Source organism: Enterococcus termitis (assembly GCF_001730305.1).
Taxonomy (GTDB): Bacteria; Bacillota; Bacilli; order Lactobacillales; family Enterococcaceae; genus Enterococcus_L; species Enterococcus_L termitis.
Genome location: NZ_MIJY01000001.1, coordinates 346,029 through 461,371, shown reverse-complemented (window position 1 = coordinate 461,371; position 115,343 = coordinate 346,029). Strand labels below are relative to the sequence as shown.

At 37.5% G+C, this 115,343-nt stretch carries 95 protein-coding genes, 1 pseudogene, 1 riboswitch and 1 other annotated feature (2 of these 98 cut by a window edge); of the genes and pseudogenes, 20 read left to right on the top strand and 76 right to left on the bottom strand.

Annotation, left to right across the window (positions count from 1 at the left end; translation table 11 throughout):
* The 26 genes and pseudogenes from BCR25_RS02150 to BCR25_RS02025 form a co-directional block, all read right to left on the bottom strand.
* On the bottom strand, positions 1 to 1,915 hold the 5' portion of the coding sequence (locus BCR25_RS02150) for an ATP-dependent DNA helicase (RefSeq protein ID WP_069661951.1). 449 nt of this gene lie to the left of the window's left edge; only the first 1,915 of its 2,364 coding nucleotides appear in the window; its start codon is at positions 1,913 to 1,915; its stop codon lies off the left edge, out of view.
* 120 nt (positions 1,916 to 2,035) lie between these two features.
* The gene (gene argJ / locus BCR25_RS02145) at positions 2,036 to 3,193 is read right to left on the bottom strand and encodes a bifunctional glutamate N-acetyltransferase/amino-acid acetyltransferase ArgJ (RefSeq protein WP_069661950.1); all 1,158 of its coding nucleotides are present in this window, start codon (positions 3,191 to 3,193) and stop codon (positions 2,036 to 2,038) included.
* A 283-nt stretch (positions 3,194 to 3,476) separates the two neighbouring features.
* Entirely contained in the window at positions 3,477 to 4,160 is a 684-nt protein-coding gene (locus BCR25_RS02140) for a Bax inhibitor-1/YccA family protein (RefSeq protein WP_069661949.1), read from the bottom strand.
* Positions 4,153 to 4,635 (bottom strand): MaoC family dehydratase, encoded by a 483-nt coding sequence (locus BCR25_RS02135; protein WP_069661948.1) that lies wholly within the window; start codon positions 4,633 to 4,635, stop codon positions 4,153 to 4,155. The genes BCR25_RS02140 and BCR25_RS02135 overlap by 8 nt, the downstream gene beginning before the upstream one ends.
* Positions 4,636 to 4,777: 142 nt before the next feature.
* Positions 4,778 to 6,112 carry a UDP-N-acetylmuramate--L-alanine ligase gene (gene murC, locus BCR25_RS02130; RefSeq protein WP_069661947.1) on the bottom strand — a complete coding sequence of 445 codons (1,335 nt, stop codon included), beginning with the start codon at positions 6,110 to 6,112 and terminating at the stop codon, positions 4,778 to 4,780.
* A gap of 191 nt (positions 6,113 to 6,303) precedes the next feature.
* Positions 6,304 to 7,194: a hypothetical protein gene (locus tag BCR25_RS02125; protein ID WP_069661946.1), complete on the bottom strand. Its 891-nt coding sequence runs from the start codon at positions 7,192 to 7,194 to the stop codon at positions 6,304 to 6,306.
* A gap of 208 nt (positions 7,195 to 7,402) precedes the next feature.
* A complete protein-coding gene (asnS, locus tag BCR25_RS02120) occupies positions 7,403 to 8,701 on the bottom strand; it encodes an asparagine--tRNA ligase (RefSeq protein ID WP_069662125.1) in 1,299 nt (432 codons plus the stop codon).
* A 49-nt stretch (positions 8,702 to 8,750) separates the two neighbouring features.
* Positions 8,751 to 9,941 carry a pyridoxal phosphate-dependent aminotransferase gene (locus BCR25_RS02115; RefSeq protein ID WP_069661945.1) on the bottom strand — a complete coding sequence of 397 codons (1,191 nt, stop codon included), beginning with the start codon at positions 9,939 to 9,941 and terminating at the stop codon, positions 8,751 to 8,753.
* A gap of 78 nt (positions 9,942 to 10,019) precedes the next feature.
* Positions 10,020 to 10,526: a cell wall elongation regulator TseB-like domain-containing protein gene (locus BCR25_RS02110; protein ID WP_069661944.1), complete on the bottom strand. Its 507-nt coding sequence runs from the start codon at positions 10,524 to 10,526 to the stop codon at positions 10,020 to 10,022.
* An 85-nt stretch (positions 10,527 to 10,611) separates the two neighbouring features.
* Complete coding sequence (locus BCR25_RS02105; RefSeq protein ID WP_069661943.1) at positions 10,612 to 13,377, bottom strand: helicase C-terminal domain-containing protein; 2,766 nt, start codon at positions 13,375 to 13,377, stop codon at positions 10,612 to 10,614.
* 186 nt (positions 13,378 to 13,563) lie between these two features.
* Positions 13,564 to 15,078 carry a hypothetical protein gene (locus tag BCR25_RS02100; protein WP_069661942.1) on the bottom strand — a complete coding sequence of 505 codons (1,515 nt, stop codon included), beginning with the start codon at positions 15,076 to 15,078 and terminating at the stop codon, positions 13,564 to 13,566.
* 398 nt (positions 15,079 to 15,476) lie between these two features.
* Positions 15,477 to 16,916 carry an amino acid permease gene (locus tag BCR25_RS02095; protein ID WP_069661941.1) on the bottom strand — a complete coding sequence of 480 codons (1,440 nt, stop codon included), beginning with the start codon at positions 16,914 to 16,916 and terminating at the stop codon, positions 15,477 to 15,479.
* Positions 16,917 to 17,222: 306 nt separating this feature from the next.
* A complete protein-coding gene (locus tag BCR25_RS02090) occupies positions 17,223 to 18,269 on the bottom strand; it encodes a lysylphosphatidylglycerol synthase transmembrane domain-containing protein (RefSeq protein ID WP_069661940.1) in 1,047 nt (348 codons plus the stop codon).
* A gap of 32 nt (positions 18,270 to 18,301) precedes the next feature.
* Positions 18,302 to 18,580 carry a DUF1294 domain-containing protein gene (locus BCR25_RS02085; protein ID WP_069661939.1) on the bottom strand — a complete coding sequence of 93 codons (279 nt, stop codon included), beginning with the start codon at positions 18,578 to 18,580 and terminating at the stop codon, positions 18,302 to 18,304.
* A gap of 80 nt (positions 18,581 to 18,660) precedes the next feature.
* Positions 18,661 to 19,572: a diacylglycerol/lipid kinase family protein gene (locus BCR25_RS02080; protein ID WP_069662124.1), complete on the bottom strand. Its 912-nt coding sequence runs from the start codon at positions 19,570 to 19,572 to the stop codon at positions 18,661 to 18,663.
* 98 nt (positions 19,573 to 19,670) lie between these two features.
* Positions 19,671 to 20,900 carry a peptidase T gene (gene pepT / locus BCR25_RS02075; protein WP_069661938.1) on the bottom strand — a complete coding sequence of 410 codons (1,230 nt, stop codon included), beginning with the start codon at positions 20,898 to 20,900 and terminating at the stop codon, positions 19,671 to 19,673.
* 21 nt (positions 20,901 to 20,921) lie between these two features.
* Positions 20,922 to 22,040, bottom strand: coding sequence for a Nif3-like dinuclear metal center hexameric protein (locus BCR25_RS02070; RefSeq protein ID WP_069661937.1), 1,119 nt, complete (start codon positions 22,038 to 22,040; stop codon positions 20,922 to 20,924).
* Positions 22,030 to 22,740: a tRNA (adenine(22)-N(1))-methyltransferase gene (locus BCR25_RS02065; protein ID WP_069661936.1), complete on the bottom strand. Its 711-nt coding sequence runs from the start codon at positions 22,738 to 22,740 to the stop codon at positions 22,030 to 22,032. The genes BCR25_RS02070 and BCR25_RS02065 overlap by 11 nt, the downstream gene beginning before the upstream one ends.
* Positions 22,741 to 22,829: 89 nt before the next feature.
* Positions 22,830 to 24,742 (bottom strand): annotated as a pseudogene (locus tag BCR25_RS20925) (endonuclease MutS2).
* 369 nt (positions 24,743 to 25,111) lie between these two features.
* A complete protein-coding gene (gene glgA, locus BCR25_RS02055; RefSeq protein WP_069661935.1) occupies positions 25,112 to 26,545 on the bottom strand; it encodes a glycogen synthase GlgA in 1,434 nt (477 codons plus the stop codon).
* A complete protein-coding gene (gene glgD / locus BCR25_RS02050) occupies positions 26,542 to 27,696 on the bottom strand; it encodes a glucose-1-phosphate adenylyltransferase subunit GlgD (protein ID WP_069661934.1) in 1,155 nt (384 codons plus the stop codon). The genes glgA and glgD overlap by 4 nt, the downstream gene beginning before the upstream one ends.
* Entirely contained in the window at positions 27,683 to 28,828 is a 1,146-nt protein-coding gene (locus BCR25_RS02045; protein ID WP_069661933.1) for a glucose-1-phosphate adenylyltransferase, read from the bottom strand. The genes glgD and BCR25_RS02045 overlap by 14 nt, the downstream gene beginning before the upstream one ends.
* Positions 28,829 to 28,900: 72 nt before the next feature.
* Complete coding sequence (gene glgB / locus BCR25_RS02040; protein ID WP_069661932.1) at positions 28,901 to 30,793, bottom strand: 1,4-alpha-glucan branching protein GlgB; 1,893 nt, start codon at positions 30,791 to 30,793, stop codon at positions 28,901 to 28,903.
* Positions 30,794 to 31,108: 315 nt separating this feature from the next.
* On the bottom strand, positions 31,109 to 33,748 hold the full coding sequence (gene alaS, locus BCR25_RS02035) for an alanine--tRNA ligase (RefSeq protein ID WP_069661931.1): 2,640 nt from the start codon (positions 33,746 to 33,748) through the stop codon (positions 31,109 to 31,111).
* Between the two features lie 432 nt (positions 33,749 to 34,180).
* Positions 34,181 to 35,296 (bottom strand): DUF7278 family profilin-like fold-containing protein, encoded by a 1,116-nt coding sequence (locus BCR25_RS02030; RefSeq protein WP_249023533.1) that lies wholly within the window; start codon positions 35,294 to 35,296, stop codon positions 34,181 to 34,183.
* Between the two features lie 128 nt (positions 35,297 to 35,424).
* Positions 35,425 to 36,777 carry a DEAD/DEAH box helicase gene (locus BCR25_RS02025; RefSeq protein WP_069661929.1) on the bottom strand — a complete coding sequence of 451 codons (1,353 nt, stop codon included), beginning with the start codon at positions 36,775 to 36,777 and terminating at the stop codon, positions 35,425 to 35,427.
* Between the two features lie 313 nt (positions 36,778 to 37,090).
* Here BCR25_RS02025 and BCR25_RS02020 point away from each other — a divergent pair, with 313 nt between their 5' ends.
* The 4 genes from BCR25_RS02020 to BCR25_RS02005 all read left to right on the top strand — a co-directional run bounded on the left by BCR25_RS02020 (position 37,091) and on the right by BCR25_RS02005 (position 39,332).
* On the top strand, positions 37,091 to 37,414 hold the full coding sequence (locus tag BCR25_RS02020) for a hypothetical protein (RefSeq protein ID WP_069661928.1): 324 nt from the start codon (positions 37,091 to 37,093) through the stop codon (positions 37,412 to 37,414).
* Positions 37,415 to 37,539: 125 nt separating this feature from the next.
* Positions 37,540 to 37,962 carry a cytidine deaminase family protein gene (locus tag BCR25_RS02015; RefSeq protein ID WP_069661927.1) on the top strand — a complete coding sequence of 141 codons (423 nt, stop codon included), beginning with the start codon at positions 37,540 to 37,542 and terminating at the stop codon, positions 37,960 to 37,962.
* Positions 37,963 to 38,726: 764 nt separating this feature from the next.
* Positions 38,727 to 39,005, top strand: coding sequence for a hypothetical protein (locus BCR25_RS02010; protein WP_069661926.1), 279 nt, complete (start codon positions 38,727 to 38,729; stop codon positions 39,003 to 39,005).
* Positions 39,006 to 39,203: 198 nt separating this feature from the next.
* The gene (locus BCR25_RS02005; RefSeq protein ID WP_069661925.1) at positions 39,204 to 39,332 is read left to right on the top strand and encodes a putative holin-like toxin; all 129 of its coding nucleotides are present in this window, start codon (positions 39,204 to 39,206) and stop codon (positions 39,330 to 39,332) included.
* A 233-nt stretch (positions 39,333 to 39,565) separates the two neighbouring features.
* On the opposite strand, the gene BCR25_RS02000 is transcribed toward BCR25_RS02005, so the two are convergent.
* From BCR25_RS02000 to BCR25_RS01970, 7 genes are all read right to left on the bottom strand, one after another.
* Positions 39,566 to 39,910 (bottom strand): zinc ribbon domain-containing protein YjdM, encoded by a 345-nt coding sequence (locus tag BCR25_RS02000; protein ID WP_069661924.1) that lies wholly within the window; start codon positions 39,908 to 39,910, stop codon positions 39,566 to 39,568.
* Between the two features lie 112 nt (positions 39,911 to 40,022).
* Complete coding sequence (locus BCR25_RS01995) at positions 40,023 to 40,865, bottom strand: histidine phosphatase family protein (RefSeq protein ID WP_069661923.1); 843 nt, start codon at positions 40,863 to 40,865, stop codon at positions 40,023 to 40,025.
* Between the two features lie 199 nt (positions 40,866 to 41,064).
* Entirely contained in the window at positions 41,065 to 42,015 is a 951-nt protein-coding gene (locus BCR25_RS01990) for a DHH family phosphoesterase (protein ID WP_069661922.1), read from the bottom strand.
* 12 nt (positions 42,016 to 42,027) lie between these two features.
* On the bottom strand, positions 42,028 to 43,350 hold the full coding sequence (locus BCR25_RS01985) for a DRTGG domain-containing protein (protein WP_069661921.1): 1,323 nt from the start codon (positions 43,348 to 43,350) through the stop codon (positions 42,028 to 42,030).
* An 857-nt stretch (positions 43,351 to 44,207) separates the two neighbouring features.
* Positions 44,208 to 44,591, bottom strand: coding sequence for a phage holin family protein (locus BCR25_RS01980; RefSeq protein WP_069662123.1), 384 nt, complete (start codon positions 44,589 to 44,591; stop codon positions 44,208 to 44,210).
* Between the two features lie 144 nt (positions 44,592 to 44,735).
* Entirely contained in the window at positions 44,736 to 45,158 is a 423-nt protein-coding gene (locus BCR25_RS01975) for an ArpU family phage packaging/lysis transcriptional regulator (RefSeq protein WP_069661920.1), read from the bottom strand.
* Positions 45,155 to 45,340, bottom strand: coding sequence for a hypothetical protein (locus tag BCR25_RS01970; RefSeq protein ID WP_069661919.1), 186 nt, complete (start codon positions 45,338 to 45,340; stop codon positions 45,155 to 45,157). The genes BCR25_RS01975 and BCR25_RS01970 overlap by 4 nt, the downstream gene beginning before the upstream one ends.
* Before the next feature lie 309 nt (positions 45,341 to 45,649).
* Here BCR25_RS01970 and BCR25_RS01965 point away from each other — a divergent pair, with 309 nt between their 5' ends.
* Together BCR25_RS01965 and BCR25_RS01960 are read left to right on the top strand one after the other, a co-directional pair.
* Complete coding sequence (locus BCR25_RS01965; protein ID WP_069661918.1) at positions 45,650 to 46,027, top strand: helix-turn-helix domain-containing protein; 378 nt, start codon at positions 45,650 to 45,652, stop codon at positions 46,025 to 46,027.
* A 4-nt stretch (positions 46,028 to 46,031) separates the two neighbouring features.
* Positions 46,032 to 46,709 (top strand): ImmA/IrrE family metallo-endopeptidase, encoded by a 678-nt coding sequence (locus BCR25_RS01960; RefSeq protein WP_069661917.1) that lies wholly within the window; start codon positions 46,032 to 46,034, stop codon positions 46,707 to 46,709.
* 117 nt (positions 46,710 to 46,826) lie between these two features.
* Here the strand turns inward: BCR25_RS01960 and BCR25_RS01955 are convergent, their stop codons facing one another.
* The gene (locus tag BCR25_RS01955) at positions 46,827 to 48,074 is read right to left on the bottom strand and encodes an acyltransferase family protein (RefSeq protein ID WP_069661916.1); all 1,248 of its coding nucleotides are present in this window, start codon (positions 48,072 to 48,074) and stop codon (positions 46,827 to 46,829) included.
* A gap of 477 nt (positions 48,075 to 48,551) precedes the next feature.
* Here BCR25_RS01955 and BCR25_RS01950 point away from each other — a divergent pair, with 477 nt between their 5' ends.
* Positions 48,552 to 49,682, top strand: a complete 1,131-nt coding sequence (locus tag BCR25_RS01950) for a baeRF6 domain-containing protein (protein ID WP_069661915.1) — start codon at positions 48,552 to 48,554, stop codon at positions 49,680 to 49,682.
* Positions 49,683 to 50,149: 467 nt separating this feature from the next.
* Positions 50,150 to 50,350 (top strand): cold-shock protein, encoded by a 201-nt coding sequence (locus BCR25_RS01945; protein ID WP_010760878.1) that lies wholly within the window; start codon positions 50,150 to 50,152, stop codon positions 50,348 to 50,350.
* 47 nt (positions 50,351 to 50,397) lie between these two features.
* Here BCR25_RS01945 and icd read toward each other — a convergent pair whose 3' ends face one another.
* The 13 genes from icd to BCR25_RS01880 all read right to left on the bottom strand — a co-directional run bounded on the left by icd (position 50,398) and on the right by BCR25_RS01880 (position 64,325).
* Positions 50,398 to 51,675 carry an NADP-dependent isocitrate dehydrogenase gene (icd, locus tag BCR25_RS01940; RefSeq protein WP_069661914.1) on the bottom strand — a complete coding sequence of 426 codons (1,278 nt, stop codon included), beginning with the start codon at positions 51,673 to 51,675 and terminating at the stop codon, positions 50,398 to 50,400.
* Positions 51,672 to 52,817 carry a citrate synthase gene (locus BCR25_RS01935; protein WP_069661913.1) on the bottom strand — a complete coding sequence of 382 codons (1,146 nt, stop codon included), beginning with the start codon at positions 52,815 to 52,817 and terminating at the stop codon, positions 51,672 to 51,674. Before BCR25_RS01935 ends, icd begins: the two co-directional genes overlap by 4 nt.
* A 55-nt stretch (positions 52,818 to 52,872) precedes the next feature.
* Positions 52,873 to 55,575 (bottom strand): aconitate hydratase AcnA, encoded by a 2,703-nt coding sequence (acnA, locus tag BCR25_RS01930; protein WP_249023532.1) that lies wholly within the window; start codon positions 55,573 to 55,575, stop codon positions 52,873 to 52,875.
* 561 nt (positions 55,576 to 56,136) lie between these two features.
* Positions 56,137 to 57,528 (bottom strand): oxaloacetate decarboxylase subunit alpha, encoded by a 1,392-nt coding sequence (locus BCR25_RS01925; RefSeq protein WP_069661911.1) that lies wholly within the window; start codon positions 57,526 to 57,528, stop codon positions 56,137 to 56,139.
* Positions 57,525 to 58,067 (bottom strand): citrate lyase holo-[acyl-carrier protein] synthase, encoded by a 543-nt coding sequence (gene citX / locus BCR25_RS01920; protein WP_245792076.1) that lies wholly within the window; start codon positions 58,065 to 58,067, stop codon positions 57,525 to 57,527. Before citX ends, BCR25_RS01925 begins: the two co-directional genes overlap by 4 nt.
* Complete coding sequence (gene citF, locus BCR25_RS01915) at positions 58,060 to 59,589, bottom strand: citrate lyase subunit alpha (protein WP_069661909.1); 1,530 nt, start codon at positions 59,587 to 59,589, stop codon at positions 58,060 to 58,062. The genes citX and citF overlap by 8 nt, the downstream gene beginning before the upstream one ends.
* 1 nt (position 59,590) lies before the next feature.
* Positions 59,591 to 60,478 carry a citrate (pro-3S)-lyase subunit beta gene (gene citE, locus BCR25_RS01910; protein WP_069661908.1) on the bottom strand — a complete coding sequence of 296 codons (888 nt, stop codon included), beginning with the start codon at positions 60,476 to 60,478 and terminating at the stop codon, positions 59,591 to 59,593.
* Entirely contained in the window at positions 60,466 to 60,774 is a 309-nt protein-coding gene (gene citD / locus BCR25_RS01905) for a citrate lyase acyl carrier protein (RefSeq protein WP_069661907.1), read from the bottom strand. The genes citE and citD overlap by 13 nt, the downstream gene beginning before the upstream one ends.
* Positions 60,775 to 60,786: 12 nt before the next feature.
* Entirely contained in the window at positions 60,787 to 61,782 is a 996-nt protein-coding gene (gene citC / locus BCR25_RS01900) for a [citrate (pro-3S)-lyase] ligase (protein ID WP_069661906.1), read from the bottom strand.
* Positions 61,783 to 61,800: 18 nt separating this feature from the next.
* The gene (locus BCR25_RS20780) at positions 61,801 to 61,926 is read right to left on the bottom strand and encodes an OadG-related small transporter subunit (protein ID WP_083242557.1); all 126 of its coding nucleotides are present in this window, start codon (positions 61,924 to 61,926) and stop codon (positions 61,801 to 61,803) included.
* Between the two features lie 36 nt (positions 61,927 to 61,962).
* Positions 61,963 to 63,084 carry a sodium ion-translocating decarboxylase subunit beta gene (locus tag BCR25_RS01890; protein WP_069661905.1) on the bottom strand — a complete coding sequence of 374 codons (1,122 nt, stop codon included), beginning with the start codon at positions 63,082 to 63,084 and terminating at the stop codon, positions 61,963 to 61,965.
* A 31-nt stretch (positions 63,085 to 63,115) separates the two neighbouring features.
* Positions 63,116 to 63,517 carry an acetyl-CoA carboxylase biotin carboxyl carrier protein subunit gene (locus BCR25_RS01885; RefSeq protein ID WP_069661904.1) on the bottom strand — a complete coding sequence of 134 codons (402 nt, stop codon included), beginning with the start codon at positions 63,515 to 63,517 and terminating at the stop codon, positions 63,116 to 63,118.
* Positions 63,518 to 64,004: 487 nt separating this feature from the next.
* Positions 64,005 to 64,325 carry a hypothetical protein gene (locus tag BCR25_RS01880; protein ID WP_069661903.1) on the bottom strand — a complete coding sequence of 107 codons (321 nt, stop codon included), beginning with the start codon at positions 64,323 to 64,325 and terminating at the stop codon, positions 64,005 to 64,007.
* Positions 64,326 to 64,719: 394 nt separating this feature from the next.
* Between BCR25_RS01880 and BCR25_RS01875 the strand changes: the two genes are divergently transcribed.
* The 3 genes from BCR25_RS01875 (at position 64,720) to citG (ending at position 67,766) form a co-directional block, all read left to right on the top strand.
* A complete protein-coding gene (locus BCR25_RS01875; protein ID WP_069661902.1) occupies positions 64,720 to 66,063 on the top strand; it encodes a CitMHS family transporter in 1,344 nt (447 codons plus the stop codon).
* A gap of 127 nt (positions 66,064 to 66,190) precedes the next feature.
* Positions 66,191 to 66,895: a GntR family transcriptional regulator gene (locus BCR25_RS01870; protein ID WP_069661901.1), complete on the top strand. Its 705-nt coding sequence runs from the start codon at positions 66,191 to 66,193 to the stop codon at positions 66,893 to 66,895.
* Complete coding sequence (gene citG / locus BCR25_RS01865) at positions 66,879 to 67,766, top strand: triphosphoribosyl-dephospho-CoA synthase CitG (protein WP_069661900.1); 888 nt, start codon at positions 66,879 to 66,881, stop codon at positions 67,764 to 67,766. The genes BCR25_RS01870 and citG overlap by 17 nt, the downstream gene beginning before the upstream one ends.
* Positions 67,767 to 67,853: 87 nt before the next feature.
* Here the strand turns inward: citG and BCR25_RS01860 are convergent, their stop codons facing one another.
* The gene (locus BCR25_RS01860; protein ID WP_069661899.1) at positions 67,854 to 68,597 is read right to left on the bottom strand and encodes a response regulator transcription factor; all 744 of its coding nucleotides are present in this window, start codon (positions 68,595 to 68,597) and stop codon (positions 67,854 to 67,856) included.
* Between the two features lie 110 nt (positions 68,598 to 68,707).
* On the opposite strand from BCR25_RS01860, the gene BCR25_RS01855 reads away from it, so the two are divergent.
* Both BCR25_RS01855 and BCR25_RS01850 read left to right on the top strand, forming a co-directional pair.
* Positions 68,708 to 70,555, top strand: coding sequence for a sensor histidine kinase (locus BCR25_RS01855; RefSeq protein ID WP_069661898.1), 1,848 nt, complete (start codon positions 68,708 to 68,710; stop codon positions 70,553 to 70,555).
* Positions 70,556 to 70,683: 128 nt separating this feature from the next.
* Positions 70,684 to 71,898 carry a YdcF family protein gene (locus tag BCR25_RS01850; RefSeq protein ID WP_069661897.1) on the top strand — a complete coding sequence of 405 codons (1,215 nt, stop codon included), beginning with the start codon at positions 70,684 to 70,686 and terminating at the stop codon, positions 71,896 to 71,898.
* A 108-nt stretch (positions 71,899 to 72,006) separates the two neighbouring features.
* On the opposite strand, the gene BCR25_RS01845 is transcribed toward BCR25_RS01850, so the two are convergent.
* Entirely contained in the window at positions 72,007 to 72,348 is a 342-nt protein-coding gene (locus BCR25_RS01845) for a hypothetical protein (RefSeq protein ID WP_069661896.1), read from the bottom strand.
* The gene (locus BCR25_RS01840; RefSeq protein ID WP_069661895.1) at positions 72,345 to 73,643 is read right to left on the bottom strand and encodes a Y-family DNA polymerase; all 1,299 of its coding nucleotides are present in this window, start codon (positions 73,641 to 73,643) and stop codon (positions 72,345 to 72,347) included. Before BCR25_RS01840 ends, BCR25_RS01845 begins: the two co-directional genes overlap by 4 nt.
* A gap of 208 nt (positions 73,644 to 73,851) precedes the next feature.
* Between BCR25_RS01840 and BCR25_RS01835 the strand changes: the two genes are divergently transcribed.
* Complete coding sequence (locus BCR25_RS01835) at positions 73,852 to 74,874, top strand: AI-2E family transporter (RefSeq protein ID WP_069661894.1); 1,023 nt, start codon at positions 73,852 to 73,854, stop codon at positions 74,872 to 74,874.
* 406 nt (positions 74,875 to 75,280) lie between these two features.
* Here the strand turns inward: BCR25_RS01835 and BCR25_RS01830 are convergent, their stop codons facing one another.
* Positions 75,281 to 75,790 carry a DUF5067 domain-containing protein gene (locus tag BCR25_RS01830; protein ID WP_069661893.1) on the bottom strand — a complete coding sequence of 170 codons (510 nt, stop codon included), beginning with the start codon at positions 75,788 to 75,790 and terminating at the stop codon, positions 75,281 to 75,283.
* A 92-nt stretch (positions 75,791 to 75,882) separates the two neighbouring features.
* Positions 75,883 to 77,061: a serine/threonine-protein kinase gene (locus BCR25_RS01825; RefSeq protein ID WP_069661892.1), complete on the bottom strand. Its 1,179-nt coding sequence runs from the start codon at positions 77,059 to 77,061 to the stop codon at positions 75,883 to 75,885.
* A gap of 123 nt (positions 77,062 to 77,184) precedes the next feature.
* On the opposite strand from BCR25_RS01825, the gene BCR25_RS01820 reads away from it, so the two are divergent.
* Entirely contained in the window at positions 77,185 to 77,613 is a 429-nt protein-coding gene (locus BCR25_RS01820) for a helix-turn-helix domain-containing protein (protein WP_069661891.1), read from the top strand.
* A gap of 178 nt (positions 77,614 to 77,791) precedes the next feature.
* Here BCR25_RS01820 and nhaC read toward each other — a convergent pair whose 3' ends face one another.
* The 3 genes from nhaC to tyrP form a co-directional block, all read right to left on the bottom strand.
* Positions 77,792 to 79,159, bottom strand: a complete 1,368-nt coding sequence (gene nhaC, locus BCR25_RS01815; RefSeq protein ID WP_069661890.1) for a Na+/H+ antiporter NhaC — start codon at positions 79,157 to 79,159, stop codon at positions 77,792 to 77,794.
* Positions 79,160 to 79,268: 109 nt separating this feature from the next.
* Positions 79,269 to 81,122: a tyrosine decarboxylase gene (gene tdc / locus BCR25_RS01810; RefSeq protein ID WP_069661889.1), complete on the bottom strand. Its 1,854-nt coding sequence runs from the start codon at positions 81,120 to 81,122 to the stop codon at positions 79,269 to 79,271.
* A gap of 64 nt (positions 81,123 to 81,186) precedes the next feature.
* Complete coding sequence (gene tyrP, locus BCR25_RS01805; protein ID WP_069661888.1) at positions 81,187 to 82,593, bottom strand: tyrosine-tyramine antiporter; 1,407 nt, start codon at positions 82,591 to 82,593, stop codon at positions 81,187 to 81,189.
* A gap of 377 nt (positions 82,594 to 82,970) precedes the next feature.
* Positions 82,971 to 83,173: a binding site (T-box leader), on the top strand.
* 53 nt (positions 83,174 to 83,226) lie between these two features.
* On the opposite strand from tyrP, the gene tyrS reads away from it, so the two are divergent.
* Positions 83,227 to 84,495: a tyrosine--tRNA ligase gene (gene tyrS, locus BCR25_RS01800; RefSeq protein ID WP_069661887.1), complete on the top strand. Its 1,269-nt coding sequence runs from the start codon at positions 83,227 to 83,229 to the stop codon at positions 84,493 to 84,495.
* A 567-nt stretch (positions 84,496 to 85,062) separates the two neighbouring features.
* Positions 85,063 to 85,377 (top strand): YerC/YecD family TrpR-related protein, encoded by a 315-nt coding sequence (locus BCR25_RS01795; RefSeq protein ID WP_069661886.1) that lies wholly within the window; start codon positions 85,063 to 85,065, stop codon positions 85,375 to 85,377.
* Between the two features lie 125 nt (positions 85,378 to 85,502).
* Here the strand turns inward: BCR25_RS01795 and lpdA are convergent, their stop codons facing one another.
* The 20 genes from lpdA to BCR25_RS01690 all read right to left on the bottom strand — a co-directional run bounded on the left by lpdA (position 85,503) and on the right by BCR25_RS01690 (position 109,867).
* Positions 85,503 to 86,909, bottom strand: coding sequence for a dihydrolipoyl dehydrogenase (lpdA, locus tag BCR25_RS01790; protein WP_069661885.1), 1,407 nt, complete (start codon positions 86,907 to 86,909; stop codon positions 85,503 to 85,505).
* Between the two features lie 7 nt (positions 86,910 to 86,916).
* Positions 86,917 to 88,551: a dihydrolipoyllysine-residue acetyltransferase gene (locus BCR25_RS01785; protein ID WP_069661884.1), complete on the bottom strand. Its 1,635-nt coding sequence runs from the start codon at positions 88,549 to 88,551 to the stop codon at positions 86,917 to 86,919.
* A gap of 135 nt (positions 88,552 to 88,686) precedes the next feature.
* A complete protein-coding gene (locus tag BCR25_RS01780; protein WP_069661883.1) occupies positions 88,687 to 89,664 on the bottom strand; it encodes an alpha-ketoacid dehydrogenase subunit beta in 978 nt (325 codons plus the stop codon).
* A 2-nt stretch (positions 89,665 to 89,666) separates the two neighbouring features.
* The gene (gene pdhA / locus BCR25_RS01775; RefSeq protein WP_069661882.1) at positions 89,667 to 90,782 is read right to left on the bottom strand and encodes a pyruvate dehydrogenase (acetyl-transferring) E1 component subunit alpha; all 1,116 of its coding nucleotides are present in this window, start codon (positions 90,780 to 90,782) and stop codon (positions 89,667 to 89,669) included.
* A gap of 570 nt (positions 90,783 to 91,352) precedes the next feature.
* Entirely contained in the window at positions 91,353 to 93,965 is a 2,613-nt protein-coding gene (mgtA, locus tag BCR25_RS01770; RefSeq protein ID WP_069661881.1) for a magnesium-translocating P-type ATPase, read from the bottom strand.
* A gap of 615 nt (positions 93,966 to 94,580) precedes the next feature.
* A riboswitch (M-box (ykoK) riboswitch) is annotated at positions 94,581 to 94,749 on the bottom strand.
* A 59-nt stretch (positions 94,750 to 94,808) separates the two neighbouring features.
* Positions 94,809 to 95,012 (bottom strand): SemiSWEET family sugar transporter, encoded by a 204-nt coding sequence (locus tag BCR25_RS20920; protein WP_379975144.1) that lies wholly within the window; start codon positions 95,010 to 95,012, stop codon positions 94,809 to 94,811.
* A 68-nt stretch (positions 95,013 to 95,080) separates the two neighbouring features.
* Positions 95,081 to 95,425, bottom strand: a complete 345-nt coding sequence (locus BCR25_RS01755; protein ID WP_069661879.1) for a PTS sugar transporter subunit IIA — start codon at positions 95,423 to 95,425, stop codon at positions 95,081 to 95,083.
* A 15-nt stretch (positions 95,426 to 95,440) separates the two neighbouring features.
* Complete coding sequence (locus BCR25_RS01750; RefSeq protein ID WP_069661878.1) at positions 95,441 to 97,453, bottom strand: alpha-amylase family protein; 2,013 nt, start codon at positions 97,451 to 97,453, stop codon at positions 95,441 to 95,443.
* Positions 97,446 to 98,546 (bottom strand): DUF871 domain-containing protein, encoded by a 1,101-nt coding sequence (locus tag BCR25_RS01745; RefSeq protein ID WP_069661877.1) that lies wholly within the window; start codon positions 98,544 to 98,546, stop codon positions 97,446 to 97,448. Before BCR25_RS01745 ends, BCR25_RS01750 begins: the two co-directional genes overlap by 8 nt.
* Positions 98,547 to 98,566: 20 nt before the next feature.
* Positions 98,567 to 99,907, bottom strand: coding sequence for a PTS sugar transporter subunit IIC (locus tag BCR25_RS01740; RefSeq protein ID WP_069661876.1), 1,341 nt, complete (start codon positions 99,905 to 99,907; stop codon positions 98,567 to 98,569).
* A 67-nt stretch (positions 99,908 to 99,974) separates the two neighbouring features.
* Positions 99,975 to 100,289: a PTS sugar transporter subunit IIB gene (locus tag BCR25_RS01735; RefSeq protein ID WP_069661875.1), complete on the bottom strand. Its 315-nt coding sequence runs from the start codon at positions 100,287 to 100,289 to the stop codon at positions 99,975 to 99,977.
* Between the two features lie 64 nt (positions 100,290 to 100,353).
* Positions 100,354 to 101,364 (bottom strand): LacI family DNA-binding transcriptional regulator, encoded by a 1,011-nt coding sequence (locus BCR25_RS01730; protein WP_069661874.1) that lies wholly within the window; start codon positions 101,362 to 101,364, stop codon positions 100,354 to 100,356.
* A gap of 102 nt (positions 101,365 to 101,466) precedes the next feature.
* On the bottom strand, positions 101,467 to 101,859 hold the full coding sequence (locus tag BCR25_RS01725) for a DUF1398 family protein (RefSeq protein WP_069661873.1): 393 nt from the start codon (positions 101,857 to 101,859) through the stop codon (positions 101,467 to 101,469).
* A 77-nt stretch (positions 101,860 to 101,936) separates the two neighbouring features.
* On the bottom strand, positions 101,937 to 102,869 hold the full coding sequence (gene trxB / locus BCR25_RS01720) for a thioredoxin-disulfide reductase (protein ID WP_069661872.1): 933 nt from the start codon (positions 102,867 to 102,869) through the stop codon (positions 101,937 to 101,939).
* Between the two features lie 239 nt (positions 102,870 to 103,108).
* A complete protein-coding gene (locus tag BCR25_RS01715) occupies positions 103,109 to 104,893 on the bottom strand; it encodes an ABC transporter ATP-binding protein (protein ID WP_069661871.1) in 1,785 nt (594 codons plus the stop codon).
* Complete coding sequence (locus tag BCR25_RS01710) at positions 104,893 to 106,644, bottom strand: ABC transporter ATP-binding protein (protein WP_069661870.1); 1,752 nt, start codon at positions 106,642 to 106,644, stop codon at positions 104,893 to 104,895. Before BCR25_RS01710 ends, BCR25_RS01715 begins: the two co-directional genes overlap by 1 nt.
* Before the next feature lie 163 nt (positions 106,645 to 106,807).
* Positions 106,808 to 107,029 (bottom strand): YneF family protein, encoded by a 222-nt coding sequence (locus tag BCR25_RS01705; protein WP_010764461.1) that lies wholly within the window; start codon positions 107,027 to 107,029, stop codon positions 106,808 to 106,810.
* A 361-nt stretch (positions 107,030 to 107,390) separates the two neighbouring features.
* Complete coding sequence (locus tag BCR25_RS01700) at positions 107,391 to 108,284, bottom strand: deoxyribonuclease IV (protein ID WP_069661869.1); 894 nt, start codon at positions 108,282 to 108,284, stop codon at positions 107,391 to 107,393.
* Positions 108,285 to 108,728: 444 nt separating this feature from the next.
* Positions 108,729 to 109,181 (bottom strand): DUF1801 domain-containing protein, encoded by a 453-nt coding sequence (locus tag BCR25_RS01695; protein WP_069661868.1) that lies wholly within the window; start codon positions 109,179 to 109,181, stop codon positions 108,729 to 108,731.
* A 14-nt stretch (positions 109,182 to 109,195) separates the two neighbouring features.
* The gene (locus tag BCR25_RS01690; protein ID WP_069661867.1) at positions 109,196 to 109,867 is read right to left on the bottom strand and encodes a YdeI/OmpD-associated family protein; all 672 of its coding nucleotides are present in this window, start codon (positions 109,865 to 109,867) and stop codon (positions 109,196 to 109,198) included.
* Positions 109,868 to 110,112: 245 nt separating this feature from the next.
* On the opposite strand from BCR25_RS01690, the gene BCR25_RS01685 reads away from it, so the two are divergent.
* Positions 110,113 to 111,408: a serine hydrolase domain-containing protein gene (locus BCR25_RS01685; protein ID WP_069661866.1), complete on the top strand. Its 1,296-nt coding sequence runs from the start codon at positions 110,113 to 110,115 to the stop codon at positions 111,406 to 111,408.
* Between the two features lie 39 nt (positions 111,409 to 111,447).
* On the opposite strand, the gene BCR25_RS01680 is transcribed toward BCR25_RS01685, so the two are convergent.
* Positions 111,448 to 112,443 carry an IS30 family transposase gene (locus tag BCR25_RS01680; RefSeq protein ID WP_069661865.1) on the bottom strand — a complete coding sequence of 332 codons (996 nt, stop codon included), beginning with the start codon at positions 112,441 to 112,443 and terminating at the stop codon, positions 111,448 to 111,450.
* Between the two features lie 140 nt (positions 112,444 to 112,583).
* Between BCR25_RS01680 and BCR25_RS01675 the strand changes: the two genes are divergently transcribed.
* Positions 112,584 to 112,925, top strand: a complete 342-nt coding sequence (locus tag BCR25_RS01675; protein ID WP_069661864.1) for an iron chaperone — start codon at positions 112,584 to 112,586, stop codon at positions 112,923 to 112,925.
* Between the two features lie 167 nt (positions 112,926 to 113,092).
* Positions 113,093 to 115,343, top strand: the 5' portion of a protein-coding gene (locus tag BCR25_RS01670) for a transglycosylase domain-containing protein (protein WP_083242555.1). It continues 227 nt past the right edge of the window; the window shows 2,251 of its 2,478 coding nt (coding positions 1-2,251); it begins with the start codon at positions 113,093 to 113,095; its stop codon lies off the right edge, out of view.

The following is a 115,343-nucleotide window of genomic DNA, read 5'->3' as shown; positions in this document are numbered from 1 at the left end:
TTGATGCCTGCAGTTTGGTTTTCACTGCAGGATAGTTTTCTCTAAATAGATCATAAACGATATCCATGTAAGAATAGGATGGAAAAAAGACAAAATAATTTCCCTTTTTTTGTTGAATCATATTTCCCAAGCTTTCGACAATTTTCTGATAGCTTGTTTCACGTTCCTTGTAGGTTGTTTGAATATGATTTTCGATTACCAGCAGTTGATTTTCTTTCGCAAAGGGATTGGGTATGCGGTAACGTAAACTTTCTTTTCCACCACCTAAAACATCTTGATAGTAGTCTAAAGGGGTTAAACTAGCTGAAAACAAAATACTTGCTTTCCCCTTATCTAGCTTTTGCTGCAATAAATAAGAAGGATCGATACAAAATTGCTTCACCGTTATATCATGGTTGCGCCGCTCAACATAGGTGCAATAGTGATCGTCATAGCCTTCATTGATTTTCGCATAATTCAATAGATCAAAATAATTCAAAAGTACTTGATTCAATTCTGGATGTGTTTGATGCTCTGGCAGCCACTCGCCAATTTTCTCCGCAAGCACATAAGCAGCTTTGACAAGTGAATCGATCGGTTCATTTTGATGCAAAAAGTCTTTTTCTTCTTCTTTACAAACCTGTTCGATTTTATCGAATTCTTTCTCAATTTTGCGAATCGCTCGCGTTAATTTTTGCTGTTCTTTGCCGAGGTCTTTTCTTAGCAGCGTAAATTTCTGTTTAGATAATGAGGCTGAATACATTTCTCTAGAACGACTGACAAGATTATGGACTTCATCAACAAGAAATATATTTTCCTTTTCTTCTGTTTGCTCTTCAAAAAAGCGTCTTAAATAAACAGTTGGATCAAATAAATAATTATAATCACAGATCACAAGGTCGCACCACAGACTGACATCTAAGGATAACTCAAAGGGACAAAGACTATGTTTTTTAGCGTAATGTTCAATAACTTCACGAGTAAATTGATTTTCATTATTCAATAAATCCCATAGTCCTTCATTCAGTCGATCATAGTAACCATTGGCAAAAGGACAAGCTTCTGGTGTGCAATTACGTTCAGTCAAAAAACAAATTTTATCTTTAGCTGTCAACGTCACACTTTTTAACTGCATATCCTTTTGTTTCATGGCTTCTACAGCATCCTCTGCTACTTGACGAGTGATCGTCTTTGCCGTTAGATAGAAAACTCGTTCTGCCTGTTCCTCGCCAATCGCTTTTAACGTTGGGTATAACGTAGAAATTGTTTTCCCTGTACCTGTGGGTGCCTCTACAAAGAGTTTTTGATCACTTAAAATCGTTTTATAAACGGCTACAGCTAATTCTCGTTGCCCTTTCCGATAATCGCCATAAGGAAAAGGAAGTGTTTTTAAAGACTGATTTCTGATCGTACGCCAGTTTGCTTTAAAAATCACCCACTGCTCATACTTTCGGATCAGCTCTTCAAAAAACAAGTACAGTTCTTGCTTTGAAAAAGTCTTTGTCTTTTGTGTGATTTCTTCAGTCGTTGTTTGAAAATAGGTCAACTGTAAGGTAATCTCTTCAAGTTCATTTTGTTGACAATAAATATGACCGTAGCACATCACTTGGTACCAATACATATCGATCTGCTCTTCAGGCAACTCGGAAAATTCTGGTTCTGAGGTCTTGATCTCATCAATCACTGTCCGATCATTCTCATCAATGAAAATCCCGTCAGCTCGTCCCTCTACTATGTAATTTTGCTTATTTAATTCTATGTCGATCGCTAGTTTGACTTCTTTTTGATAACTTTCTCCAGCCATTTTTTGCAGTTTGCGATGGATCTTGGCACCTTCAGATGCTGTATGTTCACTCGTATGCCTAGCATCGATACTCCCTTTGCGTAAAATAAACTCCACTAATCTGCGGACTGCGATTCGTTGCATGTTTTTCATCTATTTCCCCACCTGTCGTTTCTCCATTATAGAACATACATTCGCAAATGAAAAGAGAGAGTATTGAAAAATGGCAAGCCATCCAATACTCTCTCCTTTATTTCAGCTGATCTACTCAAATCAGGTTGAATAATCGCTATTTATTTTTACATATTCATAGCTTAAATCACAGCCGATCACTTGAAAATTTTCTTTTCCTTGATGAAGATCGACTGTTAAATAAATATCCTCATTTTCCTGAATAAACGTCGTGATTGGTTCGATATTTTGTTGCTCTTCATGATTTTCTGAAAAAATCGGATACTCTCCGTAAAAAATCTCTACCTTATTTTGATCAAAGACAAGTCCTTCCGTTTTGCCAAGTGCCATTGCAATTCTTCCCCAGTTTGGGTCATGACCAAATAATGCAGTTTTGACTAACGGTGAATTGATAATGGATTTTCCAGCTTTCTTTGCTTGTTCCTGACTGACCGCGTTTTTAACAGTCACAAACATCGTCTTAGTTGCCCCTTCAGCATCTTTGACCACGTCTAACGCCAACTCATAACAAATCTGATTGAGCGCTGCTTGTATTTCTTTTGTTGAAGCAGATGTATGACCGCTTGCTAAAAAAGCCACTGTATCACTCGTGCTGGTATCAGAATCGATACTGATCGTATTGAAAGACTGATCGACAGCAGTTTTCAACATAGGATAGATTTCTTCTTTACTGATTTTGATATCGGTCAAAATATAAGCCAACATCGTCGCCATGTTCGGCTCGATCATTCCAGAACCTTTTACGATCCCTAAAATTTTTCCATCACCAACATTCAAACTTCTGACTTTGATACGGTTATCCGTCGTTAAAATAGCTTGCGCAAAGGTCTCATAGTCTTGATCAAGGTCAAGAGAGTGCGTTTCCAAAAATGTTTCAATCGTTTTGATTGGTAACTGTGGACCAATCACTCCTGTTGATGAGGGCAAAATATTTTTGGGTTCAATCGCCAGTTTGGCAGCAATTTTATCTAAAATTCTATATTCATTTTCTCGACCTTCCAGTCCTGTAGCTACATTGGCGATCCCGCTCGTTACAACGACCGCCTGCAACTCTGCATTTTCAACATGCTTTTTTCCGATCGGTATGCATTCTCCACAAAACGTATTTTTGGTAAAAACGGCTGCCGCAGAGCAGATGTCATCTGCTACGATCAAGCCAAAATCTTTTTTTCTTTTTTTGATCCCAACATGTGTTCCATAAAATTTAAACCCTTGAGGTACTTTTTCATTTATTCCCATCACTTAACACCTTCCTATACAATCAGGATCATCCTACATAAAACTATAACCATTCAAATTTCCCGTTTTATTTGAATTTAGAAGTTCTAGCTGATATCCTGTTCGTTCATTTCTCTGATTTTCTAAAAGTATAAATCAAAGAAATCAAATAGTCAATGATTTTTATACACAAATTAACAAAATAAAGAATTTTTATACAAAATAATCGCAAAAAATAGTATATTAATGTAAAAAAAGAGCATCCAGATTGTTCTGAATGCTCTCGTTTTTATTCTGTTTTTAATTAATTATTTTTACCGAAAATACGCAAGAAAGCTAAGAATAAGTTGATAAAATCAAGATATAATTGTAACGCCATAAAGACTGCAATCCCTGTTCCCGGTTGTCCGCCAGTTTGTGTATACAAGGTACGAATTTTTTGATTGTCATAAGCTGTGATTCCAGCGAAAATGATGACCATCAAAATGGAGATCAAGTAATCAACTGGTCCGCTTTTCAAAATAAAAGCATTAAGGAAAATGGCTATAATCAAACCGATCAATGCGCTATATGCCGCATGCCCCATCGCTGAAAGATCACGTTTAGTGAAAATCCCAATCAACGACATACCACCAAAAGTCGCTGCAGCACTGACAAAGGCTGTTACCACAGTTGCCTCTGTGTACATCGCCAACGTCACAGCTAACGTGATACCATTGATAACAGAATAGGCAATAAAACCGCTAATCGCCAATGTCGGATTCTTAGCTGCTTTGAATCCGAGAAAAACAACTAAAGCCAATTCAGCAATCCAAAAGCCATAAAAAGCCATTGGGTACTTATATAAAAACATCACTACTTCAAAGAAAAATACATTTAAGACTAAATACGATACCAATGCACTGATACCGATTCCAAGTGCTAAAAATGCATATATTTTTGAATAAAACTTGTTTATTCCAACATTTGCTACTGCTCCATTATTCATTTGTTTCTCCTTCTTTCTCTTCTAAATCTTCTAATGTTACTTGAGGCGGCTGAACCATTACCACTGCATCAAGTACACGATCTTCTTCTTCATTGACTGCTTCGATCGAAATCGTCACAACGTCTTTCATCTTGTCCACTTTGATGACTTCAAATTGAAATGTCAGTGTTTCGTAATGAAAAACTGGGCCTACAAAGTTCACCGAAAAATTGACCACGTGAGAACCAGGTCCAGGTAAATGCTTTGAAATTGCGCTAGTGATGATTCCCATCAACATAATCGATGGAACGATCGGTTTGCCATATTCTGTTTTTTGGGCATAATCATGTTGGATATATAAAGGATTGGCATCATTGGTTAAGCCCAAATAAAGAAGTAAATCTTTATCTTCGATCGACTCGGTTAAAGACAGCGAATCGCCTTCCTCAATATCTTCGATGGTTTTGCCTAATTTTCTCGGTTTTCCGATATTCAAATTAGTACACCTCCACTAATGATAAGATTATTGTACCAAAATGACGACAAAAGGCAAGCTAAAAAGAAGCCTGGCAAATTGCCTAAGCTTCTTCTGGATGCAAACACAACGGGTCTATGGGATTTCGATAGGATCAAAAAAATTATAGAACGTTTCTTGTTGTATTGCTTAATAGGGTTTCATAAGCTTGTTCAAATTTTTGAACATCTCCGGCTCCCATAAAAATAATCACAGCATTCTCATGATCTAAAAGCGGTGAAACGTTATCTTCCTTGATTACTTGTCCACCTTTTTTGATCTTATTGCCTAAATCTTCGATTTTTACATCGCCTTTTTGCTCTCTGGCTGATCCAAAAATGTCGCACAAATAAACGTGATCTGCTAAATCTAATGCTTCAGCAAAATCATCCATCAACGCAATCGTTCGCGTAAACGTATGCGGTTGAAAAACAGCGATAATTTCTTTTTTAGGGTATTTTTGACGAGCACCATCAATCGTCGCAATGATTTCTGTTGGATGATGAGCGTAATCGTCTACAATGATCATGTCAGAAACTTTTTTCTCAGTAAAGCGACGTTTTACTCCTTCAAATGTCAACATTTCTGCTGCAACTTTTGCCATATCCAATTTTTCAAAATAAGCTACTGCAATTACGCCTAATGCGTTCATGATATTGTGCTGCCCGAATGCAGGTAAGACAAAGTGACCTACGAGCTGCTCTTTATGGTAGACGTCAAAAGACGAACCTTCCGTTGTTCGTTGAATATTTTTAGCTTGAATATCATCATCATCATTCAATCCATAATAATAAATCGGCACATCAGCTTTTAATTGGCGTAAGTATTTGTCATCGCCGTAAGCAAAAATTCCTTTTTTAACTTGTGCTGCCATCGTTTGAAAGGCTGAAAAAACATCTTCAATACTCTTGTAGTAATCAGGATGATCAAAATCAATATTTGTCATGATCGCATAATCAGGTGAATAAGCAAGAAAATGACGACGGTATTCACAGGCTTCAAATGCAAAAAACTCAGCTTCAGGATCTCCGTGTCCAGTACCATCACCAATCAAATAACTCGTTGGCGCGATTCCTGTCAAAATATGTGAAAGCAATCCAGTTGTACTTGTTTTACCATGCGAACCTGTAACAGCCACACTTGTATAAGGTTGAATAAAACGTCCAATAAAATCATGATAACGAATCACTTCAGCACCTAGTTCTTTGGCGCGAACCAATTCTTCATGAGTATCTGGAAAAGCATTACCAGCAATGACTACCATATCTTTTGTGATATTATCCGCATCAAACGGTAAAATCTTTACGCCTGCTTTTTCTAAATCACGCTGAGTAAAAAAATATTCCTCTACGTCAGATCCTTGGACTTGATAGCCTTTCTCAAATAAAACGAGAGCCAATGAACTCATTCCTGAACCTTTTATTCCAACAAAGTGATGTAATTTTTCTTGATTGCTCATCTTAATCCTCTTTTCCTAAAATATCTATGTAAATCGTACCTTTTTTCTAACAGATGCCACTTGCATGCAACCCATTATCGTATAAAATCATAAAATAATCAACCTAAAAACGGTTGATTGGTTTTCACAGTAACCAAAGAAGACGTAAAAAGTTGAGACAAAACAATGACTGGTTTTGTCTCAAGGCTTTTTTAATTAAAATATTTACTGTTTTCTAATTCCATATTCGAATCTTCGATGATTCCGCTCAATGATTTATCTAAAATTCCACGTTTTTTTTCGTGTTCAGCTTCGGCTACTTTTTGACCATAGGCTGTTTGACTTTTAGCATTTTCTTTGGCTGTCTTCAATTCTTTCCTAGAACGAGGCAAGGTTTGACTGATGTCTTCTTTGCCAAAACGCTCCATATCGGGTTTGATCTGTTGATATTGGCGTCTCGTGACTGGAATCTCAGGCGTTTCTTTAGGAATGTTAAATTTCTTAACTGTTGGATCTTCATTCCCTTTCACTTGGAATGCCGCTGGTTCGTCATCAAACAACAAATAAGAATTTTGATCCTTTTTCATTGCTGCAGTAAGCTCTTGCTCTGTTAATGCTGGTGCTTTTGACTCTGGAATAACAGAAGCTGGAATATATTTAGGTACGAAATAAGAACGAGCCTCATACGTGTAATTTCTTGATGTGTTTTTTTTATCTCTACCTGTTGTTTGACTGCCAAAGCCGTAGCTGTTTCTTTTAGGCATATTACCGAAAAGATTTGGTTTTTGCTTGGTTGTCGTCTTATTGTGACTCATCATATAATTGGGCAAATTAGATTTATGCTGAGCAAGCTCTGCCATTTGCTCTGGACTATGTGACACATGACTATTATTAGTTTGTGTCGGCTGTTTTGTTGTCATCGGCTGAACTGTTACCGGGTCGATCACAGGTGCCTGTTGTTGTGTTTGAGTTGCTGTATTTGTGAGCATTGGTTCATCTTGAAACAATGTTCGTTTATTTTCAGAAGTTAGTTTTACACCTAAATCATCATCATAAGCTGGAAAACGAAAATGTTTTCTTTTGATTTGAGTTGGGTTTTCCATTCGATTCAGTCCCTTTTTGTACTTTCTGTCAATTCTACCACAAAATACTGGAATTCTAAACAATTTACCTTATTTTTTCTCTTTTCCTAGTAAACTTTTACGCAGATTTATTTTTCCTTGCTCAAAGTAAGAGATGTTTTCACATCCGGCAAAAAAGTCATTGAAGCCAAGCTTTCGCTCTGCTCAATGACTTATATAAACGCACATTCTATGGATAAATACGATTTAACAAGCGTGGGAATGGACTCGCTTCACGAACATGCTCGATTCCAGAAAGCCACGTCACAGTACGTTCTAAACCTAAACCAAAACCTGAATGAGGTACTGAACCATAACGGCGTAAATCTAAATACCATGAATATTCTTTTTCGTCTAAGTTATGGTTGCGGATTTGTTCTAATAGATAATCATGATCAACTGCCCGTTCAGAACCGCCAATGATTTCCCCATAGCCTTCTGGAGCGATCATATCCGCACAGATAACAACATCTTCACGTGTAGGATGCGGCTTCATATAGAAAGCCTTGATTGCTTTTGGATAGTTCAAAATAAAGACTGGACGGTCAAATGAATTCGCAATAAATGTTTCATGCGGTGAACCAAAATCATCGCCCCATTCAATATCGTCAAAGCCATTTTCTTTAAGCAACTCAACAGCTTCATCATAAGAAATACGTGGGAATGGTAATTGTGTATATTTTTTCAAGACTTCTCTATCACGACCTAAAACGTCTAACGCATAATCACAATTGTCCAAGACGCTTTGCACAAGAAATGCCACGTATTGCTCTTGAACTTCTAGGCTTTCCTCTTGATGCATAAACGCCATTTCAGGTTCGATCATCCAAAACTCGATTAAATGACGACGGGTTTTTGATTTTTCTGCTCTAAAGGTAGGTCCAAATGAAAAGACTTTCCCAAATGCTAAAGCCGCAGCTTCCATATAAAGCTGTCCACTTTGAGATAAATACGCTTTTTGATCAAAGTAATTCGTTTCAAACAGATCTGTTGTTCCTTCTGCAGTACTTGCTGTTAGGATCGGCGGATCGATTTTAACAAAGTTATTTTTGTTGAAAAATTCATAGGTAGCACGAATGATTTCGTTACGAATCTGCATGATCGCATGCTGACGCGATGAACGTAACCATAAATGACGATGATCCATCAAAAAGTCAGTTCCATGCTCTTTTGGTGTAATTGGGTATTCATGGCTTTCACCGATTACTTCAATACCAGTCACGCCAATTTCATAGCCAAATTTTGAGCGGCTGTCTTCTCTGATTTCTCCTGTGATCCAGACAGAAGTCTCTTGTGTTAAGCTTTTTGCTAATTGAAATACTTCTTCCGGCACTTCACTTTTCACAACAATCCCTTGAAAATAGGCTGTTCCATCACGTAATTGTAGAAATGCGATTTTACCACTTGAACGTTTGTTAGCGATCCAAGCGCCGATTTTCACCGTCTCCCCTACATGATGTTTTGAATCAATAATTTGAATTTGTTCCACAATCGTCTCTCCATTCATTTCTTTTTTGCCCATCCCGAATTAAGTGTTCTTATCTAGTTGATTTTGCCTCGATAAATGCTGCGATCCTAGCAACAGCTTCTTCTAACGTATCTAAATCCGTTGCATAACTGATCCGAACATTTTCTGGTGCTCCAAAGCCAGCTCCTGTCACTAAGGCTACATGAGCTTCTGCTAATAAATCATCCACCCAGTCAGTTACATCTGTGTACCCACATAAGTCCATCGTTTCCTTGATATTTGGAAAAAGATAAAATGCACCGTGAGGCTTTTCTATTTTGAAGCCTGGAAGCGCAGCAAACATTGGGTATACTTTATTTAACCGTTCTTCAAACGCTTGTCTCATTGTTTCAACTGTGTCCTGTTCTCCTGATAATGCTTCGATCGCCGCATATTGACTGACGGCAGTCGGATTACTAGTCGATTGAGAGGCAATGTCATTCATAGTAGCGATAATGGCTTTGTCGCCAACCGCATACCCGATTCGCCAGCCCGTCATCGCATAGCTTTTTGAAACACCGTTGATGATAATTGTTTGCTTTTGAATGGCTTCAGACAAGGTAGCGATCGGTGTGAATACTGCACCATTATAAACTAATTTTCCATAAATATCGTCTGATACAATCAAAATATCATGTAACACAGCCCATTCACCGATTGCCCGCAGTTCTTTTTCGGAATAAATCATCCCAGTCGGATTAGAAGGGGAATTTAAAATCAATATTTTTGTTTTTTCAGTTCGTGCCTCTTCCAGCTGTGCAACTGTTACTTTAAATTCCTGCTCTTGGGCACAGGAAACAAACACCGGTACGCCTTCTGCTAATTTAACTTGTTCACCATAACTCACCCAATAAGGTACAGGAATGATTACTTCATCCAAAGGATTTAAGACCGCTTGGAAAAGTAAATACAACGCAAACTTGGCGCCATCCGTTACAATCACGTTTTCCACTTGGTAATCTAGTTGATAATTGCTTTTGATATAAGTCGCAACAGCTTGTCTTAATTCTTTGATACCCGCAGATGGAGTATAATAGCTTGCTTTACCACTCTCAATCGCTTGAATCGCCGCCTGCTGAATATTTTTAGGCGTCGTAAAGTCCGGCTCACCGACCGTCAAACTCAAAACATTTTGACCTTGAGCTTTTAGTGCATTCGCTTTGGCTGATGCAGCTAAAGTAACTGAGGGTTCTAATTTTTGTGCTCGCATTGATATATCCATACAATCTTACTCCATTCATTTTTTAATAACAGAAATGCGCATGATTTTATTCTTCTTAGAATAGCATAAATCGTCTCGTCAGACATTTTTTATGATCATGATCTCTTCGGCTTTTTCAAAGGACAACAAATAATAAGATAATGAAGCATCCTCGTTTTTAGCGATGACTTCCCAAGTCGGTTGACCATCATACAAACCAAGATTGACTTTTTGAATGTCCTTTTCTTTATAATCTGTTTCCATAATTTGACGGATGTGACCTTCTTCCACCCCATCGGTTTGATTCAATACTGTAATATTTTTCCCTGATTTTGGAATAATGACAACTAGCTCTTTCCCATCGGCATCTTTTCCAGTCACCGTGAAGGAGGTTTCTTTTCGAGTAAACCAGTAAAAATGATCGACTGATTCTAGTTGTGCATAGTCTTTCGCGATTGCCGTTGCTTCTTTTTCAGCTTGTTTCCACGGATGCGTAGATCGAACATAAAAAATAACGAGCATGACAATGATCACTAATAAACCTGTAATGATTCCTAAAAGAATCTTTGTTTTTTTTGCTTCACCTTGTTCTTTTTGTCCCTGCAATCGCCTCGCCCTTTCCAAACTTACTGGCTATCATTATATCAGAAAATCGTTGTCGATTAATAGATACCTCGTAAATTTATTTTCCTTATTGATTTAAAAATTCATTTAATTCCGCCGTTATTTCCATTAATGGCGCCTCTTTGACGGGTAAATCTTTCGGCAAGGCTTTTAACATACGCTTGCCATATTTTGCTGTGATCAAGCGGCGGTCTAAAATGATCATCGCCCCTGTGTCTTTGTTGGAACGAATAAGTCGTCCTAACGCTTGACGTAAACGTAAGGTAGCTTTCGGCAGTGCCTCGTGAGTAAACGCCTGAATGCCTTTTTCTTCTAGATAATCGTATCGCGCTTTGACAAAGGGTCGCTGTGGATTTTCAAAGGGCAACCGAGTGACGATCAATAGTGATAAGGCATCTCCCGGCAAATCTACACCTTCCCAAAAACTATCTGCTCCTAATAAGATACTATTTTTGGAATGGACAAATCGTTTTAAAATCTTTTCACGGCTACCACTGATGCCTTGAGCTAAAAGCTCCCGTCCTTCATTAAGAAATGACTGGTGAATACGATGATACACATTTGAGAGCAGCTCATGTGAAGTAAACAGCACTAACATCGAGCGATTCTGCTGTGCCAACTCTTGGATAACCGACGCGATGTAAGCAGAAAATTCGGCACTATTTGTTTGACTCACAGAAATTCCATCTGTTGGAATGTATAAACGCGCATGCTGTTCATAATCATAAGGATCAGGCAACGTTTTGAATAGCGCATCCGGCACACCCAGTTTAGTAGGCAAATACTTCTTGTCATTACCAAACCTCAGAGTTCCTCCAGTGTATAAAATGTGTTGGTAGCGTTCATACCAGCTTGTAGTAGGTAAAATACTCGCCTCAAGATCGTTAACTGCTAATATGCCCGTCCCTTGAGAGGTTCGACTGTACTCTTTGATCCAGCGGGGGTGCCACTCATTGACATAGATATCAAAACAGTCATAAACATGGTCGATCCGTTCGAAAAACTGCAATAGACGAACCAAAATAATTCGATCAGAAGCCGTATATTTTTCCAACTGCTCCTCAACTGACTGCTGGATTCTTTTTTGGATTTCTTTCATTTCAGACAAAAGAATCTCGATTTTTCGAATGGAGGCTTCCCCAGCGAGAGACAGCTGATCAAACACTGGCTTAGTCAGTATGACATCTTCCATAGTTTGCTGTTTTTGCTTAGGAAATAGAGCAGCGAACTCATAAAGAAGGTCACTAAATTCCTCTACTAGATCATCCGCTGCATTACAATAAATCCTTAGTAATCGCTGATCTTCTTTTGCCTCTTCCAAAATGTGACTCACTTGATCGAACAACTGATCTTCCTCTAAATAAAGAGCCACCTGCTTTTTAAATGATAGGTAGTTAAATTGACGATGAGAAATCTTACCGGCAATGTCGGGTAAATGATGTGCTTCATCTATAATTAAATATGCACTTTTAGGAAGAAGTGCCGTCTCTCTAAGCGTTTCCTGTGCCAAAAATGCGTGGTTCACAATCAAAACATTACTTTGTCTGACTTTTTTATACAGGAAGCGAACAAAATCTTCTTGATACAATGGATCTTGGTTCGATAAAAAATCAAGTCCACGATGAGCAACATCGCGCCAGAAAATATGATTAAAGCTAGTTAACTGTAATTCATCCAAATCACCTGTAACAGTTTCCAGCAACCAAACTAAAACCCCCATTTGATAAAGTGCATATTGCTTTTGCTGCAACGGATTTTTCAAGGTTGCTTTGAAACGCTGTAAATCGATATAGTGCCGATGACTCTTAATAATCACAGCCCTTAAAGGTTTTGGACAAATCTGATTGGCTAACTGAATATCTTTTTCCAATAACTGATTTTGTAAAACAATCGACACAGTACTGATAATCACAGGATTTTCTGGTGTCGCCAGATAGCTGATTGGAAATAAGTAACCCAATGATTTCCCCGTACCAGTAGCCGCTTCAATAAATAAATCTTTGGTTTCATTGGTTGTAAAGTGATCGTACACCAAATTCATCATACGACTTTGTTCCGAGCGATAGTGAATCGTTTGATCAAACAGCTTTTCTTTGGCTTTTTTCTTCTTAGGAAACACTGGATCTCCGTAAAGTTTTTCTTCAAACAAAGGAACTTCTTTTTTTCTAACACCGATGCCTGAAACGATTCGAATATCTTCAGACAACGGCAAAATATTTTGTTTCATCTCCTCATAGATATGATGAATATAACTGCTAGTATCCATTCCCGTTTGCTGACTTAATTGATCGATTGTTTCCATAGTAATCAACGGTAAACGGCGCATTTTCGCTTCGATCAACAATAGCAGTTCTGCTGTTACTTGTGCATCACTATCTGCTTGATGAGGGTTATCATGGTTCAGACCAAGACTTTCAGAAAGATCGCCTAAACGAAAACTCTTTTCTGTCGGTAAGAATATCTGTGCTAGTTCAACTGTATCGATTCCAGGTATCGCTAACTTGGGCGCACCACAGCGAATCAATTCTTGTGTTAAAAATGAATAATCAAAATAGATATTATGAGCTACAAAAACTGTATCAGCTAAAAGATTATAGATCGTTAAGGCAACATCTTCAAAGTAGGGTGCTTTTTGCACTCTTGCATTGCTGATACCAGTGAGCTTTTGGATTTGTTTTGAGATTGCCTGATTAGGATTGACATCTGTCGCAAACCGGGAAATGATTTCGCCATTTTGGATCAGCACACAGCCGAACTGAATGATTCGGTCTACAGCAGCATCCGTTCCAGTTGTTTCGATATCAACAACTGCGTATACTTGACTTTTTTTCATTACCTTCCCGCCTTTCTCTATCCTTGAAGATTATACTACAAAACGGCAATTTTTTTTAGTCTTAGTTTGCTCCCTTCAGAAAATAAAAAAGAAGTGCTTGGAGCATAACTTTACAAGTCACACCCCAAACACTTACTATCTGAATAAACACTGGTAACAAAAGTACTCTCATGTTTTGAAGACTCTTTACTTCTCAACAGGCATCAAACTTAGGTTCTGCATGTATTGATCCATCAAAATATAGCCTTCCAAGCGACGAAGTAAATCAACAGAGCAGCGAACTTTTTTACCAAATAAAGAACGACTGTAAGCAAGTTCTTTCATCTCTTGTAAAAACTCATCTAGAGAAGCAACTAAACCTGCACAACTAAGACGTCCACAAATCAAAACATCTTCTTTGCGTATCCGCAGCACTTGGCCCCAAGAATAGTTTAAATATTCTGCTTGATTGATTTGTGCTAACAACTCAGAACGCAAAATACTTTTCTTTTGGTTATGGCTTTTCTTAGCTCCTAAGCGCATACGCTTATTCATGAAACATAAGTAGATTTCATCTTCTAAGTTCTCCATTTCTGATTTAGAGAAGTTAGGGATTTTCGCAGGTGCATCGACCCTTTTACTTATTTTCAGTTGTTTTGAAAAACGCGGCCAGTTACTTGGCGTTGCTTTTCTTGTATTGTATTTCTTAACTTTTAATTGTGAAAGGTCAAAAGGTTCTGTAACTGTGTCTTCTGATTCATCGATCTCTGGTTGTTGATCTTTCACTCTTTTGTTTCGTTTTAGCTTCATTGCACTGCGTTCTTTTTTAGAAAGGATCGGCTTTTCTGCTTCATCTTCTATTTCTTGATTTGGATAAACTGTAGGTTCGTCTGTTGGGGAATCTTCTTGAACTGGTTTTTCCACCAATTCGTTCTCCAACTTTTTTTCTACTTCTTTTGTTGCCTCATTTTCCACTTCTGCTGTTTCTGCTTCATTCGAAACGGCTTCTTCATCTGCTTCGATCTCGTTTACTAATTCCACCTCGATATTGACTGATTGAGTTTCTTTTGGCTCGGCTTCAACCATATCTGCTTTTTCAGCTTCGATCACTAAAGGTTGAGCGCGCTTTAAATGAATCGTTTGTATACTTCTAGAGATAATCGGATTTTTGTGTGTCGCCTGCAACTCAAGTTGTCCTTGATTGATTGTTTCCGTTAGATCATTGATCATTTTCCGTAAACGAAAAATCTCATTTGAGGTTTCGATCATTTGCTTCATCATTCCCTGAACTTCGCCAGAGTTTAACTCAGAATCACCTTTATAAACAAGTCCACGTTCTTGTTTTTCGATGCTGATTTCTTCAAACCACTTTTTCAAATTCATTCGCAGTTCTCTTCTAGTCGGTTCAAAACTACCCATAAGCAACGTATAATACATGATTTCCGTTTCAACATACATGTAGATTTTCTTTACAACTAGTTCCTCAAAATCTTCCGTAGCATCCCAGCTATCACAAATCGCATCAAAAAAAGCTTCGCCTTCAGCTAAATTTTGATAATCCTTTGCTAAATTCAGTTTTCTAACCAAATAAAAAGCGTATGGAGTTTCTACATCATCGGCATAAACTTCACGGCCTAAATAATCCGGATCAACTTCTTTACAGAGAACAGTTGATCGTTCTTCTTTTTCTGATTGACGTTGTCGTTTACTAATCGTTCTCACTTCCTCAATTTTTTTCCTTTATAGATCGTATCATTTTTTTAGAAAAAAGAACACAGTTTCTATTCTATTATACCTATAATCGAAAGAAATTGTTCTCATTTTTTTACAAATATACTCAATTAAAAGAAAAAAACTAAGAAAATAGACACTTAAATCGTTATTTTAGTTTTTTTATTAATTTATATATTATATTTAATCTTCAAATGATTAGGAGCCTTACAGCCATCCAAAAACATACTTTTGGACAAAAAAGCTGAGAAAGGAGGGCTCATCTCCGAAAAAGAAAAAATATTCACGAAAAATTGAGAACAATTTTTCGTGAATATCAATTTATTTAGATTAAGAGAATGATTATCAATGAAAAGATTCATTCCGTTAATCATATTTTCTACTTCTTATTATACGCTTGCTTTCTTTTTATCACGACGTGCAAGTGCAGGTAAAATCATCCCTAATAAAATAAGCACAATCGGCGTGATTACATTTGAAGCTAACTGGAAGAACCAGGCTTTTGGATTGGCACTGAAATCGACTTTTGGTACCATTCCTAAAATACATGCAAATGCTGTAAATAAGAAACACCATAAACCGAACCCAAAAGCGATCTTTGGATTTTTAATGAATTTATACTCTGAATTGTAATTTTTGTAGGCCTTATTCAGCATCATATAGGCAAAGAATACCCATAGATAACGCATCGGCATTACAACTGAATTCAAGTTTGTCAGCCATTTTACAAGCTCTTGAATATTTTCAATCCCAAACATTGGTAAAACAATAATGATACTTACTAAAATACCTGTTAATAGATAACCATTGACTAACGTTCCTTTTTTACTTCTCTTACGTAGCGCTTCAGGTACATAATCAGGATCAGCATCTGCTAAAAGAATTTGTAACGGTGCATCGATTGAAAATGCCAGAGCTGAAATTTGCCCGATCCCATTTGTGATTGCATAGATAATCATTAATAAATTGCCCACGCCATAATACTCTCCTAAGAGTTGGAAAGCTGTGTAGGCACCATTTGCCATCAAATCATCTGGAATATTGTTACTTGCAAACAACATCCCCATTGCAAATGAACCGAGTACCGCTGAAACACCAACCATTGAGGCTAAAAAGATCATTCCTTTTGGAAATTCTTTTGCTGGATTTTTCATTGAATTTACATAAGGAGAAATTTTTTCTGCTCCCCCAACTGCGAATACCAGCATGGAAACCGTGGTAAAATAGCTAAAATCGAACTTAGGAATATACGTACTGACCTTGTCCATGTGTGGTGTAGCAAATTCTACTGTTGAGTTCATCATCGGCGCACCGATCGCTAATAAGATAAACAACATAGACATAAAGAAGATTGCTGTTCCAGCCATACCACCGATCACTTTCAGTGTCATCAAGCCTTTTGTTGATAATAGTAAAAAGATCAAGAAGATCGCTAAGGAAATCAACGTGATCCCTACTACAGAAAAATTACTTACAATGTTGCCATTTCCTTGAATCGCCCAACCAAAAGCAATTAAAACTAGTTGAGGTTTTTGTGCTAAATAAGGAATATGAACGACCCAGTAAGTCCACGCAGCATAGTAAGCTAGACGCTTGTTGCTCGTGTTTTGTACCCATGAACTAACACCACCGCTGCTGTCTTTAAAGGTTGAGCCTAATTGACCAACGATCAACGCATATGGAATAAAATATAAGACCAAAATCAAAATCCAAGACGTCACAACAGAAATTCCCTGTTGTGCATAGTTATTCACTACATTACCTAATCCCCAAACCATGTTGAAGGCAATCAAACCTACGGTAAACCATCGTAGTTGCTTTTGTTCCATGTAAACACTCCTAATCATTTATGGTATAAAATATCTTTTTAATCATAATCATTTTTGAGTCTTTAAACAAGCTTTTCCCCGTACAAATAGTCGTTTTATCAGTAATTTATTATCTAAAATACTATTCTTTCTCCAACTTCTAATAAAAAACTTTGATTATTAAAAAAAACAGACCCAAACGCTGCCACAGCAACATTTTAGTCTGTCATTTTATTTTAGTGTGATTCGTTTTTCTCATTTTCTTTTTTGTATCTTTAATCAATTCGTTTTTTCATTTCGCATAGTCAGTCGATTTCAACTCTTATATTAGTCATCAATCATGCTCTGTTTGTCTTCTCTAACAGCTTGAAGTTCCGATTTGATTTGTCTTCTTTTTTCAACGACTACAAATACAAAACCAATTAAAAAAGGCAAAACAAAGCTACCGAAGCGATACAGCAACAACGAAGAAACAGCATCTACGGTGCCCACTAACGGTTTAAACAATAACAAATAAACAAATTCAAAAGGACCGATTCCAGCAGGTGTTGGAAATACACCGGATAAAATCACTGCAAAGCTTGTAAATGAGACGACTAGCAGAAAATCGATGTTGGGATGATTTTCAACTAATACGACATAAGGAATAACGTACCAAAATAATAATTTTCCAACATTCCAGCCAAAAATACGAAGCAGCGCTGAACGATCTTTGATGATTGTCTGAACGGTCTCTCTCAGTGAATAGATCTGTAGATTACACTTATCTACCCAATCACGTAGTCGCTTGCGTTTAAATAGCTTGTTTGCCCACGTGATCAGTAAAATTTGAAGATTGATACTGCTTGAAAGAACCAGTAAAGAAAAAATAATCAAAAAGGTCAGAACCACACCTACTAAAATAAACGGAATCATTTTAGGCGCGCGTTCATAAAATAAAGAAAATTGAAAAATAAGACCTAAAACAGATAAAAAAATCACAGCCACTTTATACATGATCATATGCAGTGCCGTCACGCCAACACCTTGAGAGACCGCTAATCCTTTTTTCTTATAAAAATAAATTTCTGAAAGCAGCGTGCCTGTCCCAAAAGAGACAATCCGGTAAAACGCCACGTAACAAGAAGTAAAGAATCCATCTTTTGTTGAGAAATCTTCTTGAAAATGCGAGGCAATCTCCTTGATCGAGCGCCCTTCAACAATTTGATAGGCTACGCCGAATAAAACAACTAGCACAACTACAAGCCAGCTTGTTTCTAATAACTGAGCAAATATGTCGCTAAGGGAATTATCCATCACATAAATGATCACGCCAATAAATAGTGCCAATAGACCAATATTCACAAAAATTTTTGTTTTAGAATTGCTTTTCATCGTTTCTCCCAACTAACTATTTGTATTCACGACTATCCTTTATAACTAAAACAGATAATTGCAATGGCTACAAGTGTACCAAAGATAAAGAAAAAATAAAAGCGTAATTTTCTAGTTTTGTGATGAAACAACTGCTGTGCCAGCAATCCTCCAATCCCTCCACCAATCAATCCGATCAACAATAGATCAAACTCAGGCACTCGCCAGCGTTTTCTCTCTGCCCGCTTTTTATCAAGATACATTGCAAAAAATTCAAATGCATTAACCAACAACAAATACACCCACGGTAAATGTTTCAACAACTCCCTCATACCTTCTCCTCCAAAACTAATCTATTACTAGCATACCTTGAAAGAGCACGTGATGTAAAGTTCATTCAACAATTTTTTGATCATTTTTCACTATTTTTTGGCACAAAAACGGTCATTCCATGTTTGATGACCTTCATAGAGACAGGTAGATCTTCACTTGGGTCTCCGTCGACACGCGTTCCTACCGTCTTTTCCGATTCGCTATCGATGCTGATTTCAGCAGCGGTCAGATAATGAATACCAGGAATTTCATAAATTTTCCCTAAAATGATTTTTGGTAAATAAAAGGCTAATTCGAAAAAATTCAACTTCGGCAAAATAGTTAGGTGAAACAAGCCGTCATCTGGTGAAGCTGAATCATCAAAATTCGTAAACCCGCCAACTGAGTTCGTCATTGTGACTGTCACAAGTTGCGTTTTTCCACGCCATTCTTCATTTTCTGTTTTGATCGTCAAGCGGTACCGCTTTTTCTTAGCCAGCAATTTGAAGAAGTTTTTTATAAAGATCAATTTACCATATTTTTGTTTTTCCTTTTGGCTGATACGAGCAGCAGTGTCTGCCAAAATCCCAATCGTCATCGTACTAATGATTACTTTTTCATTAATCATGCCATAGTCTATCTTGCGTGTGTTACCGTTTAAAATGACATCGGCGGCTGCTTCAAAGTCCAAGGGAATCCCTAGAACACGCGCCATATTATTGACTGTACCACCAGGAAGCAATCCAATGTTCAATTCAGGTAATTGTTCCTTGAAATCTTCTACATTGTGATTGATTGTACCGTCACCACCAATGAAAATCAGCGTATCGATGTTTTCAGCTTTCGCTTTTTCGACTGTTTTACTGCTGTCACAATCAGGTCCCACTTGCTCTAATAGAAAGTGCGCAGCGTCTTTCCCATGATCTTTCGCATATGCCACAAATTTTTCAGCTAATTCTTTGCCTTTATCCTTACCTGATGTTTCATTAAACAGGATCATCACATTTTCCATCATGTTCTTTTCATCTCCTTATCTTTTTCATAGAAATAGGAAGTACGTCACTTTCTGTAACTGTACTCCCTAATTCAATTTTTAGCTATCATTCATCATTATTTCGCATTATTTTCAGCGATTTTCACGATGACACTCGTTGCTTTTTCCATTGCTTGTAAGGACACAAATTCAAAACGACCGTGCATATTTTCCCCGCCAGCAAAAATATTCGGTGTAGGAATACCTAAATATGAAATTTTTGAGCCATCTGTTCCGCCGCGAACGGGTTCGATTACTGGCTCAATATCTAATTCGATCATGGCATTTTTTGCTAGTTCGATAATGCTCATATCTTTTTCGATCACTTCACCCATGTTGTAATATTGGTCATATAAGTTGATTTGAACACGTTCTTGCTCAAAAGGCTGATTGATCATTTCTTGGATTTTTGTGATCAAAGCTTTACGAGCTTCGAACCTTTCACGGTCATGGTCACGAATGATATAAGTCATTTTTGCTTCTTCCGGTGTTCCGCTCATTTCTGCTAAATGGAAAAACCCTTCATAGCCTTCTGTTTTCTCTGGCACTTCATTTTTAGGTAGTTGATTATGAAAATCGATGGCCAGCTGCAGTGCGTTGATCATTGTATTTTTAGCTGTCCCTGGATGAACATTCTTTCCTTGGATCGTAATATCTGCTTGGGCTGCATTAAATGTTTCATATTGCAGCTCACCGACTGGACCGCCGTCCATAGTGTAGGCAAAATCAACATTGAATTGCTCCACATCAAACTTGTCAGCACCGACCCCGATCTCTTCATCTGGACCAAAAGCAACCCGAATCGTTCCATGTTTGATTGATGAATCTTTGATCAGGATTTCCATCGCTGTCATGATCTCAGCAATACCGGATTTATCATCTGCACCTAAAAGAGTTGTTCCATCTGTAGTGATCAATGTTTGACCAGCATAATTTTTTAAGTTAGGGAAATCAGTTGTATTCAGTGTGAATTTTCCTTCTTTATCCAGTTTAATGGTTGATTCACCATCGTATTTTTCTAGCACTTGAGGATTCACATTGACCGCATTAAAATCAGCTGTATCCATGTGAGCAATAAAACCGATCGAACGCACTTCTTGTTCTACATTACTTGGTAACGTTGCAATCACGAAGCCATTTGTTTCATTATAAGTAACATCACTCATACCAAGATCTTCTAATTCTTTTTTTAAGGTTTGAGCAAATGCTACTTGTGTTTGTGTCGAAGGTGTTGTTTCGCTTTTGGAATTTGAGCGGGTTTCTGTTTTTACATAACGTAAAAAACACGGTAGTAAGTTTTCATACATGGTTCAGTTCCTTCTTTCTTTTTATCTAAATTGAAATGGGTTTGTGTTTACCTCAGATTCGATAAACGTGACTTCCCAATTATAAGCTTTTTTCCATTGATTGAATAGTTCAACCAACTTTGGCTTACACAACTGTTCAATATAGTGGCCTGGATCTATGACTGCTAGTCCTTCTGACAGCATATCATGTCCGGTGTGATAATACACATCTCCAGTGATGTAGACATCTGCCTGCTGTTTAAGCGCATCTCGGAAAAATTTTTCTCCACTGCCGCCACAAATCGCCACCCGCTGCACTTGTTTACTTTCATCCGCACAAACAATTCTTAAGCCCTCTAAATCAAAAACATTTTTGACTTTTTCAGCAAATTCATTAAAGGCGACAGCTTTCGGCAATGTACCTACTCGCCCTAAACCATATTCCTTCGTCATATTTTCAATAGTATATAGATCATACGCTGGCTCTTCATAAGGATGCGCTTCGAGCATCGCTTTAACTACCTTTTCTTGAATCGTTTCTGGAAAGATCACTTCAAGCTTAACTTCCTGCACGTTTTCTTCATGCCCTACTGTACCAATCGTCGGCTGCGCGCCTTCAAGTGGCGTAAACCTGCCTGTTCCAACCATTGAATAGCTTGTATTTTGATAATCTCCTTGGCGTCCTGCTCCAGCAGCTCCCAAAACTTGACGCATCTTTGGCGCATCTGTTACTGGAACAAACACTGCCAGCTTTTTATAAGAAACTGTATGCGTTTTTGTTAAGAACGTCGTATTGTGGATGTCTAACAATTCACAAAACCAGTCATTCAGTCCATTATCGATAATATCCATATTAGTATGAGCTGCAAAAACAGCAATATCATGCTTAAGTAAGTCTGCATACATTTTCGTCTGTATGTCATCTGTATCCAGACGTTTTACTGCTCGAAAAATTGGCGGGTGCTTGGCGATGATCAAATCGATTTTTTTGTCGATAGCCTCTGCCACAACTTCTGGGCGTACATCTAATGTAACCAGCACTCGATGTATCTCTTTATTCAATGTGCCGATGTGCAAACCGACAGGATCATCTGCTTCTGCCAGCCATTGAGGACAATACTCTTCGAATCGTTTGATAAACGCATTTCCGTTAAGACTCATCAGACAAAACCTCCTGAATTTCAGCAATCTCTTTTTTGATTTGGGCTATCTTTTCTTCTTGATCCCCTGCCGCTTTTTCTAGCTGAATAAGAATATTTTGACGCTGCTTTAATTCACGCTGCCATTTCTTATGAAAAACAGCTGATCGCTTTTGAAGTAAATAAGGACCAAAACGCCGCTCTTTTTCAGAGTAAGCAACACGTACAGATTCTCTAGCCGCAACAATGATTTCATAAATTTTTTTATTTTCTTCTAGAATGTCCTCTTCGAGAATAGTATACCCATGAGTTGTCAACCAATCACGAAGTGTTTTTTCACCAATATTCGGCTGTAAAATCAAGCGTTCATTTCCTTGTAAGCGCTGGTTATTCCAACCAGCTTCTAAAATATCGCGGATCAAGGCGCCCCCCATACCGCAAATAGTCACAGCAGTAATATGGTCTGCCGCTTCTATTGCCTCTAATCCATCTGCTAAACGGACGGTGATCTGCTCCTGTAAGCCATTTTTTCGAACTTGTTTTTTTGCAGCCTCATAAGGTCCTGCCACGACCTCGCCAGCTACTGCAGACGTTAGCTTTTTTTGCAGCATCAATGCAACTGGTAAATAAGCATGATCCGAACCGATGTCTGCTAATCGGCTTTGTTCAGGGACAAGTTCCCCTACACGTTCTAGACGTTTTGATAATTGATTTTCATTCATTCGTTTTAATCCTCCATGGGTATTATACCATTGAAAAATGTGGAAGAAAACGGACAAGCAATGAATTTATCCGTATGCTTTTTTTGAGCTTACTTTTTTTTCTTTTCAGCTCTTCCAGCTTGTCTTTCCTGCATTTCTTTTCTTAATTGTTTATGTGCTTTTTTCGATCCACGTTCTAGATCTCTGCGTTTTTTTCGTTCTTGAAACTGTTCAAACAATGAATCCAGATCATAGTTTGATGGATAAAGTTCTTGCGCACTTCTGTCTAATTTTACCTGTCGCTTGTGAACTGTGACTTTTTGTTGCTCAACATAAATGATGACTTCATCTGACATTTCCGGCGATTCATACACTAACCCAATTTTCTTTTGTTCTGTCCAAAATACACGATCCCCTTTTTTATACGTTGGAAACTTGGTTTCCGTTGTAGCTGTCACTTTTTTTGCAAATATTGTTTTTTCAGTTGAATAGTTTCTATCCTGTAAATAACGTTGTGCTGTTTTCACGACAGAAGGAGCCAAGTTCATTTTATTAGCAATCCAAAAGGCATTACTTTCACCTATTTCACCCAGAATCAGTTGATACTTTGGTGTTAGACGTTCTGAATCAAACGCCATTGCAGCGGTCAAAAAGTCTTCATGTTCTTCAGAAAATCGTTTGATTTCTCCATAATGTGTAGTGGTGATCAGAAGACTGCCTTTTTTATAAAATGCTTCCATGATCGCAATCGCTAAGGCCGCTCCCTCATTTGGTTCAGTTCCACTCCGATTTCGTCCAATAAAATCAAGCTATTTCTCTTTGTTTTCGCTAAAATTTCAGAAATATTTTGCATATGTCCAGAAAAAGTACTTAATGCATTTTCAATACTTTGTTGATCACCGATATCCACAAAAATTTGATCGAACAATGCAACCGTCGTTCCTTCATCAGCAATGATCTGTAAACCGATCATGGTTTGTAAGGTAATCAAAGCAACCGTCTTTAAAACCACCGTTTTCCCGCCTGCGTTTGGTCCAGTAATCGTTAGACCTCGATAGTCTTTGCCTAACGAAAGATTTAATGGAACTGCATTTGCTCCTAATATCGTGTGCTTTACGTTTATAAATTCAATGATACCGTCCGTATTGATCTTCGGTTCGATCCCATTGATTTCTCGACTAAATTTGGCCTTGGCAAAAATCATGTCATAATGTGCAACAACTTCGATATTTCCCTGGATCGTCGTCATTTGTTCTGCAATCATCCCTGTCAGTGTAGACAAGATCTGATAAACTTCTGTCGCTTCTTCCATTTTTAACTGATATAATTTATCGTTTAATTTTGCTATAGAGCTAGGTTCTAGAAAGACAGTCGTTCCTTTTGATGAACTTTCAACGATCGTTCCCGCAAGTTGATTTTTATAGCTTGCTTTGATCGGAATGGTAAATCGGTCATTTTTCTTCACGATGACCGACTCTTGGATCTTCGGTTTATTCTGTGTGTTGCGCATAAATGCGTTTAATTTTGCTTCGATTTCTTTTTCACATTCCTGCAGCCCTCTGCGGATTTTTCGAAGCTCGCGACTTGCATCCGTTTCTACTTGATTATTCCGAATCACTTGATAGATCTCATCTTCTATACTAGGAAAAATTTGCACTGTTTCGCTATACTTAGCCAATAAAGGAGCAATAAACTGATTTTTTTGCATAAATGATTGTATCAACCGACTACTCCGTAAAAAATCAGCATAACTGACTAATTCTTTTGGTTCTAAAATGAAGCCCTTTTCTACCTGATTGGTCAAATGTTCAACGTTAGAAAGTCCCATAAATGGCACATGAAGATTCGCCATAAGGAGTGCCTTGCCCTCCGCTGTTTCTTGTTGTCGTTTTTCGACAACCTCTAAACGACTGCTTGGTTTTAGTTGCTCGATTCGCTCTTTGCCATAGGTACTGATTGCATATGTTTTTAATTTATCCTTGATTGTATTGAATTGTGTTTTAGTATATGTTTCTTGATTCATTTGTATCTCCTTCTTTCTTTAGAGATACCTACCTTTGGATGAATAGATCAAATTTTTTTCTGTGTACGTGTTTCTTGATTAACAAACGGCAAAAGATGCAAAAAAGGGATGAAGATTCCCTTCATCCCTCGATCATCAATAAATACAGACCATAAACAGTACACAAAATGGTCGTTAAAATGAGTTAAGATAGGTATCAAACATAAGTAGGCTAAAGAAACCATCATAAAATGGGTAATAATTCTTCAGCTATTCATTTCCTTAAGTTAGACACTTACACTCACAAAAACACCTCTATGGCTTTCTTTGACTATTCATTTCTCACTAAGAGTATACCTTGCATTTTTTATCTCGTCAACAACATACTCATTAGTCCAGCGCTCGCTTATACAGCTCTAAATAGATTTTAGCTGATTTTTCCCAACTGAAATCTTTCGTCATTCCTTGATTCATCACGTCTGTCCAGATTACTCGCTCGCTTTGATACATAGTGATCGCTCTTGAAATCGTAGACAACAAAGCATCTGAAGTAAATGCTGAAAAGACAAAACCTGTTCCTGCCTTTGTCTCTGGATCAAAAGGTAAAACCGTATCTTTCAATCCGCCGACGCCATGCACAATCGGCACTGCTCCATAACGCATGGCGATCATTTGCGACAGGCCACAAGGTTCAGCTGCTGATGGCATCAAAAATAGATCTGCACCCGCATAGATTAATTGTGCCAATGATACATCGAATAGGATATTTGCACGAAACTGATCTGGGTAACGGTTGGAAAATTGACGAAAAGACTCTTCTATTTCTGGATCTCCAGTTCCTAGCAATACGATTTGTACTTCATTTTCCAGAATATTCGTTAGCTCATCTAGTAATAAGCGAAATCCTTTTTGGACAGTCAGTCGACTAACCACTCCGATTAGCGGAATATCCTGTCGAATCGGCAAATTCATTTTTTCTTGAAGCACTTGTTTATCTTGCATTTTTCCGGACAAATCATGTACAGAAAAGTTCATCGGAATCTGTTCGTCCGTTTGCGGATCATATAATTCTACATCGATTCCATTCAAAATCCCACTCAACTTCTCCTGTTCTAAGCGCAAAATCTCATCCAGTCCAAAACCAAATTCCGGCGTTTGAATCTCATTGGCATATGTCGGACTCACCGTATTGACACGATCAGCATAAACAATACCAGCCTTCAAATAATTGATTGAATCACCTAAACGTATCGACCCATCATCAAAGCGTTCCAGACCGATATCAAAGAAATCCGGCAGAACATTTTTGTCATACGCACCTTGGAATTCAATATTGTGAATGGTCAAAATCGTTTTAATTGAACGATAGGCGTTCACTTGCTGGTATTTTTCTTTTAATAAAAAGGGAACCATCGCACTATGAAAATCATTAACGTGGATCACATCAGGTAGCCAATCAATTTTTTCCAGCATTTCAATGATCGCCAAAGAGAAAAAAGCAAACCGTTCGCTATCGTCTTCATAACCATAAAGATTATCACGATCAAAATAGTACTGATTATCAATAAAATAATAAGTAACACCTTTCAGAACCAAACGTTTAATCCCGCAATATTGATGCCTCCAACCAACATCTACGTAAAAATCACAATATTCTTCACATTGTTCTTGAAAGGCAATTGGTATTTTTGTGAAGAAGGGAAGCACAACGGATAGTTCAACACCTCGTTGCGCTAATTCTTTCGGTAATGCACCAGCTACATCACCTAATCCGCCCGTCTTGAAGAACGGAACACATTCTGCCGATGCAAACAAGACCTTCATCCATTTTCCCCCCCTAAAATATCTGATGTTACAACTTGATTTTTTTGAATGATCACCGGATGTTCCTTCGTACCAATAATTTTCACACCTGCTTCGATCGTGACATTCTTATCAAGTATAGCGTACTCAATTTGAACATCTTCTAAAATTGTAGCATTTGCCATAATGATTGAGCGTTTGATCTCGGCTCCTTTTTTAATGACCGCACGTCTTGATACTAAACAGTTTTCCAAGCTGCCTTCAATGATACACCCTGTCGCACATTGACTGTTTTTCACCTTTGATTCTTTGGAATAATAAGTTGGCACTTCATTTTTCAGCTTTGTATAAACTTTTTTATTGGAATACAATAATGCTCTAAATTTTTCTGGATCCAGCATATCCATATTCGCTTGAAAATATGATTCAACATCATATATATCACTTAAATAACCAGTATATTCATAGGCTGTCGCTTTTTCTTCAGAGATTTTATGCTGAAGAAATGTGTAAATACTTGGTGAACTGTCATTATTTTGATTTTGTTCAAGCTGTTTGATCAGCCAGTCTGTCTGCACAATATACATGTCCATACAAAGATTAACCAGCTCTTCTTCCTGCACTTCTTCCTCTAAGTGATTGACACTAAGCGCTTCGTCAGATTGATTCAGTTTAACAATCGAAGCATCTAATGAGATTTTATTTCTAGGCATTTTTTTATAAACGACGGTAAGCTTATTTTGTTTTTGCTTATGCTTTTTTAGTACCTGTTTAAGGTCGATCGTACACAGTCTGTTACTACCTAAAAAGACTGTATATTCTGATTCAGCTTTTTCAAGATAATCGATCATCGATGCAAAAAAAGGCAGTCCTTGCGCTCTTTGCTTTAAGAAATCTTGGTAGAAATACACAAAATACCGGTTTTGCACAGAGTCTAGATTCCATTCTTTGCCGCCACCAATATGATCAAAAACAGAACGTGTTTCTCCTTCATTAAATACCATAAACAGAGAGTGAATATTGGCATTAGCGATGCTAGAAAGTGGAAAATCGATCAAGCGGTATTTGCAGTCAAAAGGCAATGTGTCCAATGGACGATTTTCTGTCAAAGGCCACAATCCTTCAAATCGTGATATATTTCCTAACACAGCACACATACTATTGGTCTTCATCACGTTTTCCTCCTATCACTTCAGCATAACCAACCACTTCGATCTCATTTTCGTTATATATCACTGCGCCATCACCGATAATGGCATTTTCCCCAACAATAGCATTTTTGATATAAACATTTCTACCGATCGTCGCCCTTGGCATGATAACACTGTTTTCTATCGTTGTTCCGCTTTTAACTTGAACGTCCGTTGAAAGAATACTATTCTTTATTTTCCCGCCAACATAACAGCCGTCCACGATCAGTGAGTTTTCAACCGCTGCGTTTTCAGCAATAAAATGAGGAGGCGAAATCGTATTTTTTGAAAACATCCGCCAATTTTTATCCCGCATCTTCAACACACCATCCAAGTGGATAAATTCCATACTTGCTTCCCATAAGGAATCGATCGTACCAACATCTTTCCAGTACCCATCGAAACGGTAAGCATATACGTTTTCACCAGCTTCTAAGTAAGAAGGAATCACATGTTTTCCAAAATCAAGCAGCTGATCGTCTTCCGAGTAACTATTCAGCAAAGTACTTCTTAATCGTCCCCAGTTGAAAATATAAATTCCCATTGAAGCCAAGTTACTCTTCGGCTCAGCCGGCTTTTCATCGAACTCGATGATACGGTCATTTTCGTCTGTATTCATGATACCAAAACGAGAAGCGTCTTTTAGTGGAACTTCGATCACGCCAACCGTCAAAGAAGCGGCATTGGCAATGTGTTCTTCCAGCATTGTTTCATAATTCATTTTATAAATATGGTCACCGGATAAAACCAGCACATACTGTGGATCGATTTGATCAATATAAGAAATATTTTGATAAATCGCATGAGCGGTTCCTTCAAACCATTTTTCTCCATCAGAACTAGAATACGGATGTAAAATCGTCACACCAGAATCGATGCCGTCTAATCCCCAGCTAGAGCCATTTCCAATATGATTATTTAAGGCCAGCGGTTGATATTGCGTCACAACGCCGACTTTCTTGATTCCTGAATTGACGCAATTACTAAGTGTAAAATCAATAATACGATATCTTCCGCCAAATGGGACTGCTGGTTTGGCAATATTTTTCGTTAATTTCCCTAAACGTGTTCCTTGCCCTCCAGCTAAAATCATAGCAAGCATTTCTGTACTCATCTATTTCGGGTGAAAATCACCCTGCCTCCTTTCGAAAAACCTTGTTTTTATGAATAATTTTCCTAAACATGTCTACCCTTTTTTACTCTCGATTTCCTTTGGTTTGAGAATAATCGCTCCTAAGGAAGGAACGATCGTTCGGATTCGATAATTGAAATTCTTGACTTTTTTCTGTTCTGTTTGGCAGTCTTGATTTAACTGCGTCCAAGTCCCACCGAATTCTTTCATCTCAGTATTGAGTATTTCTTCATAGCTGCCTGCAAAAGGAACACCAATAACGAAGTCCTTTCTTTCAACGGGCGAAAAATTCAATACAATGATCAGAAAATCTTTTTCCTGTTTTCCTTTTCGGATAAAGCTTAGGACAGTGGCTTCTTGATTGTCGGCATCGATCATTTGAAGTGTATCATTTGTATGCTCCAGCTCCCACAAGGCTTTTTCTTTTTTGTAAAATTGATTTAAAACTTCTGTAAAGTGCTGCATACTGCGATTCAATTCATCCTTTAAATCGATCCATTCCAATTGTTGCTCATGCTTCCATTCGAGAAATTGTCCCCATTCACTGCCCATAAACAATAGCTTTTTCCCTGGGAACGTCATTTGGTACACATATAAATTTCTAAGTTGAGCAAATTGCTTATAGCGGTCGCCCCACATTTTGTGCATCAAACTTCTTTTTCCATGCACAACCTCATCATGAGACAACGGCAGGATATACCTCTCTTTATACATATACGTGAAAGAAAATGTGATCAAATGAAAATTATATTTCCGAAAAGCAGCATCCATTTCGTAAAAACAAAGCGTGTCATTCATCCAGCCCAAATTCCACTTATAATCAAAACCCAACGCACCACTAGCAATACTGCCTGTTATTGGCGTTTCTGAAGAGCTTTCCTCGGCAATCATCATGACGTGTGGGTGTGTTTGCTTCACGACAGCATTCAGCTTTTGTAAAAAATAAATCCCAGCCCAATTACGGTTTGCTTCTGTTTCAGCTAGTTCAGGTGGCATTTCTTCATAGTCAAAATAGATCATGTTAGAAACTGCATCAACACGAATCCCATCAATATGAAAGGTCTCGATCCAATAAAGTGCACTGGAAATTAAAAAGCTTTGAACTTGAGGCTTGGCTAGATCAAAATTCAACGCGCCCCAGCGGCTATTTTGAGCCTGCGCCTGTTCACTGTATTCAAATTGTGGCGTACCGTCAAAATACGCTAAACCATCATCGTTGATACAAAAATGCCCTGGAACCCAGTCGATCACTACGCCAAGATCATTTAAATGACAGGCTTCTACAAAATCTTGAAATTCTGCCACCGTTCCATAAGAAGAACTTAACGCAAAATACCCGGTCAGCTGATACCCCCAAGATGCCCCTAAAGGATGTTCCATCAGCGGCATAAATTCAATATGGGTATAGCCCATTTTTTTGACATAAGGGATCAACGTCTCTTTGAGCTGCGCAAATGTAAATGGTGTACCATCAGCTTCTGAGCGCCAAGAACCTGCGTGAACTTCATAAATAGTCAGTGGTCGCTCTAAAAAGTTAGAACGCGCTTGATTCTTTCGCCAAACACTATCCTTCCAGCGTTTCTTCGGATGTGACTGAACAATCGCTGCACTATTTGGCCGTGATTCAAACGCTCTAGCAAAAGGATCGATTTTATACACATGCCTTCCGTCTGCTTGCTGTACTAAATATTTGTAAAAATCGCCCTGCTTAGGCGTTTCACTAAAAATCTCCCAAATAGCTGGCTGCTCTGTTCTTGTCAGCGGCAGTGTTTGTTTCCAGTCATTGAAATCACCTACGAGCCAAATTTTCTGAGCTTGCGGTGCCCAAACTCTAAAAACGAATCCTTCTTTTCCATTACGGTTTTCCGCATGGCAGCCAAGATAATCATGGCTATTAAAATTCTCACCCGTTTCAAAAGATAGTGCTGGATTTTTTTTACTGTTCATATGCCTCAGCCTCACTCTCTCAAAGAAAATTTTAAAACAGTCGAAAAATTGCGCCTTTTTCTATATTGAAAAAGGTCAACTGTTTCTGAAACTGATACTTAATTGTTCGTTTCAACAACTTTTCCATTAAGTAAAAATGAGTATCACTAATTTAAATCTAACAACAAAATGAAAAAAAAGAAAGGGATAGACTTCTAGAATATAAAAAAAGAAAGCAGCAAATAAAAGTAAAGCATACTTTTATCTACTACTTTCTATGTGAAAACGATTTGATCAGACTAGCTTAATTTTTAAATACTAGCGCTATTTTTGCGACTATTTTTCTAGCCAGCTTACTACTCCATTCAAAGCATCTGCAATACCAGCTGGATTTTTTCCGCCCGCTTGAGCCATATCTGGACGACCGCCTCCGCCTCCGCCGACTTTAGGAGCGATTGCTTTGATCAAGTCACCAGCTTTTAAGCCTTTTTCATTTGCTGTTTTAGTCATGGCTGCCAATAAGCTGACTTTATCCTCTTGAGCAGTTGCCAATACTAGCACATCTGATAATTCTTTTTGTTTCCATTGATCTGCTAATTGGCGTAATTGATTCATATCTTTTACGTTTACTTGTGCAGCAATATAGGTCGTTCCAGCAACTTCCTTAACGTCTTTGAAAATATCTCCAGCTTGTTGATTTGCTAATTTACCAGCAAGTTGTTCGTTTTCTTTTTGTAAGTCACGTAGTTGTTGTTGCAATTGTTCTGTTTTAGACACAACTTCTTTTAATTGTGGTGATTTAACGATTCCGGCAATCGTTTTTAATTGTTTTTCTTCTTCATTCATTAGTTCATACGCTTCTTTGCTAGTCACCGCTTCGATTCGACGCACACCTGCACCGATCCCTGATTCAGAAACGATTTTGAAAATACCGATGTCTTCTGTATTGGACACGTGTGTTCCACCACAAAGTTCGATGGAATAGCCGCCAATATTTACCACGCGGACTTCTTTTCCATATTTTTCACCAAATAGAGCCATTGCGCCCATATTTTTAGCTGTATCAATATCTGTTTCAATCGTTTCTACTGGAATAGCTTCCCAGATTTTTTCGTTAACGATCGTTTCCATCTGAACTAATTCTTCAGGCGTCACTTGACCAAAATGGGTAAAGTCAAAGCGTAAATGTCCTGGTGCTACTAATGATCCCGCTTGATTTGCATGATCTCCTAAAATATCTTTCAAGGCACGGTGCAATAAGTGGGTTGCTGTGTGATTTTTTAAGATGCGGTTACGCATTTTTTCATCTACATGCAGGTCATAAGTTGCTCCCTCTTTTAAGGTCCCTGTAACCTGAACCGTGTGTAAGAATTGGCCGTTTGGTGCTTTTAACACATTTTCTACGTGAGCGACGATCGTGCCGTTTTGATCCTTGATCGTTCCTTTATCGGCAACTTGTCCACCCATTTCAGCATAGAATGGTGTCTGTGCAAAAATTAATTGTGCACTGCCTTGTGAAAGCTCATTTACGATATCTTCTTCTTTTAGGATCACCAATAATTGACTAGTTGCTTGTAATTCAGTATAACCAACAAAAGTACTTTCAACTTTGATATCAGTTAAAACAGCAGATTGTACTCCCATTGATGTTTCCTTACTACGCGCAGAACGAGCACGCTCACGTTGCGCTTCCATTTCTTTTTCAAAGCCAGCATGATCGACTTTCAAGCCTTCATCTTCTGCAACCTCTTCTGTTAATTCAACAGGGAAACCATACGTATCATATAATTTGAAGATGTCTTTTCCGTTCAACGTATCTTCATTAGCCTCTTTTACTTTTGCTAATAGTTCATTTAAAATGTCTAACCCTTCGTTGATGGTTTCGTGGAAACGCTCTTCTTCCGTACGCACCACTTTTTCGATAAATTCTTTTTGTTGCAGTACTTCTGGATAATAGCTGACCATCACTTCACCAACGACAGGAACTAGTTTGTATAGGAACGCTTCATTGATCCCTAATTTTTTCCCATGCATAACCGCTCTACGCAGTAAACGACGTAGCACATAGCCACGACCTTCATTCGACGGAAGTGCTCCATCACCAATGGCAAATGACAAGGCACGAATATGGTCGGCAATCACTTTAAAGGAAATATCTGTTTGCGCTGATTGACCATACGTTACTTGTCCGCTTAGTTTTTCAACGGCATGAATGATCGGCATAAATAAATCTGTTTCAAAGTTCGTCGGTGCATTTTGTACGATCGATACCATCCGTTCAAGCCCCATGCCCGTATCAATGTTTTTATGCGGTAATGGTTCATAAGAATCATCTGCTTGGTGGTTAAATTCAGAGAAAACCAAATTCCAGATTTCTAAGTAGCGCTCATTTTCTCCACCAGGATAATTTTCAGGATCATCTTCGGCTACATCATTGAAGCTTTCTCCACGATCATAGAAGATTTCAGAGTCAGGACCACAAGGACCCGCGCCGATATCCCAGAAATTATCCTCGATATCAATGATGTGATCCATAGATAGACCAACTTCTTCATTCCAGATACGTTTTGCTTCTGTATCTTTAGGATAAACCGTCACGTATAATTTTTCAGGGTCAAACGCCATCCATTCAGGTGCTGTCAAAAATTCCCAGGCCCAGTGAATCGCTTCTTTTTTAAAATAATCACCGATCGAAAAATTTCCTAACATTTCAAACATTGTATGGTGGCGGGCTGTTTTCCCGACATTTTCGATATCATTGGTACGAATTGATTTTTGTGCATTGGTAATTCTTGGATTTTCCGGCACAACTGACCCATCAAAATATTTTTTCAATGTCGCTACACCAGAGTTGATCCATAATAAAGTTGGATCATTCACAGGTACTAGTGATGCACTAGGCTCAATGGAATGTCCTTTTGATTTGAAAAAATCTAAATACATTTGACGCACTTGACTGCTTGATAGTTCTTTCATTTTTGAATAACCTCTTTCTTGGTTTGGTTGTATTTTTGACGGTTGACGCAATAAAAAAAGCGCTCTTCATTACAATACAAGGACGAACACTCGCGGTACCACCTTGTTTGCAATGAAGTCGCTTGACCATTTCATTACCTCTTAAGTATCCTTTAACGCAGGATCTGCGGTATTGTTTCCAACACTGTTTATAAAAGAGAGCAAATCAACACATGTGAGCATTTCTTTTCAGCCAAGAGAAATGTCTCTATTTCCTCACATCATCAGTCAATCCATTCTTTTAGACACTTGAAATTATAAGGAGTTTCAATGATTTTGTCAATAACTATCCTGAATTATTCTGCTCTATCGCTATGTTTCGGCTAAAGAGAGTTGCCCTAAAAGGTCTGCCGTCTTCAACAAGCACTGCTTGAACGCCTTCCACCTTTCAGCCTACAAATCAATCTTGATACTTTTTCGATATAGATAGGTTTCTGGTGCCAATAGTTGTTCCGGCAAAATCTTATGATTGGAACAATAATACGTCGACAACGACAGCATCTGTTCGATCAAGTGCTCTTTTTTTCGTTCCTGACAGCTTAGTTTTGAAATAGCTGGATCTTGTGTTAGTTCATAACGATTTCTCTGCGTATCCACAACTAAACCAAACATATTTGAGCCGGTCATCTTTTCTTTGATCTGTCTGCCGGATTCATTATTTTGCAGCAATAGTTCATTTCCCCAGCGAAACAGTCTTCTAGTTCCCGCGCCTACAGCAAACTCCCACTGATCCTCAGTCAAAAGATCAAATCCTTGTTTCCACAATGCCGCTTTCAATTCTCTATGTGTATAAGTTTGGTGGCTATAAACAAAGTAACATTCTGCATCAGCGATGAATTCTAAGTAAAAGCGATTTTCCTCTAAAACAGTCGTTGGAAAAGTCCAAGTTAAGCTTTCTTGTTCTGTCAGTTTCGGGAACAAGTGCGCACAAATCTCGGTTTCATAGGAAGTAAATTTCTCGGCTTCCCCTTCAAAAGCACCAGTGATTGTATCAACAATTCCTAAAAATTCTGTCCCTGCCGGCAACGCATATTTTTGAACGAACATGGCAGGAATCTCTGCTTTTCTTAAAGGCGTCGTATGATCGTTGATATAATTTGAAATACCTTCTAACGTTTGTAAATCATAGCGTGTTTCTGGTTCAAGCCACTGATCAGCAGGCTCCATTGCTTCATTTGTCAACGTTGTTTTAAAGGTTGTCTGCTCAAGACTATTCACGTCAAAATCTAGCAACTCATGAGGACGAAGCCCTTCCGCCCCTAAATCCCAGCCTAAGATTGCTTCACTATTTTTAGGAATAAAGACAAATAATTCCCCATCTAGCTCTAGCTCAAACGTGCGACATTTAATCCCGTAAAGTTCAAAATCAACTAATTCGATCATCGTAATATCTATTTTTGGAGGAATAAAATACATTAATAATTGCTGGAGACACGCTGCTTTTTCTGTATCGGTCAATTTTTTCCAGTTTGCCCATTCGATTTGTTCAAATAGCTCCAAAATAACCACTCCTTGTCGGTTGAACTCAGCTTGTTACGTACAAGTATACCATTGAATGATCTATTGATTAAGAAAAATCATACATTGATACAAAATGAAAAAAGATAACAGCAGCAACTGCCATTATCTCTTTTCATTTATTTATAACTATTCTTTTTAGATTTTTTTGCCGTTCTTGTTTGCTGACGACGTTCAACTTTGCGTTTTTGTTTATTGCTGGCAGAAATAGCACGATCGATTTTTTTCTTATAGCCCGGTTTAATTTTTTTCTTTTTCTTTTTGACTAAACCGATCAAGGTTGGATCATCTAATGAATCCTTTGTTTTTTCACGCTTGGTTCTACGATTACGATCATACGTTTCAACGATTTCACCGTCTTTGATTTCCTTAGGATGAAATTCGATCCCAAGTTGCTCTACTTCTGAAATCGCTTCTTCATCAGCAGGTGAATAAAGCGTGATCGCTGTCCCATCTAACCCATTTCTTCCTGTTCGTCCCACACGATGAATGAAAAAGTCCAAATCGCTTGGTACCTCAGCATTGATTACATGTGACACACCTTCGATATCAATCCCACGGGCAGCTAAGTCCGTTGCCACGACATATTGAAATTCAAGATCCTGTACTTGACGCATCACTCGTTTACGCTCTCTCGGAGAAATATCGCCATGGATTTTCGCTACTTTCAAGCCTTGATCCTTCAAATATTCAGTGATTTCGTCAACACGTTGTTTCGTATTAGCAAAAACAATAGCTAAATAAGGATGTCCAATCGTTAATAATTGATAAATCAGACGATTTTTGTCTTTTCCTTTTGTTGAAATCAACCAGTTATCAATCGTTTCCGAAATAATATTTTTCGGCTGAATATGCTCAACAACAGGATTTTCCATATATTTTTTAAGGAATGGTTTCAGCTTTTCAGGAATCGTTGCTGAAAAGACCATCATTTGCAGCTTATCCGGCAAACGTCCAGCAATTTGATCGACTTCTTCTAAAAAGCCCATATCTAATGTCATATCTGCTTCATCAACTACAAAGGCAGATGCTGTATGTGCTTTTAATGCCTGTTCGTTGATCAGATCCAAGATTCTACCTGGTGTTCCGATCACCACATGAGGCTGTTGATTTTTCAATTTAGCCAGTTGGCGCTGTTTATCTGTTCCACCGACAAAATTTGTTACACGAATTTCCGGTTGACTAAATTTACCGATTTGGATCGCTTCTTGATAAATTTGATTGGCCAACTCTCGGCTGGGTGCCGTAATCACTATTTGAACTTCATCAAGCTCAGGCTTTATTTTATTCATCAATGGCAGTAAAAACGTGTGTGTCTTCCCGCTACCTGTTTGAGATTGACCGATGACGCTTTTGCCTTTTTTAATCACAGGAATCAGTTTTTCTTGCACTTCTGTTGGCTGCTCAAACCCTTTATCTGCTAATGCTTCCATAATAAAATCATTGAATTGAAATTGTTTAAATGAACTCATTTTCTCACCGCTTTCTATCCTTGTTGTCTAAGTCCTCATGCATTATACCATAAAAACCCATGATGCTTAGTGATTTTCTCTCTTTTTATAAAATAGACGACACGTTTTTTCTAATGACTTATGAAACAAACAGGAACTTCTTCCTCTTATTTAGTGTAGTAGAAAAAAGAAGAATAGTCATTTGACACAGTAAATATATTTTGCAAATCAAAAAAATTGCAGTATGATTGATTTGTAGGCTTTTAGATCATTTACTACATGCTGCATTTTGCTATGCAGCGTGTAATCAGTTTTTACATACGGAGGCTTTTTTATGTTAAATCCATACTTTGCTTTTGGCGTTCCTATCTTTTTACTTTTTTTATACATTGTATTTGCTATTATTAGAAAAAAAAGCAAACTGCACTATATCGGATTCGTTCTTTTACTAATTGCAACCTTTATGATGGCCTTTAGTTTTCAAGTGTTGCAAGGATTGTGGACGTTGGAAGATAATCATTCTACAGAGCAACTAAATAAGCTAAGTTACTCGCCAGAATTATTGTGGATTCCGCTGATTTTAGGTGGCGTGTTAGCCGTTCTCAATCTTTGGCGTGGGGTGAAAAGAGTGCAATCTTTTCGGGAAGATTCTAAATAGGGACACAAAGCGCTGGAAAGAATGCAAGACTTCTTTCTAGCGTTTTTACTTATTAAGAATAGCTATTCTTTGGGATATCCTCTTGTTATAATGAATACTATCAATAAGCGAATGGAGATAAATTTATGGATATCTGGGAAACGTTGTATGAAAAAGCCCAAAAAGAGTATTATCCCACAGAAGTTACACCTTTTATTTATGCGCATCATGTTGTTTGCGCATTAGAAAGTGAAAACGGTGAAATTTATACTGGCTTTTGTATTGAAAGTTGTGGTGGTGTTATGGATTTATGTGCTGAGCGGACAGCCGCATTAAATATGTACATGAATAGCGGTCAAACAGTCATTAAACGCAGCATTACATTTCGTAGTGATGCTCCTGAAGGTTTAGGTGGAATGCCTTGTGGTGGTTGTAGAGAACTATTACTCCAATTTTCTCCTAAAAATAAAGATACCGAGATCATGGTCGATTACCAGACACGAGAAACGGTTAGACTTGAAGAGTTAGTTCCAAAATGGTGGGGTTGGACGCGGTATGAAAATCAATAGATCTTAACACTTGCGAAAAGGGGTAAAAAAGACAAAAAACAATACGCGCTCACTTTCTCCTATTTGTTACCTATTAATTACGCACTATTTACAATTTTTCATGAAAATAAAGTTCAAAAAATTTCTTCTGTTCCCGTTGAACCGGCGTATTCAATTCGGTATACTTAAGTTGTAGAATAGAAATGAAACGAAGGAAACTTTTCCTAGTTTAAACGATAATTAAATAATCATTGGCACTTTTCCATTTGACCGCCAATCAAATGTACAAAAGTATTGTAATGACAGCACACACTGCCGGAACAAACTGCCAATAGTGCGAGAAACAAACTCGCTTGTTTTGTTGTATCTAACTTCTTTTTAGATATAAAAGACAGGTTTATTTGTTGGACTATTGTCAACGGTATTAGTGAAAGCTGATACCGTTTTTTCTATTCTGCTAGTTTTACCAGGGAGGTGAATCGTTTACACGTTGTACAAGCATAAAACAGAAAAAAATAGGCACTTTATCACTTGGCGCCAACCGAGTGATAAAGCCCTGCATAGACAGCACACACTATCTATACAAGTTGCCCTTGCTAGTTCCGAAGTTCTAGCTTCTTTATTGTACCGAATTTTTGTCTGAATTTCTAGACGTGATTGTTATTTTTCGGTCGTTTAGCTAAACTTCTCTCGCTTTGGAAACGATATTGGTAGTTGTACGCTGCTTGTATCGTTTTTTTGTATCGTTTCACCCATTATTTTGAACGAAAGAAAGGAAGATTTTTATGGAAAAATCAGTAAAGTGTATTAAAGCAGTTCCTTATCAGGATATTTTAGATGTAAAAGAGGTCTTAGAAAGAATGCAATCTTGGGAAAAACCGTTGTTATTATTGAATGATTTTTTCAGTGACCAAAATATACCTGTGAACAAAAAGAAAATCATTCGTGAATATTATGCTTGTGGGAAAATTTATCACAGCTATTTTAAAGAAGTGGAAAGCATGCTGAACATTTTAGAGAAACAGATTTGTGTTATTACTGAAAAACAGTCGATTTCTATATAACAAAATAACGACAAAAAGACTGAAATAAACATACGTTATTAATGTTTATTATGATATAATAAAAGAACAGAGAAGTTATGACGGTGGCGACTTCTGAAAGGTGGTGGTGCTTATGAAAGTGAGTACTGAAATTACAGAAGAGGCAACGCTCCTAATAGTCGCCTTGTACTGTTCAACATCAGTTCATAAAACCATTCACTGTGTTTCTCAGCAAAAGGAGAATGCCTTTTGTCCGCATTGGAAGCAATTCAGCTGATTTTAAGCTTTGGTATGTTTACCATCGCCTTGATCAAACTGATTGTGGAATTGCTTAAAGACAAAAAATAACCGTCAGCTTTGACTGGCAACGGTTATTCTTAAAAAAATAATCTAAACTAGTTACCGTCTTAAACGGCTCTGTCGAAGAGGGTATGTTAGCGCATATCCTCTTTACGAGCTTATTATAGCATAAAACAAAGCAATTTTGTAGAGAAATCTACCTGATTAGTTCAAACAAAAAACGAGTGCCAGAGATAAACTCTTAACACTCGACAATGATAAACTGCTTGATTATTTATCCTCTAATTCTTCTTCACAAACTCAGATTTCAATTTCATCGGACCAAATCCTTCAACTTTACAATCAATATTATGGCCATCTGCCGCATCAACCACTAAACGAATGCCTTTCACTTTCGTGCCTTGCTTGATCGCCCCACTTGCCCCTTTGACTTTTAGATCTTTGATAACTGTTACATTATCACCATCAGCTAACACGTTGCCATTTGAATCTTTGATCACAGCAGCTGTATCTTCTGCTGTATCTGTTGGTGACCATTCATGTGCGCATTCAGGGCAGATCATCAGACCTCGATCCTCGTAAGTGTATGTTGAGCCGCATTCAGGGCAACTTGGTAAATTTTCCATTTAAATTCTCCTTCATTATCGTTCTCTTTTAAAGTATTATCACTTCATTTTAGCGTACTTCTAAACGAAAGAAAAGAACTATTCTATTTACAAATAGTAAATTTAATTGGATTTATTTACTTTCTTTGCCTTTTTCAACGTAAGAAAGATCATTGACACTATCGATCGTATATTTTCCATTTTTATACGTTACTTTTGACACACTCGCATTTTTCAATCCGCCATCTGGCAAGTCTGCATTTGCATCTAATTCACCTAATAATGTAATAATACTCATTCCATGTGACACGACTAAGACATTATTTGTGCCTTCTTTTTCTGCATCCTTCACAATATCATCCAGACCTGCTGTTAAGCGAGCAACAATGGTTTTACTATCTTCTGCCGGCCAGTTGACACCTTCTTCAACATTTTTCTTATCTAACTCGGATAACACATCAGCAAAACTCAAAATACCTTTATAAAAACCAACTTCCTGCATCCATTCGTTGTATTCTTCATAGGTTTTTCCTTGTTCTTTTGCGACTGCGCTCAGCATCTCTTCGTTCATTAACCCTTCATAGGTGCCAAAATTATATTCTCTAAGTCGTTTGTCTTTCGTCATTTTTTGGATTAGCTCTTCTTGTCCATTATTTTTCAAGACCAACTCAGCTGTTTCAATCGCACGTCCACTGTCACTAGTAACAACTTTATCGAAGGTTACATCAGACAGTCCTTTGCCCAAATCTTCTGCAACTTCAACTCCAGCAAGTGTTAATGGCGCATCGATCCAGCCTTGAGAACGATCTACCGTATTCAACATCGTTTTTCCATGACGTGCAAGATAGATCACCACTTCAGAGCTTTTACTTTCTTTTGCCTCTGTTTTCTTTTCTTCTGTAGCACCCCCATTACTACACCCACCTAAGACCATTGTTAATAAAGCCGCTCCAACAAACATTTTTTTCAATTTCATTTTCTTCTCTCCCTTAACTTAGCTATTTTTTGTTGTCTAGTCGTTAGATTGCTCAACTTCTAAAAAAAGAAAAAACCTAACCACACCAAGTAAAATCACTTGGTACAATCAGGTTTAGCTTGTCTATGACAATCACTATCCGCTATTCAACTAGCCTTAGTATAATAGATACAACATGAATTGTAAACACTTTCATACGCTATTTTATGAATCTCTCACACAGTTCTTGAATTTCACTATAGATGACATCGACCTCTGCCTTATTTTTCGCATTGGCACCGCTAGCTAAAGGATGCCCTCCACCATGATGTTTTTTCGCTAATTCATTAATCACAGGTCCTTTTGATCTTAACCGTACACGATAGTATCCCTCAGGTTGTTGAACAAAAATCGCCCAAGCTAACACTTCATCAATCACGCCCGGTAGAGACACGATTGCCGCGGTTTCAGAATCTACGATGCCGTATTCATCTAATAACGTTTGAGGCAAAATGACTTTCGCTGCTCCATTGTTATCGACTTCAATATTTTGATAGACATAACCGGCCAATTTTGCTACACTCATCGGGATTTGCTCCAGCTCACGATTCAAGTCAGCTGTTTTAAAATCATACGTCATCAATTCAGCTGCAACCTCAAGCGTATGGGGAGTTGTCGCTGGATATAAAAACCTGCCCGTGTCACCAACGATTCCTGCATACAAGAGTCTAGCTGCTTCATCACTCATCTGTAGTTCAGCCTGATTATGATGATAAAAATCTACAATGATTTCACTGCAGCTGCTCGCTTCTGTATTGACCCAAATCAAATCTCCGTAAGGATCATCATTGGGGTGATGATCGATTTTGATCAACTGTTTTCCCATTTTATAGCGTTCATCACTGATTCTAGGAGAATTCGCAGTGTCTGTAACAATTACCAACGCTTCTTTATAGAGATCATCTGAAACTTCATCCATTGTTGCTAAAAATTCCAAGCCTTCAACAGGTCCACCCGCTTGATAGATTTGTTTTTCAGGATAACTTTTACGCAATATTTCCGCCAATCCAACCTGAGAGCCAATTGCATCTGGGTCTGGTCGTTGATGACGATGAATAATAATCGTTTCGTATGCTTTGATCGTTACTAAAATTTCTTTTAAAACGTCCATCCTATATTCCTCCTAAGTCCGCTCCATTACTTGACAGACCACAATAGCCTTAGCCACAAGCGCATTTTCTAAATAAACTTCGATGTCCAGTTTCGCTGAACGTCGACCGATCTCCAACACGCGTGGGCGAATATCCAGTTCACTTTCCAGCTGAATCAATCGTAAATAGTGTAAACTCATTTGTTCGATCAAAACGTTTCTACGCTGATTTGTAATCATCGTCCGTTGAGTCACGTTTGCAATAATCTCACTTAAAACACCAAACGAGATGGTTCCGACACTGTTCACCATTTGCGGTGCAACAGTAAATTTAAATTGAATGTCACCATTCTTCCCGGTCTCTTCCACAGGCATAACTTCACCAGAAATTTGATCCGAGATCGTATCTGCGATTTGCGGTTGTCTTTGGACGAGCTGCATTGCTTTCATTACATCTTGTCTGGAAACAAATCCAACCAATGACAAATCGTCTTCAACTACGGGCATAACTTCTAAGCCATCCCAAATCATTTGGTGGCTGACACTTGCTACACTCATCATTTTTTTAACAACGATCGGATCTTTCGTCATTACCTTATCCATCGTTAGTGTTTCTGATTTTCCTAGTACATCTTTCGCTGTTACAATCCCCACCAAACGAAGGCTTTTATTCACTACTGGAAAACGAGAATGGTGTGTTTTTTCAGACAAGTGCTGATAATCAGCGATAGTGTTAGTGGCATATAAATAGTTGGTCTTTTCTAAACTGGTGTAAATATCACTGACCAACATAATGTCTTTTTTAATCAATTGATCGCTTAGTGCACGGTTGATCATTGTCGCAACAGTAAATGTATCGTACGTCGTTCTCAAAACAGGCATTTCCAATTTATCTGCTAAATCAGCTATTTCACTTTCAGTATCAAAACCACCAGTGATCAAAACTGCAGCGCCATTCTCTAAGGCTAATTTTTGTACGCCTTGTCGATTTCCGACAATCATCAGTGAGCCTGGAGTAATATAGCGTGTCATCGCCTTTTCAGTCATGGCTCCGATCACAAATTTATTCAAGACTTTATCTAAACCAGCAGAGCCACCCAACACATCTCCTTCAATAATCCGAACAACTTCACCAAAGGTTAATTTTTCAATGTGTTTTTTTAGTTTCCGCTCAATCCGAATGGTTCCTACACGCTGAATCGTAGAAACTAATCCGATATTTTCCGCGTCTTTGATGGCACGATACGCTGTTCCTTCGCTGACACCAAGATTTTTTGCAATGCTTCGAACTGAAATCCGGTCGCCGATTGGTAAACCTTCAATGTATTTCAATATTTGATCGTGTTTCGTAGCCATAATATCCTCCTAAAAATCTATGTTCTTAAGCATCCATCCAATTTACTCTATCTTCAACCCATCGTACTTGTTCGTTTATCTAAAAACCAATAGAAATCGTTACCTGTTTTATTCAGTTCTAAATGAATACTAAAAGACTAGGACAAAAGCATCTAGTCAGTAGAAACAGATAGGTATCCACGAAAATTAAACGTCATTTTTTTGCCAATTCCAATTCAATTCCGAAGAGTTCATTTCTGTTCCTCATATTTATTCGGATTTCTGATATATAAAATGTAACACGCAAAGCTGTATCTCCATCACTTCTCTTAAAAAGTATAACAAAAAAAAGAACATTTTAGTACAGTTTTTCCTCATTTATTATAACAGAAGTCAAAAATAGGCAAACAGTTATCTTCACTAAAAATTTTTTTCTGTTTCTATTGAAATTGATTGTTCTAATTTAAGGACATTTTTCGTTGGATAAAAATGAAGCTGTGATAAAAATCATTTGGATTTGAGCACTGAGTAGGCCATAATCTCTATCGATTTATTCTTGTTTTTACATTAACAGTGACCGAGACATAACTCTATGAGTTACACCCCAGTCACTTAGAATTGGAATAAACGGTGGAAACAGAAGCAGCAACTACACTGTGTTTCGTTCTCATCAATCTCTATGTATCAAAGACACTAAGAATTGAAGGACTTGGTTCTTGGGATTAAGCATTTCTGTTTCGTCCTCTGTTAAAGCATTTTTAGTAACCAGATTAAGCAGTGGACAGACAAGCCGACCAGTACATCTTTTGCTATCCCCTCGAACAATATAACACTATCCTAGTATACATTTTTTTCAGATTTTCAAGGTCACGTAATAGTTATTTCTCTTCTTTATGGTCTTTAATATTTTTAAGAAAATCTTCAAATAATTCAGTGCCAATTCCCATTTTTTTGTAGTTTTCTAATATCGATTTCAATTCCATCAACAAATACCCTACGTACAATACATAAATCAAACCAACCCCTGCTCCTCCAGGAATTAGTGGCGCTAATGGAATAAAAAACATGAGCAGCACCATACTTGCTACTTTTCTCAAAATTCCATTGATTCCTACTTTACTTAAAAAGAGCATATCTGGATTAATCTTTGCTGCTATACTCCCGCTTAAAAAATCAATGATCATTGCCACGCAAATTAATGCTAAAACATAAATTGCTTTGTGATCTGCATCCGCTAAAAAGCGATCTAAATACTCAAACATCTTCATAATTACCACCTTTTTCTATTTTTAAATGATTATCCATTATATATTTACAGTGCCGATCATTCACCGTTTTATTAACAGATGCATATAGTTTAGCTTTTTTTCAGCTAGGCAAACTGCCATTAGTCTCCCAAAATAGGGTCATTTTTCTATCAATAATACGCCACTTTCATAAGATTCTGCGAAGTGGATCATTGCTTTATCTAACTCGCGATAAAATTTACTTTCACTCATATGATAATTCATATAAATTGCGATATTTGTTGTAAACTGATAATCCATGTACTTATCGTATAATAACTGCCGATCATATGGATCCAATTGGTTCATTGCATTCATGATTTTTGTTAGTTCAATTTCTGCTAATTTTTTTCGATCAATGATTTTTTCTGCTGATTTTAGAGGAACATAAGCAACTTGTGACATTTCTAAAATATAGGTTGTCGTGATTTTTAGTCCCTGCTTTTCCCCAGCAATTCTTACTAAAGAATGATAAGCATTCAATACTTCATGGACCTTCTTTTTTGTTTTCTTTCGATCAATTTTGGGAAACAATAACATCATTTATCCGCTCCTTTATTCTTATTGTTTTGCTGAGATTTCTTATCTTTGTGATATTCTTTTGAGTTATCTATTTCCTGATTCTCTTGAAATAACTCATTTGCCAACACTTTTGCCTGTTTTTCTGCTTGTACATTACCTAACTCCGCCAATTGTAAGTAGTAAACAAGCAATTTACTTTTCATTTTTCGCGCTTTTATTTTGAGCACCTCCTGATCGTCGCTTATTTTGGCTTCTCACCTTAGTTAATTTGCTAATATAAAGTAAAACATTGACTTATAATAGCTTTTACGCTATTATAAAGGTATAGCTAAACGAGCTTATTCTCTTTCTTAGTACTTGTACTTTAAGTCTAAGTATGGAAATAGCTTAACTGGCTGCTTACTTATAAATTAGCTTATAAGAATAGTATAATAGTTTAAAAGCTAATTGTCAATTAAAAATAGCTTAAAAGCTAATTTATTTTTATTCAAGCTTATGAAAGGTTGAAAAGCATGAGTTTAACTTACAGAATCAAAGAACTAGCTGATCAGAAAAATGTTACCTTTGCTGAAATTGAACGGAATGTTGGAATTTCTAATGGTCAAATCCGCCGTTGGGATACTTCTTCTCCAAAAATAGAAAATATTCAGAAAGTCGCTGATTATTTTGATGTTTCTACCGACTACTTATTAGGAAGAACCAAAAGTCCAACACGGGAAGAGGCGCTTCCTAAAGAAGCTCTTTCGTCACAAATCATGTTTCGAATGAATACAGAGGGCTTATCAGAAGCAGAAGTAGATGAATTGAAAGATGAAGTAGATCGTTTTCTTCGATTCAGAAGATCCGAAATCGAACGTGAACGAAACTTAAAACAAGACGACAAGGCGTGATTGGATGACAGAGCAAATTGATGAATACCTTAGCTTTTCTGATAAAATCAATGATTACATTTCAGCAGTGATGGTCGCGAATAATATCGGTTATGAAAACTATGATTGTTCCTATCTTTGGGATTATGTTAAATCTAAAGGAGTGTTCATGCGCGGCTTTCCATTTGATGGTGTGGCAAAAGATCGTATTTCAGGTATGATCGTCAAAGATGATTTAGAAACAACAATTGGTTTTAATCAAAATATGAGTGAAAAAAGAAAAAATTTTACGATCAGTCATGAGATCACTCATTACTTATTTCATATGAACGAAAATAAAACGATTTTTACTGATACTGAACAGAGTTTGCATTATTCTTATAATGAAGAGCTGCACGAATTCCAAGCGAACATCGGTGCCTCTGCGATCCTTGTGCCTGATATTGTTTTGTTTCGCTTTTTAAAAAAAGGATGGAATTTAGCTCAGCTCTCTCACCATTTTGGCATTTCAGAGAGTGCTTTATACATTCGCTTGATTCACACAATGCAGGCAAATTTTGGTGTTTCTTTTGTTGCTGCGAAAATGAACGCAGATACGATTCGTTATAAATTTAGCGGTAAAGGACAACGAGCTGCTGTAGAACTTGGTACAAATTTAGAAGCTCGACTGTTTAAAACAAATCGATTTATTGAAGCACTATAAAGGAATGAACTTTAGCTTTACAAAACAACTGATGACGGCATTTATTCTTAAATAAAAACCATCTCTCCTGAAAATTTAGGAGAGATGGTTTTTGTTTATCTAACGATCTATTTTTAATCAATTTAGATTTTTGCTTAGCTTCTTCAAATCCTTATAAAATATTTTTTTAAAGAGCAAATTGATGAAAAGCAATACACCTTCAAAAAGTAAACCCATTATAAAAATACCTAAAGTTAATACTAATATATATAAAATACCTAATTTGACACCTCTATCTTGAAACACTTGACTAATATTTAAAAAGTCTTTCAAAGGTATCCAGCTTTCTGGATTATCTAAAGGTATGATAAGTTCTTGCATTGGATCGTCCGCAATCACCTTGGTAGAGACTGTTTTTAATAAACCTAAACGATTTGGTAAAGGATTTCCTTTTAAGTGAAGTCCTCTAAAAAATGTCGATTCATGAAAAAGATAAACTGTAAACGTTGCAGCTGATAACTTATTGATGATACTAATACTTCCAATCTTCATTCTACTGAACAATTCAAAGATAAGCACACTACAAATTAGAAATAAAACGCTTGGAGACCACAATACATTGTTAAAAGGAGAGCTAACAAACACACTGTTGCCATTTTGATAAAATTGACGAATATTTATATTCAAATTCAATTTGTATTGAATGACTTGAATCAACATAAAAACCATTATAAAAAATATCAATGTTAATACCCGTATATTTTTTAAAGGATTATACAAACGAATAAACCCGCCAATCGCATATACAGAAATCCCAATCACAAAATTCTGAATCTTCAAATTAACAAGTACGTTAAAAAATTCCATAAAACTCAATAGTATGACCAAAATAATGATAAAGTTCAAGTAAGATTTCTTATCAAGTGAATTCAAGTAATCATTGAGAAAAAATTTTGCAAAAACAATAATAAATATATAGTACCCAATGAACCACCAACCATTCAATGCCATATGCATATTGATATTCGTTGAAATAGGCATATGGAACCTACCAAATAAATACGCTAAACATAATAGCACCACTGCGAGCAAATAAGAGCGATTCAATAATTTTGCCCCTGGTTTTACCACATTGATAGTTGATTTTTTGATCAAAAAATAACCTGTGATTAAAATAAACAACGTATTTCCAATTTGACCAAACGTATAGATGATTTGGATAATATCTAAATGATAAAAATTGGATCCGTTTTCCGGATGTACGAGTGCAAAACGATTATAATCGGTATGATGCATGACCAAATGATACATAATTATACCGAGCATCGCTAAAATCCTCAAAAGTTCAAAATTAGATTTGCGATGTGACATTTCCCTGCTTTTCATATTTACCTCCCAACATTAACAAACCTTTTTTATTCTATCATAGTCAATATATCAAATCTATATCTTTCTATTTGATTTTCATTTAAAACACATAAAAAATAAAAAACCACCACGACCGTCGTCAGTGGTGGAAATGAAGGTTGTTATTTACTCTTGGTAGGAGTAAGTATGAAAAACCAATTCGGGATAATTGGCATGAAAGTATATTAACACCTTTATTTGTGATAATGATGAATCACTTTTTTGTATTTCATAAAAAAACCATGAGTAATTACTCATATAGCGCATTGTTAAGCCTTTCTTTTATTTTTCTACTTCTAAACCATATTAGTACCAACATTTTTGAGCCTATGCTACACTTTTAATAGTAGCATTCAATGTTTCAATGTCACTAGCTCCATGAACCGGTCCTGATGGAGAGCACTCCGGATAGACTGATTAAGCTCATTCAGCTTTTAAATTTAGGAGGAATGTATTATGTTGAATCAAGAAAAAGACACACTCTCTGTTTTATTCTCTGACGACGTTCACGGCCCATTTGTAACCTTTATTTTAAACACCCATGTTGCTCATCAAGATGTTGAAAAAGATTCTTTGGCTTTTAAAAACTTTGGAAAAGCTGCGAAAGTCCGTTTTGAAAAGAAATATCCTACCCTCTCTTGGTCTGTTTTCCAAGACAAAATCGATGCCTTGCTTGCAGACTCTTCATTTTGGCGAAATGCTTCAAACAGTGTATCAATCATTATTAGTGAAAAAGATATTTTCATTCATCGCTTACACGTGCCCGTTGACAATCAATATTATGTAGATGACCGTCCGTATCTTTTAGGCATCATCAAAAACAATCAATTTAACTATCGCTATTATTTAATGGCGTTAAATCGTGATTCTATGCAAATTTATTTAGTTGAAAATAACCGAGTGACTGCTGTTGACCTACCAGAAGATGCCCCAACTGATTTAGTAGGCGCTTTAGGAGATGAATTGACTGGCGGCAATCTAAATTATTCTACAAAAGCTGGTTCTGGTTATAACGGTTCTTCAAAAGAAGGCGTAGCATACCATGGTGTTAATACTAAAGACCAAGAAGTTCAAATTGATTGGACAAATTATTATCAAGCGATCGATAACTATTTGAAAGATCATTTTAATAATTCTGAACAGCTTCCCATTCGTCTATATGCCCTAACTGAAAATCAAACATTGTTTAAAAAAATTGCTAAAAATCCTTATTTAATAACCGATGTAGCAGTTTCCCTTTCTCCTGCTCAAGCTTCTATTCAAGGTATCGAAAAAGGAGCCGAAAAAATTAATCAAGCACTAGAAAAAATTGAAACTGATTCTTATAATGGTCTATTGGATAAAAAATATGTAGATCAGCTGGTCGATATCGTGCCTGCTGCCGAAGAAGGAAAAGTTTCTCACTTCTTTATTTCTACAGCAAACTTTGTCGATGAAACATCAGAAATGTCAAATGACGAATTTGATCATAGAAAAGTATTGAATAAAGTCACCGATAAAATCCTTAGAACCGGTGGAAAAGTTTTTGTCTTAGATCAAAAAGCCTCACCTGATGAAAAATCACTATTGGCTATTTTGCGCTATTGATCAATACAATGGACAAGAGCCGCTCAACAAGTAGTTGAGCGGCTCTTTAATTAAGTTTATTAAATATTTTGTTAGCTATAAACCAAGTGAAACTATCTATTAGTAAGGATAACCTTATTCTCATCTAAACAATCTGAACCCTTCCTACTTTCAAATCTATGCAGCTCCAAGGCTGCGCCTTCGGAATAGATTTCTACGATATAACTCTATCATTACCTTCATATTTAACGCTTAATACCTCTATACTATAACAGAAATAAGTTTTTTTTGACAATTAATCTTTGTTTCTTAACAAATTTTTATTTTTCAAAGAGATATCACTAGTCAAGTACAAAGAAATATGCTATTATAAGAGTGTAGTTTTTGTTCGGTAATATATGTGTAGCTGTTTCAAATAAACATCTTCCACATTTTCACCTTTCAAGTAATTGCAAAATATGTGTTAAGACACAAGGAGGATTTTTATTATGGAAACAGGTACAGTAAAATGGTTTAACTCAGACAAAGGTTTTGGATTTATCACTGCAGAAAACGGTAACGATGTATTCGTACATTTCTCAGCTATCCAAGGCGACGGATTCAAAACTTTAGAAGAAGGTCAAGCAGTGACTTTCGACGTTGAAGAAGGCCAACGCGGACCTCAAGCTACTAACGTTAACAAAGCATAATTAACCTTAGTAAACTACAAAAGCTGACGATTACTCGTCAGCTTTTTTTATTTGCTCTCGATCAAACGAACAAGTTCTTCCCCAAAATCTGAACAACTCAATAATGTTGCCTGCTCCATCTGGTCAGCAAAATCTTTCGTTACCGTTCTATTTATCAAAGCCGCTTCAATACTTTCAATAATCAAGCGACTGACTTCAAACCATCCAAGATACTCAAACAGCAATGCTCCAGATAATAATAATGAAGAAGGATTTAGTTGGTTTAGACCTGCAAATTCTGGTGCAGTGCCATGAGTAGCTTCAAAGATCCCATGTCCTGTTTCCAGATTCAGATTCGCTCCTGGTGCAATCCCGATACCTCCCACTTGAGCAGCTAACGCATCGGAAATATAGTCACCATTTAAATTTAAGGTTGCTACCACATCGTAGTTTGTTGGGTGCAGTAAAATATCCTGCAAGAATATATCTGCTATGCGGTCTTTGATGATCAGTTTACCAGCTGTTTCTGCTGCTGCCAATTGTTGATCAGCTGCTGTTTTTCCTAACTCCTCTTTACTCTTTAAATAATCCTCCCATGTAAATACAGCATCAGAAAATTCTGTTTTAGCTAATGCATATCCCCATTGTTTGAAACCACCTTCAGTGAATTTCATAATATTTCCTTTATGCACAAGAGTCACCGATTTTCGTTTATGCTTTAACGCATGCTCGATTGCGCCTCGAACCAGCCGCTCTGTTCCTTCTTTAGAAACTGGTTTAATCCCAATAGCTGATGTTTTTGGAAAACGAATCTTGTCTATACCAAATTCTGTTTTTAAGTAAGTAATCAATTTTTCTGCTTCTAAACTTTCAGCTGGAAATTCGATGCCCGCATAAATATCTTCTGTATTTTCTCTAAAAATCATCATATCTGTCAGCTCTGGATGTTTCAGTGGCGAAGGTACACCTTCAAAATAGCGAACAGGTCGATAACATACATATAAATCCAATTCTTGCCTCAACGTCACATTCAACGAACGAAAACCGCCGCCAATTGGTGTCGTAAGCGGTCCTTTTATGGCAACAAGGTGGTCTTTGATTACAGTTAATGTCTCTTCTGGCAACCAATCACCTGTCATCTTAAAGGCCTTTTCTCCAGCTAAAACTTCTTGCCAGACGACCTTACGTTCATTTTTATACGCTTTGTTCACAGCTGCATCAAAAACCAATTTTGCTGCCTGCCAAATTTCTGGTCCGATTCCGTCACCCTCAATAAATGGGATGATGGGATAATCTGAAACAACCAGCTTCCCTTCTCTAAAAATTAGTTTTTCCCCTTTGGTCATGCTTCTATTCCTCCTGAATGTAATTCGCTATCAAATGTACGATACGCTAACTGCTGTGGACCAACATAATGAGAACGTGGTCGAATCAAGCAATCCTCTTTTTTCTGCTCATAAATATGACCTAGCCAGCCGGAAACTCTGCTCATGGCAAAAATCAATGTGAACAAATCACTGTCAATCGCCAAACAATGGTAGACAGTGGCTGAATAAAAATCAACATTAGGAATCAAGCCTTTCGTTTCTTTTAGATACCGTTCGACTTGGCAAGATAAAAAGTACCACTGTTCTTTTTGAGTTAGCGCGGTAAGTTCTTTCGCTAATTTTTTTAAATGCTTTTTCCTCGGATCTTCCGTCTTATAAACGCGATGACCAAAGCCCATCACTTTTTCTTTGCGATCAAGTTTTTGATTTAAATACTCTTCTACACTTAACGTACCAGAGTCGATTTCAGTCAGCATATCAAAAACTCGTTCGTTCGCCCCTCCGTGCAGCGGTCCTTTTAAAGAGCCGATTGCAGCGGTGATACAAGAATATATATCTGACAAGGTAGAAGCACACACTCGGGCTGTAAAGGTGCTGGCATTCAAATCATGATCTGCATGTAATACCAATGCCTGATTCATCGCTGTGACCTGTATCTCTCCTGCCTCTTCCCCAGTAAGCATATAAAGAAAATTGGCTGCTATAGATAAATCACTTCTTGGCGCGATCGGATCTAATCCTTTTCTTAGTCGTGCGTATGCAGCAATAATCGTTGGCATTTTCGCTTGCAAAGCAATACTCTGTTGATAAGAAGAAGGATCATCCGTTTCCTCCGCATTTGGATCAAATACCCCTAAAAGTGAAATGGTTGACCTAAGAACACTCATCGGATGAAGATTTTGACGCGTTTGAATTTTTAAACACGTCACGATCGTATCAGAGATTGGCATTGCAGCAGATAAATCTTGTTTAAATCGAGCTAATTCATGTGCCGTTGGAATTTTTAGATGCCATAAAAGATAAATCACTTCTTCAAATGGAACATTCTCAGCAACTAAATCATCGATATTAAATCCAGCAAACAACAACTGATTCTCCACGATTGAACTAATTCTAGTTTCAGAAACAACGACACCTTCTAAGCCTTTGTGAATCTCCATCCAAGTACCTCTCTTTCATATATATAACAACGTTCAAAATCATCCCGAATTATACTTAAAGTTTTTTGCGGATAACCATTGGTAAAATTCCGCCATGCTGATAATACGTGATATCAACAGCTGAATCAAAACGAAGAATCGTCTCAAATTGAATCGTTTCTCCATTTGATTTACATGCAGTGACGTTCACAATATCCAAGATTCCTTTTGTTTCATCGATATCAATGTCAAATAACTCAGTTCCTGTTAAACCTAAGCTATCAGCATCCTCACCTGGTTTGAATTGTAATGGCAAAACACCCATCATCACTAAATTAGAACGATGAATCCGCTCATAACTTTTGGCAATTACAGCTTCTACACCTAGTAACTGCACGCCTTTCGCTGCCCAGTCTCTTGATGACCCCATGCCATAATCATCACCTGCCAAAACCACCAGTTTCGTTCCTTGTTTCTGATAATTCATTGCGGCATCATAGATAGCCATTTTTTCTTGTGTTGGCGCAAAAATCGTATAACCGCCCTCGACATTTGGAACTAATTGATTACGAATACGGATATTGGCTAAAGTCCCTCTCATCATTACTTCATGATGACCACGTCTGGCTCCATATGAGTTAAATTCACGAACCTCAACACCTCTATTAATCAAATACTGACCTGCCGGGCTATTTTTTTGAATGCTTCCAGCTGGCGAAAGATGATCAGTTGTAACTGAATCACCAAACTTAGCTAAAACTGCTAAGTTTCGCAATGGCTTTCTTGGTTCTCTTTCTTTGGTCATTCCTGTAAAATAGGGTGGATTCGCAATATATGTGGATTCTTCTTCCCAGCCATATAATGGTTCATCGTTTGTTTCAATCCCATTCCACTCTTCATTATCACTAAACACCTGTGCGTATTCTTCTTGGTAAAGTTCTGGTGTAACGCATTCGTCGATCAATGCCTGAATTTCATCTCTAGAGGGCCATAAATCATTAAAATAAATTGGACTATCATTTTCGCCAATTCCAATCGGTTCATTGAATACATCAATGTCGACTGTTCCTGCCAAAGCATACAAAACAACAAGTGGCGGAGAGGCAAGATAATTTGCTTTGACCAACGGATGGATGCGTCCTTCAAAATTACGATTTCCGCTCAACACGCCTGCAGTCAATAAATCATTTTCTTTGATGACCTCTTCCACTTCTTTTTTCAATGCTCCAGAATTTCCAATACACGTGGTACACCCATATCCCACAAGATGAAATCCCAACTGTTCTAAATATGGAAGCAATCCTGCTTTTTTTAGGTATGCCGTTACTACCTTTGAACCAGGAGCTAACGATGTTTTTACATAGTTGGGTACATGTAATCCTAATTGTGCTGCTTTTTTTGCTACTAATCCGGCGCTCAGCATGACAAAGGGATTAGATGTATTCGTACAAGAGGTAATTGCAGCAATCGTTACTGCTCCTGGTTTTAACTCATGATGCTCGCCTTCTAAGTCTAAAGAAATTATTTTTTCCTGTTGTTCTTTTGATAGACCAAAGCCTTGTAGACCATTTGGTGCTTTGATTGCTTGATCAAAGCTGTTCTTCATTTTAGCTAAAGGAATTAAATCTTGAGGCCGCTTTGGTCCAGCGAGATTTGCTTTGATCTCATTTAAATCAATTTCGATCACTTTTGTATAATTTGGTTCAGGATCATTGACAGGATCATAAAATAATTGATTTTCCTTTAAATAATGCTCAGCGATCCTTACGTCTTTTTCAGCTCTTCCGGTTAAACGCAAATAACGAATCGTCTCGTTATCAACTGGGAAAAAGCCGCAAGTAGCACCATATTCTGGAGCCATATTCGCTACAGTTGCCCGATCAGCTAAGCTTAGATTTGCCAACCCAGGACCAAAGAATTCTACGAATTTTCCGACAACTTTTTGTTTACGTAATACTTGCGTTACCTTCAAAGCTAAATCCGTTGCAGTTGCACCTTGAGATAAGTCATTCACAAAGCAAACGCCTACAACTTCTGGTATCGGAAAATACGACGGCTCGCCTAACATACTAGCCTCTGCTTCAATTCCGCCAACACCCCAACCAAGTACACCTAAAGCATTGACCATGGTTGTATGAGAATCTGTTCCGACCAATGTATCTGGATAAAGCAAAACAGCATCATTTTCTAATTTTTTTTGAGTCACCACTGAAGCTAAATATTCTACATTGACCTGATGGACGATTCCAGTTGTAGGTGGTACTACCCGGTAATTATCAAAGACTTTTTGCGCCCAGCTTAAAAAACGATAGCGTTCTTGATTTCGTTGAAATTCCATCTTCATATTTAGCTGTAATGCTTGCTTAACACCAGCAACATCTACCTGGACAGAATGATCGATGACTAAATCAACAGGAACCTCCGGATTAATTGTTGTAGGATCACCGCCAAAATCTGCTATCGTTTTACGCAGAGAAGCTAAGTCAACAATCGCTGGAACCCCCGTAAAATCTTGTAAAATAACCCGTGCTGGTTTAAATGGAACCTCTCCAGCATTTTTTCCGTCAACAGACCACTTAGCCAGTTGTTCGATATGCTCTTCTGTGATGCCAGTACCATTTTTCTGCCGCAGTAAAGATTCCAATAACACGCGAATGCTAAAAGGCAATGTTGAAATAAATGGCTTTTGCTGTTCTTCAAGTGAAGCCAACGAGTAATAACAGTATTGTTGATTTTCATAGTCAAAAAAGATTTTTGCCGATTGCTTTTTAGAAATCAAAACCATCCCTCCTAAATGTAAAAGTCAAACAGATGTACTCAAAACTATAAATTAAAAAAAGAAGACAGCTTTACTTGTTTCAAAAAAATTCAAGCGACTGCTGCGTTCAATTAATTAAACGTTATCTGATTTCAGTCATTATAACGGCATTAAAATAAAATGTAAACCTTTTAATAAAACTTAGAAGTAAGGTAAACTACCTTGTTTGTGTTAGATTCATGGCAGCCTGTACTATCAACGATAAAACGATTAATGCTAACTTAAAATTAGAAAACACCCATACTATTAACGTTTAATTTTAATCAAAAATGATATGCTGTCCTTGCTTTTTTATCTGGTTCACTTAACATCTAGTGGGATTCATAGCCTTGGATTTTTGCGTTTTATTCCTTTTTCATGTTAGCTGATTTTTTTTATGTACTGTTAAGATTTTTGTCTAAAGTAAAGAGAGAGTCAGAAGAATAACTTTATCCGTTATCCCTCTGACTCTCTCTCCTTGCATAATAAACTAAACACTTACGCATTCGCTTATTTAAACACATAGAAGCTGACTTTCTCCGCTTAAATATCCAAGGTGACGTTTACTTCTTGAACCGGCACATCATAAAAGCGATCTTCTCTTCTACCTAAGAAATCTTTCCCTTGTTGCGGGAACAACGCATACATCAACACATCTTCTGTAGATTTAGCATATTCCTTGATTTCTTCTTCATAGGTTTGAAGTTCTGGTGTTAGTAAATCGGCTGGTCGCACAGTGATCACTTCTTCTTCACCAATGATCAATTTTGTCATTTCTTCTGAAATTGCGACAGGTGGCTTGCCATATAATCCTTTGACATAATCTTTGATTTCTTTTGGCACCATTTTATAGCGTTCTCCACTGATTACATTCATCACAGCTTGTGTCCCAACCATTTGTGATAACGGCGTTACCAATGGCGGATAACCTAAATCAGCACGGACTTTTGGCACTTCTCGTAAAACATCTTCATATTTATCAGCTAACCCTTGCTCTGTTAATTGACTTAATAAATTAGACAGCATACCGCCAGGTACTTTATAAAGCAATGTTTTAGGTTCAGTGTCCTTCACTTTAGGATTTAAAAGACCTTCAGCTCTAAAGCTATCTCGTATTGGATTGAAGTAATCAGCCACTTCTGCAACTTTTTTCATATCCAAATGTGTATCGTAGCCCAAATTTTCTAATGCTAAAGCCATCGACTCTGTTGCTGGCTGACTAGTCCCACCAGAAAAAGAAGAGATCGCCGTATCGATAATATCAGCACCAGCTTCAACCGCTTTTAAATAGGTCATTTCTGCAATCCCACTTGTTGCGTGAGTGTGGACTTCTAAAGGTACTTGGATTTTACTTTTGATCTCTGTGACTAGACGATAAGCATCATCTGGTGTCAAAATTCCTGCCATATCTTTGATACAGATCGAATCAGCGCCCATCTTTTCCAGCTCTGTTGTCAAACCAACAAAGTAATCGATCGTATGGAACTCACTTGTCGTATAAGAAATCGCTGGTTGACAATGTCCGCCATATTTTTTGGTTGCTTCGATCGATGTTTGTAAATTTCTCGTATCATTCAATGCATCAAATACACGAATAATATCGATGCCATTTTCAATCGATTTTTGCACAAAGGCTTCTACTACATCATCGGCATAGTTTTTATAGCCTAGTAAGTTTTGACCTCTTAAAAGCATTTGTAATTTGGTATGTTTCACTGCTTTACGAATCGTTCTCAACCGTTCCCATGGATCTTCATTCAAGAAACGAATACATGCATCAAAGGTCGCACCACCCCACATTTCCAGTGCATGATAGCCTGCTTCATCTAAGGTTTGAATGATCGGCAGCATATCGCTTGTCGGCATTCGTGTGGCGATTTGGCTTTGTTGACCGTCACGCAAGACTGTTTCTGTAAAACGTATTTCTTTTGTCATTTCATCTTTCCTTTCTCAATGAGTTGACTGATTGTTTGTTGCATTTCTTCTATACTATGCTGGCGATTTCTACCGCAAGCTTTTGCTTCATTTTCACAAATAAAACAACGGCGAGCTGGATACCCCAGTTCTGTCCGACTAATAGAAATCAGTTCTTGTTCTTTTTGATAAAGCACATCCAAATCAAACAAGCGACCACAATAATGGGTTTCTTCTAATTGGATCATTTGTTCCTTTAGCTCACTTGGTAGCTCTTTAATGACGAAATAATATTCAGGACCCGTTACTACATCACGATACTTACGTGCCATTCGTTTTTCAGGAGGAATCAGCTGCTCGATTGCTTCAATGACAGTTAAAAAAGCAGTCTTTATTTGCTCGTTTGTTTTAATAGGCCCAGGAATATTCATCGTAGCACTTAATAAAGCACCATGCGGGTGTTTCATTAATAATTCTTGCTGGATCGACACCCGTTTTTCTCTAGCATCCAGCATCATAGGTAAATCAATTTTTTCTCCTTGAAGAACTTCTTTAGACATTTTTGACCACATCAATGATCGACCCATCACGATATTCAATCAGTGCAACGACTTTCTCACCATATTGGATTGCCTCTGGTCGATCGACGATACTGTACGCTTTTTCCTGTAACTCTTTTATCGTAAACTTAGGAACATCCAGCTCTTCAAAATGTGCGATCAAGTCTTGTCGTTCCGGATTAATTGCGATCCCGATTTCGGTTACAACAATATCGATACTGCTGCCTGGTGTAACCACTGTGTTTACCTCTTCTACGATTGTTGGTATTCGCCCGCGAATCAATGGTGCAATAACCAAACTCATCTTGCAAGCAGCGCTTGTATCTGAATGACCGCCTGAAGCACCACGAATTACACCGTCAGATCCTGTAATCACATTCACATTAAAATTCGTATCGATTTCAAGGGCTGACAAAATTGCCGTGTCTAGCTGATTGATAACCGAACCCTTGCTAAAAGGAGAAGCATACATATTTGCATCGATTTCATAATGATCCGCATTTTCACCTAGTGAAACAGCAGAAGGATGATCAAAATCCTGTACATCGATAATTTTTTCTACTAAACCGTCTTCCAGTAATTCGACCATTGCATTGGTGATACCACCTAATGCAAAACTTGCAATGATCCCATCTTTGATCATTGCTTCTTTTAAAAATCGAGATACGGCTAACGCCGCTCCCCCAGTACCTGTTTGGAAAGAAAAACCATTTTTATAATATGGCGAATGTGTGATTACTTTTGCCGCATATTCTGCAATCAAAAGCTCCTTGGGATTTTTGGTAAAACGTGTAGCTCCTTTGGCAATCCCTGCAGGATCTCCGATCGCATCAACTTCTACAACAAAATCGACATCTGTTTGCGGAATGCTGATCGGTGTATTTGGATACGGAACCAAACTGTCTGTAATGATTACGACTTGATCTGCATATTTCGCATCGATCATAGCATAACCTAACGAACCGCAAGTTGCTTTGCCTTTTGTTCCATTTACATTTCCATACGCATCTGAACTTGGTGCACCAAGAAAAGCAACATCGATGTGAATATCTCCTGCAGCAATTGCACGAGCTCTGCCGCCATGTGAACGAATCACGACTGGATTTTCCATGATCCCCTCAGAAATCGCTGCTCCAACTTTGTCACGAAGACCGCTAGATGTAATATTTGTGATCACGCCATTTTTAATATGCTCGATCAAGGGTTCATGAACATTCGCAATAGAGCTTGGTGCAATCGACAAATTTTTAATCCCCATTGCCGCAATTTCTGCCATCACCATATTCATGACAAAATCACCTTCACGGAAATGATGATGAAATGAAATCGTCATTCCATCTTTCAATCCTGTTTTTTCAATCGCTTCTCTTAAGCTGCCTAACAGTTTTGTGTCTCTTGGTCTAACGGGTTGAATCGTCCGACTAGATTCCTGATACTCATGGATATTCGTGAATTCCCCTGAAAATAGACCGTAGCTTTCAGCGTATTTATCTGGAATTTCTTTGCCTACATTATTTTTCATTTTAGACTTCCTCCTCAGAAATCAATTTTGCCGCAATTGCTAATGCAATAACTCGTTCCGCTCGTTCAACGATTGGTTTATCCACCATTTTTCCGTTGACTGAAATAACACCTGAGCCTTTTGCCTCTGCTTCACGAATGCCCCAAATGACTTCTTTTGCCTGTTGGATTTCTTTGGCTGTTGGTTCATACACGCTGTTTACCAAAGGAATCTGACGTGGATTGATAACGGACTTTCCATCAAAGCCTAGCTGTTTGATCAACGCAACCTCTGCCAAAAAGCCCTCTGTGTTCTCTACATCTGAATAAACAGTATCAATCGCAGCGATTCCAGTTGCTCTAGCAGAATGAAGAATAAAACTGCGGGCAAAAAATAATTCCTGACCATCTGGATAACGGCGAGTTTTCATATTGGTCACATAGTCTTCTGCTCCAAGCGCAATCCCAATCAAACGTGTACTAGCTTGAGCAATTTCACGAGCATTTAACACTCCTTCAGCTGATTCGATGGCTGCCATCATTTTAGTGGTTCCAACATTGATTCCGTATTTCGTTTCCATTTCAGTAATCACTTGATCAACAGCCACAATATCCTGTGCCGTTTCTGTTTTTGGCAAACGGATTACATCCACCCCCGCCAAAACCATCGCTTCAACATCCTGACGCCCAACCGTATCTAGTCCATTGATTCGAACAACTGTTTCTACCATTGAATAGTCAAAGGTACGCAATGCATTATAGACAAGTAAACGTGCACTATCTTTTTCTTTTAACGAAACAGCATCTTCCAGATCAAACATCAATGAGTCTGCCCCATAAAGTGTTGCATCCCGCAACATTGAAGCATTAGCTCCCGGGACAAACATCATTGTTCTTCTTAAGCGTTCCATGATTGAATCACCTGCCAATCAATCGTTTCTTCTTGTGCCGCTCTATAAACAGCTGCTACCGTTCTGGCTTCGATCGTACAATCTAAAGCACCTTTATCAACCGCTTTGATTTTTGCATTCATCACCGCTAGTTTTTCTAGAGTGTCTAGTATTTTTTTTCGAATCTGTTGTCCAAATTGTTTTTCAACACTGCTGTCCAGCTCAAGTTGCAGACCATCTGTGCCATTTGGCTCGATCATAATCAAAATATCACTTGATTCAGTTGTACCTGCGGATGCGTTTTGCTTCATTTCCAAAATGTACACCTCTTATTCTTTTTTTTGTTTCATGATTTCAATAAATGTCGTTTCTGGAACAAGCGAGCGAATCGCTTCGTATGCTTGCTCGTTTAACAGGGCTCTAACTCTTGATGCGCTGATCACCTCTTGTCCTAGCTTCTTTCTAGGAAGAATCGTCAAGTGTAAATCAGAAGAAAATTCTTTTTTCATCGCTTGATTATAGATATCTGTCACAGGAGAAAGTGGTTCCTCACCGACATATCTAGTTGTGATTGATAAGACTGGTGCAATTTTCTTTTTAAATAGAACCGCATCTAGGGTCGCCTGAACCCTAGCAACTGCTTCTTGTGCCTGATCCTTTAAAAAATAGGATGGAAATGTCGCACTCGAAACAATATATTCTCTTGTTGGTAAAACGACTACATTCGTTAAATGACGAACGCCTTCTTGAACTAAACGAAAACGAGTAGCTGTATCAAAAAGGGAACGTTCTTCCGAAACAACAAAAATGTAAACTGTTTCATTTTTTTTCGCTGCTTGCGTGATCAAATATAAATGCCCATTCGTAAACGGGTTAGCATTCATAACAATAGCCGCATTTTTTAACGTATTACGTTTAGACGCTGTAATTTCCTTTAAATACTCATTAAAGTCCGGTCCACCTTGTTCCATAAAGGCAATATCTTCTGTTCTGATAATTTCCGAAAAGCCTAAAGATTGGAACAAATGACAGACTGCCGGCTTCGTATATAAAAAGTAATGAGTAAATCCTGACTCAAGTAACTGCACTCTTAATTCTTGTACTACTTGAGTCAATAGATTTTCATTTTGATATGTTGGATCGATTGCGATACACTTCAAAATATTATGATAAATAGAACCCGTAGCAACCAACGCTTCTTCAGCATAAATCCCTAGTGTATAATCTACCTGATCATCTGGTACTAAATCAGAAGCTTTCAACAGCTCAGTCCATTGTTTATACGCTGCTGGATCACGATCCAACCACAACCTTTTTGTCCTCATCAATACTCACTTCCTCATTTATTTGGCTGGGAATATTTTTAATAGTAATTTTGAGATCAAAAAAAGTAAAAATAGGACAAGAAATACGCCACCCATACCAAAAATCATCAGTTCAGCCGCAATTTTCAATGCTTCTATATCCATTTCTATCAAACTCCTTTCACGTTTTGTTGTCTTATCTTATGAGAAGAACGCCAACAATAAGCCGCCGGCAATCACTGAAGCAATTTGCCCTGAAACATTTGCACCTACTGCGTACATCAAAACAAAGTTTTGCGGATCTTCATCGGTCGCCATTTTTTGAATCACTCGACTAGACATTGGAAACGCTGAAATCCCTGCTGCACCAATCATTGGATTGATTTTTTCTTTTCTAAATAGGTTCAATAATTTAGCAAACAAGACACCGCCAACAGAATCCATGATAAATGCAACCAAACCGAAGGCAATGATCATCAATGTTTGAACATTTAAAAATAACTCTGCTTGCATTTTGATTGAAATCGTCAATCCTAATAGAATTGAAACGATGTTCACCAATTCATTTTGCGCCGTATTTGATAAACGATCCAACACACCACATTCTCTCAACAGGTTACCAAACATCAAGAAGCCAACCAGTGGTAAAGAAATCGGTGCAATAAAACCAGCAACGATCGTAATTGCAATCGGGAAAATGATTTTCGTCATTTTTGACACACTATCGGCTTTATAGGTCATCCGAATTTTACGTTCTTTTTTCGTTGTTACAGCTTTGATTGCTATTGGTTGAATAATCGGAACTAACGCCATATATGAATAAGCCGCTACAGTAATTGGCCCTAATAAGTTTGGCGCTAATTGATTCGATACGAAAATTGATGTTGGTCCATCTGCTGCTCCGATGATACCGATAGACGCTGCTTCTTCTATATTAAAGCCAAACATCACCGCAACGATTACTGTGAAGAAAATCCCAAACTGTGCCGCCGCTCCAAACAATAGCATAAACGGATTTTGCAGCAATGGACCAAAATCGATCATTGCACCAATCCCAATAAATATCAACAATGGAAATAACTCTGTTGCGATACCGGCTTTAAACAGAACATCTAAAACTCCTTCTGCTTCTGAACCATTGACCATTTGTGTCAAAACGCCGGTCCCTGGAAAGTTGACTAAAATTGTTCCTAACCCCATAGGGACTAACAATGTTGGTTCGTATTCCTTTTTGATTCCTAAGTACATCAATAAACAGCCGATAGCCATCATGAAAATCTGTCCGAATGTAATTGACGTGATTCCTTGAATTAATGTTTCCACGATTTCACTTCCTCCAAATAATTTCTATTCTTTAATCGATCGTAATCAATGCATCCCCAGCATTGACAACCTGTCCTAAGGTCACATGAAGTCCCGTAACCGTTCCGTTAGCTGTCGCTACCACTTCATTTTCCATTTTCATTGCTTCTAAAATCAATAATGGCTGATTCTCTTTTACTTCATCGCCAACGTTCACTAAAATCTTTAAAATAGTTCCTGGCATTGGTGAAGTCATCGCATCATTTCCAGCTGGTGCACTAGGAGCAGCCGACACTGCCGGCTGTTCCACTGGTGCAGGAGCCGCTTCAACTACAGGTGCTTGCGGTGCAGCAGGTGGAGTTGGTGCAACTTGTGCTTGCGGCACACCACCGATCTCTTCCATTTCTACTAAATACTCTTTTCCATCAATTGAAATCTTAAATTTACGTAACATAACTTTTCCTCCTTAATTTAAAAGCGGAACAGGCTCGTTCAGTTCTGACAGAAAAATAGGAAATGATGATTGAGGTGCCTTTTTGCCTCACTCAGCATTTATCTTTTTTCCGAGGAACTAGCCTGTGCAGCTGGATAATACAAATGATCAACACTTTCTCCGAAAGTCTTGTACTGTTCATCATCAACTCAAGTTCTTTCGTTGTGATTCTCAGCAAAAGCGGAACGAGCTCGTCAAACTCCGACTGGAAAATAGAAAAACATGATTGAGGTGTTCTTTGCCTCACTCAGGTTTTATCTTTTTCCCGAGGAGTTAGCTCGTGCAGCTAGATAATACAAATGATCAACACTTTCTCCGAAAGTCTTGTACTGTTCATCATCAACTAACGAAGCAAATAGACGCAACGTTCCTTTCAGTCACCTTGTACCAATCAATAGCAACTCATCACTTCGTTGTATTTCTTGGCATGATTCTCAGCAAAACGCAACTACTCTCTTTTTTCCTTGATTGACTTCACTATAAATTGGCTTTCTGGTTGATCTGCAGATGCAATACTTGCAGTTATTGCAGATACTAATTGCACTTCAGGATTTCTTTTTAGAATACGTTTAACAACAAATTTACTCTCTGGCTGATTTCCAGCTGCAAGAGCGGTGGCAATCAATGTAACAAATTCATACTCCTCACTTTCTATAGGAATATATCCCGCTATTTCCTGCCATTCAGATTCTTTTTCTGTGTTGGTCAACGGTTCAACTGTTTTTATTTCTTCTTTTTCCTTTTTAAATAGACGGTCAAATAAACCCATGAATTCACATCCTTTCCGCTTATGATTTCATTATAGGTAAAATCTCTGACAAGAAAATGAAATCTACGGGCTTAAATTGTTCTTTCGCTGTTCCTTCACTTCAATTATTGACTAAAACGCATACAAGTACTGATATAACAGCGTTTTAAAACGTTTAATATTTTATTAATATCTTATTAACATCTCTTTAAGAAACCGCTATCATTTATGTTTTTTTGGTGTTCTTTTTCCCTTTATCCGCTATTTATCCCAAGAGACTTGCTTTACACTAAGTTTTGTTAAATGAAATAAGAAAGGGCTTTCCGAATGTTATCTATCGTTATTTTATTTCAATTACTATTCAAATTCCCTACTTGTTTCAAAAAACAAATCGATTATCAAAGGAGAGAAAAAAATGTTACTTACTGTTTTGTCTTATGTTATGATCATCGTCTTCATGTTTGTGATCATGAAAAAGAAAATGTCACCGTTTACAGCACTAGTTTTGATTCCATTGATTTTTGCACTCATCGCAATGTTTGCTGGGGTTTCTAACAAAGGCTCCATTGGGGATTTCGTTATGGAAGGAATCAAGACGACTTCTACTACTGGTATTATGCTATTGTTTGCGATTCTTTATTTCTCCATTATGCTGGACGCAGGCTTATTTGACCCAATCACTAAAAAAATGATCCACATTGCTAAAGGCGATCCAATGAAGGTCTTGATAGCAACGGCTGTTGTTGCGGCTGCTGTCTCTCTTAATGGTGATGGTACAACAACTACCTTGATCTGCTGTTCAGCGTTTATTCCTATCTATAAAAAATTAGATATGAAATTGATGAACTTAGGTGTTTTGGTTATCTTGCAAAACACGATCATGAACTTGCTTCCTTGGGGCGGACCAACTGCTCGTGCCATGAGTGTTTTAAATGTAGGCGCAGAAATTTTAGCTTATTTGATTCCTGGTATGATCATTGCTCTTTTATATGTTATCTTTATCGTTGCTCCTTCTATGGGACGTAAAGAGCGGGCTCGTTTAGGAATAAAAGCGTTATCTGATGCGGAAATCGATGAAATGACGACCGTTACTGACGAAGAAACTTTAGCGATTCGTCGTCCAAAAATCTGGTTATTCAACGCTTTCTTAACGATTTTACTAATTACACTATTGATTACTGACTCATTTGTTGGTCTTGGTTTGCCTCCTTTATTCTTATTCCTTACGGGTACTGTAATAGCGTTGATGGTCAACTATCCTGTCTTGAAAGATCAATCTTCTCGTATCGGAGCAAACGGTGGGGATGCTGTTCAAGTAGTTATTTTAGTTTTTGCTGCGGGTGTATTCATGGGGTTATTCCAAGGAACTGGTATGGCAGATGCATTAGCTCAAAGTTTCACAAAAATCATCCCTAATCAATTAGCAGGCTTCTGGGGCTTAGTGATTGCCTTGATTTCAGCACCAGGTACCTTCTTTATTTCAAATGATGGATTTTACTTTGGAGTCCTTCCAGTACTAGCAGAAGCTGGACGTGCGTATGGCTTTACCGATATGCAAATGGCGTTGGCTTCATTAATGGGACAAGCTTTCCACTTATTGAGCCCGTTAGTTGCCTTTATCTACTTACTGCTTCGCTTAACTGGCTTAGACATGGGGCAATGGCAAAAAGAAGCAGCAAAATGGGCGCTGGGGATCTTCATTATTTTTGTAGTAACGATTGTCTTGACCGGTCATATGCCGTTGTATATCCCACAATAATCTCAATAGCCGTATAGATGATTTGTATGTGGAAAATTTTTCTTATATTTCTTCTCTTTCTTTAACAAGTATATAAGAAAAAAGTTGTATATTTTTCCTACTATATCAGCAAAAGGAGTACTAGAAAATGAGTACAATATCAGAAGCTGTCGGAAAAAATTTAGATTTAAGTCTTAATGAACCATTAAAAGAGCTAGTTTATAAGGCCTTTCGTAAAACCATTATTCTAGGTGAGATCTCAGCTGGACAACGTATCAATGAAAAAGAATTTTCGGAAGTTATGAATATCAGTCGCACACCAATCCGTTATGCGCTGCAAAAACTAGTTGAAGAAGATTTAGTCGATCATGTTCCCGGGGTTGGGATCATTGTAAAAGGGATTTCGATCAATGATGCGCACGAAATTTATGCGATTAGAAAATCGTTGGATGTCTTAGCCACGCTTACCGCAATGAAAGAAATGACGGAAGAGGATTTTGCAGAATTAAAAGCATTACTGGAAGAAACCGATCGGTTGAATGAAGCAAATGAAATCGATCAAGTACTGCAAAAATTCTCAGACTTCAATGAGTTGATTTATGAAAAAAGTCAAATGCGCCGGTTAAAATCGATCGTAATGAAGCTGCGGGAATACTTGATTTATTTTCGAGATATCTCTATTCGCTCAAAAGAACGGCGGGACAAAGCTTTAAAAGAGCACTGGCTCATTTATCATTGTATGTTGAATCAAGAAAAAGAACAGCTGGAGTTATTGATCACAGAGCATTTGACTTATTCTCAAACGTTTATCATCAAAGAAATGGAAAAACACTTAAATGACACAGGTAAATAAACAAAAACAGATCAAGATCATTAGTAATTATGCTTTGCAGTCTCTACTTTTTGAAGCAGCACTTTATCCAAAACCTGGACTAGTCGATCCGATCAGCAATGGCGCGCATACAGATATGGATTATTTAACCTTTCTCGACAGTAGTCAGGCGCTTGCACCTTATTTTTATGATTACCTTCAGCTTGGTCTGGCTCATGAAGGAAGTCCTGTAGAATTATTTCAAAAAGTCCGTTTACTAGGACAACAGGCTGAACGTGCAATGTTAGAAAAGACAAACGGCATCAATACACATAAAGGGGCGAATTTTTCTTTCGCCCTGATTCTAGCAAGTATTGGAAAACTGCTTCAAAACAAGCAACTTTACCTCCCATTTTCTGAAGCTGACACTCATGCCGTTTTTGATTATACTAAACGAATGACAGTCTCACTTTTAGAACAGGATTTTTCAGATCTAGCAAACAAATCTATGCTCACAAATGGTGAAAAACTGTATCTTGATCATGGGTTTACTGGAATCAGAGGAGAAGCAGCTGCTGGTTATCCAGCGCTTCAACTGACAGCTCTTCCCTTTTTAAGACAACGGCATTCCTCAAATGATAAAAAAAACTTTTTACTTTTACTGTTATCACTGATGGCAACTGTTGAAGATTCTAATTTGATCAATCGTGGCGGCTTAGACGCTTGGAAACAAGTAAAAAAATTAGCCGCTCAACAGCTAGCAACACTTTCAGATGAAGTCACTATTTATGAACTAGAAGAAAGTCTAGCTGTATTTGATCAGGTCTTGATTCAAAAAAACTTAAGTCCCGGCGGTTCTGCCGACCTATTAGCACTAAGCTACTTCTTCGGTCAATTAGAAGGACTGATTTAACTCATGAAAAGAGGCTTAGAAAAAGCAGCTTCTCAGAAAAAAACAGCAGTCACAAAAAGGCGATGAACCCTTTTCGCAACTGCAGTCTTATTTCTCAGAATCAAACGCTTTGGTCTCTGCCTCTTTTCCTTCTGGGTTAAATAGATACCCGATCCCCCAAACCGTTTGTAGATATTTCGGTTTCTTAGGATCATCTTCGATTTTATTTCGTAGATAATTGATGTAAACAGTAATTAGATTTTTGTCAATTTCACCATCATTCCAAACATTGGCATAAATTTGTTCCTTGCTGAATACTTGCTGAGGATTTTCCATAAAGAATAGGATCATCATGATTTCTTTAGAGGTCATATTAACGACTTCACCATTTTTACTAAACTGATATTGATGTCTATCAAAAGAAAATATCCCTTCTGTCAGCCGCGCTTCTTCACGGTGTTCTCTTAACGTCAGTAATTGTTCAGTCCGATTCAACGTACTGATGACTTGGGCTCTTAACACATTCGGAGCAAATGGTTTTGACAGATACACATCTCCTCCTGATTCTAACCCGCTGATAATATCTTGTTCACTTTTTTTACCGCTAACAAAAATAATTGGCGTTAACGGCTGGTGCTCCCGAATCAACTGAGCTAGATGATAGCCATCATTTTCATGTTCTAGGCTAACATCCAAAAGAAATAATTGGAAATCCACCCGCTGCATAATATCTATGGTTTTTTCGATCGTATCACTTTGATAGACCAGTAAACCGGTTGACTGCAACGATTTCCAGATCAAACGGCGGATCGCCGGATCATCATCGACTACTAAAATTTTCTCATTTCGCACGGTGTACACCCCATTGTTCATTTTACATATCTTTACAATAGCCGAATTACCTTCAAATTTCAACTTGAACTTGTTATGATATGAACATACTTTTAAAAGGAGTTAGCAAAATGAAACGCACGAATAAGATTGTGAACCTCATGATTACAGCAATGACGATCTTTATCATTGTTTCTGTCTTCTTTGCGATCCGTGGTTTTTCGGTCATTCGTAAGACGACCACAGCCAGCGGACAGGATTTTCTTTTGCAATCGACAGAGTATGTCGGCAAAGTGATCCAGCTCTCCATGAAAAATCGTCATCAATCATTGAATTATTTAGCCATTGACGGAAATTTAAAGAACAATGACGATCCTGCTGCCTATCTGAACAGCAGTCAATCTGCGCTGACTACATTTTTTGATTCACTAAATGGTGAAGCCGATTCCCTTTTTTACATTGACGCTTCCGGCACACCTCTTTACGCTTTTCATTGGGACTCAAAGAAAAAGCAGGTCTCGATTGCAGATACTGAAACGATCCAGCCCTTCATCAACCATGATTTATCGTTAAAACAGTTATTTGACAAGCCAACCGCCCAAAACAGCGCTTCTTATTTTATAGATAAAAAATCCTATCTTAATTTTTATCAGGAAATTAAAAACACCGCTGGAGATATTGAGGGATATTTGATCCTACCTTTACATTTGGAAAAATTTTATCAAAATTTTTTACAGGATTTTGAGCTAGACTACAAGGGGTATCCAATGATCAAGGATCAGTCAATGACCGTCGTCATGCACCCTGTTGCAGAACAAGTCGGACTTGATATTGTTAAAGATCGGGAAAAGCTTTATCCTGATTTGAATTACTCTGACCTAAAGCACTTGGAAAAATACCAGTTGAGTCATTCCTCTGGAAAATTAACCTATAAGTCTTACTGGTGGGATGAGGATGTGCCAACAGAAGTTTTGAAAATCAGTGCATTTGAATGGATCGATGTCGGCTTAGCGCATTGGGTCGTTGCCATCAACGCTGACTATAATGAACGAAATGACGATATTATCAACTTCGTTATCGTACTTTCATTGCTCTTAGTTGTTTTGTTGCTATTGATCGGTATTTTTTCTTTATTTATTCATAACTTTAGAAAAAAAGAACGGATCGAAGAAGAAAACAAACAACTGATCGAAAAACAAAAACAACAAAAACTGCAGCATCAACTAGAACTTGAACTCTACCAACGAAATAAAATGGAAACAGTCGGTTTATTGACGACCTCCATCGTACATGATATGAATAATTTTTTAACACCGATCATCGGAAACACCCAATTACTTTTAGAAGAGTATTCCAATGATCCTGTACTAGAAGGAGATTTACAAGATATTCTTCATTCTGCTCAAAAAGGAAAACAACTATCCGCAAATGTCCTGCGTTTTTCTAAAACACAGCAGAGCGTGCAAGAATGGCTGGATGTTTCAGCCGCCATCGGTGTTGCAACACATCTAATTGGAGAAATCATCCCTAAAAATATTCAATTAGATCTTTCTATTCAAGAAAATCTAGGCACAGCCAAATTCGAGGAAATAGACATTCAAAATTTGATTTACAACTTAATCACCAACGCCTACCAAGCAACAAGGGAAAACACAGCAATTCAGAAAATTCGTGTAGAAGTGTGTGCCACACCGAAAGAAATTATCGAAAAAATAAAAAAAGAAAACCTGCGGCTACAAGCTGAAAAACATTTTGTATCACTGACCATCTCGGACAATGGTCCCGGGATCCCAACTGATATAAGAGAAAAAATCTTTGAGCCCTTCTTCACCACAAAATCAGCCGATGAAGGGACTGGACTGGGATTATTCGCTGTAGCATCTATTATTTCTAAATACGAATGGTACCTTGACCTTCATTCAGAATTAGCGAACGGTACTACATTTTTGATTATTTTACCTGTTCGCCCACCAGAATAAGAACTTGGTTTTACCGATAAAGATTGGATCAGTTTTGTTTATACAGCTGATCCAACCTTTTTTATTATTGTTTTTTACTATTCTTCGTTATACTAAGGAAGATATCAGTTTTAAAAGGAGTTAACATTATGGGAAATTATTTTATACTTGTCATTGGCGTGATTTATTTAATTGGTGCATTTATTATTCCAAAATGGCGTCGAAAAAAGATCAAACAAAACTGGAAATTTTTTGAATTACTTTGGTTTTCGATCTGTTTTATCTGTTATGTGATTTATTTAGAAGTTCAGCTGCACTCATTCTATTTTTTTATCCCTTCATTTTTTTTACTCGTGTTTCTTTTTAGTTATTTTAAAGAAAAGCGGCGCTTGATCAATGGTTTATTGTTCAATGTGTTTTTAGTTGTCGGCATGACATATTTAGGTGTTCTAGTTGTTCGAACAACCAATCCATTGTTAGTTGTTATGGCTGGAATCACTGGCGTCTTTTTACTTTTATCCGCGTTAATCGGTCTTTATGCATTACTAGTGTTCTTATATTGGAATGCGATTGTTGTCTTGCGAAAAGAAGGTCATTCGTTAGCAAATTTATTAACCTTATTGCTGGCAATCGGCTTGACTATCTTTTTGATTTTTAGTTACTTTTCTACAACTATTTTACCTTCTTGGGCGATGACGTTGTTTGGTATTTTACCTATGCTCATGTTTTACTTTTTTGCTGTTTTTTATAATTTTTTAACGATTTCTACTATTTACCAATTCAATCAGCCTAGATATAATCAAGATTTCATTATCATTCTTGGCTCTGGATTGATCGATGGTAAAACGGTGCCTCCTCTTTTAGGAAACAGAATCGACAAAGCAATCCAATTTTATCAAGCGCAAAAAAGTGCCACACAAATGCCGCCTAAACTCATTATGTCTGGCGGCAAAGGCGATGACGAACATCTAGCTGAAGGAGCAGCGATGAAAGCATATGCTTTAGAAAAAGGAATTCCTGAACAAGATATCCTTGTTGAAGCAAACTCTAAAAATACATTGGAAAATATGAAATTCTCAAAAGAAATCATTGAAAAATCCAGTGAAAGTTCTACTTACCGTGCAATTTTTACAACGAATAATTTTCATTTATTCCGTGCTGGTCTGTTCGCCAAAATGGCTCATTTAAATGCAAATGGGATTGGGGCTAAAACCGCTTTTTACTTCTTGCCTAATGCCTTTTTACGCGAATTCATCGCAATCGTGGTTATGAGAAAACGCCGCCATTTAATCGTTTGCGGCATCATCGTAGCGGCAATAATTGCTCTTACCTTGTTTGATTATTTCTTTGTCGGTTTAGTCTAATTTGTTTTCTTGTTGTCCAAGCGATAGCCGCCATTACAGCAGAGAGCGGGACAAACACCCATGAGGGCGATCGCCCTCATGGGTGTTTGTCTCAGCCTCTGCTGCTTTTCAATTCAGCTGTACATGTCTGATTTCATCATAACCAACTTTTTGATCTGCAATATAAATCCCCAGTTCATCATGTCCTTGAATACACCCGATAATATCTTCACTATAATTTCCCTCACTATCCAATTCTTCTTTTTGAATCGCTACTGAATACTGTTCTTGGTATGCTTTTGCTAAGATAGTGTCGATTTCCTCCCAACTCATTTGTTCTTTTTGTTCAGGTGGCCGTTTCTTTTTTTCTTTTGCAATGATCGCTGTATGTTCAGATAGATAAAACCCTGCCCATTTTTTCATTTTTCGATCTTGGTATTGTTCAAAATAATAATCTCTTTCTTTACTCATTCTAATCCCTCCAATCCTCCTGCATGACCGCCAACCAATGAGGCTCTTGAAATTGCTGTACCGCCGGAGGTCATTGAACTTGCGTGAACCAACGAGACATAGCCAAAGCGTTGACGAATCTCATCGATCACCTGATCCAGCTCCAATTCTTTCAACTGCTCAGTCGGCTCGTGAAATAGATCCAGCTGTACATAAGTATTATAATTCAGTTTGGAATAGGTGATTCCAATATGTCGTACCTCTTCTCCATGCCAATGCTGCCTAAAAATCGTCAAACAATACTCGGTCAGTAACTTACTACTGTTGGTTAAAGGAACCTTCATTTGTCTTGAAAAACCTGAACTTTCCTGCTTTGCTCCTCTGGAAACGCCGACAGATAGATGCACACATTCTGTTTGACAGTGGGCTTTTCTAAGTCTCGCTGCTACTTGATCTGCCATTTCACGAATCACTACTTCGATTTCTTCTTGTACCAAATAATCCCGCATCAAAATCTGCGAATTATTGAACGATCTTTCTTCGGGTATGTATTTTTCTGAAAGACGGCTTCTATCGATCCCATGGGCATGCGCGTACAGCTGCTCACCAATAATGCCTAAGTTTCTTTTCAGTTTGTTACTATCTGTATGTGCCAAATCATTCACTGAACGAATCCCTAGATGATTCAGTCTTTTTGCCAAACGATGACCAATCCCCCACATCTCAGTCATCGGCTCGATCGTCCAGACTTTTTCAGGAACATCTTCATACTGCCATTTTGCTAAACGTTCTGGGATATGTTTGGCTTCGATATCCATTGCTAACTTCGCTAACAATGGATTATCTCCGATACCGATCGTGATATAGAGACCTGTTTCTTTTTGAATACGTCTTTGAATACTTCGTGCTAATTCAGTAGGAGAGTTGGAAAAGAGCTTCCAGCTTGCTGTCACATCTAAAAAAGATTCATCGATCGAATAGATGTGCAAGTCTTCTTCAGCTACATATTCAGAATAAATCGTATTGATTTTCATATTTTCTTTGATGTATTCATTCATTCTTGGCGGAACAATTTCTAAGTCTGGATGATTGGGTACATCGTATTTTCTTGTTACATTCGTGATGCCTAAAATCTCTTTTGCTTTAGGAGAAGAGGCCAGCACCAAACCTCCAGTATTTTCAGCATGACTCATCACAACAAGCATTTTTTCAAGAGGATCATAACCTCTTTCAACACATTCTACAGAAGCATAAAATGACTTGACGTCTATACAAAAAATCGTCCTTCGAGGTTCTTTTTCATAGTCAAAAAACATCGTAATCCTCTCCTTGATTCATTTCACCATTCATTATACGAACGTATGTTCTTTTTGTAAAGGGGAACGCCTTCTTAAATTTATATTCTATAAAGCTACTTTTTTTAGAATTATCGATAAGATTGCTATCTTAAAAAGAAAAAAAGCATTATAGTTAGTTTAGAAAGTTTTTTAATGATCTGCTCTTGGAGCTTAAGGAGTGACGTTCGTGTCTTTTTATGAAAAATTTATCCAAAACACTCGTTTGAGACGTTTTTTTGTTTTAGCGGTTGTTATCTTTGTTTTGTTTTTAGCTAGAAGTATGATCACGATGATTCTATTAACCTTTATTTTTACATTTTTAGCGCTTCATTTCGTAAAATTTGTCCAGCATTTCGCAAAGATTCCCGCCCTCTTTCTAGTTTTGGCAAGTTATGCTCTTATTGTTTTTCTGATTTATTTTGCCGTGACTAAATATGTGCCAATTTTGATTCATCAAACCGCGCAAATGTATAATTCTGTCGTCCATTTTTATCAAAATCCAGAAAATAATCATAACCAGTTGTTGATGATTATCGATTCCTATTTAGAAAAATCTACTTTGACTACTCAAATTCAAAACGGTGCTGGGATGCTTTTACACTATGTTCAAGATCTTGGTTCACTTGGATTATCTGTCATTCTTTCGTTCATTTTAAGCTTCTTTTTTATGATTGAAAAAAAACAGATGGCTGATTTCTCTAAATTGTTTTTAAAAAGTGATTTTGATTGGTTTTTCCAGGATATTTATTATTTTGCAGATAAATTCGTCAATACGTTTGGTGTGGTCATGGAAGCACAATTTTTTATCGCCGTTGTCAATACCATCCTCACAACGATTTGTTTGGCATTGATTGGGTTTCCCCAATTACCAAGTTTAGCGATCATGATTTTCATTTTGAGCCTGATTCCTGTGGCTGGTGTGATCATTTCTTGTATCCCGCTTAGCTTCATCGCTTATTCCCAAGGCGGCATCAACGATGTGATCTATATTTTAGTCGTGATTCTTGTCGTTCATTTAGTTGAATCCTATGTGTTGAATCCTAAATTTATGTCCAGCAAAACGGATCTGCCCATTTTTTATACGTTCGTCATTTTATTGCTCAGTGAACGTCTCTTTGGTGTCTGGGGCCTGATTGTTGGTATTCCGATTTTTACGTTCTTTTTAGATATTTTAAAAGTCAAACCGATCCAGCCTGTAAACAAATTATGATGCTTTTTGAAAAGAAAAGAGGATGGGTTCTAGCAAGGTTGAGGCAACCGTCGATTTTTGCGAATTATCGAAGAATTTAACTTTTGACCACCGTTTATTACGTTTTAAAAGCAAAGCAACACTGATTTTTCGTTTTATCCCCCACAACAGACAACAAGACAAAGGCAGTATGCTCTGAAGCATACTGCCTTTGTCCGCTCTTTTTGTGGTAGCGGCAGCTTTTATGTTTGGAAAATCAGTCAGGAAGCAAAGACTAATTGATTTCGGACTAAATAACTAGCTCATTTCAGCTACCTGTCCAAGATCCCAATACACTGCCATATATAAGGAAAAACAATTCCTTTGCTTCCTTTGAAGCGAAAACTAGACTGTTCCTTTTATAGGAAAGCTAGCTGAACCACCCTTTTTATTGTAAAACAAATTCTTTGGATAATTTTTCTTTGTTACTGAATAATTTCGTAGCTTCTACAGAAACTGGCGAACTTGTATCGCTCAATTTATAAGGTACTTTCAAATTCAGTGTTGCCCCTGGCTGAATCTCAGTCATCGAATCAACATACCCAGCCTCAGACATAACGGCTAATTGCAATGCTACGCCATTTTGGAAAGCTTTTGTTGTGATCGATGTTAAAAACATTGCATTCTCGTTACTATTATTCGTAAATTCATACTCGACAACGCCTACATCTTCGCCGCTATAATCTTTTGCAAAAGTAAATTCTTTGATTGTGACATGATAATCGCCTAAATCACCTGCATCTGTCAAAGTAGGTGCTTCGGATTCTTTGACAACCGTACTCGTTGTTTCGTTCTTTTTGGACGTCTCTTTCTCTTCGGAATCTGAACCCATATTAGCCAAAACTCCACCGACTACTAAAACACCAATTCCTATCAAAACAATTTTCTTCATACTCATTTTTTTGTCTCCTTCGTTATTTAGTCCGTTGATACAAACTCATCTTACAAAATAACGAAAGGAAATTCTTATGCATTATGCATAGTAAAAAATTAATTCTTTAGCAAACTATTACTAATAGAAGTTGCAATTGTATAAAGAACAAGCCAAAAAAAGACTAACAAAACATATCCTAAACCTTTAAATATACTATTTTTTGATTTAAGTAATGGAAGTTTTTCATGAAAATTCATAAAGTTCGTAAATAAAAATATCGGTAAAATAAATAGAATAAGGTCTTCTACCACAGCAATCAACTGATTATTTAGTCCCTGTTTTTTGAGTAGATCTTGAGGGAATCCAATCCCGATAAATAGATAATAAACAACTGCAATAATTTTTTTCCATAAATAATTCGTTCGAAATCCCGGTACATATTTCTGTAAAAAGGAGGTGCCAAGACCGTTCACTTTATGACTTCTACTAGTCTTTGACGTTTTATTTGCAGTGTATGCTGGGATCCCTTCTCTTTGCCTACTTTTTTGAGCAGCATACATTTGATTAACTGTCAGTCTTTTCAGCGATTCTTCCACAGCCCTCTTCATTTGACCAGCTGACTGATAGCGATCTTTCGGATCTAGCTTTGTCGCCTTGAGGATCAATGGTCGTAAAAATGGATCTGCACTTAGCTCTTCTTTAGGATATTTTTTGATTGAGCATGTATTTATCACAACGCCTAATGAGTACAAATCACTTCGTGCATCTGATTCAGCAAAGCCAAACTGCTCGGGTGAAGCAAATCCGATCGTTCCTAATTGCACTGTATCTGTTTCTTTTCCGCCATCAAACGTTCGAACAGTATCAAAATCGATTAGTTTTACTATTCCATCATTGGTCATCATAATATTTCCTGGCTTGACATCACGATGAACAAGCCCGTTACTGTGTAAAGCGATCAGTGCCTCTAATACATCCAACGTTATTTTTAAAATCGTTTGGGTATCCATTTTTTCTGAAAGTCGTAGAAGCTCAGATAAGGTCTTTCCATGAATAAATTCTTCATAAAGCCATAGCTGCCCATCTTCAACAAGCACCTCTTGCACTTTAGCTAAATGGACATGATGGATCATTTGTAGTTCAAACAGATTTTCTTTTAAAGACAGCGGATAACATTTTTTGACAAAGAATTCTCTTGTGTCTGTTTTTCTTACGAGCACTGGTCCATTGGGTTTATCTGTTAAAGGTTCGATCTCTTTATAGAAAGAAGTATTCTCTTCTGTTACATTTTCCATTATCATTCTCCATTATTTGTTTGCTGGTTTCATTATAGCAAAGAACTTCTTAAAATGCGTTCTCACTTTGACAAAATCACGGTATAATAAAGAATATATTTTAAGAAATAGGAGATTGTCAGGATGCAGGAAAAAGATACAGATAAATTGCTTCATTCATTGAAACAAGCAGAAAATTTTCAAACCGTTTTTGCCGAAACCAAACCGCACACGATCAATCCAGCGGTCAAAGACTTTCTCAATCAATGGTTGATCAAAAAGAATATCAGCAAAAGTGCTGTGTTGAAAAAAGCAGGAATCGCAGAAGCGACAGGCTATCAATATTTTGATGGAAAACGAAATCCCTCTAGAGAAAAAATGACTGCATTAGCGATTGGGTTTTCTTTAACATTGGAGGAGACAAATGAACTGATGAAAAAGACTGGCTATGCTCAGCTTTACCCAAAACACCAATGGGATGCTGTGGTGATATATGGTCTTTCACATCAATTAACACTTGCCCAGATCGATGATCATTTATATGAGGCAGGTCTAAAAACCTTTGGTGACTAAACGAGGTTGAGCCAAAAATCGATTAGGTTCGAGCAATTAGAGTAAAAAGCGAGCAATACGTGTCTTGTATTGCTCGCTTTTTGCGAAATTGCCGAAGAAGCTGACTTTTGGTCATCATTTATTACGTTTTAGAGTGTGAAACAAAACTGATTTTTCGTTTTATCCACCCTTTTTCTATTCATTTTTTCTTCTCTTTTATACTTAAAGTGACAAGGCATGAAACGACAGGAAGCAAATAGCAAAATACAGCATATGGCAAATACTCGATTGTTGAAACACCCAGCGTTCCTGAAATAAATACCCCACTGACACCCCATGGAATCAATGGATTCACTACTGAACCAGCATCGTTCAACCTTCTAGACAGCAAAGGCAGCGGAACATTTTTTTCTTTAAATTTATTGATAAATGATTTTCCAGGCAAAATAATCGATAAATACTGCTCACCGATCAACACATTGATTCCCACAGAACTCATCATAGTGATCAAAATCAGCTTTTGTCGAGAATCGATCATTTTTTCAAAGCGCTGAAGCAAACAATCGATAACTTCCATTTTTACCAGCAATCCACCTAAAGACAACGCTAAAATAATCAGAGAAACAGACCACATCATGCTTTGAATACCGCCTCTGGTCAATAGCTCGTCCACTTGAGCATTGCCAGTCTGAGAAACAAAGCCATTTTGGATCATATCAGCTGTTCCAACAAATGAAAAATTTGACGTCGTAAAAAACATCAACAAAAGAGACACACCAATGCTTAACAGCAATGTAGGAATCGCCGGAATTTTTTTCCAAGCACAAACAAATAGTAACGCTAAAGGAATCAGCGTAAGAAATGAAATCGTAAAATTATTATTTAAAGTATTAACGATATCATGAATGCTATGACTGTCTAGAGCACCATCGTAACGCAAGCCCATCAGCAAAAAGTAAACAAAGGAACCAAGCGTTGCCGGCAGTGCCGTCTTATATGTATTTTTTAAATGAGTAAATAAATCCACTTCGGCGATTGCCGCGGCCAAATTTACTGTATCTGACAAGGGTGAAATAGAATTTCCTAAAAAAGCACCCGAAACAACGGCACCGGCTGTTAATGTTGGATCTACGCCGATCAGACTACCCATTCCTAAAAACGCGATCCCAATCGTTGAGATTGTTGTAAATGAACTACCAACAGCTCCACCAACAATTCCACAGACGAAAAAAACCGTTGGCACAAAATATTTCACAGACAAAAATGAAAAACCTAAAACCATGATCGTAGGAATCGTTCCATCAGCAATCCAGACACTAATCAAAGCGCCAATCAAAATAAAAATCACGATTGGAATAATGCCAGATGAAACACCTTCAACCAATGCATCATGAATAAAATCCCAAGAAAATTTCTTATAAACAGCAAACAACATCAAATAACCGATAGCAAGCAACAAAGCGACATGGGCTGGAATACTAAAACCAATAATACTGACTCCGATCATTAGTAGTAACGTGATCAAAAGAAACGCTGCTTCATTAAAATTTACTCGATATTTTTTCATATACATTCCTCACATCTTTTAAAATCCTTCAGTATTCTAAGTTATTTAATTAAAGAAAGGTCTGCGGTAAAATTACCGCAGACTATTTCAATATCCCTTGATCCAATAATTATTCAGCGTAGATTGCTTCTAATTTTTCTTGAATCGCTTGCTTGATTTTTTCTGCGTATTCTTCAAAGATCTCTTTGTCATTCATATATGGTGACATTGCTGCAGCACGTAAAATCGTTACTTTGTCTGCACGTTCCCATTCAGCACGAGAAAAACCTAAGCTGTTTACAAATTCAAACGGGCTGTGACCATATTCTTCAATCGCAAAATCAGTATGAGAAGTAATGAATTCATTGTTATATAATCCGCCTTTTGCATAAGAGGCATAATCATAAAAGTCATGATTCAATTTGTTCATTTTCACTAAATCTGTATTGCCTTTTTCATTAAATACGTAGTCTACCATGTTAAAATCAGGTTTTGTTAATGCATGGATTTCGATAGTTTTATCACCTACTTGGAACTCTAATCCATCGATAAAGTGGTAGAAATGATACGCTCCTTCAATACTTGCACCCATCAATTTACCATAGCCTGTTACATTCAATGGCAAGACTTTATGAGCAGTCCAAACAGCAGCGGCAGTTGCACCAGCTTTTGAGCCTTCTAAGATATATGCCCCAAGTAATGCAGGAATATCTGCTCCTTTTTCAAATACATACGTTGCAAAATATGAAATCACATCACGCATACGAATATCTTTGATGACAACACCACCGGCTGAATAAGGAATGTACCCCATTTTATGTGGATCGATCGTAACAGATTCTGCTTGTTCAATAGCTTTGAATGAATCATAAATATCTTTAGTCAACCAATCATTTTTTTCTTGGAAGATGTTATGTTTTGCATAAACTTCGTCAATTTGATCCCATTCAATAAACTGATCATTTTCATCTAAGAAGATTGAACGGCCGTAACCACCGTAAGCTGCATCGACGTGTACATAGAAGTAAATGCCTTCTTTAGCCAATTTATCGCGTAAAGCAATGATTTGATCGATGCGATCGACTTGTCCTTCTTCTGTTGACCCAACAACACCAACTACACCAAGGGTTGGAATGCCTTGTGCTGCTAAATCGCGGATTTGAGCTTCTAATTTGTCAATATCCATACGGTATTCACTGTTTACTTCACCAGCAATCACTTGATCTAAACCGATCCCGATGATATCTGCTGCTTTTAGCCAAGAATAGTGTTTGGTTTGGGGCACGATCCATTTACCTAACTTGTCTAAGTTTTTACCGCTACGAGCTGAATGAGCTTTGATGTCATCCATTTTATCTTGAACCTTATCCAAAATATCCAACACTTCTGTTGTTGGCATATTTAGTAGTTCCCATTCCGTTTTTCCAGCAACCATTTCTGGTGCGACAGCTTGAATCGCAAAAGGCAATGATTTCATGTTACGGGCATACCATAAACCTTCTAAATTTGCGATCGAACCATCTGCTGCAATATGTCCCCAGCCATTTTGATAGCTCATCAACGCAGCAAACTCCATCCCTACTTCTTCTTCCATTTGAGAAGTCGCTGGTGATGATTCATAGGCTACGTTATTTCCGTTCCAAAGCATTGCAGCTGAGTAAGCGATAATTGATGGCATCAATGTTTCAGCGTTCATATGCCCCCAGAAACGACCTGCTGAGTGCCAAGGTAATGACTCTGTGCGTAGACGTGAAGATAAGGTATTGAATACAGTCCGCATATTGTCAGCTGTTTCTTGAAAGCTCTTAGAACTTCTATCTTGGGGAGTGATGACAGGCATGTCTTGCGGCATGTAGTTTTGTCTCCAGCCGATGTGCTCATCGATCATTTTGTTTAATAGTTCTTTGAATAAATCAACATTTTCACCTTTGTCGCCGATAAATAATGCTTTCAAGTTCGTGTCATCTGTATTGAAATTTTTCATGAATATTTCCTCCGATATTTTCAAAATAGTTCATACTAAATCGTCTCTTGATAAACTGTTTATGCTAATTTTTTGTTTTTTTCCATTCTGGTTTTTTTCTCTTATAAATCAATAAAGCAATACCGATCATAATCAAGGTTGCTGCAACTTGGAAAATTACATAAGCTGCGTGACCACTTTGGGGAACAGAGGTTGGCGGAATCAAGCTGACTAAAATCGTCACAATCACGCTAATCACTGCTAATGATGCCACAGCCCACATCAAGCCGTTTCCTTTACTACCTAGTCTAAACGGACGTTCAACTGACGGCATGCTATAACGTAATTTAACAGCCGATAAAGAAATCAAAAGATAGACCACACAATAAAGAATAGTTGTTGTAATAGTAATAATCAAAAAGGCTTCACTAATATCTGGAACGACTACATATAAAAATGATACAAGAGAAATAACAATTGCTTGGATCATCACAAAAGTAATTGGAATCCCTTTTTTGTTTCGTTTTTGGAAAAATGGCGGTAAGTTCCCTTCATCCGCAACTTTGATCATTGATTTACTTGGGCCTAATACCCAAGCACTTAACTGAACTAACACACCAATTAAAATCATCAAAGAAACAATATTGTTGAAAATAGCAGGAATACCTAAATCTTCTGTCATAATTACGAATGGTTGCGTAATATTAGCCAGTTCCATTTGACCCGCTGGTACACTATCCGCTACGCTTAAACCAGCAACTAAATTGAAAACAACTAATAATAAAACTGAAGCAATCACAGCAATCGGATAATTTCGTTTTGGATTGTCGATATTATTGGCATGAACAGATGAAATTTCTACTCCGGCAAAAATAAAGATAATCCCAGTTAAGGTTGGTAAGCTGCCTAAATCGCTAAAATCAGGTAATAATTTTCCTGCTTCAAAATGACCTAAATAGCTTTCTTGGTTGATCCCATGTTTCGCCATATACATCATGCCTAAAACAACGAGAGCCACAAACGGAATATAAACACCGATCACAGCACCCCAGTCACCAGCGATTTTGACCATATCGAATTTCAAATTTAATAAGGTAATACTCCAATAAGAAAGCAAGATCATAATGAAAATAAATAGATTATTATGTCCTAGATCCGGACGATTGATTACATATCCTAGTAATACACCTACTGTAGAAGCGACCATAACCATTCCGAAAAACATTTGCACCCAAAGTAACCAAGATGTTACAAAGCCCCATTTTTCACCAAAGGCGTTACGCACCCAGACTTGGGGACCGCCTTCTTCCGGCCACCCGGTTGAAAGCTCAGCCGAAATCAATGCGATCGGCAAGGCAAAACAACATGCGGCAATCAGCATATAAAAAATTTGCGCCCAGCCTGTTGAAGCTAATGTTGGAACACTACGAACCGTTCCAAAAAAGGCCATGGTAATTCCGATTAATCCAAATAATGACAATTTCTTATTCATGTTTGACCTCCTAAATTAATGTTATGTTTTGTTTCTCACATGTGAAATCACATTCAAAGTATAGGTACCTTTCATACCCAAGTCAAAAAGAGCTGAATTAAAAAAAAAGCTCGTTATTTAACATTTTTGCACTCTGTCCAGCGCGTCAGCACTTCACTGCGCTAAAGCATTCTTGTGAAAAAAATCGTTAATAACCGCTTTTTGTCATTTGCTTATTTAAAATTGTCATAAATCATTTTTCGCCTCTGACTTTTTCAAAAAACCTAGATTAAAGTAATAAGTAATAAAATGAGAATCATTTCATTTAAAAATAATAAAAAGAAAAAGAAGGATTTGACAAGTCGGCTCATTTGTCGTAGAATTGCTACAAAATCACATATCAAACTTTAATAAAGCGAAGTAGCAAAAATGTCCCTATTTCAGAGAGTCAACGTTCAGTGGGAGTTGACATATACATTTTTCGTGAATTACACTTTTAGTTTCCTACCGTAAGTAGGCGTCTATCTACGATACAGATTTGAGAGGTATATGTTTTTACATATACAATTTGGGTGGTAACACGGCGGAGTTCGTCCCATAGGCTAATAGCCTATGGGGCGTTTTTTATTTATATATCGGAAAGGAAGAAAAAACATGACAAACATTATTGATGAACTAGAATGGCGCGGCGCCATCAACCAACAAACAGATAGCGAAGGTTTACGTGAATACGTTGAAACCAACAGCATTTCACTATATTGCGGTGTGGATCCTACAGGAGACAGTATGCATATTGGGCATTTGATTCCATTTATGATGCTAAAACGATTCCAAGCATTTGGACATCACCCATTTATTTTAATTGGCGGTGCAACAGGAACGATCGGTGATCCAAGTGGACGTACGACAGAACGTCAATTACAAACAATGGAAACTGTTCAACACAACGTTGATTCCTTAACAAGACAAATGGAAAAACTATTTGCTGTTGATACTGACAACACGTTAACCCTAGTAAATAACTACGATTGGACGCATAACTTAACTCTATTAGATTTCCTAAGAGACTTCGGGAAATTCTTCAATATCAATACAATGCTTGCTAAAGATATCGTAGCCAGCCGTTTAGAAACGGGGATTTCATTTACTGAGTTTACGTACCAAATTCTACAATCAATGGACTTTTTACACTTGTTCCAACACAATAACGTCCGCATGCAAATCGGCGGCGCTGACCAATGGGGCAATATCACAGCCGGTCTTGACTTGATCCGTAAAAAAGAAGGCGCTGATGCAAAAGCCTTTGGTTTAACGATTCCATTGATGCTAAAAGCGGACGGAACAAAATTCGGTAAAACAGCTGGTGGTGCGGTTTGGCTTGATCCAGAAAAAACAACGCCTTACGAATTCTACCAATTCTGGGTAAACCAAGATGACCGTGACGTAATCAAATACTTGAAATTCTTTACCTTCTTAACAAAAGAAGAAATCGATGCATTAGAAATCAAAGTAGAAACTGAACCACATTTACGTGAAGCTCAACGCGTATTAGCAGCAGAAATGACAAAATTTGTGCATAGTGAAGAGGATTTAAACGATGCCTTGGCTATTTCAGAAGCATTGTTCTCCGGTAATGTTAAAAATCTAACCTCTAAACAAATCGAGGAAGGCTTTAAAAATATGCCGACTGTTGAAACAAATGCCATCGATCAAACGATTGTCGATTGGTTGATCGAGTTAGGCATCGAGCCTTCAAAACGTCAAGCACGTGAAGATGTAACCAATGGAGCAATCTCAATCAATGGTGATCGTATTCGTGAATTAGATTTCCAAGTAACCGCTGATCAATCATTCGATGGTAAATTTATCATTGTAAGAAAAGGTAAAAAACAATACACGTTAGTTAAATTAGCTGCTAAATAATAGCTGTGAACATTCAAAAAGCACGACACCAGACTAAAGTAGTTTTGTGTCGTGCTTTTTTTCTTGATTACTAGACAAAAGAAAAAAAAGTTTTATAATAGGAAAATAGTTGATTCATTTTAAGGAGAGTTTTATGAAAAGGAATACTCTGTATGCTTTTTGTTGAGAGGTACAGGGAAGATATCTGAGCTACTCATTATTGTTATCTAACTATGAGCTAGCCTTTCGGGGAAAGATAAAATTGATTGAGAAAAAAATGTGTTTCAATCAATTTTCCTATTTTTCCTGTCAGAGCTAAACAAGCCTATTCCGCTTTTGCTGAGAATCATGCCAAGAAATACAACGAAGTGATGAGTTGCTATTGATTGGTACAAGGTGACTGAAAGGAACGTTGCTTCTACTTGCTTCGTTAGTTGATGTTGATCACTTATATTATCCAGCTGCACAGGCTAGCTCTTCGGAAAAAAGATAAATATTGAGTGAGATAAAGAGCATCTCAATCAATATTTCCTATTTTTCTGTCAGAGCTGGGCGAGCCTGTTCCGCTTTTAAATTTAGGAGGGACTTATGAAAATCGATAAGATACAAGACGGTCATGGTGATGAGTTTTTCCGTTCTCTACTTGCGTTAGAAACTTTAGAGGATTGTTACAATTACTTTGATGACTTAATGACATTAAAAGAGTTGGATTCTATGATTCAGCGTTTTGAGGTGGCAAAATTACTTCTATTAAATAAAACATATAGTGATATCGCTGAAGCTACAGGCAGCAGTACCACTACCATTTCCAGAGTTAAACGAATTATTGATGAAGGGAATGGTGGCTTACTTGAAATGGTCCATAGGATCGACGAGGAAGATGATAGCGAGCTTCATCGTTAAGACCTAGATAATCTTTACCTTCATCTAATCTGGCTATCTGCATTCCAATTAAGCGGCTTTTATTTGAATACAAAACAAAAGACCGAGCCTGGCCAGCTCGGTCTTTCTTTGTGTGACAATCTATGCTAAATATGAATTGGCAAACCTAAAGCCAACTCAGAAGCATCCATAGTAATTTCCCCTAAAGATGGGTGTGGATGGATCGTTAATGCGATATCTTCTGCATTCATGCCAGATTCGACTGCTAATGATAATTCAGAAATCATATCACTTGCGCCAACTCCGCCGATTTGTGCTCCGATAATCACATTGTCTTCGTTTGTTGTTACCAAACGTACGAATCCTTCAGTTTTACCTAAAGAAATAGCACGACCGTTACCAGCAAATGGGAATTTATAAGCAGTTGCTTCTAATCCGGCTTCTTTGGCTTCAGCAATTGTCATACCAACACTTGCTAATTCAGGATCAGTGAAGGCTACAGCAGGCATTGCTTTGTAGTCCACTTCTACTTTTTTACCAGAAATTGCTTCTGCCGCAATTTTCGCTTCGTAACTTGCTTTATGAGCAAGAGCAGCACCTGGTACGATATCTCCGATTGCAAAAATGTTTGATACATTCGTTCTACCTTGTTTATCAACAGGGACTAAACCACGTTCGCCAACTTCAACGCCCGCTTGTTCTAATCCAAGATCATCAGTATTTGGACGACGTCCAACTGTTACCATTACATAGTCAGCAGTAACTGATTCTTCTTTGCCGTCTACTTCATATTTTACAGTTACGCTATCGCCGTTGTCGATTGCTTCTTTAGCCATTGCTTTGGTTACTACTGTTACATTTTTCTTCTTGAAGTCATCTGTAACTAGTTTAACCATGTCTTTTTCATACGTTGGTAAGATTGAAGGACTACCTTCTAAAATCGTTACTTCAGATCCAAGGTTCGCATATGCGCCACCTAATTCTGCACCGATAACGCCGCCACCGATGATAACAAATTTCTTAGGAACTTCTTTCAAGTTCAAACCACCAGTAGAATCTAAAACACGTCCGCCAAATTTAAATCCAGGAATTTCGATTGGGCGAGAACCTGTAGCCACAATAGCATTATTAAATGAGTAGGTTTGAGCTGAATCTGGGTGGATCACACGTAATGTGTTTTCATCAACGAAAAATGCTTCTCCTTCAATAATCTCTACTTTATGTTTTTTAAGCAGCATACCTACGCCGCCAGTAAGAGTTTTAACAACTTTATTGTCTTTCCACTCTTGTGTTTTTGTAAAATCTAATTCAACATCTTTAGCTGTTACACCAAACATTGTTGAATCTAATGATTCTTGATAGTGATGTCCAGCTGCGATCAATGCTTTAGAAGGAATACATCCAACGTTTAAACATACACCGCCGATAAACTCACGTTCAATGATCGCAACTTTTTGACCCATTTCAGCAGCACGAATCGCTGCAACGTATCCTCCAGGGCCTGAACCAATTACGACTGTATCTAATTCAATGGCGAAATCTCCTACTACCATCTGATAATCATCCTTCCATTAATAGTAATTCTGGATCAGCTAATAAACGCTTGATGTTGTTCATTGCTTTTTGAGCAGTTGCTCCGTCAACAATACGGTGGTCAAAACTCATTGAAAGTTTCATTACGCGACCAACAACGATCTCTCCGTCTGCATTTACAACTGGTTGTTGAGCAATTGTACCCACACCTAAAATAGCAACTTCAGGGTAGTTGATAACTGGTGTGAACCAGCCGCCGCCAACTGAACCAATATTACTGATTGTGATAGAACCATCACGCATATCCGCAGCAGTTAGTTTACCGTCGATTGCAAGAGCTGCTTTTTCGTTGATTTCATCAGCGATCGCAAACATGCTCTTAGTGTTCGCATTTTTAACGTTTGGTACATATAAACCGTGATCAGTATCTGTTGCGATACCAATGTTATAGTAGTTTTTATAAACAATTTCTTGTGCTGCGTCATCAATTGATGCATTCAAGATTGGGAATTTTTGAACAGTTGCTGTCAATGCTTTCACAACGTATGGTAAAAATGTTAATTTTGTACCATTTGCTGCTGCAACATCTTTAAATTTCTTACGGTGATCCCATAATTTAGATACTTCCACTTCGTCATGCAATGTAACGTGTGGTGCAGTGTGTTTACTGTTAACCATCGCTTTAGCAATTGCTTTACGAGTTGGTGTCATTTTCTCACGAGTTTCAGCTTCACCTAAATCAGAAACAAATGGTTTAGCAGGTGCTTTTGGTGCAGCTGCTGTTTCAGTTGCTGCTGCAGCTTCTGACGTTTGTTCAGCTTGTGCTGGCGCTGCTGCTTGTCCGCCACCTGAGATAAAGCTTTCGATATCTGCTTTTGTCACTCGTCCGCCTTTTCCAGTTGGAGTAACTTGTGTGATGTCTACATCTTTTTCACGAGCAAATTGGCGTACTGATGGCATAGCTAAGACACGTTTGTTTGGATCAGCCGCTGCTACTACGCCTGTTGACGCTGCTGGTGCTGCTTGTTCTGTTTGAGCAGGCGCACTTGCTGCTGGTGCTGAACTTGGTGCAGCGTTATGTCCTGGTGCATCGATTTCGATCAATACATCCCCAACGTTTGCTACTGTACCTTCTGGAACAACGATGTTTTTAACTGTTCCTGTTACTGGTGAAGGGATTTCTTCAACAGATTTGTCGTTTTGAACTTCCAATAATGTATCATCTTCGTTGATTGTATCGCCTGATTTAACGAACCATTTTACGATTTCGCCTTCTGCAATACCTTCACCGATATCTGGTAATTTAAATTGGAAAACGCCGCCGCTGCTGTCAGTTGCTGATGCTTCTGGAACTGCTGCTGGTTGTGCAGGTGTTTGTTCTTGAGCTGGAGCAGCTGCTGGTGCTGCATCATTTTCAGGATGTCCTGGTGCATCGATTTCGATCAATACATCTCCAACGTTTGCTACTGTGCCTTCTGGTACTACGATTGATTTAACTGTTCCTGTAACTGGAGATGGAATCTCTTCTACAGATTTATCGTTTTGAACTTCTAATAGTGTATCGTCTTCATTGATGGTATCTCCTGCTTTAACGAACCATTTTACGATTTCGCCTTCTGCAATACCTTCACCAATATCTGGTAATTTAAATTGATAAGCCATTTTTTAAGCCTTCCCTTCCTTTATCGTATCTGTCTAACTCGCAAATTGCGGAAAACAACAGCTCTAAATTTCCACATGAAAAATATCACGTGAAAATTTAGGCATGCTATTAAAGCAAATTTATTCAGTTTCTAATTAAAATTCTGCGATTTCTCTAGCTTTCGCTTCGATATCTTTAGCATTTGGCAACCAAATGTTTTCTGCTTGTCCAAATGGGAAGATTGTATCTGGAGCAGATACACGGCCAATTGGCGCTTCTAATGATAATACAGCACGTTCAGAAATTTCAGAAACAACCATAGCACCAACGCCAGCTTGTTTTTGTGCTTCTTGAACAACGACTACACGGCCTGTTTTTTCAACTGATTTAATGATTGTTTCAACATCTAAAGGAGCCACAGTACGCAAGTCAATAATTTCAGCAGAAATATTGTCTTTCGCTAAGTTGTCAGCAGCTTTGATTGCTTCACGAACCATTGCACCGTAAGTGATGATTGAAACATCTGTTCCTTCACGAGTTACAGCTGCTTTATCTAAAGGCACTTCATATGCTTCATCCGGCACTTCCTCACGGAATGAACGATAAAGTTTCATGTGTTCTAAATACACAACTGGATCATTACTTCTAATAGAAGAAATCAATAATCCTTTTGCATCATATGGATTTGATGGAATAACCACACGGATACCAGGAGATTGAGCGATCAAACCTTCCAAGTTATCTGAGTGAAGTTCTGGTGTATGCACACCACCACCAAATGGTGCACGAACAGTAATAGGCATGTTGCGTGTTCCGCCCATACGGTAACGAGTACGAGCCATTTGACCAACGATTTCGTCAAAAACTTCAAATACGAATCCAAAGAATTGGATTTCAGGAACTGGACGGTAACCTTCTAAAGCTAAACCAAAAGCTAAACCACCGATTCCAGATTCTGCTAAAGGAGTATCGAAGACACGGTCTTCGCCAAATTTTTCTTGTAATCCTTCAGTTGCACGGAAAACTCCGCCGTTTTTACCAACGTCTTCACCGAAGACTAATACGTTTTCGTCTTTCTCTATTTCAAGAGCTAAGGCATCTGTAATTGCTTGGATCATTGTTTTTTGTGCCATGATTATTTCGACTCCTTCGCTTCGTAGAATGCAATTTGTTCTTTAATATTTTGTGGTTGAACTTCAAACATATTTTTCAAGAAATCAGATACTTTTTGTTTTGGAACTTTATCTGCTTCTGCAATTGCTACTTTGATTTCTTCTTTTGTTTTTTCGATGACTTCGTTTTCTTTTTCTTCAGACCATAGACCTTTGTCTTCTAAATATTTACGGAAACGGATCAATGGATCTTTTTGTACCCATTCGTCATCCATGTCTTTTGAACGGTAACGGGTTGGATCGTCACCTGATAATGTATGTGGACCATAACGGTAAGTTAATGTTTCGATCAAAACAGGACCATTTCCTGCTGCAGACCAATCACGCGCTTCTTTGGCAATCGCATAAACTGCTAATGGATCCATTCCGTCTACTTGAATACCAGGAATTCCTGCTGCTACAGCTTTTTGTGCTAGTGTTTTAGCTGCTGTTTGTTTTTCACGTGGTGTTGAGATTGCGAAACCATTGTTTTGGATGATGAAGACACCATTTGCTTGGTAAGCACCAGCAAAGTTGATTGCTTCATAGAAATCCCCTTGTGAAGAACCGCCGTCACCAGTATAAGTGAAGACAACATTTTTCTTGCCGCGTTTTTTCATGCCTAAAGCAACACCCGCTGCTTGAATGTATTGTGCACCAATAATAATTTGTGGTGGTAAAGCGTTCAATTCTGGCGCATAGTGGTTACCAGCTACGTGACCGCGAGACCAAAGAAAAGCTTCTGCTAACGGTAACCCATGTTGTACTAATTGAGGTACATCACGGTAACCAGGTAATAGATAGTCTTCTTTTTCCATTGCAAATTGACTTGCCAATTGGCTTGCTTCTTGTCCAGCTGTTGGAGCGAAGAAACCTAAGCGTCCTTGACGATTCAAAGCAGTTGAACGTTGATCTAAGACACGAGACCAAACCATACGAGTCATTAAATCTACTAATTCGTCATCTGATAAATCAGGTACTGCATCTTTGTTTACGATTTTCCCATCTTTATCTAAAACTTGAAATGTTGGGAAATCTGCGTCGACTTTTTCCATTAATGCGTTAAAGTCAATAGGTTTTTGATTCTTTGCCTTTGCCATTTTGTCACACAATCCTCTCTGTTACGTTTCTTTTTTTCGATTAAAAATAAAACAGCTTCTAAAACTGTATTACTTTTTATCGACTACACTTACAAATTATCACTAATCGATTAAAAGCGCAAGTAAAAAGTTATCAATTGTTGAAATTTCTTAAAAATACCCAAAACCTTTTATACCAAAGGTTAGTGATTAAAATCACAAAGAAGAAACCGTTTTATAAAAAGCTGCTAGAAACATATCCTTTGACAATATGCTGTTATAGTCTTCGGAAAGATTGTTATGCTACAGTTAGAATACAAGTTAGAAATTAATTGCTATTTTTTCAATTCAAGCAAAAAAAAGACTTCAAGAAAAACTTTTTCTGTTTTTCTTGAAGTCTTAAAAAAACGAAGATTCTATTTTTTTCACACATTTTTTTTAACTCTTTACGAATGACTTTGATGTTATTGGAAAAATTTTTCGTTATTAGAGGATTTTTTTGATTTTAGACGATTATTTTTTAATACTCCTCATTTACCAATAGCTAGTCAAATTGACCTGATTTAAAAAATGTAAGTGTCTTTCTATTTTTTAAATCCACTCTTTTGTAAGATGAATATAAATTCGTTTTGCCACTTCAACAGCGATCAAATATAGTACAATGATCAAAATAAACCAGCCCCAGTAATTAGCAGGAAGTTTCACAAAGTCAAAAACCTCCCGGATCGGTGTCAAAACAATCACAAATCCCATTAGCACTGCTCCTAAACTTGAAAGGATCACTGCTGGCGAGGCAATACTTTGAATAAATGGTAATTTTCTTGTCCGAACCATTTGTACAACTAATGTTTGACTCACTAACCCAACGACAAACCACCCTGTTTGGAACAAGTGTTGACTGCCAATCGTATTAGCGCTGAAAACAAACCACATCACGGCATATGTCATAATGTCGAAGATACTACTAACTGGTCCGATACACAACGTAAATTTCATCAAGCCGTTTGTTTCCCATTGCACAGGTTTTAGTAAATCTTCTTCATCTACGTTATCCCATGGAATTGCGAGTTGTGCTACATCATAAATCAAATTTTGAATCAATAATTGAATAGATAGCATTGGTAAAAATGGTAAGAACGCACTAGCGATCAAAATAGAAAAGACATTCCCAAAATTAGAACTGATTGTAATTTTGATGTATTTCATCATGTTGCTGAACACTTTTCGTCCTTCGATGACACCATTTTCTAAAACATTTAAACTTTTTTCTAGTAAAATGATTGAACTCGCATCTTTGGTAATATCTGCTGCAGTATCAACTGAAATCCCAACGTCCGCTTTACGTAATGCCGGCGCATCGTTGATCCCATCGCCCATAAAGCCAACAGTATGGCCATTTCCTTGCAAAGTTTCGATGATCCGTGATTTTTGCATAGGATTTAGTTTGGCAAAAAGATTGGTCTTTTCTACTTCTTCTTTCATTTGTTCATCAGACATCTCATCGATATCAGAACCAAGAACTACATGGGAAACTTCGATTCCTACGTCTCGGCAAACTTTTTGAGCTACAATATCATTGTCACCAGTTAACACTTTTACGTTAACGCCATGTTCGTGTAAGGACTTGATTGCTGTGATTGCTGATTCTTTTGCTGGATCTAAAAAGCCCATAAAACCGATCAGTGTCATTCCTTGTTCATCTTCCACACTATAGACTGCTTCGTTATGAACATCCATCTTAACAGCTACAGCTAAAGCACGCATGCCTTGTTCATTCATACGAATATTTACTTCACGCATTTTTTTCTGTAATTCAGGAGTCAGCGGAACAATTTCACCATTGATTTCTGCATGTGTACAAACAGCTTCCATTTCTTCCACTGCACCTTTAGTGATCATGAATTGATGGCCATCTGCATTTACCACAACCGTTAAGCGGCGGCGGGAAAAATCAAAAGGAATTTCGTCTAGCTTAGTTACTGTTTTGTATGGACTTTGAACATCATTTTCTTCATAAAAATTGATCACTGCAATATCCATAAGGTTTTTCCAACCTGTTTGATAATGAGAATTCAAAAATGCCATATCTAATACTTGATTATTTACTTCACCTAATGGATCTAAATGTTGCACTAAAACGACACGGTCTTCTGTGATTGTCCCTGTTTTATCCGTACAAAGAACATCCATACTACCTAAATTTTGAATAGAAGGTAATTCTTTAACAATCACTTTATGTTTGGATAAACTCAATGCGCCTTTCGCCAAATTACTTGTGACGATCATTGGCAGCATTTCAGGAGTTAAGCCCACAGCTACAGCAATCGCGAAGAAAAATGCATCCGCCCATTCCCCTTTTGTCACCCCATTGATCAAGAAAACAACTGGGAATAGAACCATAACCATCCGTAGTAAAAACTTGCTGACTTTTGTCAAACCGATATCAAACGACGTTTTCCCACGTTGAGTGGTTGCATTTTTAGCAATATCTCCAAAGAAGGTATTTTGTCCAGTCTTTAAAATGATTGCTTTTCCCTGTCCGCTTAAAACATCGGTTCCCATAAATACTAAATCCTGCATATCTAACGCAGAAACAGAATCAGAATTTTTATCGATCCCTGCATCAACAAATTTTTCGACTGGCATTGATTCACCTGTCAATGAAGATTGATTGATAAACAAATCTTTCGTCCAAATCAATACTGCATCGGCTGGAATCATGTCTCCTGTTGCAAGCGTCACAATATCTCCTGGAACTACTTCGTCCATCGGAATTTCTTTAGTTTGACCTTCACGTGTTACAGCTGTTGTGTTTTCGATCAGTTCTTTTAAATTCAAGCTAGCTTTTTGAGAACGGTATTCTTGAATAAAGGCAATAATCACGCTAGCTAAAATCATGATTCCCATCACGATCGCTGCTTCAAAATCTTTAGTGGCCGTTGAAACGATCATTAATAAAGCTAAAACATAAACAAACGGATCTTTAAACGCTTCTAAAAACATAATGATTGCAGGTGTTGGTTTTTGTGCGGAGACTTCGTTTGGTCCATATTCCTCCAAACGGTTTTTAGCATCCTCTTCCGATAAGCCTTTTTCTGATGTTCGTAATTCCATCATCAATTCTCGCTCGGACAGCATTGCTAGTTTTCTTAGTTCTTGATCTTTGGTTACTTTTTTCATTTCTGCTACTTTTTTATTCATCATTTTCTTATTCCTCCTTGGTTTAGCTAGCTTCATCTTTCACTAGAAGAGGAAATGAAAAATCATTTTGATTCCATCGCTTCTAAGATGAAGGCTACATTTATTTTTTTCGAATGACTGGGGTCTTCCATGTGACTCTTCCTCTCTTTTGGTTATTTTAGAACGATGGATTTTTTATAATTGTTTAGGTGATCAGGCTTTACATATGACTTGGTTTGAGTGATTTTTTTGCATGACTGGGAACTGTATGTTTTTGAACTTTTCATCGCTTACTCTGTCTGCTTTTTCTGCCAGTTGTATTGAAGTGAGCTTTTGTTTTTCTAGCGTAGTTTTCTTCTTACTTGCTTGTTTTTTTTGCGGAACTTCGCTCCCTTTGGTCGCCAAGTACTTTTCATCATCTACTCTGTTCGCTTTTTCTGCCAGTTGTACTGAAGTGAGCTTTTGTTTTTCTAACGTAGTTTTCTTCTAACTTGCCTGTTTTTTTTTTGCGGAACTTCGCTCCCTTTGGTCGCCAAGTACTTTTCATCATCTACTCTGTTCGCTTTGCGACCAGTCGTAGTGATTCAAAGCAAAACGCACACTCAACAATAGAGTGTGCGTAAATTTACAACTTTAATAAAAGTTTCTCTATCGTTGAGCTTTAGCACTATAGGGCGTAGATAATTTCTTATCAGCTACGTTATGAATGACCTTCACGATCATTCCTGTTCAACCAACTAAGAGTCTCTCGATTCTTTCGCGGCAGCAGCCTGTGTCCATATAGGAGCCTCACCTAACAATTATTCAGTTTTTATCCATATCTATCATAGTTCATATTGCTGCTATTGTCAAAAGAAACTCAATGGTTTATTTAAAAAAAATATCATTTTTTATATTTACAGCTTTTAATTTCAACCACAAAATGATAGAACATGGTACTAACGTCACAATGTTTGTCACTAACACCGCTATATCGCCTTTCAACGCACCATATATGACCCAAGAAGAAACGCCAATAAAAAATAAGATGTAGGTAATCAATGAGATTCCTTCTGTGTTTTTCGTTTTGATTGTTTAAATCGCTTGGGGGATAAACGATATCCTCGTGCACAATCCAGCGAATATTCCTAACAGTGTGATCATTGTTTTTCTAACGCTTCTACTTTATTTTTTAATAGATAGATGTTTTTATTCATTTCCACTAATTCATTAGCCAGATCTCGTAAAACCACAGTAGTCATCAGTTGGTCTTCCGCATGCATAAACAATAATGTTAGCTCAATATTTTTTTCCTTCGCTTCTTTTGTGATTACCGTAAAATGTTCTTTTTCTCCTGCTTGTAATGCTTCATTTGCTTCTCCGATCAATGCTTCCGCTTCGGTAAATTGACCATTACGGGCACAAGCCATACTTTCCATTAATTTTGATTTTGCTGTTCCAACTGTACTTATAATATTAAAAGCTACTAATTCTAATCCGTCCATTTTCTTCACTTCTTCCTATTCATAGTTTATCGTAATGATTTCATACCCGTCTATTTTTGGGATAGTGAAAATTAATTTATCTGCAACAATTTCAAAGGACAACGACTGATCATTTGTTACTTGAACCACGTTTTTGATCAGACACTCGTCTAAAGCGATTTTATGTTTGATCGTCAGTAAGTCCAGTTCGATCGTTTGATCGTATAATGGAATTTTTTCTTCGATCGTATCAACTGTTATTGCACGTCTTTCGGGAATATAATGCAATACATTCAACACGATTCGTTTTTCTTCCGGCTGATGATTCACTACTGTGTCTGCCGTAGTTGGCAACTCGCTTTTCAGCAGCTTTTCTCCATTTAATAAATGATCCACTCCAGCTAAAATCAGCTCTTTATAAGCTTTCACGCCTTGAGTCTTGTACATTTCAAATAATGGAAATGTATAATAAATGGCTTGCTCATTAACAGTTACAAGCGGATTACCTGTTTTTTCCCCCACTGGTGCCTGAAAATGTGAATAGTAATGTTGATATGTTCGTTCAACCAATGGAGCAGCTTCTTCACCTTTCACTTGTGCATTTAATGCTTGAACGATCATGCCTTTGCCGTGCATCACCAGTTCTCCCTGCGGCAAAGCTGAAAATATAATGGGATCGAAATATCCATACATAGGAACTGTTTTATGTTCCCCTTTGCTTCTAACACCTAACGCTTGGATAAACTGCTTTTCCTCGATCAAACCGCTATGATACGTTGCTAAAATTTTTCCCCCTTGATCGACATATTCCTGAACCATTTCTGCCAATACCTGTGTTAAAACAAGCTTATCAGGTAAAATCAGTAACTTATACGCTGACCAGTCCATCCATTGATCGACGATATCAAATTGATAATGTGCTTCGTTCAATATATTTACTGCTCCAGCCAAAGCCAGATCAACTTTTTCTGTGCTAACAGCCGTAATTCCTGGATGAAGTACTGCAATTTCAGTAACCGACTGACTATTTGTATTATAAGATTCAAGTTCTTTGACTTGTTTGTACACATTCCCAATCAGCGTGTAGGTTGCATCTTGTAATGTACCATCTGGATACATTTGATCTCCAATCGAACAGTTTCCTCCATGAGCTAACGCTAAAAAGGACTCGTATTCTAAAGCTGCTTGATTCTTATAACTTCCAAAATCCGCCCAAACTTTATGAAACTTTCCCGTCATTCCCAAATACTCTTTCCCTAAATTTTTAGCATAGCGCACCACAGTCGGAAAGTGCTGATAGCCCCATTCTCCACTGGGCAATGATTCAATTTCCAAATGACTGTATTGGTCTAAATTGGGACGAATACTCGGCAAAATATTTCCTTCATTAAAGAAAATCGGGCAGTTCGGAGCTAAATTTCTGATCGTCCGATGAATTTCTGCCTTTAAAAACTGCTCTGTTTCCTTAGCAAACGCAGCCCGATCCGCTTCACTTTTAGGATCAAACCCTTCAGCTGACATCTTTTTTATGCAATCATTACAACAACACGGATCCTGCCAAACAATATCGAAGAACAATCCATCTAATTTTTCTTTAAAATGTTGAATCGTATCTTCGATCTGTCCTTTTAAATACTCTAAATAAGGTGTATTAAAACACAACGTTTTCCAGCCTGGCGCTAATTGGCCATAGTCTTCAAAACCATACATCTGACCATCTGGTTTTCGTTCCAGCCATTCAGGATGCTTGTCTGCGGCATACGCATCCCAGCCCACACTTAAATAAATTGGCGCGTTGATTCCTATTTCATGACAAGCATCGACCTGCTCCATTAGAAAATCTTTTTTCATCTGAGGATGTTTTGCCGGCAAATCAGTTTGATAATAAATATGTCCATGATGGCATCTGCCCGTTAAGGTAATAGAATTAACTTCTGCTTTTAACAACGTTTGCTGGAACACGCGCTTGTCAAAATTTTTCCCAAGTTCAAAAGGCAGTTCTGGAGTATGGAAATCCAAATGAACTTGTCGTGATGCTAGCTTACTCATTACTATTTGCCTCCCGAAATTGAAATTTTGACCACGGTTTGATATACGGAAGCAAAAAGAGTTCGTCTGAGCTAATTTTAGCAACAACATTTTTTTCACCACGTTGATTTGGCATAGTTTGCTTGACGATATTCAACTCACCTTTATATTGTCCAAATGAATTATTACCGATCGTAATATCGCCCAAAACAACTTGTTCAGCTGTATTATTTGCTGGTATGTCACTTGTTTGATATTCCAGCTTAACAAAGGTCGAACGAATACTGTAACTATTGATATCGCCACGGTTAAAATGCTGATGGTTTAACACAACATCCTTCTCAAGTTCTGTCGTTCCTTCAGCAAAAACAACATCAAATTGCAACTGATTTGTCAATAATTGGCTCAGCGCTTTTAACTCTGCTTCAGAAGCAAACGCATTTGCCACAATGATATCATCGATCAAGCCTGTCGCAATAAAGTGTTTGGCTTGCAGCACGATCGATAGATCTCGATGAGATTCAAGTGTACACAATCCATCTGTATATGGATGTGGTCCGTGTTTTGCTTCATGAGAATTAACAAAGGCAGCCGTTCTTAAACCCAATGCTTTATATTTTTCTGAACATTTAATGAAATAATCATAATCTAAGCCGGTAAAACGCTGCGGATAAAAATTATGACAGCCGATGATTCGCTTCTTGTTGGGTTGGTAAGAAAGAACATTTTCCAGATAATACGTATCATTACTAATATTGACTTCTAAGTCTAAATCCGTTTGATCAAAGGTAATCAAGGATTCTACCAACCCATCAAAACTGGAATCTAAACGAATACCTGTTGCACCCATTTCCTTAAAGAAAGAAAGATCATGATAACTGATGCTCAACTGATCGAAAACAGCTGGATTTAAGTCCAAAATGACTTCCATTTGATAACTTCTCGCATGCTGGATCGCCGTTCTCAGCGAATCGATCACACTGTCTTCCTGTCCTTTTTCAATCATCAAAAGATTGGTAAACACACGACCGAAGCCATATTTTGCTGCCAAATCAATATATGCCAGCGTTTCTTCCTGCTTCTCTTTGTACGGATAAATTGAAATTCCTAACATGATCATTCCTGCTTTCTCTATTATGCTTGTATTGCTGTTTTTTCTTCGACTACTGCTTCTTCTTGTCTTTTAGCTTCGATTTCTTTTTCTACCATACTTTTATCGAACGCTTTAAAAAATGGTAAGTAAATGAAGCCTGCAACAACAATATTGACGATTGCCAATACCGCAGCCCGCCAATCAAGTCCTGTCGCCATCATTGCGCCGATTGGAGCCGGAAGTGTCCACGGAGCAATAGCAATCGGATAATTGACTAAATGAAAGACACCCATAGCTAAATATGTGATGATCCCCATGACGACTGGCGCTGCGATAAACGGAATCGCAAAGAATGGATTCATAACGATCGGTACACCAAAAATCAACGGTTCATTAATATTAAAAATACCAGGTACTAAGGTAAATTTCCCCATCTTCTTACAAAACTCCGATTTTCCGAAAAAGGCCATCAAAAAGGCTAAAGATAGCGTCGCTCCTGCGCCGCCTATCCAAATGAACCATTGGAAAAACTGCTCGGTCATAAAATGTGGAATCGCAGTTCCAGCTGCTGCCGCATTGATATTGGCATTCAAATTTTCATACCAGAAAGGATACAAGATCGGTGTGGCAATGATCATTCCATGAATCCCAAAAATCCAAACGATCGTAATCAACAAAATCGGTACGATTACAGATAAAACATTGTCTCCTGCAAAGTAACGGATCGGTGAAAAGACCCATTGCAATGCACTGTTAATATCAAAATTAAGTCCAACTTTGATCACCCAAGCGGTTACAATTACGAGTGCTCCTGGAATCAGTGCCGCGAATGAATTGATTACAGATGTGGGTACTCCATGAGGCATCTTGATAACCATGTTTCTTTTTACACAAAAACGAACAACTTCTACTGTAAAAATCGAAATAATAATAGCTGTAAATAAGCCACCCGCACCAAAGTTCCCCATCGGTAGAACCGTTCCACTGATAGTCAATCCAGCTTTTTCTGCAACATCTGCATCAATCGTTCCTGGTGTGATCGCTGCGATTAAAAATGCTAAAACAGCCAGTACACTTGTTGACACTTTATCTAGCTTATAATCTTCACATAAACTAGAAGCGATTCCGATACATACATAAACGGACATGAAATCCATCGTAAAGATCATTGGGATTTTTAGATTCTCCGCATAGGGTGCAATAAAATCTTTCCACGCATCAATTGGTAAATTCAGCATAATAATAAATACTGAACCAATGATCGTCACAGGAATGATTACGCTCATTCCATTTCTGACAGCTGTCAAATAACGATTATTAGCAATATTCCCCATGACTTCAACTACTTTGTTAAAGTTAAACTTACTTGCTTTTGTATTCATTTTTTTCTCCTCTCGTTTTTTGAACCGTTTCAATTTTAGTGTAAGAAAATAAAAGTCATTTACTCTTTTATTTTCCTACTGTTTCTTTGATCAAACGATATAGATCTGGAATTCCCATAGGTGTATATAAAACGCCTTCAATTGGAATTAAGGGAATTCCTTTAGCATCTGCTTCTTGTTGTAAATATGCTTTTCTAAAACTGACTTGCGGCGCTAAAAGCAGTGCATCCCAGTTTTCCTGCTGCATTTTAAGTCCAACTGATTCTGTGCCTGTTGCTTCCATGTAAAAATCTTCATCGCCATTTTTCTTTGCCTCTGCTACTAAGTTTTCCGCTAAAATTGAAGAACTCATCCCGCCGCCGCACGCTAATAATACTTTCATAAAATATCCTCCTCTTATTTTTGAACCGTTTCAATTTTATGATGTAATTATAATATGCAAACGCTTAATTTACAAGTCCTTTTTTCAAATTTTTAATAGAATCACGCCATAAAAGGCTTGTTTGAAGCTCCATTACTGAATTTTCAACTTGTTCAGGGTGCTTGATTTTTTGAATCAATAACGCTCCGATTGTTTCTCCGATTTGTTGAACAGGTTGTTCGACCACGGTCAGCTTAGGCTGCAAAATATCACTCAATTCAAAATGATCAAACCCAATAACAGACACATCTTCTGGTATAATCAACTGACGCTCATAAATTGCTTGCACCGCTCCTAATGTCATATAGTAATTCGTACTGTATAACGCAGTGATTTTCTCTTCTGCTAATAATTGTTTGGCATTCAAATAGCCTGATTCCTTTTTGTAATCTCCGATTTTGATGATCGAAGGTTCATATAAGCCGAGCTTTTTCATCGCATCTACATAGCCATTTAAACGTTCACGTCCAATAAAACGGTCTTGGCTTCCAGCGATGATCCCAATTTTTTTATGACCTAATTCAGCGAGTCTTTCCACAACGTTGTAGGACGCTTGATAGTTATCGACTAATACAGTAGCAGTTTGAAAATTAGTTATTGGTGCATCCACCGCGATAATCGGCGTTCCTTCTTGTCTAAATTTATCCAAAACAGCCAGTTTTTCTTCTAGGTGAAAAATAACTACCCCATCAACTGATCTGGAACGTAAAAATTCTAGTTTCTTTTCAAGTTTGCTTAGATCATTTTGATAATCACAAAGGATCAGGCTATAATTATTTTCCTCTAAGTATGATTCTAAATAGGTCACGATCGACGTTGCGAACACATCTGTTAATGTATTGATAACGACACCGATAGACAGGCTTTTATTATTCTTTAAGCCTTTGGCGATGATATTTTCTTCATAGCCAAGTTTTTCGATCGCCGCTTGGATATTCTTCATATTGGTCTCTTTTAATTGGTGCCCATTTAGATATCGTGAAACAGTTCCTAAAGAGACACCGGCTTCTTTTGCTACTTCTCTGATTGTTGCCATATTATACTAGCCCTCCTTTCTAAATTATTCCTATCTACATACTAACGAAGGTTTAAAATTATTTCAATGATAAATAGCGAAATGTCAGTTATTTATTTTTGTCTATCCTTCGGGGATCGGTTCGCTTAAAAGAATATTTCCACTTTGATCGATATATTCCACTTTCATTTCAACCAAATCAGCAGACCAGTAAAGAACACCAGATGCACCTGCCAACTCAGTAAATTCCTCAAATGTTATTTTTCCCGACTGTGCTTTTAAAACGGCGTGTTTGATTGCAGTTAAAGAAGCTTTAGCTGCAACAACTTGCGGACGACCATTCATTTGACTATCGATCACTGAATCCTCATCATAATATCGATAGAATCCGTCTGCTACAAAATAATCATATTTTTCAATACCAAGCTTTTTGAATGCTCGAATCAGCTCTGCAAACTCACCAGCATTTTTTTCACTATTGACAATTTCTTCAATTTCTTTCAGCACTAAACCCATGATTTCCCTCCATTTATTGGATAAAAATAGACCTAAACCAAAACTTCAAATGCTTTGGCTTAGATCCTATCAATGATCTATTTTACTTCTTCAACTTCTGCCAGATCTTCAATATATTTGTATACTTGTTGTCCGGCAATTCCGCCTTCACCAACTGCTGTGGTGATTTGACGTAATGTTTTTTCACGAACATCACCGATTGCAAAAACGCCAGGCATGTTTGTTTTCATGTCTTGATCCGTTTCGATCCAGCCTTCCGCATTTGTAAGTCCAGCTTTTTTGAATGGTTCTGTCAACGGGTCAAGTCCTACATAGATAAAAACGCCGTCTGCATCAATCGTTTTTACTTCGTCCGTTAAGACATTTCTCAATTGTCCGCCAGTCACGACCATATCATTGCCAACGATTTCTTCTAATACTGTATTCCACTCAAAAGAAATCTTTTCATTAGCAAACGCACGATCTTGAATAATTTTTTGTGCACGTAATTCATCACGACGATGAACAATGACCACTTCTGATGCGAATTGCGTTAAATAAATTGCTTCTTCAACAGCTGAATCACCGCCGCCAATCACTAGCAATTTTTTATTGCGGAAAAATGCGCCATCACACACTGCACAATAAGAAACGCCACGTCCAGCAAATTCTTCTTCTCCTTTGACACCTAATTTACGGTGTTCACATCCTGTAGCAATGATCACCGTTTTTGCTTGATACGTTTTATCGTCACAAATGACTTCTTTATAAGCACCCTGATCTTTAATATCCATCACGATACCATATGCATTTTCAGTACCGAATTTTTCGACATTTTCGTACATCTTATAAGCTAATTCAGGTCCCATGATCGAATCAAAACCTGGATAGTTTTCTACTTCTGCGGTATTGTTCATCTGTCCACCTGGTGCTCCGCGTTCAATCATCAATACAGATAGATTAGAACGAGACGCGTACAATGCTGCGGTCATTCCAGCTGGTCCTGCTCCAATTATAATTACATCATACATAAGTCTTTCAACCTCCGAATTTTTCAAGTACATTTACTTTACTACTTAGATAGACGATTGTCTATCTTTCTGCCCAACCATGATCTTGGTTTTCCATGACAGAATTATTAGTCACTAACGTTTTTAATTATAGCATGCTTCTTTAAGTCTTTAAACTGTTGATTCAAGTATTATTCAAAGTAAAAAAACAAAGCGAGGACAACGTAAATGTTCCGTTTATCCTCACTTTGTTACTCAAGTTAGCCTTCACTATTTTGTAATTGATACATATCCGCATAAAGACCATTTTTCGCTAATAATTGTTCATGATTGCCTCGTTCTACGATTCTGCCTTTATCCAAAACTAGAATTAGATTAGCATCGCGAATCGTTGATAAACGGTGCGCAATTGCGATCGTTGTTCTTCCTTGACGCATATTTGCTAATCCTTCTTGGATCAATCCTTCTGTTTCTGTATCGATGTTTGCTGTCGCTTCATCCAATACAAGGATTTTAGGATTTGTAACCATGGTTCGTGCAAATGAAATGAGCTGACGCTGCCCACTAGAATAACTTGCACCACGTTCAATCACCTTAGCATGATACTTATTCGGTAAGGTTTCGATAAACTTATCCGCCTGAACAAAAGTTGCTGCAGCTTCGATTTGCTCATCCGTGATACTAGGGTCCAACATCCGAATATTTCCAGCGATATCTCCATAAAACATAAACGCATCTTGTAAAACCAGTCCTAATTTTTTACGTAATTCTGGTAGTGGATACTCGCGAATATCACGATCATCAATCAAAATTTCACCTTCATAAAATTCATAAAAACGCATCAACACATTAATGATCGAGCTTTTTCCACTTCCAGTGTGGCCAATTAAAGCCACAGTTTCTCCTGGATAGGCGATAAAACTGATGTGATTCAACACATTATTTTTACCATCATAAGAAAAACTGACATTTCGAAACTCGATTTTTCCTTCGGTGATCTCCGCATCTGCATCAGCATTTTGCTGTGGTGTCAATTCTTGATTATCAAAAATTTTGAGAATCCGACTACCAGCAACCATGCCATCCGTAAAGACACTTAAAAAATCCATCATTTGTGTCATCGGATTGAAAAATGCTTGTACATACGTAACAAAGGCATAAATCAAGCCAACTTCTACTGGTGAATGCAGTGCATCATACCCAAAAAGTGTTAAAGACAGAGCAATTGCCAATGTATATAAGAAATTGATGATCGGTCCCAATAATAACGAATTCGTGCGGATCATCGAAAAGCGTGTACGCAAATAGTTATTATTTGTCTCTTCAAATTCTGTTTCTAACCGCTGCTCTTGTCGAAACTGCTGAATGATCTGCATTCCTGAAATATATTCATTTAATTTCGTATTCAGCTGGCTCAGTTTTTCTCGCATACTCCGATAAATTCTAGAACTAAATTTCTGATAGTACCAAATAACGATCAACAAAATAGGTAAAAAAAGCAAATTATATAGCGCAATTTTTCCATTGATCTGAAACATTGCTATAAAGGAGGAAACAACTGCAAACAGACCTGTCAGCACCATCAAAAATACATACCAAAATTCAAACAACGTTTCGGTATCATTTGTGACACGCGAAACGATCGAGCCTGCTGGCGTTTGATCAAAATAGCGCATCCCCAAGGTCTGCAGCTTTTCAAACAGCTTCACTCGAATATACTGATACGTCTTTAATGACGCCAAAGAATATAAAAACCATTGAAAAAACCAAATCACGCTTTTTACGATCACACCAAATAGATAGAGCCCAGCAAAAAAGAAAATCACTTGATTCGTTGCCGTTTTTGGCGTTAAATAATCATCCATGAACATTTGAATAATTCTTGGAAGGATAATATTGATAATCGAAAGAATCAGCGCAAAGAAGATAGCCGATAAAAATGTCCAACGAAATGGTTTCGCAAACCTAAGCAGCCGCTTGACAATAGTGACTTGTTCTTTTAGTGGTACTGATTTCGTCCATTCAGATTCATATTTTTCTTCCATTACGCATCACTCCCTTCGATTTTCGCTTCTAATTGCTGCTTATCCCACATTCGTTTGTACCATCCAGCCAAGTGCAGTAACTCCTGATGAGTACCACGTTCAACGATTTTTCCTTCTTCTAAAACAATGATCTCTTTGGCATGCATTACACTGCTTAAACGATGAGCAGCAATGATCGTTGTTTTCTCTTTGCGGGCTTCTTTTAGATTTGAAAGAATCGCTTCTTCTGTCTTCGCATCCACAGCAGATAACGCATCATCTAAAATCAATAATTCAGGATCAACGATCAATGCTCTGGCAATCGAGATCCGTTGTTTTTGTCCACCTGATAATGATACGCCTCGTTCTCCTACAAGCGTATCGTAGCCCTTAGGAAAGGCTTTGATCTCATTATTGATAAACGCCATTTCCGCCGCTTGTTCCACCTGTGCTTCTGTGAAATCTGGATTTGCAAAACGAATATTCTCACGAATCGTCATCGAAAATAGGAAATGATCCTGCGGTACATAACCAATGGAATGCATTAACGCATCCAATGAATAGTCTTTGATATTATGTCCACCAAACATTATCTGACCTTGATATTGATCATATTCCCGCATCAACAGTTTGAGGATCGTTGTTTTCCCCGCACCAGTTTTACCAACGATTCCCAGAGTTTCCCCTTCATTAAGTGCAAATTTGATTTGCTCTAAGGTAGTTTCTTTGTCTTTCGGATAAGTAAATGCAGCTACCTCGATCGACAATTGACCTTTGGCTGGTTTTTGGATCGCGTCTTTTCTCTCTATGATATGAGTTTTCTGATGAAGAAGTTCGTTGACTCGATCATAACTAGCATTTCCTCGCTCCAAAACGTTAAATAAACGACCAATTGCAAACATCGGCCAAACCAACATACCAATATAGCTGATAAAAGAAATCAGCTGTCCGATCGTAATCGTTCCTGCCATAATAAAACGTCCACCGATAATAATCGTCAACACATAGGAAATCCCTATAATCAATGTGATAAACGGATCAAATAACGCATCTAAAAAGTTTACTCGTTTATTTTTCACGATCGCATCATCGATTTTTTCAGTAAAATCCTGAATATCTTCTTTTTCCTGCCCAAAAGTTTTGATGACCTTCATACCGGTAATGCTTTCTTGTGTTTTATCATTGATCGTTGAAAACGCTGCCTGTGAATCACGGAAAGCATCGTGCAATTTTGAGCCTAAGACTCTTGAAGTTACCGCCAATAAAGGTAGCGGTATCAATGCAATCAGCGTTAAACGCCAATCAACAAACAAGATCATCGCAACAATCGTTGCGCCACCTGTGATCAATGAATCTGCGAATGTTAATATTCCCGCTCCAGCAACGTTTTGAATCGCATTTAAATCATTCGTTGCATGAGCCATTAAATCTCCGGTACGATGATTCTGATAAAAAACCGTATCCATTTTTGTAAAGTGATGAAATAATTGCCGTCTTAAATTCTTTTCCAGTCGGGCTGCACTTCCCCAAATATGCATCCGCCAAATATAACGAAAAATATATTGAGCTAAAGCTGCTGCCAATAAAACCCCCACCCAAAACAATATCGGCTGGATCGTTAACTGCTTAGCCGCGATCTCATCCACAACGATCCCGATAACTTTAGGCGGAACAAGTTGGACTAGCGCCACCATGATCAATGAAAAGACACCAATAAAATAGCTTTTCTTTTCCTGCCTAAAAAACCAACCTAATTTTTTAAATATAGACATGTACATTCTCCTCTTCTAACCTTGCTACTTGCTGCTCACATCATTTCTGCGTTGTTTTCCCATTTCTATACAACTCCTTTCATTTATCAAAAAATAAGTGCAAAAAAACGGACTAAAAAATCAGCCCGTTGTGCTCTTGAAATCTGAATTGCTTTAAAAGAACCTATTTGTCGCCTTGGTTCTTCATTTGCTGCATCATTTGACGTATCTTCTTCTCAGAAGGTTTTTGTCCCATAGACATCATCATCATTCGTAACATATCCTCATTAACGGGAGGATTCTTTTTAAAATAATCTTGCATATATTTGCGCGCAAGGAAAAATCCGCCTGCTGCACCTGCTAATAAAGCGATAATCGCGATTAACACTACTAAACCTGTTGACATATAAATCTCTCCTTTCTCATAGAAAAGCTGAACAGAAGCTTCTGCACTTAAAAACGCAGTCAGTACCTTTGTTAAACTTATTATTTCCAATTTTATTGAGGCACTAGCCTCCATTTTTATTAAATTGCTCTCAAGAAATCATTTTACTAGAAAGCGCGTGAAAAGAAAAGCTATTTCATCATATTCTTCACAAGAAATTTATAAACATAGCTTTTCTTGTAAAAAAACATCAAAGATTGGATTCGCTTATTCTTATGTGCGTTCAATTCATATACTCGAACAAAAAACTCTTGCCTATGATAAACATTTCACAGGCAAGAGTTTCTCGTTTTCTTATGGCATCAAATAGACCGTTCTGTTTTTACTTTTGTCCTTCAATTTTTTCAAGCAAATCGGGATCGAAGGTTTGTGCTTTTAACATAGCAATTTCATATCCGTAAGGTGCTTTACTAGTCTTTTTATCTGCACCAACATAAGGCGTTTCTAAAATTTTAGGTAGGTCTTTTAATTTCTCATGATGTACTACTTGATTCAGCGCATCAAAGCCGATTGTACCAAAACCAATATTGGCATGACGGTCTTTGTGAGAGCCCATTGGATTTTTAGAATCATTTACGTGAACTACTTTTAAGCGGTCCAACCCAATGATTTTATCGAACTCTTCTAACACACCATCAAAATCTTCTTTTACGTTATAACCAGCATCGTTGATATGACAAGTATCCATTGTGACAGATAGTTTATCATTTAAAGTAACTCCTTCAATGATTGTCGCTAACTCTTCAAAAGTCCGACCTAGTTCTGTGCCTTTTCCAGCCATCGTTTCTAAAGCGATTTGCGGGATCTGTTCTTTCCACAGCACCTCATCAAGTCCTTTGATGATTTGTTTTAACCCTGCATCAACCCCAGCGCCAACGTGGGCTCCCGGATGTAACGTAATCTGTGTGGCACCTAAAGCTTGCGCACGTTCAATTTCCTGACGTAAAAATTCTGTTGCAAAACCAAAGTTTTCCAACTTGATCGTATTGCCAAGATTGATGATATACGGTGCATGCACAACAATATTGCTTAAATGATGCTCTGCCATAAACGCTTGACCTGTCTCAATATTCATCTCTTCAATTGGTTTTCTTCGAGTATTTTGAGGCGCTCCAGTATAGATCATAAACGTTGTCGCATCATAACTTGCCGCCTCTTCCGCAGCACCTAATAACATTTTCTTACCACTCATACTCACATGCGAACCTAATAACATAAAAATCCTCCTTAAAATAAAAGCGGAATGAGCCTGTTTAGTCTCGACTAGAAAATAGGAAAACATGAATGAGGCGCTTCTTGCCTCATTCAGGTTTTATCTTTTTCTCGAGAGACTGGCTCATGCAGCTGGGTATACAAATGATCAACACTTTCTTACGAAAGTCTTGTACTGTTCATCATCAACTCAAATCTTTTTCGTTGTGATTCTCAGCAAAAGCGGAACAAATCGCTTAATCCTGCAGAAAATTAGGAAATTGACTTTGAGACGCTTTTTGTCTCAATGATCAACACTTTCTACGAAAGTCTTGTACTATTCATCATCAACTAACGAAATAAACGAAAGCAACGTTCCTTTCAGTCATCTTATAACATTCAATTAGTAAACTCTATCCTCTAAAAGAGTACGTGAAACAACAGGAAAAGACAACCTTTTTGCTTCTTTCTATTTCTTATTTTTAGCCGTATAGCGACGATAATTAGCCACCCATTCTTCCATTGAAATCTTGCTGACTAATTTCCCAATCAATTCATAGGGGATAATTTTGGGATTAGTAAAACGAATACAGCTTTTTCCCATGTTCAGTTTTGTTGGAACAACTTTATGGTATTCTTCTTGAAACCAGTGCAACAAATCTGTATCTCCCATGATCCCCATATGATATAGCGACAAATGGTTCTTTTGTGCTGCTAGGCTAATAAATGGTAACGGTTCATCTTTTCGATTCAAATAGCCTTCTGGAAACACACTTAATGGCACGACATATGTCGGCATTCCATATTGCATCTGTAAAACAAATCCTTGTGGAATATTTTCGGCAATTACTTTCTCTAACTGCCGATAAGACTCCTGCCACTTTTCATCAACATTCTCAACATATTCTATTACTTGTTCCACAGGCTTGTCCTCCTTTAGCTGTTCAAAGACTGACGATACAATTCTTTTGATTTAAAACCTAGTTCCAAAATATCGATCATTTCAGCTTGTCTCTTTTCTTGTGTTACTTGCTGTTTTGCACTATAAATGTATCTTGCCCAATCTTTCTTATAGCCTGGCGTCAACTGATCAAATAGCACTTTTGCCTTCAAATGGTTTTCCAATAACGCTTCTACCTGAGGTATAAACTGAACATAATCAGCTACACGCGCACTATTTCCACTTGATTTTTGTGCTTTACGGTCACTATTTTTTAGCCCAGTGACCGTAAACGTTTCATCCAAGCGAACCATACGATTAAATTTCAGGGTACTTTTTCCTACATAACCATCAGCATCATCGACTCCTAGGACAGGAAAAATCTCATCTCGATGAACGAATGTAGAATACATTTTATTGCCTTTTTTTGGATAAGCCACAAAAAGTACGCCATCCTTATTAAGTAATTTTTGCTCAATAACTGTCTGAACAATCGCCTTAAACTCTTCCATCGTTTTCACAAATACAAATAATAAATCCACTGCTTTATCTGGGAGTGTCAACTGCGCATCTTCCAAGTCAGTCAAATACGTTTCATCTGGGCGATTTACGATCGCTTTAGTTGAATAGTTCTTTAATTTCAATTTTTCAACAATCGATTTTTCCATTTTTTCCGTCTCCTCGATTCACTTTCTATTCTATGTGTTAGTGTACCATAAAACATGAAAAGCGTTTACTTCATTTATCTTACTCCTTATAATGGTTCACACGTTCTTTTCTCATGCTAGAATTGTCTAATTAAGTGCAACATTTGTAATTGCTTTTCTTAAACCTTCTTTTTTCTAATTGTATTCTTTGATAAAATAGAAAATAAAAGGACTCACTATACAAAATGAAAATGGAGAAACTACAAGTGGCATATGAATATTTTAATAAATTTATGAATTACTATGAAGAAAACGACTACTTACAAGGAAATTTACTAATTTGGCATAAGGGAAGTATCGTGCATAACAAGAGTTATGGCTTGTCAAATATCGAAATGAATGTTGCTAATAGCTGTGAAAAAAAATTCAAAATTGCTTCTTTAACTAAGGCGTTCACTGCTATGATAACTTTACGTTTACACGATTTAGGTTTGCTAAATATCTATGATTCAGTACAAAAATATCTTCCGCTTCTTAAGAGATATGAACCTGTTACAATATATCATTGTTTAACCTGTTCTTCTGGAATTCCAGACTTTGCAAATAAGCTAGATTATTGGGATAAAGATATGAGAATACCAAATAATATAAGCAATATAATTGATAACATTTACTTAGAAGGACTAAATTTTGCGCCTGGAACTGCATATGAGTATTCATCAACTGGATATTTAGTTATTACAAAAATTATTGAAGAGGTAACCAAATCGAGGTATGATATTGTTTTAAAAAAATATATTTTGAATCCTTTAGGCATGGAGGACAGTGGTTGTATGAATAATATTGATATTGTTCGTAATCTAGTCGAAAGTTACGGGTTTTGGATTGATGAAATTCAATCTGCTAAAACTGATATGTCATTTCCGACAGGAGCAGCAGGGATGTATTCAACAACAACTGATCTATTAAAATGGGGAAAAGCAATTATTGAAAAAAGGCTGTTGTCTGAAGAACTCTATCAAGTATATGAATCTGTAAACCAAGAAACTTACGCATGTGGTTGGGATATAACAACTATTGGACAAAGTAAAATTTTACAGCACCAGGGAGATTTAGATGGATTTGTAACAAGCATAAAAATCTGTCGTGAGGAAGACTTAATAGTAATTTTTCTTTCTAACCAAGAAATTATTCCTGTCACAACTATCACTAAAAAAATAGTTGAGCATGTATTGGGAAAAGCATTTTCAGTCCCCCTTTTAAAAGAAATTAGTATTTCAAAAGAAATTTTATTAAGGGTAGTTAATAGATATCACTATAGTGACACTGTGAATTCGGAAAAAATGGATTTAGAAGTAACTTTAGTAGGTGAACAATTGTTTTTATGTTGCACCAAACGATACAACATTCAATATAAATTCAGATTAAATTGTTTTTATGATGAAACTAAGAATGTTGTTTTGAAAGCGGAAAAGATAAATGAAAGGCTTGTCTTCGCACCAAATAGAAAACCAACATATATTATGTTGAATGGTGAAAAGTTCACCTTAAATCCATATTAGTAATAAGCCAATAATTCAAGAAATCGCTGGTTAGTTTTCTTAAATTAGTTTTACTTGTCTTTCGTAAAACACCTCAAAGGGGGTCTTCCAGCCTAAGCATTTTCTTGGTCTATTGTTAAGTTTTTTTACAACAGATTTAATATATTCTTCTGAAACTGGTGTCATATCCGTACGTTTTGGTAAATACTCACGTATTAACCCATTTGTATTCTCATTTGTTCCACGTTGCCATGGAGACCACGGATCTGCAAAGTAACAATCTATACGGCATAATCTACTAAAGTATTTATATTTTGCAAATTCTGGCCCTCTATCTGGAGTAATAGTTTTTCGTTGTTTTTTGTGTAAGGGCGATAATAATTTTACTATCATATCCCTTACACAAATTGAATCATTTTTGGGTATTCGACCCGCTAACAAAAATCGAGATTTCCGATCAACTAATGTAACTAAACTTGATTTTCCTCGGTGTCCCAAGACAGTATCTGCTTCCCAGTGACCAAGTTCTTCTCTATTTTCAGCTTTAATTGGACGTTCGTGTATCGTTTTGACATTAGTAAATCGTCCACGACGATCACCAATTCTTTTATTCACTGATTTTCTTCCTTTTCTTCTTAACATTTTTCGTGCTCCAGGACTGCCTGCGGGAAATCCTTCATCAAATAGACCATTATAGATAGAGCGATAAATAGTTGGATAACTGATAATAGATTCATTATTCTCTAAGTTAATTCTATTCGCTATCTGCTCTGGAGACCATTGGTCTTCAAAAAGTAGTTTACGAATGGTTTCTTTATAAGGTGATTGATCCAAGATTCTCTTTCTTCCGCATTTCTGCTTGTTCTTATGATACGATTTTTGTGCTAGAGAAGGCGAATAGGCTCTAAACTTTGTAGTATTCCTTTTAAGTTCCCTCATAACAGTTGAAGGGCTTCTTTTGATCAACCGTCCAATTCTACGGATAGTAAAACCAAAACCATGATATAAAAAAATCATTTCCCGCTCACGTATCGTAAGGTGTGTGTATGAAGTCATAGCTGAATACCTCCTAGTCGATATAATTCGTCAACACCATTATAACAGGCTTTTTCACCTTTAATTTTTAGTGTTGCACTTAAATTATACATTCTAGTGGTATACTTAAGAAAAAAAAGAACAGAAAGTAGGTACTTCACATGACAATCATTGAACAATATATCTCAGAATCCCCAGAAGAACGGCAAGAAAAGCTCCAGCAGTTATATACAATAATCAAAACACTCGTGCCCGAAGCAACAGAAAAAATGTCTTACGGCATGCCCACCTTCTATTTAAATGGAAATTTGGTTCACTTTGCTAACGCTAAAAATCATATTGGCTTTTATCCTGCACCCTCAGCAATTATAGCGTTTAAAGATGAGCTGACAGATTATAAAACAAGTAAAGGCGCCATTCAATTCCCTGTAGATTCTCCATTACCAGAAGCATTGATCAAAAAAATCGTTTTATATCGAGTAAACGAAAATAACGGATCTTAATGGTTAATCGATAAATCAACAGTTTGGCTCTTTCCTTATTGCTTCATTTAAAAACATCTATTTATTCAAAAGTTCTATTTTTCCTACTATTAAATTTTTATGATTAAATACGTATATACAGTTGAACAACTGTTCATTATAGATTTTTTTTGCTATAATATCACGGAATGCAACATTTTATTGAGGTGAAACGTTTGGATAATCAGAATAATTCCCATAAACCGGAACGACATTCTTATAAAATACCAGAGAAGAAAAAGATTTTTATGGGCGTTAATATCGCCATTCGTGTCTTACAGTCTTTATTTGTCTTTTTGGTGGTGATGGTGCTATTAGGTGGCGCTCTTGGTCTTGGCATCGGTATGGGCTATTTTGCCTTCTTAGTTGAAGATACTCAACCGCCGACAAAAGAAGAACTTCAGACAGATATCAGCGATATTACTGAGGTCTCAAAAATGACCTATGCAGATGGCACAAATATTGCGATGATCAAATCTGATCTTGTTCGAACAAGAGTAGACGGAGAACATATTTCTCCCCTATTAAAAAAGGCGATCATTTCTACCGAGGATGAATACTTCGAAGAGCACAAGGGCGTTGTTCCTAAAGCGGTGATTCGTGCCCTAATTTCTGATGCTACCGGCATCGGCGGTTCTTCCGGTGGATCCACTTTGACACAGCAACTCGTAAAACAACAAATCTTAACAGATGAGACAACGTTTAAACGAAAAGCCAATGAAATCTTGCTAGCGTATCGTATTGAACAGTATTTTTCTAAAGATGAAATCGTCACAACCTATTTAAATGTCTCTCCCTTTGGTCGTAACAACAAAGGAGAAAACATCGCCGGTGTTGAAGAAGCAGCCAAAGGTCTATTTGGTAAAAGCGCGAATGATTTGACTCTACCGCAGGCCGCTTTCATCGCTGGGCTTCCACAAAGCCCTATCATCTACACTCCCTATACAAATACAGGGGAATTAAAGGATGATGAAAATCTTTCTTATGGAATGAAGCGAAAAGATTTTGTTTTATTCAGTATGTATCGAGAAAAAGCAATTACAAAAGAAGAATACGAAGCAGCCAAAAGTTATGATTTAAAACAAGATTTTCAACCTCAACAAGAAGCAAATCAAAATACAGAAGGCTATCTATATTACGCTGTACTTGACCAAGCTGTACAAGCGATCATGGATGTCAATATAGAAAAAGCTGGCGTAAAAAGAGCAGAGTTAGATGACTTAGGACTTTCTCAGTATGAAGAACAAGCGCGCAGAGAGATCCAAAATCGCGGTTATACCATACAATCGACTATCGATCAAACAGTTTATGACACCATGCAAAATGCTGTAGCAGCCTATGGCTATATGCTTGATGACGGGTATGGTGCAGGCCTTGTTGAAACCGGAAATGTCCTAATGGATAATCAAACCGGTCGAATCATTGGCTTTGTTGCTGGTAGAGACTACAATGTCAGCCAAAGTAACCATGCACTAGATACAGTTCGTCAAGTAGGCTCTACGATCAAACCACTTTCCGTATATGGTCCTGCAATTGATCAAGGCATGATCGGTTCTGAAAGTCGCTTAGCGAACTATCCTACTTCCTACAGTAGTGGCGGTGAACTAAACAATGCAACCAATTCTGGAACTAACACATTTGACACAGTACGTTACTCATTAGAATGGTCTTACAACATTCCTGTCTACCATCTAAATGAAGCAATGAAAAAACAAATGAGTGATGATAACTTTTCTTACAACAATTACCTAAGCAAAATGAATTATCCTGCTGATGAACGCTGGGCTTATGAATCTGCTCCCTTAGGATCGGTCGAAGCAACTGTGTTGACCCAAACAAATGGTTTCCAAACATTAGCCAATAAAGGACAGTATCAAAAAGGGTATATGATCGATAAAATCACAGATAATAATGGAAATGTAATCTATGAACATAAAATGGAGCCTGCACAGGTTTACTCTCCTGCAACTGCTTCTATTATGAATGATATGTTGCGCTCCGTACTTGATTCAAAAATAACTACACCTTTCAAAAGTGTCGTTTCTGGTTTAAATCCAGATTTAGCAAATGTCGATTGGATCGGTAAGACAGGAACAACGGAAGCGTATAAAGATTCTTGGCTAGTCGTTTCTACACCAACGATTACATTGGGCTCATGGACAGGATACGATCTGCCAACTGCAATGAGTCCAAATAGTGGAGATCAAAATAGCAATTATTTGGCTAACTTAATAAATGCTATCTATCTCGTTAGACCTGATTTATTTGGAGTTGGTCAAAAATTTACACTTTCAGATGATGTCATTAAATCAACTGTTTCTAGTTTTACTGGAGAAAAACCTGGGACCTTTACTTATAATGGTGGTACTTACACAGCACCAGGTCCAAATACCGTTTCTC

Excerpts from the sequence above, each read along its gene's own strand:
- BCR25_RS01880 (WP_069661903.1), bottom strand. The coding sequence starts at position 64,325 with ATGGGTTTATTTGACCGTCTATTTAAAAAGGAAAAAGAAGAAATAAAA.
- BCR25_RS01875 (WP_069661902.1), top strand. The coding sequence starts at position 64,720 with ATGTTACTTACTGTTTTGTCTTATGTTATGATCATCGTCTTCATGTTT.
- BCR25_RS01740 (WP_069661876.1), bottom strand. The coding sequence starts at position 99,907 with ATGAATACAAAAGCAAGTAAGTTTAACTTTAACAAAGTAGTTGAAGTC.
- citF (WP_069661909.1), bottom strand. The coding sequence starts at position 59,589 with ATGAAAAATAATGTAGGCAAAGAAATTCCAGATAAATACGCTGAAAGC.
- BCR25_RS01705 (WP_010764461.1), bottom strand. The coding sequence starts at position 107,029 with ATGTCAACAGGTTTAGTAGTGTTAATCGCGATTATCGCTTTATTAGCA.
- citG (WP_069661900.1), top strand. The coding sequence starts at position 66,879 with ATGACACAGGTAAATAAACAAAAACAGATCAAGATCATTAGTAATTAT.
- argJ (WP_069661950.1), bottom strand. The coding sequence starts at position 3,193 with ATGGGAATAAATGAAAAAGTACCTCAAGGGTTTAAATTTTATGGAACA.
- BCR25_RS01710 (WP_069661870.1), bottom strand. The coding sequence starts at position 106,644 with ATGTCTATATTTAAAAAATTAGGTTGGTTTTTTAGGCAGGAAAAGAAA.
- tyrP (WP_069661888.1), bottom strand. The coding sequence starts at position 82,593 with ATGAATAAGAAATTGTCATTATTTGGATTAATCGGAATTACCATGGCC.
- glgB (WP_069661932.1), bottom strand. The coding sequence starts at position 30,793 with ATGAACAGTAAAAAAAATCCAGCACTATCTTTTGAAACGGGTGAGAAT.
- citX (WP_245792076.1), bottom strand. The coding sequence starts at position 58,067 with ATGTCTAAAGAAGTTCTTCAAGGAGAAAAAATTGATTTACCTATGATG.
- BCR25_RS02020 (WP_069661928.1), top strand. The coding sequence starts at position 37,091 with ATGTTAAATCCATACTTTGCTTTTGGCGTTCCTATCTTTTTACTTTTT.
- BCR25_RS01980 (WP_069662123.1), bottom strand. The coding sequence starts at position 44,591 with ATGTTTGAGTATTTAGATCGCTTTTTAGCGGATGCAGATCACAAAGCA.
- BCR25_RS01725 (WP_069661873.1), bottom strand. The coding sequence starts at position 101,859 with ATGGGTTTAGTGCTGAAAGAAATTGAAGAAATTGTCAATAGTGAAAAA.
- tdc (WP_069661889.1), bottom strand. The coding sequence starts at position 81,122 with ATGAAAAATTTCAATACAGATGACACGAACTTGAAAGCATTATTTATC.
- BCR25_RS02090 (WP_069661940.1), bottom strand. The coding sequence starts at position 18,269 with ATGAAAAGCAATTCTAAAACAAAAATTTTTGTGAATATTGGTCTATTG.
- BCR25_RS01845 (WP_069661896.1), bottom strand. The coding sequence starts at position 72,348 with ATGAGTAAAGAAAGAGATTATTATTTTGAACAATACCAAGATCGAAAA.
- BCR25_RS02095 (WP_069661941.1), bottom strand. The coding sequence starts at position 16,916 with ATGGAACAAAAGCAACTACGATGGTTTACCGTAGGTTTGATTGCCTTC.
- BCR25_RS01715 (WP_069661871.1), bottom strand. The coding sequence starts at position 104,893 with ATGGAAGAAAAATATGAATCTGAATGGACGAAATCAGTACCACTAAAA.
- BCR25_RS01990 (WP_069661922.1), bottom strand. The coding sequence starts at position 42,015 with ATGGACGTTTTAAAAGAAATTTTAGTAACGATCAAAGCATACGAAACG.
- BCR25_RS01970 (WP_069661919.1), bottom strand. The coding sequence starts at position 45,340 with ATGAAAAGTAAATTGCTTGTTTACTACTTACAATTGGCGGAGTTAGGT.
- mgtA (WP_069661881.1), bottom strand. The coding sequence starts at position 93,965 with ATGATGAATAAAAAAGTAGCAGAAATGAAAAAAGTAACCAAAGATCAA.
- murC (WP_069661947.1), bottom strand. The coding sequence starts at position 6,112 with ATGAGCAATCAAGAAAAATTACATCACTTTGTTGGAATAAAAGGTTCA.
- glgA (WP_069661935.1), bottom strand. The coding sequence starts at position 26,545 with ATGAAGGTCTTGTTTGCATCGGCAGAATGTGTTCCGTTCTTCAAGACG.
- BCR25_RS02065 (WP_069661936.1), bottom strand. The coding sequence starts at position 22,740 with ATGAATGAAAATCAATTATCAAAACGTCTAGAACGTGTAGGGGAACTT.
- nhaC (WP_069661890.1), bottom strand. The coding sequence starts at position 79,159 with ATGAAAAAATATCGAGTAAATTTTAATGAAGCAGCGTTTCTTTTGATC.
- BCR25_RS01950 (WP_069661915.1), top strand. The coding sequence starts at position 48,552 with ATGTTGAATCAAGAAAAAGACACACTCTCTGTTTTATTCTCTGACGAC.
- pdhA (WP_069661882.1), bottom strand. The coding sequence starts at position 90,782 with ATGGCAAAGGCAAAGAATCAAAAACCTATTGACTTTAACGCATTAATG.
- citC (WP_069661906.1), bottom strand. The coding sequence starts at position 61,782 with ATGAGGACAAAAAGGTTGTGGTTGGATCGTGATCCAGCAGCGTATAAA.
- BCR25_RS01935 (WP_069661913.1), bottom strand. The coding sequence starts at position 52,817 with ATGGAGATTCACAAAGGCTTAGAAGGTGTCGTTGTTTCTGAAACTAGA.
- BCR25_RS01690 (WP_069661867.1), bottom strand. The coding sequence starts at position 109,867 with ATGGAAAAATCGATTGTTGAAAAATTGAAATTAAAGAACTATTCAACT.
- BCR25_RS01965 (WP_069661918.1), top strand. The coding sequence starts at position 45,650 with ATGAGTTTAACTTACAGAATCAAAGAACTAGCTGATCAGAAAAATGTT.
- BCR25_RS01735 (WP_069661875.1), bottom strand. The coding sequence starts at position 100,289 with ATGAAAGTATTATTAGCGTGCGGCGGCGGGATGAGTTCTTCAATTTTA.
- BCR25_RS01825 (WP_069661892.1), bottom strand. The coding sequence starts at position 77,061 with ATGGAAAATGTAACAGAAGAGAATACTTCTTTCTATAAAGAGATCGAA.
- BCR25_RS01680 (WP_069661865.1), bottom strand. The coding sequence starts at position 112,443 with ATGACTTCATACACACACCTTACGATACGTGAGCGGGAAATGATTTTT.
- BCR25_RS01925 (WP_069661911.1), bottom strand. The coding sequence starts at position 57,528 with ATGACAAAAGAAATACGTTTTACAGAAACAGTCTTGCGTGACGGTCAA.
- BCR25_RS01830 (WP_069661893.1), bottom strand. The coding sequence starts at position 75,790 with ATGAGTATGAAGAAAATTGTTTTGATAGGAATTGGTGTTTTAGTAGTC.
- BCR25_RS01870 (WP_069661901.1), top strand. The coding sequence starts at position 66,191 with ATGAGTACAATATCAGAAGCTGTCGGAAAAAATTTAGATTTAAGTCTT.
- BCR25_RS01750 (WP_069661878.1), bottom strand. The coding sequence starts at position 97,453 with ATGAGTAAGCTAGCATCACGACAAGTTCATTTGGATTTCCATACTCCA.
- glgD (WP_069661934.1), bottom strand. The coding sequence starts at position 27,696 with ATGAAGACCAATAGTATGTGTGCTGTGTTAGGAAATATATCACGATTT.
- BCR25_RS01700 (WP_069661869.1), bottom strand. The coding sequence starts at position 108,284 with ATGTTATTAGGTTCGCATGTGAGTATGAGTGGTAAGAAAATGTTATTA.
- icd (WP_069661914.1), bottom strand. The coding sequence starts at position 51,675 with ATGACCAAAGGGGAAAAACTAATTTTTAGAGAAGGGAAGCTGGTTGTT.
- tyrS (WP_069661887.1), top strand. The coding sequence starts at position 83,227 with ATGACAAACATTATTGATGAACTAGAATGGCGCGGCGCCATCAACCAA.
- BCR25_RS01780 (WP_069661883.1), bottom strand. The coding sequence starts at position 89,664 with ATGGCACAAAAAACAATGATCCAAGCAATTACAGATGCCTTAGCTCTT.
- lpdA (WP_069661885.1), bottom strand. The coding sequence starts at position 86,909 with ATGGTAGTAGGAGATTTCGCCATTGAATTAGATACAGTCGTAATTGGT.
- citE (WP_069661908.1), bottom strand. The coding sequence starts at position 60,478 with ATGGAACGCTTAAGAAGAACAATGATGTTTGTCCCGGGAGCTAATGCT.
- BCR25_RS02045 (WP_069661933.1), bottom strand. The coding sequence starts at position 28,828 with ATGAGTACAGAAATGCTTGCTATGATTTTAGCTGGAGGGCAAGGAACA.
- BCR25_RS02115 (WP_069661945.1), bottom strand. The coding sequence starts at position 9,941 with ATGGATATATCAATGCGAGCACAAAAATTAGAACCCTCAGTTACTTTA.
- BCR25_RS01960 (WP_069661917.1), top strand. The coding sequence starts at position 46,032 with ATGACAGAGCAAATTGATGAATACCTTAGCTTTTCTGATAAAATCAAT.
- BCR25_RS01850 (WP_069661897.1), top strand. The coding sequence starts at position 70,684 with ATGGGAAATTATTTTATACTTGTCATTGGCGTGATTTATTTAATTGGT.
- BCR25_RS01840 (WP_069661895.1), bottom strand. The coding sequence starts at position 73,643 with ATGTTTTTTGACTATGAAAAAGAACCTCGAAGGACGATTTTTTGTATA.
- BCR25_RS01745 (WP_069661877.1), bottom strand. The coding sequence starts at position 98,546 with ATGTTAGGAATTTCAATTTATCCGTACAAAGAGAAGCAGGAAGAAACG.
- BCR25_RS01995 (WP_069661923.1), bottom strand. The coding sequence starts at position 40,865 with ATGAAATTGAAAAAAATGTTTGTTGGAGCGGCTTTATTAACAATGGTC.
- BCR25_RS02105 (WP_069661943.1), bottom strand. The coding sequence starts at position 13,377 with ATGAAAAAAAGTCAAGTATACGCAGTTGTTGATATCGAAACAACTGGA.
- trxB (WP_069661872.1), bottom strand. The coding sequence starts at position 102,869 with ATGTATGATGTAATTATAATTGGAGCAGGACCAGCTGGAATGACCGCA.
- BCR25_RS01975 (WP_069661920.1), bottom strand. The coding sequence starts at position 45,158 with ATGATGTTATTGTTTCCCAAAATTGATCGAAAGAAAACAAAAAAGAAG.
- BCR25_RS02070 (WP_069661937.1), bottom strand. The coding sequence starts at position 22,040 with ATGAGTCTTAACGGAAATGCGTTTATCAAACGATTCGAAGAGTATTGT.
- BCR25_RS01795 (WP_069661886.1), top strand. The coding sequence starts at position 85,063 with ATGAAAATCGATAAGATACAAGACGGTCATGGTGATGAGTTTTTCCGT.
- BCR25_RS01885 (WP_069661904.1), bottom strand. The coding sequence starts at position 63,517 with ATGTTACGTAAATTTAAGATTTCAATTGATGGAAAAGAGTATTTAGTA.
- BCR25_RS02015 (WP_069661927.1), top strand. The coding sequence starts at position 37,540 with ATGGATATCTGGGAAACGTTGTATGAAAAAGCCCAAAAAGAGTATTAT.
- BCR25_RS02125 (WP_069661946.1), bottom strand. The coding sequence starts at position 7,194 with ATGGAAAACCCAACTCAAATCAAAAGAAAACATTTTCGTTTTCCAGCT.
- BCR25_RS02085 (WP_069661939.1), bottom strand. The coding sequence starts at position 18,580 with ATGAGGGAGTTGTTGAAACATTTACCGTGGGTGTATTTGTTGTTGGTT.
- alaS (WP_069661931.1), bottom strand. The coding sequence starts at position 33,748 with ATGAAAGAACTATCAAGCAGTCAAGTGCGTCAAATGTATTTAGATTTT.
- BCR25_RS01955 (WP_069661916.1), bottom strand. The coding sequence starts at position 48,074 with ATGAAAAGCAGGGAAATGTCACATCGCAAATCTAATTTTGAACTTTTG.
- BCR25_RS02080 (WP_069662124.1), bottom strand. The coding sequence starts at position 19,572 with ATGGAAAATGTGATGATCCTGTTTAATGAAACATCAGGTAAGGATAAA.
- pepT (WP_069661938.1), bottom strand. The coding sequence starts at position 20,900 with ATGTATGAAAACTTACTACCGTGTTTTTTACGTTATGTAAAAACAGAA.
- BCR25_RS01785 (WP_069661884.1), bottom strand. The coding sequence starts at position 88,551 with ATGGCTTATCAATTTAAATTACCAGATATTGGTGAAGGTATTGCAGAA.
- BCR25_RS01985 (WP_069661921.1), bottom strand. The coding sequence starts at position 43,350 with ATGGCTACGAAACACGATCAAATATTGAAATACATTGAAGGTTTACCA.
- BCR25_RS02010 (WP_069661926.1), top strand. The coding sequence starts at position 38,727 with ATGGAAAAATCAGTAAAGTGTATTAAAGCAGTTCCTTATCAGGATATT.
- BCR25_RS01855 (WP_069661898.1), top strand. The coding sequence starts at position 68,708 with ATGAAACGCACGAATAAGATTGTGAACCTCATGATTACAGCAATGACG.
- BCR25_RS02025 (WP_069661929.1), bottom strand. The coding sequence starts at position 36,777 with ATGAGTTCATTTAAACAATTTCAATTCAATGATTTTATTATGGAAGCA.
- BCR25_RS02000 (WP_069661924.1), bottom strand. The coding sequence starts at position 39,910 with ATGGAAAATTTACCAAGTTGCCCTGAATGCGGCTCAACATACACTTAC.
- BCR25_RS01675 (WP_069661864.1), top strand. The coding sequence starts at position 112,584 with ATGACAATCATTGAACAATATATCTCAGAATCCCCAGAAGAACGGCAA.
- BCR25_RS20780 (WP_083242557.1), bottom strand. The coding sequence starts at position 61,926 with ATGGATATAGAAGCATTGAAAATTGCGGCTGAACTGATGATTTTTGGT.
- BCR25_RS01755 (WP_069661879.1), bottom strand. The coding sequence starts at position 95,425 with ATGGACGGATTAGAATTAGTAGCTTTTAATATTATAAGTACAGTTGGA.
- BCR25_RS02140 (WP_069661949.1), bottom strand. The coding sequence starts at position 4,160 with ATGAATAATGGAGCAGTAGCAAATGTTGGAATAAACAAGTTTTATTCA.
- BCR25_RS01945 (WP_010760878.1), top strand. The coding sequence starts at position 50,150 with ATGGAAACAGGTACAGTAAAATGGTTTAACTCAGACAAAGGTTTTGGA.
- BCR25_RS01730 (WP_069661874.1), bottom strand. The coding sequence starts at position 101,364 with ATGGCAACAATCAGAGAAGTAGCAAAAGAAGCCGGTGTCTCTTTAGGA.
- BCR25_RS01820 (WP_069661891.1), top strand. The coding sequence starts at position 77,185 with ATGCAGGAAAAAGATACAGATAAATTGCTTCATTCATTGAAACAAGCA.